This is a genomic window from Streptomyces sp. NPDC092296, assembly GCF_044755465.1.
Taxonomy (GTDB): domain Bacteria; phylum Actinomycetota; class Actinomycetes; order Streptomycetales; family Streptomycetaceae; genus Peterkaempfera.
Genome location: NZ_JBIVRB010000007.1, coordinates 122355 through 234093, shown reverse-complemented (window position 1 = coordinate 234093; position 111739 = coordinate 122355). Strand labels below are relative to the sequence as shown.

General features: G+C 73.9%; 94 protein-coding genes, 5 tRNA genes and 1 pseudogene (2 of these 100 only partly in view). 43 read left to right on the top strand and 57 right to left on the bottom strand.

Annotated features, from left to right (window positions below; genetic code table 11):
- Positions 1-766, bottom strand: the 5' portion of a protein-coding gene (locus ACIQGZ_RS18875; protein ID WP_402603074.1) for a VOC family protein. Its footprint begins 2 nt before the window's first position; the window shows 766 of its 768 coding nt (coding positions 1-766); it begins with the start codon at positions 764-766; its stop codon straddles the left edge of the window (only 1 of its three bases is visible, at position 1).
- Positions 767-1077: 311 nt separating this feature from the next.
- Between ACIQGZ_RS18875 and ACIQGZ_RS18870 the strand changes: the two genes are divergently transcribed.
- Positions 1078-1413, top strand: a complete 336-nt coding sequence (locus ACIQGZ_RS18870) for a chorismate mutase (protein ID WP_402603072.1) — start codon at positions 1078-1080, stop codon at positions 1411-1413.
- Between the two features lie 92 nt (positions 1414-1505).
- On the opposite strand, the gene ACIQGZ_RS18865 is transcribed toward ACIQGZ_RS18870, so the two are convergent.
- From ACIQGZ_RS18865 to ACIQGZ_RS18850, 4 genes are all read right to left on the bottom strand, one after another.
- On the bottom strand, positions 1506-2294 hold the full coding sequence (locus tag ACIQGZ_RS18865; protein WP_402603070.1) for a ParB/RepB/Spo0J family partition protein: 789 nt from the start codon (positions 2292-2294) through the stop codon (positions 1506-1508).
- Positions 2294-3106, bottom strand: coding sequence for a ParA family protein (locus ACIQGZ_RS18860; RefSeq protein ID WP_402603068.1), 813 nt, complete (start codon positions 3104-3106; stop codon positions 2294-2296). Before ACIQGZ_RS18860 ends, ACIQGZ_RS18865 begins: the two co-directional genes overlap by 1 nt.
- Before the next feature lie 161 nt (positions 3107-3267).
- Positions 3268-4293, bottom strand: a complete 1026-nt coding sequence (locus ACIQGZ_RS18855; protein ID WP_402603066.1) for an EamA family transporter — start codon at positions 4291-4293, stop codon at positions 3268-3270.
- 96 nt (positions 4294-4389) lie between these two features.
- Positions 4390-4462, bottom strand: a tRNA-Lys gene (locus tag ACIQGZ_RS18850).
- Between the two features lie 234 nt (positions 4463-4696).
- Between ACIQGZ_RS18850 and ACIQGZ_RS18845 the strand changes: the two genes are divergently transcribed.
- Positions 4697-5758 carry a nitrous oxide reductase family maturation protein NosD gene (locus ACIQGZ_RS18845; RefSeq protein WP_402603064.1) on the top strand — a complete coding sequence of 354 codons (1062 nt, stop codon included), beginning with the start codon at positions 4697-4699 and terminating at the stop codon, positions 5756-5758.
- 105 nt (positions 5759-5863) lie between these two features.
- Here the strand turns inward: ACIQGZ_RS18845 and ACIQGZ_RS18840 are convergent.
- Positions 5864-5936, bottom strand: a tRNA-Lys gene (locus tag ACIQGZ_RS18840).
- 155 nt (positions 5937-6091) lie between these two features.
- Between ACIQGZ_RS18840 and ACIQGZ_RS18835 the strand changes: the two genes are divergently transcribed.
- Positions 6092-7288, top strand: a complete 1197-nt coding sequence (locus ACIQGZ_RS18835) for an acyl-CoA dehydrogenase family protein (protein WP_402603062.1) — start codon at positions 6092-6094, stop codon at positions 7286-7288.
- Between the two features lie 98 nt (positions 7289-7386).
- Here the strand turns inward: ACIQGZ_RS18835 and ACIQGZ_RS18830 are convergent.
- The 7 genes from ACIQGZ_RS18830 to ACIQGZ_RS18800 form a co-directional block, all read right to left on the bottom strand.
- A tRNA-Lys gene (locus ACIQGZ_RS18830) sits at positions 7387-7462 on the bottom strand.
- Between the two features lie 38 nt (positions 7463-7500).
- Positions 7501-8253, bottom strand: a complete 753-nt coding sequence (locus ACIQGZ_RS18825; protein WP_402603061.1) for a bifunctional DNA primase/polymerase — start codon at positions 8251-8253, stop codon at positions 7501-7503.
- 104 nt (positions 8254-8357) lie between these two features.
- Positions 8358-8732 (bottom strand): hypothetical protein, encoded by a 375-nt coding sequence (locus ACIQGZ_RS18820; RefSeq protein WP_402603060.1) that lies wholly within the window; start codon positions 8730-8732, stop codon positions 8358-8360.
- Positions 8733-8936: 204 nt separating this feature from the next.
- Positions 8937-10370: an AAA domain-containing protein gene (locus tag ACIQGZ_RS18815; RefSeq protein ID WP_402603059.1), complete on the bottom strand. Its 1434-nt coding sequence runs from the start codon at positions 10368-10370 to the stop codon at positions 8937-8939.
- Entirely contained in the window at positions 10361-11959 is a 1599-nt protein-coding gene (locus ACIQGZ_RS18810; RefSeq protein ID WP_402603058.1) for a hypothetical protein, read from the bottom strand. Before ACIQGZ_RS18810 ends, ACIQGZ_RS18815 begins: the two co-directional genes overlap by 10 nt.
- Positions 11956-13215, bottom strand: a complete 1260-nt coding sequence (locus ACIQGZ_RS18805) for a hypothetical protein (protein ID WP_402603056.1) — start codon at positions 13213-13215, stop codon at positions 11956-11958. The genes ACIQGZ_RS18810 and ACIQGZ_RS18805 overlap by 4 nt, the downstream gene beginning before the upstream one ends.
- A 76-nt stretch (positions 13216-13291) precedes the next feature.
- Positions 13292-14131, bottom strand: coding sequence for a phosphatase PAP2 family protein (locus ACIQGZ_RS18800; protein WP_402603055.1), 840 nt, complete (start codon positions 14129-14131; stop codon positions 13292-13294).
- Positions 14132-14187: 56 nt separating this feature from the next.
- Here ACIQGZ_RS18800 and ACIQGZ_RS18795 point away from each other — a divergent pair, with 56 nt between their 5' ends.
- Together ACIQGZ_RS18795 and ACIQGZ_RS18790 are read left to right on the top strand one after the other, a co-directional pair.
- Positions 14188-14991 carry a TetR/AcrR family transcriptional regulator gene (locus ACIQGZ_RS18795; RefSeq protein WP_402603054.1) on the top strand — a complete coding sequence of 268 codons (804 nt, stop codon included), beginning with the start codon at positions 14188-14190 and terminating at the stop codon, positions 14989-14991.
- Between the two features lie 16 nt (positions 14992-15007).
- On the top strand, positions 15008-15646 hold the full coding sequence (locus ACIQGZ_RS18790) for a histidine phosphatase family protein (RefSeq protein WP_402603052.1): 639 nt from the start codon (positions 15008-15010) through the stop codon (positions 15644-15646).
- Positions 15647-15705: 59 nt separating this feature from the next.
- Here the strand turns inward: ACIQGZ_RS18790 and ACIQGZ_RS18785 are convergent, their stop codons facing one another.
- Entirely contained in the window at positions 15706-16533 is an 828-nt protein-coding gene (locus ACIQGZ_RS18785; protein WP_402603050.1) for a pentapeptide repeat-containing protein, read from the bottom strand.
- 84 nt (positions 16534-16617) lie between these two features.
- A complete protein-coding gene (locus ACIQGZ_RS18780; protein WP_402603049.1) occupies positions 16618-17964 on the bottom strand; it encodes a tetratricopeptide repeat protein in 1347 nt (448 codons plus the stop codon).
- Positions 17965-18201: 237 nt separating this feature from the next.
- Between ACIQGZ_RS18780 and ACIQGZ_RS18775 the strand changes: the two genes are divergently transcribed.
- Complete coding sequence (locus tag ACIQGZ_RS18775; protein ID WP_402603048.1) at positions 18202-18651, top strand: hypothetical protein; 450 nt, start codon at positions 18202-18204, stop codon at positions 18649-18651.
- A gap of 54 nt (positions 18652-18705) precedes the next feature.
- On the top strand, positions 18706-19578 hold the full coding sequence (locus tag ACIQGZ_RS18770; RefSeq protein WP_402603047.1) for a spermidine synthase: 873 nt from the start codon (positions 18706-18708) through the stop codon (positions 19576-19578).
- Between the two features lie 18 nt (positions 19579-19596).
- On the opposite strand, the gene ACIQGZ_RS18765 is transcribed toward ACIQGZ_RS18770, so the two are convergent.
- The 5 genes from ACIQGZ_RS18765 to ACIQGZ_RS18745 all read right to left on the bottom strand — a co-directional run bounded on the left by ACIQGZ_RS18765 (position 19597) and on the right by ACIQGZ_RS18745 (position 25044).
- Complete coding sequence (locus tag ACIQGZ_RS18765) at positions 19597-19830, bottom strand: hypothetical protein (RefSeq protein WP_402603046.1); 234 nt, start codon at positions 19828-19830, stop codon at positions 19597-19599.
- 196 nt (positions 19831-20026) lie between these two features.
- Entirely contained in the window at positions 20027-21505 is a 1479-nt protein-coding gene (locus ACIQGZ_RS18760) for a GH1 family beta-glucosidase (RefSeq protein ID WP_402603045.1), read from the bottom strand.
- Positions 21506-21623: 118 nt separating this feature from the next.
- Positions 21624-22535 carry a carbohydrate ABC transporter permease gene (locus ACIQGZ_RS18755; protein ID WP_402603044.1) on the bottom strand — a complete coding sequence of 304 codons (912 nt, stop codon included), beginning with the start codon at positions 22533-22535 and terminating at the stop codon, positions 21624-21626.
- 5 nt (positions 22536-22540) lie between these two features.
- Positions 22541-23545: a carbohydrate ABC transporter permease gene (locus ACIQGZ_RS18750; protein WP_402603043.1), complete on the bottom strand. Its 1005-nt coding sequence runs from the start codon at positions 23543-23545 to the stop codon at positions 22541-22543.
- A 131-nt stretch (positions 23546-23676) separates the two neighbouring features.
- A complete protein-coding gene (locus tag ACIQGZ_RS18745) occupies positions 23677-25044 on the bottom strand; it encodes an extracellular solute-binding protein (protein ID WP_402603042.1) in 1368 nt (455 codons plus the stop codon).
- 467 nt (positions 25045-25511) lie between these two features.
- Here ACIQGZ_RS18745 and ACIQGZ_RS18740 point away from each other — a divergent pair, with 467 nt between their 5' ends.
- From ACIQGZ_RS18740 to ACIQGZ_RS18730, 3 genes are all read left to right on the top strand, one after another.
- On the top strand, positions 25512-26564 hold the full coding sequence (locus ACIQGZ_RS18740) for a LacI family DNA-binding transcriptional regulator (RefSeq protein WP_402603040.1): 1053 nt from the start codon (positions 25512-25514) through the stop codon (positions 26562-26564).
- Positions 26565-26747: 183 nt separating this feature from the next.
- Positions 26748-27515: a pentapeptide repeat-containing protein gene (locus tag ACIQGZ_RS18735; protein ID WP_402603038.1), complete on the top strand. Its 768-nt coding sequence runs from the start codon at positions 26748-26750 to the stop codon at positions 27513-27515.
- Positions 27516-27646: 131 nt separating this feature from the next.
- Positions 27647-28645, top strand: coding sequence for a slipin family protein (locus ACIQGZ_RS18730; protein ID WP_402603037.1), 999 nt, complete (start codon positions 27647-27649; stop codon positions 28643-28645).
- A gap of 198 nt (positions 28646-28843) precedes the next feature.
- On the opposite strand, the gene ACIQGZ_RS18725 is transcribed toward ACIQGZ_RS18730, so the two are convergent.
- The 3 genes from ACIQGZ_RS18725 to ACIQGZ_RS18715 all read right to left on the bottom strand — a co-directional run bounded on the left by ACIQGZ_RS18725 (position 28844) and on the right by ACIQGZ_RS18715 (position 30874).
- Positions 28844-28919, bottom strand: a tRNA-His gene (locus ACIQGZ_RS18725).
- A 114-nt stretch (positions 28920-29033) separates the two neighbouring features.
- Positions 29034-29636 (bottom strand): oligoribonuclease, encoded by a 603-nt coding sequence (gene orn, locus ACIQGZ_RS18720; protein ID WP_402603036.1) that lies wholly within the window; start codon positions 29634-29636, stop codon positions 29034-29036.
- Positions 29637-29641: 5 nt separating this feature from the next.
- Positions 29642-30874, bottom strand: coding sequence for a helix-turn-helix domain-containing protein (locus tag ACIQGZ_RS18715; protein ID WP_402603129.1), 1233 nt, complete (start codon positions 30872-30874; stop codon positions 29642-29644).
- 930 nt (positions 30875-31804) lie between these two features.
- On the opposite strand from ACIQGZ_RS18715, the gene ACIQGZ_RS18710 reads away from it, so the two are divergent.
- Complete coding sequence (locus ACIQGZ_RS18710) at positions 31805-32587, top strand: GNAT family N-acetyltransferase (protein ID WP_402603034.1); 783 nt, start codon at positions 31805-31807, stop codon at positions 32585-32587.
- Here the strand turns inward: ACIQGZ_RS18710 and ACIQGZ_RS18705 are convergent.
- Positions 32577-33446: an HAD family hydrolase gene (locus ACIQGZ_RS18705; protein ID WP_402603032.1), complete on the bottom strand. Its 870-nt coding sequence runs from the start codon at positions 33444-33446 to the stop codon at positions 32577-32579. The two genes, ACIQGZ_RS18710 and ACIQGZ_RS18705, sit on opposite strands and share 11 nt — an antisense overlap.
- A 670-nt stretch (positions 33447-34116) precedes the next feature.
- Between ACIQGZ_RS18705 and ACIQGZ_RS18700 the strand changes: the two genes are divergently transcribed.
- Positions 34117-34584, top strand: coding sequence for a universal stress protein (locus ACIQGZ_RS18700; protein ID WP_402603127.1), 468 nt, complete (start codon positions 34117-34119; stop codon positions 34582-34584).
- Between the two features lie 16 nt (positions 34585-34600).
- Here the strand turns inward: ACIQGZ_RS18700 and ACIQGZ_RS18695 are convergent, their stop codons facing one another.
- From ACIQGZ_RS18695 to ACIQGZ_RS18680, 4 genes are all read right to left on the bottom strand, one after another.
- The gene (locus tag ACIQGZ_RS18695; RefSeq protein WP_402603030.1) at positions 34601-35791 is read right to left on the bottom strand and encodes an acyl-CoA dehydrogenase family protein; all 1191 of its coding nucleotides are present in this window, start codon (positions 35789-35791) and stop codon (positions 34601-34603) included.
- Between the two features lie 83 nt (positions 35792-35874).
- Positions 35875-36837 (bottom strand): hydroxymethylglutaryl-CoA lyase, encoded by a 963-nt coding sequence (locus tag ACIQGZ_RS18690; RefSeq protein ID WP_402603029.1) that lies wholly within the window; start codon positions 36835-36837, stop codon positions 35875-35877.
- Positions 36834-39086, bottom strand: a complete 2253-nt coding sequence (locus ACIQGZ_RS18685; protein WP_402603027.1) for an acetyl/propionyl/methylcrotonyl-CoA carboxylase subunit alpha — start codon at positions 39084-39086, stop codon at positions 36834-36836. Before ACIQGZ_RS18685 ends, ACIQGZ_RS18690 begins: the two co-directional genes overlap by 4 nt.
- Positions 39087-39142: 56 nt before the next feature.
- On the bottom strand, positions 39143-40807 hold the full coding sequence (locus ACIQGZ_RS18680) for a carboxyl transferase domain-containing protein (RefSeq protein WP_402603026.1): 1665 nt from the start codon (positions 40805-40807) through the stop codon (positions 39143-39145).
- A 134-nt stretch (positions 40808-40941) separates the two neighbouring features.
- On the opposite strand from ACIQGZ_RS18680, the gene ACIQGZ_RS18675 reads away from it, so the two are divergent.
- The 3 genes from ACIQGZ_RS18675 (at position 40942) to ACIQGZ_RS18665 (ending at position 44550) form a co-directional block, all read left to right on the top strand.
- On the top strand, positions 40942-41676 hold the full coding sequence (locus ACIQGZ_RS18675; RefSeq protein WP_402603024.1) for a TetR/AcrR family transcriptional regulator: 735 nt from the start codon (positions 40942-40944) through the stop codon (positions 41674-41676).
- A gap of 437 nt (positions 41677-42113) precedes the next feature.
- Positions 42114-43742: a molybdopterin-dependent oxidoreductase gene (locus ACIQGZ_RS18670; protein WP_402603022.1), complete on the top strand. Its 1629-nt coding sequence runs from the start codon at positions 42114-42116 to the stop codon at positions 43740-43742.
- A 157-nt stretch (positions 43743-43899) separates the two neighbouring features.
- A complete protein-coding gene (locus ACIQGZ_RS18665) occupies positions 43900-44550 on the top strand; it encodes a fasciclin domain-containing protein (protein ID WP_402603021.1) in 651 nt (216 codons plus the stop codon).
- 31 nt (positions 44551-44581) lie between these two features.
- Here the strand turns inward: ACIQGZ_RS18665 and ACIQGZ_RS18660 are convergent, their stop codons facing one another.
- On the bottom strand, positions 44582-45400 hold the full coding sequence (locus ACIQGZ_RS18660) for a phosphatase (protein WP_402603020.1): 819 nt from the start codon (positions 45398-45400) through the stop codon (positions 44582-44584).
- 245 nt (positions 45401-45645) lie between these two features.
- Between ACIQGZ_RS18660 and ACIQGZ_RS18655 the strand changes: the two genes are divergently transcribed.
- Complete coding sequence (locus tag ACIQGZ_RS18655) at positions 45646-46086, top strand: PPOX class F420-dependent oxidoreductase (protein WP_402603019.1); 441 nt, start codon at positions 45646-45648, stop codon at positions 46084-46086.
- Between the two features lie 69 nt (positions 46087-46155).
- Entirely contained in the window at positions 46156-50037 is a 3882-nt protein-coding gene (locus ACIQGZ_RS18650; protein WP_402603018.1) for an ABC transporter ATP-binding protein, read from the top strand.
- Between the two features lie 46 nt (positions 50038-50083).
- Here ACIQGZ_RS18650 and ACIQGZ_RS18645 read toward each other — a convergent pair whose 3' ends face one another.
- The 9 genes from ACIQGZ_RS18645 to ACIQGZ_RS18605 form a co-directional block, all read right to left on the bottom strand.
- A complete protein-coding gene (locus ACIQGZ_RS18645) occupies positions 50084-50983 on the bottom strand; it encodes an ATP-grasp domain-containing protein (RefSeq protein ID WP_402603017.1) in 900 nt (299 codons plus the stop codon).
- A gap of 32 nt (positions 50984-51015) precedes the next feature.
- Positions 51016-52389: an MFS transporter gene (locus tag ACIQGZ_RS18640; RefSeq protein ID WP_402603016.1), complete on the bottom strand. Its 1374-nt coding sequence runs from the start codon at positions 52387-52389 to the stop codon at positions 51016-51018.
- Positions 52390-52517: 128 nt separating this feature from the next.
- Positions 52518-53162: a helix-turn-helix domain-containing protein gene (locus ACIQGZ_RS18635; RefSeq protein ID WP_402603014.1), complete on the bottom strand. Its 645-nt coding sequence runs from the start codon at positions 53160-53162 to the stop codon at positions 52518-52520.
- Between the two features lie 149 nt (positions 53163-53311).
- On the bottom strand, positions 53312-54754 hold the full coding sequence (locus ACIQGZ_RS18630; protein ID WP_402603013.1) for a S8 family serine peptidase: 1443 nt from the start codon (positions 54752-54754) through the stop codon (positions 53312-53314).
- A gap of 94 nt (positions 54755-54848) precedes the next feature.
- Complete coding sequence (locus ACIQGZ_RS18625; protein ID WP_402603012.1) at positions 54849-56405, bottom strand: WXG100 family type VII secretion target; 1557 nt, start codon at positions 56403-56405, stop codon at positions 54849-54851.
- Position 56406: 1 nt separating this feature from the next.
- On the bottom strand, positions 56407-56745 hold the full coding sequence (locus ACIQGZ_RS18620) for a hypothetical protein (RefSeq protein WP_402603011.1): 339 nt from the start codon (positions 56743-56745) through the stop codon (positions 56407-56409).
- Between the two features lie 202 nt (positions 56746-56947).
- Complete coding sequence (locus tag ACIQGZ_RS18615; protein ID WP_402603010.1) at positions 56948-59365, bottom strand: PQQ-binding-like beta-propeller repeat protein; 2418 nt, start codon at positions 59363-59365, stop codon at positions 56948-56950.
- 90 nt (positions 59366-59455) lie between these two features.
- Positions 59456-61699 (bottom strand): PQQ-binding-like beta-propeller repeat protein, encoded by a 2244-nt coding sequence (locus ACIQGZ_RS18610; protein WP_402603009.1) that lies wholly within the window; start codon positions 61697-61699, stop codon positions 59456-59458.
- Positions 61700-61876: 177 nt separating this feature from the next.
- Positions 61877-62305, bottom strand: coding sequence for a PPOX class F420-dependent oxidoreductase (locus ACIQGZ_RS18605; RefSeq protein WP_402603007.1), 429 nt, complete (start codon positions 62303-62305; stop codon positions 61877-61879).
- 95 nt (positions 62306-62400) lie between these two features.
- On the opposite strand from ACIQGZ_RS18605, the gene ACIQGZ_RS18600 reads away from it, so the two are divergent.
- Positions 62401-63171, top strand: a complete 771-nt coding sequence (locus ACIQGZ_RS18600; RefSeq protein WP_402603006.1) for an SIR2 family NAD-dependent protein deacylase — start codon at positions 62401-62403, stop codon at positions 63169-63171.
- Between the two features lie 221 nt (positions 63172-63392).
- The gene (locus ACIQGZ_RS18595) at positions 63393-64820 is read left to right on the top strand and encodes a hypothetical protein (protein WP_402603005.1); all 1428 of its coding nucleotides are present in this window, start codon (positions 63393-63395) and stop codon (positions 64818-64820) included.
- Between the two features lie 80 nt (positions 64821-64900).
- On the opposite strand, the gene ACIQGZ_RS18590 is transcribed toward ACIQGZ_RS18595, so the two are convergent.
- The gene (locus ACIQGZ_RS18590; RefSeq protein ID WP_402603004.1) at positions 64901-65671 is read right to left on the bottom strand and encodes a vWA domain-containing protein; all 771 of its coding nucleotides are present in this window, start codon (positions 65669-65671) and stop codon (positions 64901-64903) included.
- 71 nt (positions 65672-65742) lie between these two features.
- Positions 65743-66819 carry a PP2C family protein-serine/threonine phosphatase gene (locus ACIQGZ_RS18585; protein WP_402603003.1) on the bottom strand — a complete coding sequence of 359 codons (1077 nt, stop codon included), beginning with the start codon at positions 66817-66819 and terminating at the stop codon, positions 65743-65745.
- A 237-nt stretch (positions 66820-67056) separates the two neighbouring features.
- Between ACIQGZ_RS18585 and ACIQGZ_RS18580 the strand changes: the two genes are divergently transcribed.
- Positions 67057-69126: an N-6 DNA methylase gene (locus ACIQGZ_RS18580; protein WP_402603002.1), complete on the top strand. Its 2070-nt coding sequence runs from the start codon at positions 67057-67059 to the stop codon at positions 69124-69126.
- Between the two features lie 225 nt (positions 69127-69351).
- Here ACIQGZ_RS18580 and ACIQGZ_RS18575 read toward each other — a convergent pair whose 3' ends face one another.
- Positions 69352-70194 carry an SAM-dependent methyltransferase gene (locus tag ACIQGZ_RS18575; RefSeq protein ID WP_402603126.1) on the bottom strand — a complete coding sequence of 281 codons (843 nt, stop codon included), beginning with the start codon at positions 70192-70194 and terminating at the stop codon, positions 69352-69354.
- Between the two features lie 194 nt (positions 70195-70388).
- Here ACIQGZ_RS18575 and ACIQGZ_RS18570 point away from each other — a divergent pair, with 194 nt between their 5' ends.
- Positions 70389-70853: a DUF6098 family protein gene (locus tag ACIQGZ_RS18570; protein ID WP_402603000.1), complete on the top strand. Its 465-nt coding sequence runs from the start codon at positions 70389-70391 to the stop codon at positions 70851-70853.
- Between the two features lie 55 nt (positions 70854-70908).
- Here the strand turns inward: ACIQGZ_RS18570 and ACIQGZ_RS18565 are convergent, their stop codons facing one another.
- On the bottom strand, positions 70909-72093 hold the full coding sequence (locus ACIQGZ_RS18565) for an alcohol dehydrogenase catalytic domain-containing protein (protein WP_402602999.1): 1185 nt from the start codon (positions 72091-72093) through the stop codon (positions 70909-70911).
- Positions 72094-72274: 181 nt separating this feature from the next.
- Between ACIQGZ_RS18565 and ACIQGZ_RS18560 the strand changes: the two genes are divergently transcribed.
- Entirely contained in the window at positions 72275-72442 is a 168-nt protein-coding gene (locus tag ACIQGZ_RS18560; RefSeq protein WP_402602998.1) for a hypothetical protein, read from the top strand.
- 16 nt (positions 72443-72458) lie between these two features.
- Here the strand turns inward: ACIQGZ_RS18560 and ACIQGZ_RS18555 are convergent, their stop codons facing one another.
- Positions 72459-72821 (bottom strand): hypothetical protein, encoded by a 363-nt coding sequence (locus ACIQGZ_RS18555; protein ID WP_402602997.1) that lies wholly within the window; start codon positions 72819-72821, stop codon positions 72459-72461.
- Between the two features lie 325 nt (positions 72822-73146).
- Between ACIQGZ_RS18555 and ACIQGZ_RS18550 the strand changes: the two genes are divergently transcribed.
- Positions 73147-73536, top strand: a complete 390-nt coding sequence (locus ACIQGZ_RS18550) for a PPOX class F420-dependent oxidoreductase (protein ID WP_402602995.1) — start codon at positions 73147-73149, stop codon at positions 73534-73536.
- A gap of 271 nt (positions 73537-73807) precedes the next feature.
- Positions 73808-74314 (top strand): GNAT family N-acetyltransferase, encoded by a 507-nt coding sequence (locus tag ACIQGZ_RS18545; protein ID WP_402602994.1) that lies wholly within the window; start codon positions 73808-73810, stop codon positions 74312-74314.
- A 22-nt stretch (positions 74315-74336) separates the two neighbouring features.
- Here ACIQGZ_RS18545 and ACIQGZ_RS18540 read toward each other — a convergent pair whose 3' ends face one another.
- Positions 74337-74882, bottom strand: coding sequence for a DinB family protein (locus ACIQGZ_RS18540; RefSeq protein WP_402602992.1), 546 nt, complete (start codon positions 74880-74882; stop codon positions 74337-74339).
- 235 nt (positions 74883-75117) lie between these two features.
- Here ACIQGZ_RS18540 and ACIQGZ_RS18535 point away from each other — a divergent pair, with 235 nt between their 5' ends.
- Positions 75118-76071, top strand: coding sequence for a rhomboid family intramembrane serine protease (locus tag ACIQGZ_RS18535; RefSeq protein ID WP_402602990.1), 954 nt, complete (start codon positions 75118-75120; stop codon positions 76069-76071).
- A 41-nt stretch (positions 76072-76112) separates the two neighbouring features.
- Here the strand turns inward: ACIQGZ_RS18535 and ACIQGZ_RS18530 are convergent, their stop codons facing one another.
- From ACIQGZ_RS18530 to ACIQGZ_RS18515, 4 genes are all read right to left on the bottom strand, one after another.
- A complete protein-coding gene (locus ACIQGZ_RS18530; RefSeq protein ID WP_402602988.1) occupies positions 76113-76910 on the bottom strand; it encodes a hypothetical protein in 798 nt (265 codons plus the stop codon).
- A gap of 219 nt (positions 76911-77129) precedes the next feature.
- Positions 77130-77780, bottom strand: a complete 651-nt coding sequence (locus tag ACIQGZ_RS18525) for a hypothetical protein (protein WP_402602987.1) — start codon at positions 77778-77780, stop codon at positions 77130-77132.
- 79 nt (positions 77781-77859) lie between these two features.
- Positions 77860-79170, bottom strand: a complete 1311-nt coding sequence (locus ACIQGZ_RS18520) for a serpin family protein (protein WP_402602985.1) — start codon at positions 79168-79170, stop codon at positions 77860-77862.
- A 98-nt stretch (positions 79171-79268) separates the two neighbouring features.
- On the bottom strand, positions 79269-79757 hold the full coding sequence (locus tag ACIQGZ_RS18515) for a GNAT family N-acetyltransferase (RefSeq protein ID WP_402602983.1): 489 nt from the start codon (positions 79755-79757) through the stop codon (positions 79269-79271).
- A 144-nt stretch (positions 79758-79901) separates the two neighbouring features.
- Here ACIQGZ_RS18515 and ACIQGZ_RS18510 point away from each other — a divergent pair, with 144 nt between their 5' ends.
- The 5 genes from ACIQGZ_RS18510 (at position 79902) to ACIQGZ_RS18490 (ending at position 85563) form a co-directional block, all read left to right on the top strand.
- Positions 79902-80546: a YigZ family protein gene (locus ACIQGZ_RS18510; RefSeq protein ID WP_402602981.1), complete on the top strand. Its 645-nt coding sequence runs from the start codon at positions 79902-79904 to the stop codon at positions 80544-80546.
- A 197-nt stretch (positions 80547-80743) separates the two neighbouring features.
- Positions 80744-81142, top strand: coding sequence for a cupin domain-containing protein (locus tag ACIQGZ_RS18505; RefSeq protein WP_402602980.1), 399 nt, complete (start codon positions 80744-80746; stop codon positions 81140-81142).
- A gap of 161 nt (positions 81143-81303) precedes the next feature.
- Complete coding sequence (locus tag ACIQGZ_RS18500) at positions 81304-83016, top strand: hypothetical protein (protein WP_402602978.1); 1713 nt, start codon at positions 81304-81306, stop codon at positions 83014-83016.
- A gap of 357 nt (positions 83017-83373) precedes the next feature.
- Positions 83374-85038: a restriction endonuclease gene (locus tag ACIQGZ_RS18495; RefSeq protein ID WP_402602977.1), complete on the top strand. Its 1665-nt coding sequence runs from the start codon at positions 83374-83376 to the stop codon at positions 85036-85038.
- Between the two features lie 90 nt (positions 85039-85128).
- Positions 85129-85563 carry a DUF6278 family protein gene (locus ACIQGZ_RS18490; protein ID WP_402602975.1) on the top strand — a complete coding sequence of 145 codons (435 nt, stop codon included), beginning with the start codon at positions 85129-85131 and terminating at the stop codon, positions 85561-85563.
- A gap of 49 nt (positions 85564-85612) precedes the next feature.
- On the opposite strand, the gene ACIQGZ_RS18485 is transcribed toward ACIQGZ_RS18490, so the two are convergent.
- Entirely contained in the window at positions 85613-86299 is a 687-nt protein-coding gene (locus ACIQGZ_RS18485; protein ID WP_402602974.1) for a hypothetical protein, read from the bottom strand.
- Positions 86300-86480: 181 nt separating this feature from the next.
- Here ACIQGZ_RS18485 and ACIQGZ_RS18480 point away from each other — a divergent pair, with 181 nt between their 5' ends.
- Together ACIQGZ_RS18480 and ACIQGZ_RS18475 are read left to right on the top strand one after the other, a co-directional pair.
- Positions 86481-87263 (top strand): ZIP family metal transporter, encoded by a 783-nt coding sequence (locus tag ACIQGZ_RS18480; RefSeq protein WP_402602973.1) that lies wholly within the window; start codon positions 86481-86483, stop codon positions 87261-87263.
- 104 nt (positions 87264-87367) lie between these two features.
- On the top strand, positions 87368-87973 hold the full coding sequence (locus ACIQGZ_RS18475; RefSeq protein ID WP_402602972.1) for an EamA family transporter: 606 nt from the start codon (positions 87368-87370) through the stop codon (positions 87971-87973).
- On the opposite strand, the gene ACIQGZ_RS18470 is transcribed toward ACIQGZ_RS18475, so the two are convergent.
- The 3 genes from ACIQGZ_RS18470 to ACIQGZ_RS18460 all read right to left on the bottom strand — a co-directional run bounded on the left by ACIQGZ_RS18470 (position 87858) and on the right by ACIQGZ_RS18460 (position 89554).
- Complete coding sequence (locus ACIQGZ_RS18470) at positions 87858-88418, bottom strand: MarR family winged helix-turn-helix transcriptional regulator (RefSeq protein ID WP_402602971.1); 561 nt, start codon at positions 88416-88418, stop codon at positions 87858-87860. The genes ACIQGZ_RS18475 and ACIQGZ_RS18470 overlap by 116 nt on opposite strands.
- A gap of 133 nt (positions 88419-88551) precedes the next feature.
- Positions 88552-89004 carry a GNAT family N-acetyltransferase gene (locus ACIQGZ_RS18465; protein WP_402602969.1) on the bottom strand — a complete coding sequence of 151 codons (453 nt, stop codon included), beginning with the start codon at positions 89002-89004 and terminating at the stop codon, positions 88552-88554.
- Between the two features lie 61 nt (positions 89005-89065).
- On the bottom strand, positions 89066-89554 hold the full coding sequence (locus tag ACIQGZ_RS18460; protein ID WP_402602968.1) for a glutathione peroxidase: 489 nt from the start codon (positions 89552-89554) through the stop codon (positions 89066-89068).
- A 184-nt stretch (positions 89555-89738) separates the two neighbouring features.
- Between ACIQGZ_RS18460 and ACIQGZ_RS18455 the strand changes: the two genes are divergently transcribed.
- The 3 genes from ACIQGZ_RS18455 to ACIQGZ_RS18445 all read left to right on the top strand — a co-directional run bounded on the left by ACIQGZ_RS18455 (position 89739) and on the right by ACIQGZ_RS18445 (position 94623).
- Positions 89739-91979: an ATP-dependent RecD-like DNA helicase gene (locus ACIQGZ_RS18455; protein ID WP_402602967.1), complete on the top strand. Its 2241-nt coding sequence runs from the start codon at positions 89739-89741 to the stop codon at positions 91977-91979.
- A 134-nt stretch (positions 91980-92113) separates the two neighbouring features.
- On the top strand, positions 92114-93403 hold the full coding sequence (locus tag ACIQGZ_RS18450) for a citrate synthase (protein ID WP_402602966.1): 1290 nt from the start codon (positions 92114-92116) through the stop codon (positions 93401-93403).
- A gap of 500 nt (positions 93404-93903) precedes the next feature.
- A complete protein-coding gene (locus tag ACIQGZ_RS18445) occupies positions 93904-94623 on the top strand; it encodes an SDR family NAD(P)-dependent oxidoreductase (RefSeq protein ID WP_402602964.1) in 720 nt (239 codons plus the stop codon).
- 24 nt (positions 94624-94647) lie between these two features.
- Here the strand turns inward: ACIQGZ_RS18445 and ACIQGZ_RS18440 are convergent, their stop codons facing one another.
- The 3 genes from ACIQGZ_RS18440 to ACIQGZ_RS18430 all read right to left on the bottom strand — a co-directional run bounded on the left by ACIQGZ_RS18440 (position 94648) and on the right by ACIQGZ_RS18430 (position 98362).
- Positions 94648-96966: a heavy metal translocating P-type ATPase gene (locus ACIQGZ_RS18440; RefSeq protein WP_402602963.1), complete on the bottom strand. Its 2319-nt coding sequence runs from the start codon at positions 96964-96966 to the stop codon at positions 94648-94650.
- Positions 96967-97040: 74 nt separating this feature from the next.
- Entirely contained in the window at positions 97041-97256 is a 216-nt protein-coding gene (locus tag ACIQGZ_RS18435) for a heavy-metal-associated domain-containing protein (RefSeq protein WP_402602962.1), read from the bottom strand.
- Positions 97257-97573: 317 nt separating this feature from the next.
- A complete protein-coding gene (locus ACIQGZ_RS18430; protein ID WP_402602961.1) occupies positions 97574-98362 on the bottom strand; it encodes an SGNH/GDSL hydrolase family protein in 789 nt (262 codons plus the stop codon).
- Positions 98363-98533: 171 nt separating this feature from the next.
- Between ACIQGZ_RS18430 and ACIQGZ_RS18425 the strand changes: the two genes are divergently transcribed.
- Positions 98534-99040 carry a GNAT family N-acetyltransferase gene (locus ACIQGZ_RS18425; RefSeq protein ID WP_402602960.1) on the top strand — a complete coding sequence of 169 codons (507 nt, stop codon included), beginning with the start codon at positions 98534-98536 and terminating at the stop codon, positions 99038-99040.
- A gap of 28 nt (positions 99041-99068) precedes the next feature.
- On the opposite strand, the gene ACIQGZ_RS18420 is transcribed toward ACIQGZ_RS18425, so the two are convergent.
- Positions 99069-100784 (bottom strand): bifunctional 3'-5' exonuclease/DNA polymerase, encoded by a 1716-nt coding sequence (locus ACIQGZ_RS18420; protein ID WP_402602959.1) that lies wholly within the window; start codon positions 100782-100784, stop codon positions 99069-99071.
- Positions 100785-100943: 159 nt separating this feature from the next.
- Here ACIQGZ_RS18420 and ACIQGZ_RS18415 point away from each other — a divergent pair.
- The 4 genes and pseudogenes from ACIQGZ_RS18415 to ACIQGZ_RS18400 form a co-directional block, all read left to right on the top strand.
- A pseudogene (locus ACIQGZ_RS18415) lies at positions 100944-101435 on the top strand (DUF309 domain-containing protein); the annotation flags it as partial.
- A gap of 517 nt (positions 101436-101952) precedes the next feature.
- Positions 101953-103983 (top strand): M3 family metallopeptidase, encoded by a 2031-nt coding sequence (locus ACIQGZ_RS18410; protein WP_402602958.1) that lies wholly within the window; start codon positions 101953-101955, stop codon positions 103981-103983.
- Positions 103984-104266: 283 nt separating this feature from the next.
- Positions 104267-106489 carry an endo-1,4-beta-xylanase gene (locus ACIQGZ_RS18405; protein WP_402602957.1) on the top strand — a complete coding sequence of 741 codons (2223 nt, stop codon included), beginning with the start codon at positions 104267-104269 and terminating at the stop codon, positions 106487-106489.
- Between the two features lie 75 nt (positions 106490-106564).
- Positions 106565-106984, top strand: a complete 420-nt coding sequence (locus ACIQGZ_RS18400) for a hypothetical protein (RefSeq protein WP_402602956.1) — start codon at positions 106565-106567, stop codon at positions 106982-106984.
- Positions 106985-107319: 335 nt separating this feature from the next.
- Here the strand turns inward: ACIQGZ_RS18400 and ACIQGZ_RS18395 are convergent.
- Positions 107320-107392: transfer RNA gene (locus ACIQGZ_RS18395), tRNA-Arg, on the bottom strand.
- Between the two features lie 565 nt (positions 107393-107957).
- On the opposite strand from ACIQGZ_RS18395, the gene ACIQGZ_RS18390 reads away from it, so the two are divergent.
- From ACIQGZ_RS18390 to ettA, 3 genes are all read left to right on the top strand, one after another.
- Entirely contained in the window at positions 107958-108413 is a 456-nt protein-coding gene (locus ACIQGZ_RS18390; RefSeq protein WP_402602955.1) for a single-stranded DNA-binding protein, read from the top strand.
- A 304-nt stretch (positions 108414-108717) separates the two neighbouring features.
- Positions 108718-110283, top strand: a complete 1566-nt coding sequence (locus ACIQGZ_RS18385) for a Cys-Gln thioester bond-forming surface protein (protein WP_402602954.1) — start codon at positions 108718-108720, stop codon at positions 110281-110283.
- Positions 110284-110433: 150 nt separating this feature from the next.
- Positions 110434-111739, top strand: partial view of an energy-dependent translational throttle protein EttA gene (gene ettA, locus ACIQGZ_RS18380; RefSeq protein ID WP_402602952.1) — the 5' portion only. The gene runs 359 nt beyond the window's last position; the window shows 1306 of its 1665 coding nt (coding positions 1-1306); its start codon is at positions 110434-110436; its stop codon lies beyond the right edge, outside the window.

Sequence of the window (111739 nt, the reverse complement as noted above, 5' to 3'; positions counted from 1 at the left end):
AGGGGAGTTGGCAGAGCGTCAGCCGGGCCCCCGCCGGGTCGACCACCGGCGCCATCCGGCCGTGCGGCGAGTCGAACGGCTCGCGCACCAGCCGCCCGCCCAGCTGCTGCGCCTGCGCGGCGGCGGCGTCGGCGTCCGGCACGGCGAAGTACACCGACCAGTACGGCTGCCGCACAGCGGTCCGGTAGCGGCCGCAGACCGGCATGTCGTTGCTGCCCGGCACCTTCCACGTCGTGTAGTCGAACTCCGTGCCGTCACCGATCTGCTGCTGGATGTACGGGAACAGCTCGCGGTAGAAGGCGTCCGCGGTCGCGCCGTCCGGCGTGTTCAGCTCGTGCCAGCACATCGCCCCCGGCTCCGCGACCAGCGCGGAGCCCTTGTGCGCCCCCGGCTGCCACAGCCCGAAGGACGCCCCGGTCGGGTCGAACGCGAACGCCATCCACCCCGCGCCGGGCACCTCGTGCGGCCCGAGGGCCGAGCTGCCGCCCGCGTCCGCGATCCGGTCGTGGACCGCTTTCAGGTCCGAGGTGGCCAGATAGACGTTCCACAGCGGCGGCAGCTCCCCCGCGCCCTCCGGTGGCCGCATCAGCGCCGCCACCGGCTGCCCGCCGCTCAGGCACATGGTGTAGTGCCCGAACTCGGCGCCCTGGTCCTGGAACTCCCACCCCAGGATCGGGCGGTAGAAGTCCTGCGCGGCGGCCAGGTCGGGGGTGGTCAGGTCGACCCAGCAGGGTGCGCCGTCCGGGTACGAGTCGCGTGGGGGCATGCCGTGTCTTCCTCGCTGTTACGGGGTCGCTGCCACGGTCCTCCGCGCCTCGGGGAGGGACCGTGCTCCGCAGAGCCCGCGGACGTTCCGCGAGCCCAGAATCCGGCCGCCGCGCACCGCCCGCAACCGCTCGGCGGCCGACCGGGCGCCGCCACCGGACCGGGCCCGCGACCCGGCGGCGGCCGCGACCTGCCCACAGTGCGGACAACGGCCCGCCGAAGGCGGGCCCCGGGGGCTTCCCCTGTTACTGTGGGCGTTCGCCCAACGCCCCCGGAACCGGCTCGGAGCAGCCCAGATTCGGAGCAGCCCAGATGACGGACCAGCCCCAGATCGACGCCGACCGCCCGCTCGACCGGGTCGACGACGAGGTCCGCGCCGAGCTGACCAGGCTCCGGGAGAGCATCGACAACATCGACGCGGCCGTGGTCCACATGCTGGCCGAGCGCTTCAAGTGCACCCAGCAGGTCGGCCGGCTCAAGGCCCGGCACAAGCTGCCGCCGGCCGACCCGAGCCGTGAGCGCGACCAGATCGAGCGGCTGCGGGACCTCGCCGCCGGTGCCCATCTGGACCCGGTCTTCGCGGAGAAGTTCCTCAACTTCATCATCGCCGAGGTCATCCGCCACCACGAGGCCATCGCCCGCTCCTGACCCCCCCGGGCCGCCGCACCCGGCCCGCCCCGGCCGGCTTGTGCGCCGGAGCCGGGGCCCGGTGTGGTCCGGACCCCGGCGGCCGCCGGCCGTCAGTCCGTGGAGAGCAGCACGATCAGGCGGTCCAGCAGCCGGGGCGCGAGATGGCGCCGCAGGGCGGCGGCGATGTTCTCCGGGGTGTCCAGGGTGATTACGGCGTAATCACCGCGCTGCTGCGGCGGCGCCGGTGCGGCGGCCGGTCGGCGGGTGCGCTGCGCCGGGGTGGGCAGGGTCTGCCGGTCGGCCGGGAGTCGGGCGATGCGCCGGGCGTCCTCCACGCCGAGGGTGCCCGCCGCCAGCGCCTGCTGGAGCTCGGGCCGCAGCCGCAGCAGGGTGAGGCGCTGGGAGACGAACCCCTGCGACTTCCCCAGCCGGGCGGCCAGCTCCCGCTGCGAATAGCCGTAGGCGTCGACCAGGCCCTGGATGGCGCGGGCCTGCTCCAGCTCGGTGAGGTCGTCCCGCTGGACGTTCTCGATCAGCGCGTCCTCGCCGGAGCGGCCCGCGTCCGGCCGTACGTGCACCGGCACCTCGGTCAGCCCGGCCAGCCGGGCGGCGGCCAGCCGCCGGTGGCCGTGCAGCACCACGTACGGGGCGTCGCCCACGGCGTCGCGGTGCTGGGGGTGGTCGGTGAGGAATGCCTCCCGGGTGACCACGCCCAGCGGCTGGAGCACCCCGCGCTCCCGCAGCGTGTCGGCGAGGCCGTCGAGTTCGCGCAGCTCGGAGCGCGGGTTCTCCGGGTTCGCCGCCAGGTCGGTGAGCGGCAGCACCGCCGGGTGCCGGGCCGCCGTGGCGGCGGGCGAGCCCGGGGTGAGCAGGGTGGCCAGGTCGGTACGCCGTCCCATCACGCCACCCCCGCCCGCCCGGCCGCCTTCCGCCGCCGCCCCGGCCGCCCGCCCTGCGGGCCGACCCGGGCCGCGTCCACCGGCGCGGCCGGTGCGGGCACGGCCGCGCCGAGGCCGACCTCCAGGGCGAGCCGGAAGAAGTCCTCCCTGGCCTGGAGGGCGACCCGGTTGCCGCCGTACTGGGTGACCACCAGCCCGTCGGCGGACGCCCGGGTGTGCAGCTTGTAGTGCCGCACCACGGTACGGGCAATCGGCCAGCCCTGGGCCAGCACGAACGCCTGGGTCTGCTCCAGGTCGGCCCGGCCGTCGCGCGGGTCCCAGTTGTTGACCACCACCCGGAACGGCAGTCCGCGCGGCTTGACCACCCGCTCCACCGTCCGCTGGGTGGGCTCGAAGCCGAGCGGCTCCGGCTCGATGGGCACGATCACGTCGTCGGCGTGGTCGAGCACGGCCCGCAGCGCCTCGGCGGCGGGGCCGCTGCCCAACGGGCAGTCCCCGGGCCGGGCGCGGCCGGAGAGGTCCAGCCAGCCGGGGGTGTCCACGAAGACATGCCGGGCGGACGGGATGCGGTGCAGCGAGGCGAGCCCGGCCGGGTCGTCGTGCGCCTGGACGAAGTCGAAGGGCAGCCCGTCACCGACCCGCTCCGACCACCACACGGCGGAGCCCTGCGGGTCGATGGAGACCGCGACGACGGGCGGCTCCTCGCCCGGCGCCCGGCCGAGGACATCGGCGGTGACGGCGGCGAGGTTGACGGTGAGGGTGGACTTCCCCACGCCGCCCTTCTGGTTGAGGATCACATGCACATGGGCCATGGACCGTTCCTGGATTCTCTCGAATCGGACATTCAGGATGTATGGCCACTGTGACAGTGCGATCGGCGTACAGCCCGCACCCGTGCCCGGTGTCGCGCGGACGACCACCGCCGAAGCCGCCACGCCGAAGCCGCCACGCCGAACCCGTCATGCCGAACCCGCTATTCCGAGCCCGCCGCCGCCCCCGTACCGTCCGGCTGCCCGCCGCCGACCGCCGCCGCTGCGGGAACCGGCGGCTCCGCCGACGGCGGTGCGCCCGGCGTCGAGGTCTGCGCGATGAACGCGCCCGCCAGCATCATCACCCCGCCCGCCACCTGCGCCCCCGCCAAGTGCTCGCCCAGCAGCACCCAGGCGGCGACCGTCGCCACGACCGCCTCCAGATACGACACCACCCCCGCCACCGGCGGCGACAGCCGCCGCACCGCCACCACCCCGGTCAGATAGGCCAGCACCGTCGCCACCAGCACCACCCAGGCCACCAGCAGCGCGGCCGGCACCCGGGCGTCGCCCATCGCCACCCGCTGGGCCAGCACCGGCCAGTGCATCTCCCACGGCCGGGCCACCGCGGTCAGCACCACCGCGCCCACCAGCAGCCCGTAGGAGCACACCGCCATCGGGTCCACCGGTTCGCGGCCGCCGCCACGGGCGTCCGCCAGTACGAAGTACCCCACCTGGCAGCAGGCCGCCCCCAGCGCCAGCACCACCCCGACCGGGTCGAACCCCACCCCCGACCAGAGCTGCACCACACAGGCCAGACCCGCCACCGCCAGCACCGCGCCGCACACCGCCGCCCGGGTCACCGGCCGACGCTGCACGAACTTCACCCAGCCGAGCAGCAGCGGCGGCCCCAGGTATTCGATCAGCAGCGCCACCCCCACCGGGATGCGCGAGATCGACGCGTAGTAGCACGCCTGGACGCCCGCCACCGCCAGCAGCCCGAAGCCCACCAGCAGTCCGGGCCGCAGTCGCACGGCGCTGCGGTGCCGCACCGCCAGCGGCAGCAGCACCAGCGCCGCGCCCGCCACCCGCAGCCAGACCACATGCAGCGGATCGAGCCCGGCGGAGATCAGCGGCTTGGCCGCCGGACCCGAGCCGCCGAAGGCGCACGCCGACACCAGAGCGAGGGTCAGCGCCGGTCCCCGGCCGGAGTGCGACGCGGCATCGCCGCGAGTCTGTGAGCTACGCATCGGGTCATTCTCGCAGCGGGCCGATCGCCCGAGACGACTCAGGCCCTCCCATCTCGGATGGGAGGGCCTGAAGCCACCGGCTGTGAGCCGGACAGGTGCGCCGCCAGGGACTCGAACCCCGAACCCGCTGGTTAAGAGCCAGCTGCTCTGCCAGTTGAGCTAGCGGCGCTCGCTGACGGCCGAAACTCTACCGCATCCGGGCACCGCCTCCGCGCCGGGTGGTCCGTCCGGAGCCCGGCCCGCGACGCGCCGTCAGACTCCGCCACCCGGCCGTCACTCACTGCACCCAGGGAGTGACAATGCGTGCGGGTGGCCGTTGGCCTGCATAGCTTCGTGCCGGTGCGGGCGTCCGGCCCGCAGCCGGACACCGGGTCGCCACCGCAGGGGAAGCAGGTCACCACCGATGCGCCTACGTCAGCTCAAGTACCTCGCCGGCACCGCCGGTCTCAGCCTGCTCACCCTGGGCGGCGCCATCGCGCCGACCAGCGCGGCGACGGTGCATGTCGTCCCGGTGGGCGGGTCGATCCAGCAGGTGGTCGATCAGGCGCGGCCCGGCGACACCGTCTTCATCCCGGCCGGGGTCTACCGGGGCAGCGTCCAGGTGCGGACCGACCGGCTGACCATCGCCGGCGCCGGCGCCGACACCCGGATCGAACCCGGCGCCGACGCCGCCACCAGCCCCTGCGCCGCCCAGGGCCACGGCATCTGCGTCGCGGGCACCGCCGCGCACCCGCTGGTCGGGGTGCGCATCGTGTCGCTGGACGTCTCCGGCTTCACCAAGGACGGCCTGATGGCCACCTGGACCGACCGGCTGTCCGTACGCGGCGTCATCGCCCGGGGCAACGGCGAGCACGGCATCCGCCAGGACCGCTCGGTGCGCGGCGACTTCCGGGGCAACATCGCCGAGGGCAACGCCGAGACCGGCATCTTCCTCGCCAACACGGTGACCGAGGAGGGCGGCGCCACCGACGCGCAGGGCGCGCAGGTCACCGGCAACCGCGTCGCGGGCAACCGCATCGGCATCACCGTACGGCGGCTGCAGAACCTCACGGTCGAGCGCAACATCGTCACCGGCAACTGCGGCGGCGTCTTCGTGGTGGGCGACGAGGGCATCCCCCGGGCGGGCAAGCTCACCGTGCGCGGCAACCGGGTGACCGAGAACAACCGGTACTGCGCCGCCAGCAACCGACTGCCCGTCATCCAGGGCGCCGGCATCGTGCTCACCGGTGTGGAGGAGGCCCACGTCACCGACAACGAGGTACGGGACAACAAGGGCGAGTCGACGATGTCCGGCGGCATCGTGCTCTTCCCGAGCTTCGCCGGGGTCGCCAACTCCCGCAATGTCGTCACCGGCAACACCGTGCGGGGCAACCAGCCCGCCGACCTCGCGGACCGGGACAAGGGCACCGGCAATGTCTTCACGGCCAACCAGTGCGCCGTCTCGCTGCCGGCCGGGCGCTGCTGACGGCCGCACCGCCGCCACATTGCTGCCACACCGCTGCCGGACCCGGGTACGACCGAGGGCCTTCCCCCGTAGGAGGAAGGCCCTCGCCGGGCTTTCGCCCGAAGGTGCGCCGCCAGGGACTCGAACCCCGAACCCGCTGGTTAAGAGCCAGCTGCTCTGCCAGTTGAGCTAGCGGCGCCCGCTGACGCGAAGACTCTACCCGCCGATGCGCCGATCACCCAATCGGCCCCCGCGGCCGGGGCTCGACGGGCGGCCGCCGACCTGCGAGCGTGTCCCCCGGACCCTCCGGGCCGGCCCGCCGGCCCGCCACCGCACCCACCCCAGGAGCCGCCGATGAGCGCCCCCGCCACCCCGCCGCCCCCCTTCGACCCGCGCGACCCGCTCGGCGTGGACGACCTGCTGGACGCCGAGGAGCGCGCCGTCCGGGACACCGTCCGCCGCTGGTGCGCCGACCGGGTCGCACCGCACATCGCCGACTGGTACGAGCGCGGCGAAGTGCCCGACATCCGCGGCCTGGCCCGGGAGCTGGGCGCACTGGGCGCGCTCGGCATGCACCTGACGGGCCATGGCTGCGCCGGGGCGTCCGCCGTCCAGTACGGCCTGGCCTGCCTGGAGCTGGAGGCGTGCGACTCCGGCATCCGCTCGCTGGTCTCCGTACAGGGGTCGCTCGCCATGTACGCGATCCACCGCTGGGGCTCGGAGGAGCAGAAGCAGCAGTGGCTGCCCCCGATGGCGGCCGGCGAGGTGATCGGCTGCTTCGGCCTCACCGAGCCGGACCACGGCTCCGACCCGGCCGCCATGCGCACCCGGGCCAGGCGGGAGGCGGGCGGTGACTGGGTGCTCGACGGCCGCAAGATGTGGATCACCAATGGCTCGGTGGCCGGGGTCGCCGTGGTCTGGGCGCAGACCGACGCCGGAGTGCGCGGCTTCCTGGTCCCGGCCGGCACACCCGGCTTCGCCGCGCCAGAGATCCGGCACAAGGCGTCGCTGCGGGCCTCGGTCACCAGCGAACTGCTGCTGGACGGCGTACGGTTGCCGGCCGACGCGGTGCTGCCCGGCGTCACCGGGCTGCGCGGCCCGCTGAGCTGTCTGGGCCAGGCCCGGTACGGCATCGTCTGGGGCGCGGTGGGGGCGGCGCGCAGCTGCTTCCAGGCGGCGCTGGACTACGCGGGCACCCGGGAGCAGTTCGGCCGGCCGATCGGCGGCTTCCAGCTCACCCAGGCCAAGCTGGCCGACATGTCCGTGGAGCTGGAGAAGGCGCTGCTGCTGGCGCTGCACCTGGGCCGCCGGATGGACGCCGGGCGGCTGCGCGCCGAGCAGGTCAGCTACGGCAAGCTCAACAACGTACGGGAGGCGATGGGGATCGCCCGCACCGCGCGCACGATCCTGGGCGCCAACGGGATCAGCCATGAGTACCCGGTGATGCGGCACGCCGCCAACCTGGAGTCGGTGCTGACCTATGAGGGCACCGTGGAGATGCACCAGCTGATCGTGGGCAAGGCGCTCACCGGGCTGGACGCCTTCCACTGACACCTGGGCCGCCGGGCTGCCTGGCCTGCCTGCGCTGTCGGGGGCTGGATACGCCGAAGGGCGTCCTCCCGGATGGGAGGACGCCCTTCGGATTCTGCTGGTGCGCCGCCAGGGACTCGAACCCCGAACCCGCTGGTTAAGAGCCAGCTGCTCTGCCAGTTGAGCTAGCGGCGCTCACTGACACCGAAACTTTAGCAGCCGGGTCGGCCGGATCAGAAATCGGTTTGTCCGGCGTGGCGACGCTGACCTTCGACGGCCCGCAGCCGGGGCGGCCAGGGGTGGTCGGGCCGCCGGAGAGCGGTGACACGGGGAGCGGTCACAGCGGTCGACGGGAGCGCCGGGAGTGCCGGGAGCGGCGGGAGCGGCGGTGCTTGCGGGAGCGCCGGGGCCGGCGGGAGGGCGGCCCGGGGCGCGGGCCGCGCGGCGCCCGGGGCGTGCGCGGCGCGTACGCAGGCGCGGAGCAGCGCGGGGGCGTCGGGCAGCCACGGGTCGCGGCGGTCCGGGGCGACGATCCAGCGGCCCGCCCCTGCTCCCGTACCCGCCCCTGCTCCCGCCCCGGGCCGCCCGGTGCCGTCGACCGGCCGCTGGACGGGCGGCACGGTGATCGTGTCGCCCAGGCCGTGGCAGAGCACCACCGGCCTGGCGGGTCCCCACTCCTCCCAGGCCGGCAGCGGTCGCAGCCGCTCGGCGGTGCCGACGGCGGCGAACAGCAGGATGCGGCCCCGGCCGGCGGCCACCGGCCCGCACCCCGGGCCGGACCGCCACAGCGCCTCGAGCACCCGTCGCCCCGGCAGGTCGGGCAGGCTGACCACGTCGAACGCCCGCCCGCAGGGGAGTTGTACCGGAGCCCAGGGGCGCGACTGCAACAGGGCCCGCACACTGCGCGGGTACTCGCTCGCGGACGCCAGCCATGCCTCTCCGGCCACGGTCACGTACTCGACGGATTCATAGGTCCAGATGTCCACGGAGAGCAGATCTACCGGCCGGGCCGAAACGGTGCCGCCGAAAGCGCCGTTCGCCGGACGGCACCGCCCCGCACGGCGTATCCTCCGCGCCCCCCGTGAGCCGGTCAGTCGGCGGTGCGCCGCTGCTTCTGCAAGCCGCGCCCGTACTCGACCATCTTGGCCGCGTAGTCCGGCGTCCAGTCGGCGCGGGCCGCGATCTCGGCGGTGCTCAGCGCGTCGAAGCGGCGCGGATCGGCCAGCTCGGCGGCGGCCACCGCCTGGAAGTCGGTGGCCTGCTCGGCCGCCGCGCGGAACGCCAGTGCCAGTTCGGTGGACCGGCGCAGCAGCTCCCGGGGGTCGTCGATCGACTCCAGGTCGAAGAAGTGCTCGGTCTCGGCATCGTCCGCCCGCGGTTCGAAGAGCAGCGGAGCGGGCCGGAACCGCCGGGCGGCGGAACCTCCGCTCTCCGAAGAGCGCTGCCGGTGGGCCGGGTCGGACATGAGCACCTCCACGAGGGGACAAGAGGTCGAAGCGGGCAGCGCGAACACACACGTCAGCGGCCGAACCACCGGGTGGTGCTGCTTCCGGCGTCGGCCGCGGCCCATTGTCGCGCCAGGGCGACGGCTAGCGGAACAGCCTGCCCCACGGTGGTATTCCGCGCCGTGGCCCGACGTATGCGCCGCCACCCCCGGCAGCCGGTCCGCTCATCCCATACGTACCCGGTGCTCGGCCAGCAGTGCCAGCACCGCGTGGTTGGCCTCCCAACCGTCCGGGAACTTCACGCTCACCCCCAGCTGGACGGGCTCGGTGGACGGGTGCTCGTCCAGCAGTTCGGTGATGCCCGCGCGGGCGACCACGATGCAGGCGTGCCGGTGCCGGGAGGCCAGCACACACAGCCGCCCGGTCTCCAGGTGGAAGGCGGTGGCGTCCGGCCGGCCGGAGAGCGGGTGCAGCACCACCGTCACGTCGTACTCGCGGCCCTGGAGCCGGTTGGCGGTGTCCACCGTCACGGCGGGGCCGTGCTCGCCGTCCACCGGCACCCCCAGGCCGGTCAGCGCGGCGCGGACGGCGGCGGCCTGGTCGCGGTGGGCGGTGCCGACCGCGATCCGGTCGGCGGTGACGGCTGAGGTGCCGCGCTCGGAGACGGCGGCCGGCCCCCGGTCCAGCAGGCGGCGCACCGTCCGCGCGACGGCGTGCACGGCCTCGGGGTCGGTCCGTACGGTGTGCCGGGCGGGCAGCTCCAGCAGGCCCCAGCCCGACTCGGCGGCCTCGTCGATCACCGCGTCCACCGGGCCGCCGTCGGCCGGGGTGCCCGGGATGAGCCGGCGGTCCCCCTCGCCGGTGCCGGAGCGGAACGGCGTGAACGGGTAGAAGGCGCGGGAGACCAGGCCCGCCGCCGAGTACGGCAGCCGCCAGGAGACCGGCAGATTGTGCGGGCGAATGCCCGGATTGTGGTCCAGCAGGGCCGTCACCGCGCTGCGCGACGGGTCCCAGGACAGGCCCGCCCACTGCTCGGTGCCGACCACGGTGAACGGGTCCAGCTGGCCCGGGTCGCCGACGAAGAGGGCGCGCTCGAAGAGCCGGGCGACGGCCAGCAGCGCGTCGGAGCGCATCTGGTACGCCTCGTCGACGATCGCGTGCCGCCATGGGTCGACGTCCTTGACCCACTGCCACTTGGCGGCGGTGGAGACCACCACCTCCTGCTCGACCAGGTCACCGATCCGGGCCGAGGCGAGCACGCCCGGGTGGCGCAGCGCCTCCGGGGCGGGCCTGCCGTCGCTGCTGTGCAGCCGGCCGATGCGCAGGTCGGGGGCGCTCTCCGCGAGCCGGTCCACCAGGTCGTCCACCTGGCTGTTGGTCTGCGCGACCACCATCAGCCGCTCACCGGCGGCCACCAGCTCCCGGGCGGCCCGCACCACCAGGGTGGACTTGCCGGCGCCGGGCGGGGAGTCGACCACCACGCCGCGCTCGGCGCCGGAGAGCACCGCATGCAGGATCTCCGCCGTGACCCGGGTGGCGGCCTCGCCGGGGGACGGCTGCGCGGCGTTCCCCGGCGGGGGCGTCCCAGGGGAGGGCGTCACAGAGGAGGGAGTCACAGGGGAGGGCGTCACAGGGTTCACGGGGGTGGCTACTCCCATTCCTCGTCGGCGGCGCTGCCGTCCGGGCCGGTGCTGCGGGCCGCGGTGGCGGCCGTGGGCGGGCCGCCGTGCGTCCAGGGGGTGTCCTCGGCGTCCGGCAGCGGCGCCGCCTGCCGGACGCTCAGCTCGAACAGGGTGAAGCAGACCCGCTCGCCCGGCTCGGGCACGCTCCCCGGCTCCGGCTCCTTGCGGCGGCCCATCCCGGAGGTGAGGCGGACGGTGAGCGTCCCGGCCGCCGGGTCGGCGGCGACGACCTCGCCCTTCTGGGCGGTCGGGCCACCGGCCCGGTGCACCTCGCGGCCGAGATCGGCGTGCGGCCGGTCGGCGGTGCGCACGGTCAGCAGCGGGCGCGGCTTGGGGGAGCGCCCGGAGGTGTCGTACGCGGGCTCCACCTCCACCACGACCCCGGCGAACGCCTCCCCGGCGAGCCGGTGCTCGGCCATCGCCAGCGGATCGTCCAGCGCCTCCTGCAACTCCAGCTTGGCCTGTTCACGCTCGCGCTGCGCCAGCTTGCGCGCGGCGGTCACCGCGTCGTCGTGCTTGGGCTGCGGCGGCTCCCCGGCGGCCAGGCGGTCGCGGTGGCCGGTGTACGACCAGCGGTCGCTCTCCCAGCGCTCGGCCGCATGGGCGGCCGGCGGCAGGGCGCGCAGCAGGTCGATGCCCTGCCAGACCTGGTCCCAGGTGGGGCGCAGCACGCCGGCGAGCAGCCGGTGCAGCTCCTCGGCGGCGCGCCCGCCGTGCCGCTCGGCCCGCGCGTCACCCGGGTGGGCGCGCAGGGCCGCGCGGGCGGCGTCATGGCGGGTGATCGCGGGGTGCAGCAGCTTCTCGTCGAACCGGGGGTCGGTCGCCGGGCCGGCGGGCGGGCAGCGCAGCTGGCCCCGCTCATCGCGGGCGGTCTCGGCCAGCAGCGCCGCCTCCGCGCCGCTCAGCCCGGGTGGCGGCGCGATCCAGGAGAGCTGGGCGCCCAGGTGCTGGTCCTCCAGACTGCTCTGGCCGGTGGCCCAGTGGCGGCCCAGCAGCGCGGTCATGGCGAGCAGCAGCGCCGAACCGGGCACCTCGGAGCGCTCGCGCAGATGGGTGAGCCAGCGGCCCAGCAGCGGCACCCGGGACGGCACCGGGTACGGACCGGCGTCCGCGTCGTCGGCGGTGCGCCGGAAGCGGGTGGAGCGGCCGAGCAGGCCCAGGTAGTGGATGCCCGCCGTGTTGGGCACGATCAGCTGCGGGGCGTCGGCGCACAGCTCGCGCAGCACGGGGGTCTTCTCGCCGGTCTGCGGGTCCTTCTCGGTGCCCTCGATCTGCTCGACGTCCGCGCCGTAGCTCTCCAGGTGGGGGAGGAGGTCGGCGGCGAGCGCGGCCAGGAAGGCGAACCGTTGGTCGCGGTCGAGTGGCTGGAGGACGACATGCAGGCGTGGGGCGTCGCGGTCGGTGCCGAGCATGGCGGCGAGCGGCGCGCCGGCCTCGCCGGCGGCGGTGAGCGGGACGAGCACCATGGGGCGGTCGGAGAGGTGGCGGTGTCTGACGGTGGCCAGCGGTTCGGCCCGGCCGGACCGGACGGCCTCCAGGCGGGCCAGGGTGGTGAGCAGGCTCATGCGCCGGTGGCCTCCTCGGTGCGGGCTGCGGCGTGCGCTCCGGCGGCGGCCTCGGCCAGGGCTTCGGCGCGCAGGGTGGCGGCGCGGGCGAGGCGGGCGGCGGCTTCGTCCGGGGCAAGGCCGGGGTCGGGGTCGGGGGCGGCGTCGGGGGCGGTCGGTGTGGCGGCGGTGAGGGCGGCGGGGACGGTGCGGATGCTGCCCAGCTCGCCCCGGACACTGCGGCCCAGCTGCTCGACCGCGCCGGCGCAGCGGGCCTCCTGCCGGCAGTGGAAGCCCAGCTCGCAGGCGGAGAGGCAGTCGGGGGCGTAGGCGGCGGGCACGGCGGCCACCGAATCGCCCAGCTGCTCGGCGGAGCGGGCCGGATTGCCGTCCTCGTCCGTCGAGACGTCGAAGCCCGCGTCGGCGGGCAGGGCGTCGAGGAGCTGGTCGATCCCGGCCATCCGCTGGAGCTGGCGGCGGGTGACCGCCATCTCGCGGCGGACGTCCACCGCGGCTGCGGTCGGGCGGTTGGAGAAGTCCTTGGGGCAGACCAGCAGCACGGTGTGGTCGGGGGCGGCGGCCAGACCCTCGGGGACCGCGTACGGATCGGCGTCCGGCTTGATGCCGGCCAGGTCGGCGGCGGTCTCGCGCAGGGCCAGCACGTAGACGGCCGTCTGGCGGGCGGCGGCCCCGACCTTGGCCGGGTCGGCGGCGCCGTCCAGGATCGGGAAGGACTTGATCTCCACGACCGTCCAGCGGCCGTCGGGCCGCACGACGACCGCGTCCGGCTCCAGGTAGGCGGGGGAGCCGGCCACGTCCAGCCGGAGCATCGGATGGTCGAGCAGCGTCCAGCGGCCGGGGCCGGCGGTGGCCTCGGCCAGCGCCTGCCGGGTGCGCTCGGTCCGTACGGCGTTGCCCGCACGGGGGAGCAGATCGGGGGTCGCGACCTCGGCCGCGCGGGCCTCGGGGAGGCCCAGGTGGCGGTGGAGCAGGAGCAGCAGCTCGGCGTACGAGTCCGCCTTGACCCGGGATTCGAAGACATGGCCGCGCGCGATGGCGAACGGCGACTGGCCGAATGGCGCGGGGCTGCCGAGCCGGTCCGCGAGGGCGGCCTTGTCCACCCCGGCGGCGTCCAGCAGGGCACGGCGGCGGCAGCCGGGGTTGGCGGCGAGGGCGGCGAGGGCGCGGGCGTCGAGGCTGCGCTGCGGGGCGGGGCCGCGCAGCCTGGCGAGCCGCCGCGCGGGCGGCTCTGCGGGGCCGGGGAGCGAGACGTTCATGGTGCGCGCCAGTCTTGCACCCGCCACTGACAACCGGGCCATGTCGCCCCGGACACCCCGCCGCGAGGCGTCGGGTTCAGCTGGTGGGGACCGGTTCGTCCTGGGGGTGGGGGGATTGGGCGGGGATGTGGGCGGCCACCACGGCGGGGCGGCGGGAGCGGTCGGTGAGGCGGAGGGCGGGGGCGGCGAGCAGGGCGCCCAGGCCCATCACGGCGCAGCCGGCGACGGCGTCCAGCAGGTAGTGGTTGGCGGTGCCCATCACCACGACGGCGATCAGGACCGGGTAGAGCAGCCCGGCCACCCGGACCGCCAGGTGCCGGGCGGAGAACCAGAGCATCAGGCCGCACCACAGCGCCCAGCCGACGTGCAGGCTGGGCATGGCGGCGAACTGGTTGGTGAGGTCGCCCATGCCCTTGGGGGCGCTGGCCTCGCCGCCCCACCAGCCGATCCCGGCGTGCTGCCGCATCGAGTCGGTGAAGCCGTACGAGGCCTCCAGCAGCCGGGGCGGCGCGGTCGGCATGGTGGTGAAGCCGATCAGGCCCAGGACGGTGGATATGCCCAGCCAGGTGCGGGCGTGCCGGTAGCGGTCGCCGTGCTTGCGCCAGACCCAGACCAGGACGGCGGGCGTGACCAGGTAGTGGAGGGTGGCGTACGCGAAGTCGGCCGGCACCGCCAGCCAGGCGTGCCGGGTGAAGGCGTCGTTCAGCCAGTGCTCGGGCGCCAGGTGCAGCCAGGTTTCGGCGGAGAGCAGCCGGTGCCCGTTGCGCAGCGCCTCCGGCAGGCCGCCCGCGACCACCAGCCGGCTGCCGTCGTACGCGGCGTAGATCAACGCGACCAGCAGCAGTTCGCGCCACCAGTGGCGAGGGCGGCCGTCGAGTGGGCGGCCGTCGAAAGGGCGGGCGGTCTGCGATGACATGGTGATGAACTCCGGGCGACTAACGAGGCGTACGGGCTACCGTACGTTGTACGTTAGTGGCGTACCACAGCGGCCCGGAGTCGATTTCCGGGAACGGGGAACGCGACCACCACCTCACCGACAGCAGTGCCGCCATGTCCGAACAGAACCGCCGCAGGCCCCGCGCCCCCCGCAACTCGCTCAGCGCCGAGCTGATCGTCGACACCGCCCTGCGGCTGCTCGACGAGCGCGGCATCGAGGGTTTCTCGATGCGGGCGCTGGCCGAGGAGCTGGGGGTGGGGACGATGGCGCTCTACACCTACTTCAGCGGCAAGGACGAGCTGTTCCGCGCCGCCCGCGAGCGCGTGTTCGCACAGGAGCCGCCCCCCGCGCGCACCGACGCGCCCTGGTACGAGCAGCTGAGTGACGCCTGCCTCGCGCTGTACCAGCTGTTCACCGGCCGCCCCTCGGTGCTGCGGCTGCTGGCCGAGCAGCACCGGTCGGAGCAGCCCGCCGAGCAGGCACCGGTCGGCGGGGCGGTGGCGATGATGGAGCACATGCTGGGGCTGCTGCGGGGCGCGGGTCTCGGCCGCGAGGAGGCGGCGCGGGCGCAGACGGCGCTGCTCCAGTACACGGTGGGGGCGGCGCTGCGGGCGGACCGGGCGCGCTGCGCGGGCGCGGAGGGCAGGCGGCGCTTCCGGGAGCGGCTGGAGACGCTGTCGGCGGAGGAGTTCCCGCTGATCGTCGACCTGGCGCCGGAGCTGGCGGACGCCCAGGAGAGCGCCGCGCAGTACGCCTTCGGGCTGGCGCTGATGCTCGGCGGGCTGCGAACTGCGGGATCATGGGGGGAGGCGGGGCTCCCGCCCCCGTACCACTGCTAGAGGAGGCACGGCCCTCATGCCCGCCCGCATCCTGCTCGTCCGCCACGGTGAGACCGAGTGGTCGGCCACCGGCCGCCACACCGGTCGTACCGACATCCCGCTCACCGAGGAGGGCCGCCACATGGCGCTCGCCCTCGGTGACCGCCTCAAACGCGCCCCATGGGGCGGCCTGCCCGACGCCGCCGTGTTCACCAGCCCGCTGTCGCGGGCCCGGGAGACCTGCGAGCTGGCCGGGCTGGGGGAGCGGGCGATCGACACGCCCGACCTGATGGAGTGGGACTACGGGGCGTACGAGGGGCGGACCGGCGACGACATCCGGGCCGACGGACACCCCGGCTGGGTGATCTGGCGGGACGGCGTGCCCGGCGGGGAGACCCTGGCCCAGGTGGCCGCCCGCACCGATGCCTTCCTGGACCGGCTCGCGGACGACCACGGCCGTCCGGAGCACGACACGGTCACCATGGACTGCGCCGACCGCACGGTGGTCGTCTTCGCCCATGGGCATCTGCTGCGGATTCTCACCGCGCGCTGGCTGGGCCTGCCCCCGGAGTACGGGCAGCGCTTCAAGCTCCGCCCGGCCTCGCTCTGCGTGCTCGGCTGGGAGTACGCCGCGCCGGCCGTGGAGGTCTGGAACGACACCTCTCACCTGGGCTGACCACCGCCGGGGCCGACACCGCCCTGGTGCCCGGGAACCTCCCGGGCACCAGGGCGGTGTCACCAGTGGGCGGGGCGGCTGAGGGCCGGGGGCAGCCGGGTGGCGGCGTCCCCCCTGGCCGAGTCGAGCTGGGGCTGGGTGAGGAAGAGGCTGCCGGTGAGGTCGGCACCGCGCAGGTCGGCGTCGCGCAGGTCCGCGCCGATCAGGTCGGCCGTCCGCAGGTCGGCCCGGCTGAGGTCGGCCGCGATGAGGTAGGCGCCGCGCAGATCGGCGCCCCGCAGCCGGGCGCCGCCGAGCCGGGCGCCGATCAGGTCGGCGCCCCGGTGGTTCCGCCTGCGGCCGGGGACGGCGGCGCGCACCAGTTCGCTGGTACGCAGCAGCAGCGCGTTGACGTCGGCGCGGAGAGCCGGCACGTCCAGCGCGATGAGGGATGCGGCGCTGCCGCCGCTGAGCCGGTCCAGCTCGCCCAGCGCGCGGCGCAGCTCGCCGTGCACCGGCCGGGCCGCCGGCCGGGCCAGGGCTTCGGTCACGTACCAGAGGAGTTCGTGGAGTTGCCGCATGACGGGGAACACCGCGAACATCTGCCGTGCGGTGCCCGGGTGCGAGCGCCAGTCCCGGCCGTCGAAGGTGGTCTGGGAGACCTTCTGGCCCGCGCCCAAGCAGTCGAAGACCGTGCAGCCCCGGAAGCCGCTCTCGCGGAGCCGGGTGTGGATGCCGCAGCGGAAGTCCGGCCGGAGGTTGGCGCACGGCGTCCCGGCGTCCTTGCCGACCGCGAAGTCGGCGGAGGCGGCGAAGGGCAGCGCGACGCAGCAGAGCCCGAAGCAGCTCCCGCAGTCGGCTCGCAGACCGAGGCCGTCCCGGTCGGGGGCTGGGCGTTCCTGGGACACCGTGGGTGCTCCTGTCGCAGGGGGTGGGCCGCCGACGAGCCTGCGGGACCGGGGGCGGCGCCGCAAACGGATATCGCCCCGGGCTCAGCCCGCCGCGTCGTACCGGTCCACGAACTCCGCGACCTCCGGGACGCCCCGGTGCCGGCGCAGCCGGCCGACGGTGCCGGCCAGCATGCCCTTGATCCGGGTCGAGCTGACCTCGCGCAGCAGCTCCAGGGCGTGCGTCCCGCTGACCGCCGCCGCCGCGAGGTCGCCGCCGCCGAGCTGGTCGTGGGCGAGCTCGGCGGTGTAGAGGGCGCGGTTGCGGACGAAGTGCGGGTCCTGGAGCCGCATGGCGCGGGTGGCCAGGTCGGCCGCCCGGGTCCAGTCGTCCAGCGCCGACCAGCACTGGGCCTCCAGCCCGGTGATCTCGGCCCGCCCGAAGAAGGACATCCACTCCGGGTCGGCGTCGCGGGCGCCCTGTTCGAAGTAGTGGTGGGCCCGTCGCAGCGCCTGCTCGCAGGAGGCGCGCTCCCGGAGCACCGCCCAGCCGCCGGCCTCCCGCATGGCGAGCAGCGCGAGCAGCCGGGGGGAGCCGATGTCCCTGGCGGCCTGCTGTGCCGCCTGGGCGGCGCGGACCGCCTCGCGGGGGCGCCCGGTGTCGCGGGCCAGGAAGGCGGTGTTGCAGAAGGCGTGGGCCTCCAGCGCCGGGTCGTCGGCCATCCTGGCGGTGGCGAGGGCCTCGGCGTAGAAGGAGCGGGCGTCGGCCAGCCGGCCGGAGTCATGGGCCAGCCAGCCGACCGAGATGGCGAGCTCACCGGCGCCGGACTGCAACCGCCGCTCGGTGTCGGCGGTGTAGTAGCCGGTGTTGAGCAGCAGATACGCCTCGCGCAGCGACCGGCCGGCCGAGTCGAAGAGGGCGTCGGCGCCCTGCCGGTCGTCCAGCACCCGGATGCGGCGGACGGCCTCCTCGACGACGGCCACCTCTTCGGGTCCCACCTTGCGGTGCTCGATCGGCGCGGCGTACGCGGGCTGGTCCAGCCCCAGCGCCGTCACCAGGGCGGCGGGGCCGCCTGCCATGAACGTGCGGCGATGCACGTCGTCGTTCTCCTCGTCGGTACGGTGCTGCGGGGCAGCGTGCGGTACGGCCTCGCCGCGCGGCGGGCCCACCCGGCGGCGTACGGTGCCGCGCGGGGCGAACCCCAGATCGGCCAGGGAGCGGCCCGGGAACATGTGCCGGAACACCCGCTCGTACGCGTAGTTGGGGCAGCGGATCTCCCCCGCCTCCACCCGCCCGATGTACCGGGCGTCGCAGGAGACGTGCTCGCCGATCTCCCGGCCCGCCCGCCTGACCCGGGCGGCGAACTCCCCGGGGGAGAGGTCGCCGCGCAGCTCGCGCATCACGTGGTTGGCCGGGGGCCGGTCCGCCGGGTCGAGAGGCGTGGGTGCCATGATTCGGTGCTCCCCGGATGGTTCTGCGTCCTGGCCGCCGTGGATCGTACGGCCGGAAGACGCCTCGACAGTACCGGGAGTCACAAATCGAACACTCGATATTTCGCAACAAACCGGACATGGCACGGCGCATCTGCCATGAAATGCCATAGCCTGCCCGCTGCACACCCGTGGCTCTCGTGCTCTCGGCGCGTTGTGCTGGACGGGGAGCTCGCCCCGTCGACAGTGGAGGTGCGCATGGGCGCCGGAGTGCCGCAGTCAGTGCCGCGTGCGGGCGGTGCCGTGCTTCCGCCGTCCGTGGTGAGCGGGCTGCGTGCCGCCGTCCGACGGGCGGCCGACAATGCCGGGTCCACCACCCAGCGGCTGCCGTACGACACCGTGGCGGTGCCGCTGCGGCACGGCCTGGAGACCGTCGACATCCTGCGGCTGCGCGGCGCGTGCGGCGCGGTGCTGGGCGACGCGGGCGGCACCCGGCTGCTCTTCCTGGTGCCGAGCGGCACCGCCGACCGCTGGCACCTGCCGGGCAGCTCCTGCACCCATGGCGCGTTCATCGGCCCGGAGCCCGGCTGGCTGGTCGCCCCCCCGGCGGCCGACGGCACCCTGCGGCCCACCGACCCCTGGGTGCTGCGCTCCGCGCTCTGCGAGGCGGCCGGCACCCTCCAGGCCGGCGGCTTCGGCCAGTACTGAGCCGCCCGCAGCCCGGGACGCGGGCCGGTCCACGCCCTCGCCCATACTGAGGGGATGGGACGCAGCAGACGAGCCGAGAGCCGTACGCCCGAGGTGGTCGCCCGCCGCACCGACTCCGGGCTCGCGGAGCTGATCCCGGACCGGGACCGGCCGCGCGGCTGGACGCTGCTGCTCGACGGGGCTCCGCAGTCGTACGTCGACCTGGACGACCCCGCCCATCTGTCCTTCGAGTACCAGCGGTGGCTGGGCCACATCGCGGACCTGGCCGCCCCGGCGGGCCGGCCGATCAGCGCGCTGCACCTGGGCGGCGGCGCCTGCACGCTGGCCCGGTACGTGGCGGCGACCCGGCCCCGCTCGCGGCAGCAGGTCGCGGAGATCGACACCGCGCTCACCGAGCTGGTCCGGGCCGAACTGCCGCTGGACCGGGGCTGGCAGCTCAAGGTGCGCGGCGCCGACGCGCGGGCGGTGCTGGAGCGGGCACCCGAGGGCGGCGCGGACCTGGTGGTCGCGGACGTCTTCAGCGGCGCCCGGGTGCCCGCGCACTGCGCCACCGAGGAGTTCGCCGCGCTGGCCGCCCGCGCGCTGGCGCCGGGCGGGCTGTACGCCGTCAACATCACGGACGGCGCGCCGCTGGCCTTCGCCCGCTCCCAGGTGGCCACGCTGCTGCGGATCTTCCCCGAGGTGGGGCTGGTGGGCGACCCGGCGGTGCTGCGCGGGCGCCGGTTCGGCAATCTGGTGCTGGTGGCCGGACGGCTGCCGCTGCCGCTGCCGGAGCTGACCCGGCGGGTGGCGGGCGACCCCTTCCCCGGCCGGGTCGAGCACGGCCGGGCGGTGGCCGACTTCACCGGCGGCGCGCAGCCGGTGACCGACGCGACCGCCGTACCGTCCCCGGCGCCGCCGCCGGGCGTCTTCGACGCGGCCCGCTGAGCGGGCGGCGCGGGGGCGTCAGGAGCCGCCGGGCAGCCCCCGGCGGCGGATCGCGGCGATGCCGCAGAGCAGCATCCCCGCCGTGATCGGGGTGAGGACCGCCGGACTGCCGGCCGAGGGCCCCGGCCGGACCGGCAGCTCGGCGGAGGTGACCGGTTGAGCGGCGCCGGCCGGCCCGGCGCCGAGGCAGCACAGGGCAGCGGCGAACGCCAGTAGGTGAACGGCCTTGCGGGTACGGTGAATTGCTCGCACGTGAGTGGAACGACCGCCGCCGGATGAGGTCACGTCCCAGGACACGGCGGCGGGGGTACGGCAGCGGGGGTACGGCCCGGCGCGTACGGCGGCCGGGCACGGCAGGGCGGACGCAGCGATCCCCTCACAGCCGCCGCGCCCGCCCTTACGACGGGGTGTCAGCCCTCCATGGCTCCCCGTCGGCCTTCCCTCCGGCCTACGCCAGGCCGTCGACCGGGGGGAGTCCGTGGCGCCCGATCACATCCGCGTACCAGCGGGCGCTGCTCTTGGGGATCCGGCGCTGCGTCGAGTAGTCGACGTACACCGCGCCGAAGCGCTTGCTGTAGCCGTACGCCCACTCGAAGTTGTCCATCAGCGACCAGAGGAAGTAGCCCCGGACGTCCACCCCGTCGGCGATGGCGCGGTGCACGGCGGAGAGGTGCCCGTGGAGGTAGGCGATGCGCTCGGGGTCGTTGACGGCGCCCTTGGGGTCGAGGTAGTCGTCGAAGGCGGCACCGTTCTCGGTGACCATCAGCGGCAGGTTCGGGTGCTCCCGGCCGACGGCCAGCAGCAGGTCGTGCAGACCGGTGTCGTCGATCGCCCAGCCCATCGCGGTGGTCTCGCCGGGCGGCAGGTGGAAGACGACCTGCTCGGAGCCGGGCCACGGGGAGTGGTCGCTCTTGCCGTGGGCGTCGTTGCGGGACGCCTCGCCGGCCGGCACCGCACCGTCGGGCGCCGAGACCAGCGTCGGGGTGTAGTAGTTGATGCCCAGCAGGTCGATCGGGCGGGAGATCTCGGCGAGGTCGCCGTCCTGCACCAGGGTGCCCCAGTCGACCAGGTGGGCGGTGTCCTCCAGCAGGTCCGCGGGGTACGCGCCGTTCAGCACCGGGCCGGTGAAGATCCGGTTGCCGACGGCGTCGATCCGGCGGGCCGCGTCCAGGTCCTCGGCGCTGTCGGTCAGCGGCCGCACCTGGTGCAGGTTCAGGGTGATCGAGGTCTGCGCGGTAGCGGGGAGTGTGGAGCGCAGAACCCCGATCGCCCGGCCATGGGCGAGGTTGAGGTGGTGGGCGGCCTTGAGGGCGGCGTCGGGCTCGGTGCGGCCGGGGGCGTGCACGCCCGATCCGTAGCCCAGGAAGGCCGAGCACCACGGCTCGTTGAAGGTGGTCCAGATCTTGACGCGGTCACCGAGCGCCTCCGCCATGATGGCGGCGTAGTCGGTGAAGCGCTCCGCGGTGTCGCGCACCGGCCAGCCGCCGGCGTCCTCCAGCTCCTGGGGCAGGTCCCAGTGGTAGAGGGTGGCGACCGGGGTGATGCCCTTCTCCAGCAGCTCGTCGGCGAGCGCGCGGTAGAAGTCCAGACCGCGCTCGACGGCGGGACCGCGCCCGGTGGGCTGGACGCGCGGCCAGGAGATCGAGAACCGGTAGGCGTTCAGGCCCAGGTCGGCCATCAGCGCCACGTCGTCGCGGAAGCGGTGGTAGTGGTCGGCGGCGATGTCACCGGTGTCGCCGTTGCGGACCTTGCCCGGCGTGTGGCTGAACGTGTCCCAGATGGAGGGGGTACGGCCGTCCTCGGCCGCGGCGCCCTCGATCTGGTAGGCCGCGGTGGCCGCGCCCCAGGTGAAGCCGGCCGGAAAGCTGATCGCGGCGGTCTGCTCGGTCAGCCGACCGGGCGTGGTCTCGGATCGTACAGCGGTCATGCGGGAGCGCTCCCAGAATGGGCGAGGGCGGGCAGGAAGGGAAAGCCGGCGGTGGTGGGGGCCCCGTACGGCCGCGCGAATCGGGGCGCGGCCGTACGGGAGGAGCGGCGGATCTGCGTCAGCTCTTGACGGCACCGGCGGTGATGCCGCCCACGATGTGCTTGCCGAGCACGGCGAAGACCAGCAGCAGCGGCAGGGTGGCGACCAGCGCGCCGGTCAGGATGATCGCGTGGTCGGTGGTGTGGTTGCCCGCGCCGAGGCCGGCCAGGGCCACCTGGACGGTCGGATTCTGCTGGCTCAGCGCGATGAAGGGCCAGAAGAAGTCGTTCCACGCCTGGACGAAGACCAGCATGCCGAGCACGGCCATCGCCGGGCGGGCGATCGGGAACACCACGTGCCAGATGATCCGCAGGCTGTGCGCGCCGTCCATCCGGGCGGCCTCGATCAGCTCCAGCGGCAGCGCCTCCAGCAGGAACTGCCGCATGAAGAAGACACCGAAGGCGGCCACCAGCGACGGCAGGATCACCGACTGGAGCTTGTCGCCCCAGCCCACCTTGACCATGATCTGGTACAGCGGGATCACGCTGAGCTGCGGCGGGATGGTCATGGTGGCGACCACCAGGGCCAGCAGCGCGTTGCGGCCGCTGAACCGGAGCTTGGCGAAGGCGAACCCGGCCAGCGTGGAGAAGAGCACGGTGCTGAGCGCCACAAAACTCGCCACGATGGTGGAGTTGAGCAGTGCGTCGCCCATGTGGACTTCGTTCCACGCCACATTGAGGTTGTGGAACAGGTGGCTGCCGGGCAGCAGCGGGGTCGGCGGCTGGACGATCTCGGTGTCGGTGCTGGACGCGGCAACGACCGTCCAATACAGCGGGAAGAGCGAGATCAGCGCCGCAGCGATCAGCACCACATAGGTGAGCGGGCCGGCGTCATGGGTCTTTCCGGCGCCGGACTTCTTCTTGGACCGGCGGCGGTCCGGACGGGCCGTGGCGAGCTCGGCGGTGCGCGGGGTGGCAGAGGAGAGGGTCATGGTGGTCAGCCCCCAGACTTCTTGCGGTTGATCCGGGAGATGATCGCCTGCAGTGCTCCGATGAGCAGCAGAAGCAGCAGCATCACCCAGGCGACGGCCGCGGCCCGGCCGAGCTGGCTGTTGGGCCAGCCGAGCTCGTAGAGGTACAGGCTCAGCGTCTGGTACTGGTGGGCCGATCCACCGCTGACGCCGACGCCGCCGCCGAAGAGCATCGGCTCGCCGAAGAGCTGGGTGGCTCCGATGGTGGAGACGATGATGGTGAAGATGATCGTCGGGCGGATCGACGGGATGGTGATGTTGATGAACTGCCGCCACCGGGAGGCGCCGTCGATGGACGCGGCCTCGTAGAGGTCACCGGGGACGGCCTGCATCGCCGCCAGGTAGATCAGCGCGTTGTAGCCGGTCCAGCGCCAGGTCACGATGGAGGAGATGGCGATCTGGGCGGGCCACTTGTCGCTCTGCCACTGCACCTTGTCGATGCCGACCCAGCCGAGGACCTCGTTGATGAAGCCGGAGTCGTAGTTGAACAGCTGGACGAAGACCAGCGAGGCGGCGGCGATCGAGGTGGCGTACGGAGCGAGGATCGCGACCCGGAAGAAGGTGCGGCCGCGCAGCCGGTAGTTGAGCATGTGGGCCAGGCCCAGCGCCATCAGCAGCTGCGGAACGGTGGAGATCACGCCGATGGTGAAGGTGTTGCTCAGCGCGTTCCAGAACTGGTCGCTCTCCCAGAGCTTGGTGTAGTTCTGGAAGCCGCGCCAGTCACCGGAGCCGCTCTCACCGAGCGAGAGCCGGTGCAGCGAGAGCCAACCGGTGTAGATCAGCGGGAACAGCCCGAAGGCCGCGAAGCAGATGAAGAACGGAGCGATATACGCGTACGGCGTCGCCTTGAGGTCGAGGCGGTAGAGCCGGCTGCGCCACGTCTGCCGGTCGGAGGGCGGCGCAGGACGGTGCGAGGCGGATGGCGACTGCGGCGGTCCGCCGCCGGCCGGCGTCCTCACGGAGGTGGCCACGAGTGGCGTCCTTCCCGGGATGGGTCTGGCGGTAAGTCAGGCGGACGGGCCGCCCGGCCGATGGTGCGTCGACCGGGCGGCCTCGCCTCACCCTGGGAGCCTTCGGACGGGCCCAAAGGCCCTGCCGAGGACTAGTTGTCGGTCTTGTCCTTGACCAGCTTCAGCACGTTGTCCCACGACTTCTTCGGGTCGACGTGGTGCTGCTCGATGTCCAGCAGGCCGTTCTTGGTGATGATGTCCTTCACCTGGCCGTCCCACGGACCGATCGGGGCCGGGACGGTGTCCTTGGCGATCTGGCCGTAGATCTTGCCGGTGGGGGCGTCATTGAAGTACGCCAGCTTGGCGTCCTGGACGGCCGGGCTGTCCAGACCGGCAACGGTGGAGGGGATGTTGCCGAACTGGGTGAAGATCTTCTCCTGCTGCGTGGCGGAGGTCAGCCAGACGGCCAGCTTGATGGCCTCCTCCTCGTGCTTGCCGCCCTTGGGCACGCCGAGGAAGGAGCCGCCCCAGTTGGCGGCGACGGGCGCGGCCGCGATGTCCCACTTGCCCTTGCCGGTGTCACCGGCGTTGGTCTGGATGGTGCCGGTCATCCAGCTCGGGCAGGAGACGGTGGCGAACTTGCCGGTCTTGAAGCCGCCCGCCCAGTTGCCGCCGTCGTCGAACTGCTGGTAACCGGTGCTCAGGCCGTCCTGGATGGCCTTGACCGCGGTGTCCCAGGCCAGCTTCACACCGGCGCTCTTGTCGTAGACCAGCTCGCCCTGGGCGTTGGAGTACTGCTCCGGCTGGCTGGAGACCACGGCGTTGAAGATGCCACCCGCGGAGTCCACGAAGTGGGAGCCGGCCGGCGCGTTCTTCTGGAACTTCTCGCCGACCTTGAGGTAGTCGTCCCAGCCGCCCGCCCACAGCTTGCCGACCTCGTCGCGGTCGGTCGGCAGGCCGGCCGCCTTGAACAGGTCGGTGCGGTAGCAGATGGCCATCGGGCCGACGTCGGTGCCCAGACCGATGGTCTGGCCGCCGGTGGTGGTGGCCTGCGCCCACTTGTAGGAGACCCAGTTGGAGGCCTGCACGCCCGGGGCCTTGCTCAGGTCCACGAACTTGTCGTACAGCTTCGAGGTGGCCTCGGCGATGTTGCCGACCTCGATGGCCTGGATGTCGTCCACGCCGCTGCCGCTGGCCAGGTGGAGCTTGAGCGCGTCCCAGTACTTGCCGGAGTCGGTGACGTTCTCCGGGACGATCTTGATGTTGGGGTGCTCGGCCTCGTACTGCTTGTACAGACCGGCCTCGTCGTAGCCGAACTGGCCGAAGGTGCCGATGCGCAGCGTGATCTTCTCGCCGCTGTCGCCGCCGCTGCTGCTGCTGGCGCCGGACGAGGCGTTGTCGCTGGTGCTCTTGTCGCTGCTGCTGCTGCTGCAGCCGGTGACCAGGGCCGCGCAGATCGCGAGCCCCGCGGCGGCGGCGATAGCGGCTCTGGTGCCGCGGGAGCTGCTAGTGGTGCGCATTCCACTCTCCTATTTCCAGGGTGGGTCCGGGGTGCGCCACGGGGAGTCCCCGCATGGCCGCGGTTGGGCGGCCGGTACGGGTTCGGTGGCGAGTCGAATTCACAAGTGGCAAAGCAGATGATGCAGAAGATGTGGTGCAGAAGATGCGTGCTGTACTGAAGCTGTCCTCGAGGTCGTTTCACCGCTAGTGTGTGGGAGCGCTCCCACGAGGCATGTCGTGAAGACTCCTGCCTGAAGGGGGTGGGTGTCAAGACTTGAAGTCGGTTCCGTTGCGCGAGCGTGTCCTGCCAGTCACGCGACCGTGTCCGGCCGATGGCCTGGCCGCCCGGCCAACCGGGGCGGCACAGCCCCGGCCACCTGCGGGAACGTCCAGCTCAGGGTGGTGATCGCAGGAGGGTGCGGCGATATCCGCCCCGAACCGGCCACAATGAGGCGCAGCCCGCGTCCCGAAGTCCGAGAGGTGAACCATGAGTCAAGCCGCACAGCGTCCGGCGGGCCCTGCGGTGAGAGGCGGCGCCCGTCCCACCCTGGAGGCCGTGGCCGCCCTGGCCGGAGTGGGCCGCGGCACCGTCTCCCGGGTCATCAACGGGTCACCAAGGGTGAGCGACAAGGCACGCGCCGCCGTGGAACAGGCCATCGCGGAACTCGGTTATGTCCCCAACCGGGCCGCCAGGACTCTTGTCACTTCTCGAACGGACTCCATCGCCCTGGTGGTGCCCGAGGCCGAGACACGGCTGTTTTCCGAACCGTTCTTCTCGGACATCATCCGGGGCGTCTCCGCCGAACTCGCGGACACGGAGATGCAGTTGCTGCTCATTCTGGTCCGCACCAAGAAGGAGCGCGACCGGCTGGCCACCTATCTGACCGCGCACCGGGTGGACGGCGTGCTGATGGTCTCGGTGCACGAGGACGACCCGCTGCCCAACCTGCTGGAGCGGCTGGACATGCCGTCGGTGCTGGTCGGCCGCCGGTCCGACCTCGAACCGCTGTCCTATGTGGACGCCGACAACGCTGGCGGGGCCCGGATGGCCGTACGCCACCTGCTGCGACGCGGCTGCACGCAGATCGCCACCATCACCGGACCGCTGGACATGGAACCGGCCCGAGCCCGGCTGGCCGGCTACCGGCGGGCCCTGGAGGAGGCGGAGCTCGGCTGGGACGAGGACCTGGTGGGCCGGGCCGACTTCACCGAGACCGGCGGCCGGGAGGCGATGCGCGGGCTGCTGGAGCGGCGGCCCGGACTGGACGCGGTGTTCTGCGCCTCCGATGTGATGGCCGCCGGCGCGCTCCAGGTGCTGCGCGAGAACGGGCGGCGGGTGCCGGGCGATGTGGCGATGGTCGGGTTCGACGACTCCATCGTGGCCCGGCACACCGACCCGCCGATGACCAGCGTCCGGCAGCCGATCGAGGAGATGGGCCGCACCATGGCCCGGCTGCTGCTGGAGGAGATCTCCGAGCAGGGGCGCGCGCGGCGGCAGGTGGTGCTGGCGACCGAGCTGGTGGTGCGGGCTTCGGCCTGAGGGGGGCGGCCGGGTCCGGGGCCGTACGGGACCGTACGGCCCCGGGGCGGTGGCCGGGCCCGGCGGTGGGTCGCGCCCGGTGGGGGGTGTCACGCCGAGGTCGCCCGGCCGGGGTGGTCCGCCGGGATGGTCCGCCGGGATGGTCCGGCCGGGGTTGTCAGTGGGGCGTGAGACGGTGGGCCGGTGACCGAGACCCCTCCCTCCGCACCGCGTCCCTCCGCACCGTGCTCCGGCGATGACGCGGTGGCGCTGCTGGCCGAGCACCGCGAGCTCACCGGGGTGGACTTCAGTGGGCAGGACCTGCGCGCCGCCCTGCGCGGGCCCACCTCGCCGTACACCTTCACCAAGTGCACCTTCACCGAAGCGAATCTGCGGCGCGCCCTGCTGCCCGAGGCCGTCTTCACCGACTGCGTGCTGGACCGGGCCGACCTGGGCGGGGCGCTGCTGGAGCAGGCCCGCTTCCAGGGCGGCAGCGCGGCCTTCGCCAAGGGCACCGACGCGGATCTCACCGACGCCACCTTCAGCGGCACCGACCTGGCCAACTCGACCTGGGCGGGCGCGCTGCTGGCCGGCACCCGGTTCGAGGACTGCCGGATGGTCGGCGTGCGACTCAAGGGCTGCCGGGGCATCGGCTACACCCTGGCCCGCTGCCATCTCGGCCTGGCCCAGCTGTCGGGGCTGGACTTCCGCGGCCGGCTGCTGGAGCGGAACAACTTCACCGAGGCCGACCTCAGCGGCTGCGACTTCTCCGAGGCCGTGCTGGACGGCTGCCGGCTGGCCGAGGCCGAGCTGCGCGGCGCCCGGTTCGCCGGTGCCGACCTGCGGGGTGCGGACCTGGGCGCACCGGGTCCGGAGGATCTGGTGGCGCTGCGCGGCGCTTTCGTCTCGGTGACCCAGGCCACCGCCCTGCTGGCCGCCCTCGGGCTCCATGTGCTGCCCCCGGAGGGGTGAGGCGGGCGCCCGGGAGCCGAAGCGGGGGGCGGTCTTTCCGCCACCGGTCGGCGGCGGCGTAGCGTGGGTGGTGGAGCCGTCAGTCAGGCTGGTGGTCCACCCTGCGGGGCGGGCGGAGACGGAGGCCCGTGATGCTGGCCGTGGATGTGCTGATCGGGGTGCTCTGCGCCATGGCCCTGTGGGCCATGATGGGCGTACGGGTGGTCCAGCAGTTCGAGCGGGGCGTGGTGTTCCGCTTCGGACGGGTGCACGAGGTGGTGCGCGCGCCGGGGTTGCGGCTGTTGCTGCCCGTCGCCGACCGGCTGCGCAAGGTCAATATGCAGATCGTGACGATGCCGGTGCCCGCCCAGGAGGGCATCACCCGGGACAACGTGACCGTGCGGGTGGACGCGGTGATCTACTTCCGGGTGGTGGACCCGGTGCGGGTCACGGTCAATGTGCAGGACTACATGTTCGCCATGCTCCAGGTCGCCCAGACCTCACTGCGGTCGATCATCGGCAAGAGCGAGCTGGACGACCTGCTGTCCAACCGCGAGGAGCTCAACAAGGGGCTGGCGCTGATGATCGACAGTCCGGCGCTGGAGTGGGGGGTGCACATCGACCGGGTGGAGATCAAGGATGTCGCGCTGCCCGAGTCGATGAAGCGGTCGATGGCCCGCCAGGCCGAGGCGGACCGGGAGCGCCGGGCGCGGATCATCACGGCGGACGGCGAGTACCAGGCGTCGCAGCGGCTGTCCGACGCGGCGCAGATCATGTCGCACACCCCGGCGGCGTTGCAGCTGCGGCTGCTGCAGACGGTGGTCGAGGTGGCGGCGGAGAAGAACTCCACGCTGGTGCTGCCCTTCCCGGTGGAGTTGCTGCGGTTCATGGAGAGCAACAGCTCCTCCGCTGCGGCGGAGGGCGATGTGCTGGGCGGTGGCCCCGCCTCCGCACCGGCTGCCTCCGCACCGGCCGGCTCCGGGCCTGCTGCGGACCTCGGGCCTGCCGCGGACATGGAGCCCACTGCGGACCTCGGGTCCGGCGAGGCCGCGGTTCCGGCGGATGTCGGGCCGCCGCCGGGGGACTGGGCCGGTGCCTCGGCCTGGGCGCCGACCCAGGGCCGGGCGCGGCACAACGGGCCGCCGGAGTAGGGCGGCTGCCGGGGTGCGGCTGCGTACCCGGAGGTTCGCCCGGCCGACAGGGTCAGGGGTGTGCCCAGTAAGGGTGTGCGGCAAGAGGGGCACAGGGAAGGCGCGCGCCGAGGGCCGCTTGCGGATGACACGGTGCGGCCGAACTCCGGGCATGAGAGAGGCCCCCGACCATTCGTCCTGGTCAGGGGCCTTCTCTGGTGGGGTGAGCGACGGGGCTCGAACCCGCGACCTCCGGGACCACAACCCGGCGCTCTACCAGCTGAGCTACGCCCACCATCTGTTCGGTGCGTCACCCGCTCCGACGCGGATAACTCTACAGGATGCGCCGGGGTGCTCGTGCCAGGATTCAGGCGGCCGGGGCCGGGTGTCGCACCGAACCGGCGGCAGGTCAGGAGGGCGGCAGCACGTGCTTGGCGGCGATGGCCCGCGCGGTGTCGCTGTCCGGCCCCGGCTGCGGCACGAACACCGCCTCGCGGTAGTAGCGCAGCTCCGCGATGCTCTCCCGGATGTCGGCCAGCGCGCGGTGGTTCCCGTTCTTCTCGGGGCTGTTGTAGTACGCCCTGGGGTACCACCGGCGGGCCAGCTCCTTGATCGAGGAGACGTCCACGATCCGGTAGTGCAGGTGCCCCTCGAGCGCCGGCATGTCCCGGGCCAGGAAGCCCCGGTCGGTGGCCACCGAGTTGCCGCACAGCGGGGCCTTGCCGGCCTCGGGGACATGCTCGCGGACGTAGGCCAGCACCCTCGCCTCGGCCTCGGCCAGCGTTACCCCGGACTCCAGCTGGTCGAGCAGGCCCGAGGCGGTGTGCATCTGACGCACCACCTCGGGCATGGTCAGCAGCGTCTCGGCCGGCGGGCGGATCACGATGTCCACGCCGTCGCCGAGGATGTTGAGTTCGGAGTCGGTGACCAGCGCCGCGACCTCGACCAGGGCATCCTGGACGAGGTCGAGGCCCGTCATCTCACAGTCGATCCATACCATCCGGTCGTTCACATGTCTCACCCTACGGCGCGATCACGCTGACCGGGCATCGCGCGCCCACGTCGGGAGTCGGCCGCCCGGGAACCGGCTGCCGCCTGCTCCTGGCCGTCGCCGCGCTCGGTACGGTCCGATCGGTCCGTCCGGTGGCCGCGCCCGCGTGCGCCCGGCTGCGGACGGCCGTCATCGGCGGCCGCGTGGTCCGGCAGCGCGGACATCGGCCCCGATCGGCCGGACCGGTCCACCGCCGCGCCGCCCTGCACGGCGAAGCCGCCGCCCGGCTGGGCCTGGGCGGGCACGACGGCGGGCGGCTGCGGCCGCCGGGACCGGAAGTTGGTCCGGTACACGGCGGGCGAGACCCCCAACTGGCGCCGGAAGTGACCGCGCAGCGCCACCGGCGAGCGGAAGCCGCACCGGCGGGCCACCTCGTCCACGGACAGGTCCGAGGTCTCCAGCAGCCGCTGGGCCTGGAGCACCCGCTGGGTGATCAGCCACTGGAGCGGAGCACTGCCGGTCAGCGACCGGAAGCGCCGGTCGAAGGTGCGCCGGCTCATATAGGCGCGGGCCGCCAGAGCCTCCACGTCGAACTGCTGGTTGAGGTTCTCCAGTGCCCAGGTCACGACCTCGGCGAGCGGGTCGTTGCCGATCTCCTCAGGTAAAGACCTGTCGATGTACTGGGCCTGCCCACCGGGGCGGCGGGCCGGTACGACCAGCCGCCGGGCCAGCGCGTTGGCGGCCTCGGCGCCGTGGTCGGTGCGGACCACGTGCAGGCAGAGGTCGATCCCGGCGGCCGTACCGGCGGAGGTGAGGACGTCACCGTCGTCCACGAAGAGCTCCCGGGGGTCGACGTGCACCCGGGGGTAGCGCTTGGCGAGGGTCGGTGCGTACATCCAGTGCGTGGTGGCCGGGCGGCCGTCCAGCAGGCCGGCGGCGGCCAGCACGAAGGCGCCGGTGCACAGGCCGATGATCCTGGCGCCCTCCTGATGGGCCTTGCGCAGCGCGGCGATGGCCTCGACCGGCGGCGCCTGGGCGATGGAGCGCCAGGCGGGGACGACGATGGTGCCGGCGCGGGCGAGGGCGTCAAGGCCGTACGGTGCCGTCAGGGTCAGCCCGCCGGTGGTGGACAGCGGGCCGTCCTCGCCCGCGCAGACCAGCAGCCGGTAGCGGGGGACCCCGGCGTCCTGGCGGTCCACGCCGAAGACGGAGAGCGGGATGGAGCTCTCGAAGATCGGCGCACCGCCGAAGATCAGCACCGCCACGGTCTCCCGGCGGCGGCGCCCGGAGAGCTTGCGGAACGCGCCGGGGGAGGGCGCCGGAGCGCCGCCGGAGGTGGCGGCGGGAGTGGCCGGGGCGGCGGTGGGAGCGGGGCCGACGGCGCCCGGAGACGGTGCGGCAGCACCGGTGGCCGCGGTGGGCGGACCCGGATGGGGCGCGCCGGCGGCTCTCGGGTCACCACCCGGGGGGCGGGACGGGGCGCCGGCACCGTCCTGCACTGCGCCGCTCCTGCTCACCCTGCTCAAGGCGCTCAAGCCCCCCTAGGTCGTGTGGCTCGCGGACGCCGGTGGCCACGGCCCCGGGGCATGCCTGGGAGGCGCTCGGCGGCGCCTCGCCCTGCTGCCTGGGTCCGCGGTGTCATGACTGCCCGTCCCTGTACTGCTCCAACACTGCTCGCTCCCCCGAGGCTAGCCAAGATCGAATCTACTGGGTTCGGCTCGGCCGTTGTGACAAATTCCGCATCCGACGCTATGTCGACATGGCAATTTGGCGTGATGCATTCGATCACGAAGCGTGGCACCCGTCGACCCCGCTGGGAAGGGGGCATGAGGGCGGGTGGCTGGTTGTCACACGGCGCACGGGGCGCTAAGGGGGGCGCAATCCCGGGGCGCTCGGGTGTGGACAGCGTATATGCCCAATGCCCTTGCCAGGTGGTGAAGTTGACTGAAAACCAGCGTTGCGGGACGCCGCCGACGGTAGTTCGATTGCGCGCCCGCGCGGGCGCGCTCCCTCCGACGGGCCACAGCGAACCTGAGCAGCGCCGACAGGCGGCGGCTGCGAGCCCGCGCGGCGCGGCTGCGGCGCCCGGCGCTCCGGCGCGACGGGGAGCGCGCCCGCTGCCGGCGTACTCCGGCCATTGACCGGATACCCGTCGGCTTCGCCGGCGGCACCCGGCTAGGGTCTGCGGAATGGAGCAGCGCGGCGACGCCGAGACCGCCCACGACAACGCGGCCGCCCACTGGGCGGCCCAGGCGGGGGCGCTGGGTTGGCAGGTCCGCCGGACGGCCGGGTGGACGGCGGTGCGCGGCGCGGACGACCACCGGGTGGTGGTCACCCGGCCGTATGCGGACCCGGCGGCGCTGGAGGAGGAGCTGGCGGGGCTGTTCCGGGAGTGGGACACCCGTCAACTGTGCCTCGAAGACCCCTACTGCGGGCTGGATTTGACCCGATTCGGCGGTGAAGCCTCCCTGCCGCAGGCGGTGATGGTACGGGAGGCCGGTCCGGTGGCGGAGCGGGAGCGGCGGGAGGGCTCGCCGGGGGAGCCTCGGGCGGCGGGGGCGGGGCTCGTGGTGGTGTCCGAGGCGCTGGACGGCGACGGGCTGGCGGTGGTCGAGCGGGCCGTGGTGGAGGGCTTCCCGCTGGCTGCCCGGCTGCCCTGGCGGCGCGGTTCGCTGCTGCCCCCGGTGCTGCTCGGGGTGGACGGCTGGCGGGCCTGGGCGGCCTGGCGGGACGGGGCGCCGGCCGGGGGGTGCGTCAGCTACGACGACGGCTCGGCGGTCGGCCTGTACTGGGTGGCGACGCTCCCCGAACACCGCTCGCGGGGGGTGGCCCGGACGTTGGTCTCGGCGGTGCTGACGGCGCATCCGGACAGCAGGGCGACGCTCACCGCCACCCTGTTCGGGGAACCGCTCTACCGGCGGCTGGGCTTCGCCGAGCAGGCGCTCTCCCGCTGGTGGCGTGTCAGCCGGTGACGCCTGCGGCCGCCGCCCGGTGGGCGGCCGATGTGCTGTGCACGGCTGCTGCCCCGCTGCGGCCCGGTCGCACCGCCGGAGCGACGAAGCGGGTGCGGGCCGGTGCGCCCGAGGGGAGCGGGGCGCTTGAGCGGACCGGCGGGTGCGGGGAGAGCGTGCCCTGCGCGGGGGCGGTCGCGGCGGCGGGCACGGGGGTGGTCCTGGTCCGCAGGATCAGGCTGATGGCCTCGGGGAGGCCGCGTACGGCGAGGGTCGGGCGGTAGCCCGGTTCGGGCCAGGGTCGGCCGTGGTGCAGCCAGACGCTGTGCAGGCCGCTGAGCCGGGCGCCGGCGATGTCGGCGGGTGCGTGGTCGCCGACCATCCAGGTACGGGCGGTCCAGGAGCCGGTGGTGGGTACGCCGCAGCGGTGGGCGGCGATCCGGAAGATCTCCGGGTCGGGCTTCGCGCAGCGGGCCTCCTCGGAGATCACCCAGCCGTCGACCAGGGCGGCGAGACCGGTACGGCGGATCTTGTCCAGTTGGGGGAGGGTGCCGCCGTTGCTGACGATGCCCAGCGTCCAGCCGGCCGCGCGGGCGGCCCGCAGGGCGGCGACATGGGACGCGGGGCACCGGATGTGGGCGCTGATGCCCCGGCGGTAGTGGGTGAGCAGGGCGTCCAGGCCGGCGTTGAGGCCGTACCGCCGGCGCACGGCGCCGAGGACGGTGGAGCGGGGGACGAAGCCGCTGCCGTCCAGGGTGCTGAGCCAGTCGAGGTCCTGCGGCGGCAGGCGGTGCTCGGCCAGGAAGTCCCGTGCCCAGCCGCGGAACGCGGCATCCCGAGGGAGGAGCGTGTTGTCGAGGTCCATCAGCAGCAGCGGCATGCGCTGCATGCTGCCAGCGCTGGGGCCCATGCATCTGGCAATTGCCACAGGTCGTCCGAAGCCCGTGTCGCATGGCCGGAATCCGGTCCGGGGGCCGGGTCCCGCGTCTGCCGCGACGGCGCGCGGGGCGGCGCGGGGCGGTCTGGTGGGCCCACCGGCCCCGCCCGGCGGCTCCGCTGGGCGGAGCCGTCCGCAATCACGGCGTCACCCTGTGCTCGCGCCCTGTTGCGCTTCCGGCCAGGCTCCGGCATCCTCCAGGGAACCTCCGGGAGCGGGGCGTGCGCCCGCCCGCAGTGGGAGCGCGCGCATGGGGTCGTGCGCGTCGCTCTTACGTGGGTATCTGCGGCGTCCCTGCGCTCCGCACCTGGGCGGGAACGCCCTGTCGCCGTACCCTGGAAGGAAGAGGCCACCCAGGCTGCTCCCCGGTCCTCCGCACCGGCCGGTAGGCCCCATGTGATGCCCCGAAACCCACCCGCTGACGTCCTCCTTCCGCCGTATCCCCTCTCGCCGAGAATCCAGAGCCATGGCCGGTTACGAGCCCACTGAGCCCGCCGACGGCGCCCCCGCCGCTCGGCCGACCGGGCCTTCCGCTTCCGCCGGAGAGTCCTCCTCCGCAGAGCCGCGCAGACACCGGGCGAAGCCCAAGCCGAAGTCCGCGCTCCAGCCGCGTCTGCCCGCGCCGCAGGGCGAGCCGCAGCTGGTGCGGGCGTGCGATCCCGTCTTCCAGCACGGGGTGGTGGTCGGCTTCGACGGTTCGCTCTCCAGCGAGCGCGCGCTCGCGTACGCCGTCGGCATGGCCCGCCGCTCCAGCTGCGGGCTGGTGATCGTGCATGTCGCCAACCGGCTGCCGACCACCGTGTGGGCCGGCTGCGAGCCGCCGGTCTTCGTCGACGTGCCCGACCACCGGACCGAGGTGCTCGGCCTGGAGCTGGCCTGCGCCGACTACCTGGCCGATGTGCCGTGGATCCTGGTGGAGCGCGGCGGCGACATCTGCCACGAGCTGGAGGAGGTCGGCCGGGAGTACGCCGCCGACGCCATCGTCGTGGGCAGTACGCACGGCCTGATCGGCAAGCTCTTCGGCTCGGTGTCCGGACGGCTGGCCCGTCGGGCCAACCGCCCGGTCGTCGTCATCCCCTGACCGTGGGGCCGGTCCGTCAGGAGACCATGCCCAGCTCCCTGGCGATCAGCATGCGCTGGACCTCGGAGGTGCCCTCCCCGATCTCCAGGATCTTGCAGTCCCGCCAGAAGCGCGCCACCGGGAACTCGTTCATGAAGCCGTAGCCACCGTGCACCTGGGTGGCCTCCCGGGCGTTGACCACCGCGGCGTCCGAGGAGTGCAGCTTGGCGATGGCCGCCTCCTTCTTGAACGGCTCGCCGTGCAGCAGGCGTGACGCGGCGTCACGCCAGGCCAGCCGGGAGGTGTGCGCGCGCATCTCCATGTCCGCGATCTTGAACTGGATGGCCTGGTTGGCGCCGATGGCACGGCCGAAGGCATGCCGCTGCGCGGCGTACAGCAGGGACTGGTCGACACAGCCCTGAGCCAGGCCGGTGGCCAGGGCGGCGATGGCGATCCGCCCCTCGTCGAGGATGCGGAGGAACTGGGCATAACCGCGGCCGGGCTCGCCGAGCAGGTTGGCGGCCGGGACACGGCAGTCGGTGAAGGAAAGCTCCCGGGTGTCCGAGGCGTTCCAGCCGACCTTGGAGTACTTCTTCGACACGGTGAAGCCGGGGGTGCCGGCAGGCACGATGATGGAGGAGATCACCGGCCGCGTCGAGGGTTTCCCGGCCGCATCACTCGAACGAGTGGTCGGTTCGGTGAGGGCGGTGACGGTGACCAGACCGGTGATCTCCGTCCCGGAGTTGGTGATGAAGCACTTGGTGCCGTTGATCACCCATTCCCCGGTCTCCTCGTCCAGCCGGGCCGTGGTCCTGGTCGCACCGGCGTCCGAACCGCCCTCCGGCTCGGTCAGACCGAAGGCGCCCAGCAGCTCGCCCGCACACAGCCTGGGCAGCCACTCCCGCTTCTGCTCCTCGGTGCCGAACCGGTAGATCGGCATCGCCCCCAGCGACACCCCGGCCTCCAGCGTGATGGCCACCGAGGAGTCCACCCGGGCGAGCTCCTCCAGGGCCAGGCAGAGCGCGAAGTAGTCGCCGCCCATGCCGCCGTACTCCTCCGGGAACGGCAGCCCGAACAGGCCCATCCGCCCCATCTCCCGGACGATCTCGTACGGGAACTCGTCGTGCTCGTAGTAGTCGCCGATCTTGGGAGCGACGACGTCGTTGGCGAACTCCGCGACGGTGCGCCGCAGGTCCTCGTACTCGGCGTCGAGCCGGTGGTCGAGCATGGTGTGCTCCTGGGCCTCTGGAGGGTGGTGAGGGACGAGAGGACGGCCGGGGCGGGGTCGCCGCCCGGCGGGCCGGTTCCGGGTCAGCCGCCGGTCAGCGCGCGCACCGTCCGGGACGGGCTGGGGCGGCCGAGGTGTCCGGCCAGCCAGCCGCTGGTGGCGGCCAGGGCCGCGAGGTCGACGCCGGTCTCTATGCCGAGCCCGTGCAGCATCCACACCAGGTCCTCGGTGGCGAGGTTCCCGGTGGCGCTCTTCGCGTACGGGCAGCCGCCCAGGCCGCCCGCCGAGGCGTCCACGGTCGCCACGCCGTGCCGCAACGCGGCCAGCGTGTTGGCCAGCGCCTGGCCGTAGGTGTCGTGGAAGTGCACGGCCAGCCGCTGCGGCCCCACGCCGGCCTGGTCCAGCGCTGCCAGCACGGCCGTGACCTGGCCCGGAGTGGCCACCCCGATGGTGTCGCCGAGGCTCAATTCGTCGCAGCCCAGCTCCAGCAGCCGCCGGCCGACCTCCACCACCTGGGCCGGAGGGACCGGGCCCTCCCAGGGGTCACCGAAGCACATCGACAGATAGCCGCGCACCCGTACGCCCCCCGCCGTCGCGCGCGCCACCACCGGCGCGAACATCTCCAGCGACTCCGCGAGCGAGCGGTTGAGGTTGCGGCGGGCGAAGGTCTCGGTGGCGCTGGCGAAGACCGCGATGTCGGTGACGCCGTGGTCCAGCGCCCGGTCCAGACCGCGCTCATTGGGTACCAGCACCGGCAGCCGCAGGCCCGGGTACCGACCCGGCAGGTCCGCCAGCAGCGGCATCAGCTGCTCGGCGTCGGCCAGCTGCGGCACCCACTCGGGGCGTACGAAGCTGGTCGCCTCCACGGTCCGCAGCCCGGCCGCCGCCAGCCGGGCGACGAACTCCGCCTTCACCTCGACCGGCAGCGGCCGGGACTCGTTCTGCAACCCGTCGCGGGCCCCCACCTCGTGAATGCGCACCCGCTGCGGCAGCCCCGGCAGCGGCACGGGCGCGGGCAGCCCGAGCGAGAGGACGGAGCCGGTCATCGGGCCACCTCCGCCGCGTCGACCCCGGCGCCGGCCGCCTCGCCGCCGTCACCCGCGCTGACCACGGCCAGCACCTCGTCCATGGCGACCCCGGCGCCCGATACCGCGCGCAGCTGCTCCACCGTGCCGTCGTGCGGCGCGGCGATCACGTGCTCCATCTTCATCGCCTCCAGGACCAGCAGCGGCTGTCCCTTGCGGACCCGCTCGCCGACGGCTGTCTTCACCACCGTGACCGTCCCCGGCATGGGGGCGGTGAGGGTGCCGTGGTGGGCGCCGGGGCCGCCGCCTTCGGCGCGCTCCGCGACCGGGTCGTACGGCAGCAGCGCCCAGGTGTCGCCGTCCAGGCCGAGCCAGGTCACCGGGCCTGCGGCGGCGCCGTGCGGGGCGTTGTCGGTGGCGTGTGTGAAGCTGTGCCGGACGCCGTCGAGAGTGAGGTCCAGGCGGTCGGCGTGCCGGGTGACCCGTGCGGTGCGCACCGGCCCGGCACCGCAGCGGACCTCCAGCCGGGCGGCGTCGCGGGGGCCGTTGTCAGTGGTCGCCGCTACGTTGATTGTGGAGGCGAGGTCGTCTGCGGAGGCAGGCCGCACCCGTACCTCCACCGGTGCGCCACCCGGGGTGCGCAACCGGTGGACGGTCCAGGCGGGTTCGCCGCCCAGCCGCCAGCCGGAGGGGAGGGAGAAGGGATCGGTCCAGCCGCCGGGGGCGGGGGCCGGGGTCAGGTCCAAGTGCCGGGCGAGAGCTGCGGCACAGAGCACGGCGTGGGGGAGCGGGGCTGCGGGAGAGCCCTCAGGGGATGGGTCGTCGGCGGGTGCGTCGGCGGCGGCGAGCGGGGATGCCAGGAGTTCGGGGGTCTGCTGGACGGTGCGCTCGACCAGGCCGGTGTCGAGTTCGCCTGCAACCACGTCGGGATGCGTGAGGAGCCGGCGCAGGAAGCCGGTATTGGTGGTCACGCCGAGGATTCGGGTCTCCGCGAGGGCGGCGCGCAGCCTTCGCAGAGCCGTCGACCGGTCGGGGCCATAGGCGATGATCTTGGCGAGCATGGGGTCATAGGTGCTGCCGACGAGGGTGTCCGGGGTGAGTCCGGAATCAACCCGGACGCCCTCTCCGGTCGGCTCGTGCAGCAGCAGGACGCGGCCGCCGGTCGGCAGGAAGCCGCGAGCGGGGTCCTCGGCGCAGATCCGCGCCTCGATCGCATGACCGTGGAAGGAGATGTCGGACTGGGTGACGGGGAGGGGTTCACCGGCGGCGATGCGCAACTGCCACTCGACCAGGTCCGGTCGCCCGGGGCCGGCCGGGCTGTCCAGACCGCGTACGGTGGCGGCCAGCTCGGTGACCGGGTGCTCCACCTGGAGACGGGTGTTCATCTCCATGAAGTAGTAGGCGGCCGGGTCGCCGCCGGGCACGATGAACTCCACTGTGCCCGCCCCGGTGTAGCCGCACGCCTCGGCCGCGCGGACGGCGGCGGCGCCCATCGCGGCACGGGTGTCCGCGTCGAGGAGGACGGAGGGGGCCTCCTCGATCAGCTTCTGGTGGCGCCGCTGGAGGCTGCACTCGCGCTCGCCCAGGTGCACGGTGGTGCCGTGGGCGTCGGCGAGCACCTGCACCTCGATGTGGCGCGGGCGGTCGACCCAGCGCTCCACCAGGAGTGTGTCGTCACCGAAGGCGGTCCTGGCCTCGCGTCGGGCGGCGGCGATCTCCTCTGGCAGCGCGGCCGGGTCGCGTACCAGCCGCATGCCCTTGCCGCCGCCGCCCGCCGAGGGCTTGAGCAGCACCGGGAAGCCGATCTCGGTGGCTGCGGCGGCGAGGTCGGCGTCGCTGCGGGCAGCCGCACGGCTGCCGGGGACGACGGGCACGCCCGCCGCCCGTACCGCCTCCTTGGCGTTGACCTTGTCACCCATCAGCTCGATCGCGGAGGGAGGAGGACCGATGAAGGACAGGCCGGCGTCGGCGCAGGCACCGGCGAAGGCGGCGTTCTCAGCCAGGAAGCCGTAGCCCGGGTGGACGGCCTGCGCCCCGGTGCGCCGGGCCGCCTCCAGCAGCCGCTCGATGTGCAGATAGGTCTCGGCCGCCGAGCTGTCGGTCCGGTCCGGCGGCCCGAGCCGCACGGCGGTGTCGGCCTCGCGCACATGCAGCGCGTCGGCGTCGGCGTCGCTGTACACGGCGACCGAGCGGACGCCGAGCCGCCGCAGGGTGCGGATCACCCGGACGGCGATCTCGCCGCGGTTGGCGACCAGGACGGTGTCGAACATGGGAGGTGCTCCTCCGGTCACGGGAAAGGCAGGCTGACGGTCCGTCATATCCGTGGTCACATCCGGAAGACGCCGTAGGGGCGCGGCTCGGCGAGCGGCGCGTTGGCGCAGGCGGTGAGGGCGAGGCCGACCACCGTGCGGGTGTCCATCGGGTCGATGACGCCGTCGTCCCAGAGCCGGGCGGTGGCGTAGTAGGCGTTGCCCTGCTGCTCGTACTGCTCGCGGACCGGCCGCTTGAACTCCTCCTCCGCCTCGGCGGACCAGTCGGTGCCCTGGGCCTCCAACTGGTCGCGGCGGACGGTGGCGAGCACGGAGGCGGCCTGTTCGCCGCCCATGACCGAGATCTTGGCTCCCGGCCACATCCACAGGAAGCGGGGTGAGTAGGCCCGACCGCACATGGAGTAGTTCCCGGCGCCGTACGAGCCGCCGACCACCACGGTCAGCTTGGGGACCCGGGTGCAGGCCACCGCGGTCACCATCTTGGCGCCGTGCTTGGCGATGCCGCCGGCCTCGTACTGCCGCCCGACCATGAAGCCGGAGATGTTCTGCAGGAAGAGGAGGGGGATGCCGCGCTGGTCGCACAGTTCGATGAAGTGGGCGCCCTTCATCGCGGACTCGGAGAAGAGGATGCCGTTGTTGGCGATGATCCCGACGGGGTGGCCGTGCACTCGGGCGAAGCCGGTGACCAGGGTCGGGCCGTAGTCCGGCTTGAACTCGGCGAACCGGCTGCCGTCCACCACCCGGGCGATCACCTCGCGCACGTCATAGGGGGTGCGCGGGTCGACCGGGACGGCCCCGTACAGCCCCGCCGGGTCCACCGCCGGGCGCTCCACCGGGGCGACCTCCCACGGCCGTGGCGGTCGCGGGCCCAGCCCGCCCACGATGGAGCGGACGATGGCCAGCGCATGCGCGTCGTCCTCGGCCAGGTGGTCGGTGACGCCGGAGGTACGGGAGTGCAGTTCGCCGCCGCCCAGTTCCTCGGCGGTGACCACCTCACCGGTGGCGGCCTTCACCAGTGGCGGGCCGCCCAGGAAGATGGTCCCCTGGTTGCGCACGATCACGGCCTGATCGCTCATCGCCGGGACATACGCCCCGCCCGCCGTGCAGGACCCCAGGACGGCGGCGATCTGCGGGATCCCCGCGGCGGACAGCCGCGCCTGGTTGTAGAAGATCCGCCCGAAGTGGTCGCGGTCGGGGAAGACCTCGTCCTGCATGGGCAGGAACGCCCCGCCGGAGTCCACCAGGTAGAGGCAGGGCAGCCGGTTGTCGAGGGCCACCTCCTGTGCCCGGAGGTGCTTCTTGACGGTCATCGGGTAGTAGGTGCCGCCCTTGACGGTGGCGTCGTTGGCGACCACCACCACCTCGCGCCCGGCCACCCGACCGACCCCGGCGACCACTCCGGCCGCCGGTGCGGCGCCGTCGTACATCCCGTCGGCGGCCAGCGGGCTCAGCTCCAGGAAGGGCGAGCCCGGGTCGAGGAGGGTGTCCACCCGGTCGCGCGGCAGCAGCTTGCCGCGTGCGGTGTGGCGCTGCCGGGCGCGCTCGCCGCCGCCGAGCGCGGCGGCGGCCAGCTTGCGCCGCAGCTCACCGACCAGCGCGGTGTGCGCCTCGGTGTTGGCCAGGAAGGTGGCGGAGCCGGGATCGGCTGCGGTGCCCAGCCGGGGGGCCGGGGCCTCGGCGGCCCAGGTCGGCGGTGCGGCGGCGTACGAGGGGATGGCCATGCCCAAGAGCTCCTTTGCCCCTGAACCGGGCGGCGCGGAAGGCAATCCGGCCCACCGCTCCAGCGATGTTAGTCAGCGTTAACTTCAGGTGCCCAGGTTAACCATCGATAACCGGACTGTCTAGGATCGGTGGCATGTCTAACGCCGATGCCCCCGCCGCGACGCCGCGCCGCGACCAGATCCGCCGCGAGGCCGCCCGGCTGTTCGCCGCTCGTGGCTTCCTCGGCGTGGGCGTGGACGAGATCGGCCGGGCCGTCGGCATCAGCGGCCCCGGCCTCTACCGGCACTTCGCCGGCAAGGACGCCATGCTGGCCGACCTGCTGGTGGGCATCAGCGAGCGCCTGCTCGGTGAGGGCCGGCGGCGGGTCCAGGAGACGGCCGCCGCCGGCGAGGCGCTGGACGCCCTGATCCTCGGCCACATCGACTTCGCGCTGGACGACCAGGACCTGATCACCCTGCACGACCGGGAGTTGCTGCACCTCAGGGACGAGGACCGCCACCGCGTCCGCCGCCTCCAGCGCGGCTATGTCGAACTCTGGGTGGACGTCGTCCGCCGTGCCTTCCCCGCGCCCTCGGCCCTCGCCGCCGAGCCCGGCGCCCGCGCCGCCGTGCACGCCGTCTTCGGACTGCTCAACTCCACCCCGCACAGCGCGGGCCAGCGCGGCGTCCAGCCGTCCCTCGACCGCCCCGCCATGGCGGCACTGCTGCACCGCCTCGCCCTGGGCGCCTTCCAAGCCGCCGCCGCCCCGGACAACTACCCCGAAGACAGCCACCCCGGAGACAGCCACACCAGAACGGGCGGCCCGGCCGCAGCGGATGCCCGGCCCGACGGGCACCCCGCCGAAGCGCCCGCCGCCGACGCCCGGTAGCGGGCGCCGCTCAGCGGGCCGGGCCACGACCACCGGCCGCCGCCATGCACTGCTGATTGCCCTGCGGTCCGGGGAGCACCTGCGCCCACCGCCCGGCTTCGAGGCACGGCTCACGCACCACCCGGGCGCCCAGCCTCACCAGGTGCAACGCCGGCACTCGCTGAAGCAGCGGCTCCGGCCACCGCTCCGAAGGGTCCGGCAGGCTCGGACCCGGCGGCTCCGGCGCACCCGCCGCACAGCCGAGCGCCGCCGACCAAAGGCGGCTCGGCCGCTCGGGGTCGACGCGGTCCAGCACCGGTACCAGTCGCATTCAAGCGCTGTACCACGCACGCCCGACAAGAATGCCGACGCCGCGCCACCGCGCCGCCCAGGCCACTCGGATGGATGACTTCCGAACCAGGGCCCAACCGTGACGCCCATGGCTCCGAATGCAGGCCATGACCGCGATCCGTGAGCACCAGGCACCGCCCAGCAGCCGCCCGGCGATCCGGCGCCGCGCTGCCCGTGCGGGCTCCGGCGCTCTCGTCGGCCTGCTGTCGGCCGCCGCCGCCCTCGGCGCGGGCGAGGCCGTCGCCGCCTTCACCGGCCCCCGGTCCTCGCCGGTGATCGCGGTCGGCTCCCAGGCCATCGACCTCACCCCGACCCCGCTCAAGGAGTACGCGGTCCGGACGTTCGGCACCCACGACAAGCTGGTGCTGCTCGGCGGCATCTACTCGGTCCTCACCCTGATCGCCCTTGCGGCCGGGTTCGCCGCGCTGCGCCACCCGAGGACCGGTCCGCTGCTGTTCGCCGGGTTCGGCGCGGTGGGCGCCTGGGCGGCGGCCGCCCGCCCGACGGCGGTCGCGGCCGACACCGTCCCCTCCCTGGCCGCCGCCCTCGTCGGCGCCGCCGCCTTGCTGCTGCTGGTCCGTACCCTGCGCGTCCCCCACCCCACCGCAGCCGACCCGCACATCCCTGACCCGCACACCCCGCACCCGCACACCCCGCACCAGCACACCCCCGGTCGGCGCAGCTTCGTCCGCACCGCCGGCGGCACCGCGCTGCTGGCCGCCGGTACCGGCCTCGGCGGCCGCGCCCTCAGCGCCCGCCGCTACGACACCGGCGCGGCGCGGGCCGCCGTCCGCATCCCCGCCCCCGCCCGGCGCGCCCCCGCCGTACCCCTCGCCGCCCGCCCCCGGGTGCCCGGCCTGTCCCCGTTCCTCACCCCCGCCGCCGACTTCTACCGGGTCGACACCGCCCTGGTGCTCCCGCAGGTCGACCCGCGCGACTGGACGCTGCGCATCCACGGCATGGTCGACCACCCGGTCGAGCTGACCTTCGACGATCTGCTGGGCCGGACCCTGGAGGAGCACGACCAGACGCTCTCCTGCGTCTCCAACGAGGTCGGCGGCCCCTATGCCGGCACCGCCCGCTGGATCGGCGCCCCGCTGGCCGGGCTGCTGCGCGAGGCCGGTGTACGGCGCGGCGCCGACCAGTTGGTCAGCCGCTCCGTGGACGGCATGAGCATCGGCACCCCGGTGGACGCGGTGCTGGACGGCCGCGCCGCCCTGCTCGCCGTGGCCATGGGCGGCGAGGCGCTGCCGGTCGCCCATGGCTTCCCCTGCCGGATGCTGGTCCCCGGTCTGTTCGGCTACGTCTCGGCCACCAAGTGGCTGGTCGACCTGGAGCTGACCACCTTCGACGCCTACGACCCGTACTGGGTGCGGCGCCGGTGGGCGGCCCGAGCCCCGGTGAAGACCGCCTCCCGGATCGAGGTCCCCAAGCCCTTCGCCCGGATCGCGGCCGGGCCGGTGACCGTCGCGGGCACCGCCTGGGCGACCCACCGGGGCATCGACGCGGTCGAGGTCAGGGTGGACGGCGGCGCCTGGGCCGAGGCGCGCTTGGCCGCCCGGGTCAGCGAGGACGTGTGGCGCCAGTGGACGTACGACTGGCAGGCCCCGCCCGGTACGCACCGCATCGAGGTGCGGGCCACCGACGGCACCGGTGCCCTCCAGCCCGCCGCCCGCGCCGCGCCCTTCCCGGACGGTGCGACCGGCTGGCACAGCACGGTGGTCACCGTGTCCTAGCCCGCGCCCTGCCCACCCCGCACTCCGGGGCACCCGATGGCCGACGTACCCACGCCGCCACCCGGTGCCGCAGTCCCGTCGTGCCCAGAAGCCCTCTGACACCACCGACCACACCATCACACATCATCCGCAACCAAGCACATCGGAGCCCACCACCGTGATCGCCAACCGCACCGCCGCCGCCCTGCTCGCCGCCGGTGCCCTCGCCCTCTCGCTCAGCGCCTGCACCAGCGACGACGGCGGCAGCAGCGCCAAGTCCGTCGACCCCGCCCCGGCCGCCTCCGCCGCCCCCGCCGACCCGATGCCCGCCTCGGCCTCCCCGGCGGCGATGGCGTCCCGGCCGTTCGGCACGGCCTGCTCGGCGGTGCCCGCCAGCGGCTCCGGCAGCTTCTCCGGCATGGCGCAGGACCCCGTCGCCACCGCCGCGTCCCACAACCCGGTGCTCTCCACCCTGGTCGCCGCCGTCACCAGGGCGGGCCTGGCCGACACCCTGAACTCGGCCAAGGACATCACCGTCTTCGCGCCCACCAACGCCGCCTTCGCCAAGCTGCCCGCGGCCACCCTGAAGGCGGTGCTGGCCGACAAGGCCAAGCTGACGAAGATCCTCACCTACCACGTGGCACCCGGCCGGCTCGCCCCCGCCGAGCTGGCCGGCGCACACCCGACCTTGGAGGGCGGCAGCCTCAAGGTCGCCGGCGCCGGTGCCGCCTTCACCGTCAACGGCGGCTCCAAGGTGGTCTGCGGCAATGTGCAGACCGCCAACGCGACCGTCTACCTGGTCGACACCGTGCTGATGCCGGCCTCCTGACGCCCGCCCGAGCGGGGCCGGGCGGCCCGCCTCAGCCGTCCAGCCCCGCCGCGCTCAGCAGGTACGCGGTCAGCGGCTCGTACAGCTGCGGGGAGACGTTGTCGTCCAGCGGCACGGTGACCAGCAGCGTCCCCTCCGCCTCGGCCAGGAACAGCGCCGGGTCGTTGCAGTCCGCGAAGCCGACCGTCGGGATGCCGCGCAGCCCCGCGTGCCCGGCCCAGCCGTGGTCGGCGACGACCAGGTCGGGCAGCCCGCCGTCCCGGTCGCGCAGCCGGTCCAGCAGCACCCGCATCGGCTCCGGCTCATGGGTGTGCAGCAGATGGCCGCCCAGGTGCAGCATCGCCACCCGGTCCACCATCCGGACCTCCTGCCGGCCGTCCGGCAGCCGTATGTCGCCGCTGAGCAGCACCGTGCAGCCCGCCGCCGCCATCGCCTGCGCCAGCGCCCGGTGCACGGTGAACATCCCCGCCGGGTGCCCGGTGGCGAACAGCACCCGGGCCCGCTGCCGCGCCGCCTCCCGCAGCCGCGCCGCCATCCGGTCCAGGGCGGCCACGCACAGCTCGGGGTCGATGGTGTCCGGTCCGGCGGTGTACGCGGGGTCGGGGACCACGCCGCAGCGCTCCGCCATCACGGCCAGCACCGCGCTCTCCTCGGTCCAGCGGTCGCCCAGTTCCAGGCCCAGCCAGTAGTGGCGGTCGCCCTCGGCCAGTGACCGGTAGTGGCTCCGGTTGTTCTCCCGGGGGGTCGCGACGTCACCCGCGATCCGGGCCGTCCTGAGGTGTGCGGTCAGCTCGGAGCGGGTGGGGGAGGCGGCGGCGGTCACGGCTGCGGTACCGGGGTCCTGAGGCATACGGCCATTCTCCCGGCGCGTACCAGCCGCCGAGCGCCCCTCTGCCGTACGCGCGCCTCCCATCGCTCCCGGCCCGCCCGGCGCATCGGCCGCCCGGCCCGCCCCGCCGCGCCGCCCGGCGCACTCCGACCCGGGTCGTAGGACCCGCGCCGCACCCGTCGCCCGGCCACGGGCGGGTGCGCCCGGCCCGTTCGGCGGGAGATCCTGTAATCGGACCGCAGCCATGACCCCCGGAGGTGCCGAAGATGGCCGAGCATGTGCCCCCCGCCCTGGCCGCCCTGCTGGGCGCCGCCCGGCTGGCCGCCCTGGTGACCCTGAAGCGGGACGGCCGCCCGCAGCTGTCCAACGTCAGCTGCGTGTACGACCCCGCGACCCGCACCGCCCGGATCTCCACCGTGGAAGGCCGGGCCAAGACCGCCAACCTGCGCCGCGACCCCCGGGCCGGGCTGTACGTCACCACGCCCGACTTCGGCGGTTACGCCGTCGCCGAGGGCACCGCCGAGCTGACCCCGGTCGCCGCCGACCCGCATGACGCCGTGGCGGACGAGCTGGTCGAGGTGTACCGGCTGATCGCGGGGGAGCACCCGGACTGGGAGGAGTACCGTGCCGCCATGGTGGCCGACCGGCGGCTGGTGGTGCGGCTGCACGTGGACCGGGTCTACGGCTACACCGCGGAGCGGGCATGACGGCGCCGGGAGCCGGGCCGGGGAAAGCCGGTGGACGCGAACGCATACAGATGATTAGTATCTCTAAATATGTCTGAGGTACATGACTCTGTTGGAGAACCATCCACCCGGGACGCCGACCGGGCGAGCCGCCAAGCGGGCTGGCTCCGCCGCCTGATCGGCTACTGCCGCCCCTACCGGCGCAACGTCCTGCTCTCCTTCGGCGCCTCACTCGCCGGCATGGCCGTCACCGCCGTCGTCCCGCTGATCACCCGGCTGATCATCGACGACGTGGTCAGCGACCACACCCGGTCCCTCGCCCCCTGGGCGGTGCTCCTCATCCTGGCCGCCGCAGCCGTCTTCGGCCTCACCTACGTCCGCCGCTACTACGGCGGACAGCTGGCGCTGGACGTCCAGCACGACCTGCGCGCCGACCTCTTCCGCTCACTCACCCGGCTCGACGGCGCCCGGCAGGACCGCCTCGACACCGGCCAGGTCGTCGGCCGCGCCACCTCGGACCTCCAGCTGATCAACGGGCTGCTGTCGATGCTGCCCATGATGACGGGCAACTTCCTGCTCTTCGGCATGTCCGTCGCCGTGATGCTCTGGCTCTCCCCGCTGCTCACCGTGGTCGCCCTGGTGATGGGCCCCGCCCTCGGCTGGTTCGCCCAGCTCAGCCGCAGACGGCTCTTCCCCGCCACCTGGGCCGCCCAGCAGCAGGCCGCCGCCGTCGCCGGCGTGGTGGACGGCGCCGTCACCGGCGTCCGCGTGGTCAAGGGCTTCGGCCAGGAGGAGCAGGAGCTCGACCGGCTGGAGCGCGTCTCCCGGCGGCTGTTCGCCACCCGGCTGCGGGCCGTCCGCCTCAACAGCCACTACACCCCCGCCATGCAGGCCATCCCCGCCCTCGGCCAGGTGGCGGTCCTCGCCCTCGGCGGCTGGCTGGCGGTCCGCGGGCAGGTCACCCTCGGCACCTTCGTCGCCTTCTCCACCTACATCGCCCAGATGACCGGCCCGGTGCGGATGCTCACCATGATCCTCACCGTCGGGCAGCAGGCCAGGGCCGGAGTGGAGCGCGTCCTCCAGCTGATCGACGAGCGCCCGGTGATCAGCGAGCGCCCGGACGCCGCCCCGCTCGACCCCGCCGAGCAGCCCGCCCCCGGCACCCCCGCCCTCGCCTTCGACCACGTCACCTTCGGCTACGCGGACGCCCACGCCGACCCGGCCGACCCGGACCGCCCCGCCGCCGAACCCGTACTGCGCGACTTCACCCTCCACCTCGCCCCCGGCGAGACCGTCGCCCTGGTCGGCGCCTCCGGCTCCGGCAAGTCCACCGTCGGCCTGCTGGTGCCCCGCTTCTACGACGCCACCGCCGGCACCGTACGGGTGCACGGCCACGACGTCCGCGACCTCACCCTGGACTCGCTGCGTGCCGCGATCGGCATCGTCCCCGAGGACAGCTTCCTGTTCTCCGACTCCGTCCGCACCAACATCGGGTACGGCAACCCCGACGCCACCGACGCCGAGATAGCGGCGGCGGCCCGCGCCGCCCAGGCCGACGGCTTCATCGCCGCACTCCCCGACGGCTACGACACCGTCGTCGGCGAGCAGGGCCTCACCCTCTCCGGCGGCCAGCGCCAGCGCATCGCACTGGCCCGCGCCATCCTCGCCAACCCGCGCATCCTGCTGCTGGACGACGCCACCTCCGCCGTCGACGCCCAGGTCGAGGCCGAGATCCACCACGCACTGCGCAGCGTGACGCACGGCCGCACCACGCTGCTGATCGCACACCGCCGCTCCACCCTCCAACTCGCCGACCGCATAGCCGTACTGGACCGCGGCCGCCTGGTCGACCTGGGCACCCACGAGGAACTCGACGCCCGATGTCCGCTCTACCGGACACTGCTGACCGAACCGGAGCCCGAATCCGAGCCCGCCCGCGACGCCGAGCCCGCCTCGGACCCTGCTGCCACCGACCACGCCGTCACCCCCGAGCTGTGGGACCGCGACCGCCACCCCGACACCGGCGACGCCCCCGACAGCAACGTCCTGACGACCGCCGCCACCACCGCCACCGGCTCCGGGTCCGTCTCCCGCAGCCTCGGCGGTATGCCCGCCACGCCCGACCTGCTGGCCAAGGTCGCCGCCCTGCCGCCCGCGCTGGACACCCCGGACGTCCCCTCGGACCGGGCCCGCGCCGCCGACCCCGATTTCAGCCTGCGGCGGCTGCTGGCCCCCTTCCGCCGCCCGCTCGGCCTGGCCCTGCTGCTGGTCGCCCTCGACGCCGCCGCCGGCCTGGCGCTGCCCGTACTGATCCGGCACGGCATCGACGACGGCGTCAGCAAGGCCGCCTTCGGCGCCGTCGCCGCCGCCTCGCTCACCGCGCTCGCCGTGGTGCTGCTCGACTGGCTCGTCCAGACCGCCGAGACCCGGCTCAGCGGCCGCACCGGCGAACGCGTCCTCTACGCGCTGCGGGTCAAGATCTTCGCCCATCTCCAGCGGCTCGGCCTGGACTACTACGAGCGCGAACTCAGCGGCCGGATCATGACCCGGATGACGACCGACGTCGACGCGCTCTCCACCTTCCTACAGACCGGCGTGGTCACCGCCGTGGTCAGCCTGCTGACCTTCGCCGGGATCTTCGTCGCGCTGCTGGTCATCGACGCCGGACTCGCCGTCGCGGTCTTCGCCGTGCTGCCGGTGCTGGTCGTCTCCACCCTGGTCTTCCGCCGGAAGTCCGCCGCCCAGTACACCCTGGCCCGGGAGAAGGTCAGCACCGTCAACGCCGACCTCCAGGAGAACGTCGCCGGGATGCGGATCGTCCAGGCGTTCCGCCGCGAGCAGGTCAACACCGCGCTCTTCCTGGCCCGCAGCGACGAGTACCGCGTCGCCCGCATCCGCGCCCAGCGCTACATCGCGCTCTACTTCCCCTTCGTGCAGTTCCTCTCCAGCGTCGCCGCCGCCCTGGTGCTGATCGAGGGCGCCCAGCGGGTCGGCTCCGGCTCCCTCACCACCGGCGCCCTGGTCGCCTACCTGCTCTACATCGACCTGTTCTTCTCCCCGGTGCAGCAGCTCTCCCAGATCTTCGACGGCTACCAGCAGGCGGCCGTCGGCCTCGCCCGGGTCCGCGACCTGCTGCGCACCCCCACCAGCACCCCGGCTGCCGCCGCGCCGCGCCCGGTCGCCGCACTGCGCGGGGACGTCCACTTCGACGACGTCCACTTCGGCTACAGCGGCGACGCGGAGCGCAAGGCCGAGGCGCTCACCGGCATCTCGCTGCACATCCCGGCCGGGCAGACCGTGGCCCTGGTCGGTGAGACCGGCGCGGGCAAGTCCACCCTGGTCAAGCTGGCGGCCCGGTTCTACGACGTGACCGGCGGCGCCGTCCGGGTGGACGGCACCGACCTGCGCGAGTACGACCTCGCCGGGTACCGGCAGCGGCTGGGCGTCGTCCCGCAGGAGGCCCACCTGTTCGTCGGTACGGTGCGCGACGCCATCGCGTACGGGCGCCCCGACGCCTCCGACGCCGAGGTGGAGGCGGCCGCCCGCGCCGTCGGCGCCCATGAGATGGTCGCCCGGCTGCCCGGCGGCTATCTGCACCGGGTCGCCGAGCGCGGCCGCAATCTCTCGGCCGGTCAGCGGCAGCTGCTCGCGCTGGCCCGCGCGGAGCTGGTCGACCCGGATCTGCTGCTGCTGGACGAGGCCACCGCCGCCCTCGACCTCGCCACCGAGGCAGCGGTCAACCGGGCCGCCGACCGGCTGGCCGGGCGTCGGACCACGCTCGTCATCGCGCACCGCCTCACCACCGCCGCCCGTGCCGACCGGGTGGTGGTGCTGGACCACGGCCGGGTGGTGGAGGACGGCACCCATGCCGAACTGCTGGCGGCGGACGGCGCCTACGCCCGGCTGTGGCGGGCGTTCACCGGCGAGGCGGACGAGGCCGCCGACCGGTGGGAGACGGCGCCGGTGCGCTGACGGCTGGAGCGGGGTCGGGGTCGGGGCCGGTCGGGGTCGGGGCCGGTCAGGGGGCGATCAGGGCGGCCAGCAGCGGCGCCGGGTCCGCGCCGCGCGGCAGGTCGCTCACCTGCCCGTCCCCGACCTCCACCACCCGCCAGCTCCCGTCGTCCGTCCGCCGTGCCAGGTCGGTGGTGATGAACCTGCACCCCAGCGCATGCACCAGCGGGCGCACCACGGCCAGGTCCGGATCGGCCCGCAGCGGATTGCCCGGCAGCACCGGCGCGTCCGGGTGCGCGGTGACCAGCACCGCCTCGCCGTCCACCCACCAGACCCGCGACTCCTCCGCCCGGTCGTCGCCGTCGCCGGTCTCGTACGGCTCGTACGCGCGGAGCACCACACCGCCGGTGAGCGAGTCGCCCTGCAACTCCACGAAGCGGGAGACGACCCGGTGCAGGGCGGCGGTGTCCGCCAGCTCCGGCACGAAGCACGCCTCGTCCCACTCGTGCTTGCGGGACTTGACGTAGTCCTTGACGATCGCCGGTCCGCTGCCGCCGATCCGCCGCGCGGCGGCGGCCAGCGCGGCGGGGGCGGGGGTGGTGCGGCCCGGCAGCCAGCTGCTGGCCGGGGTGGCGCCCTCGAACACCTCGTACCAGCCGGGGAGTTCATGCGCGGCGGCGTACCCGGCGGGCGTGCTGAGCAGGGTGCAGCCCCGGGCGGCGAGCGCACCGGCCAGGGCGGCGTACCCGGCCGAAGGGACCATCCACCCCCGGTACCAGGCCGTGCCCAACCCCTGCGGGACCCGCCGCACCGCCCCGGCGGCATCCCCGGCGAGCAGCGCGTCATGGTCCAGCAGCGCCGTGGTGCCGCCCAGGTCGGCGGTCACCTCGGCCTCCTCGGCGAAGTGCCCCTCGGTGCGGCGCGGGGCGAGCGGATCGCAGGGCAGCAGGATCACGGGAGTGGCCACCCGGTCAGGGTAGGGCCGCCCGGTCCCGGCCGTCAGCGGCCGGGCCGCTCGGCGGGCCAGTCGGTACGGCGCAGCACCGGCCCCGCCGCGCAGAGCAGCACCCCGGAGGCCAGCGCCCCGGCCAGGGCGAGCAGCGCGCCGACGCCGCCCAGCCACGCCAGCAGCAGACCGGTGACGGCCATGCCGGCCGGGATGCCGAGTCCCAGCACGGTCATCACCGCGCTGATGGTGCGGCCGCGCTTGTGGTCGGGCACCTGACGGAAGATCAGTACGTCCACCAGCACGCTCAGCGACGGGATGCCGAGCATCGCGCACAGCAGCACCGCCGCCACCCAGCACGGCCCCAGCGGCAGGCCGAGCGCGGCGACCAGCGGCACCTCGACGGCGGTGACGCCCAGCAGCAGCACGCCCGGCCGGAACCGCCGGTGCAGCGGCCCGACCAGGGCGGCCCCGGCCAGCCCGCCGATGGCGCCGCCGGAGAGCGCCAGCCCGGTGGACCAGGCGGCGGTGCCCTGCTCCCGCAGCACGTACACGGCGGCCAGGCTGAGCGGGGCGCCGACGGCGTTGAGCGAGGCCAGCAGGGTGACGGCGCCGCGCAGCACCGGGTCGCGCCAGAGCAGCCGAATGCCGGCGAGCATCCGGGCGGGGCCGCGCTCCCGGTCGTCCGCCGTGCCGTCCGCTGCCGTGCCGTCCGCCGCCGTGCCGTCCGCCGCCGTGCTGTTCGGGGCCGGGCGCGGGGCGGGCCGGGCGCCGCCGACGGGCCGTACGACCAGGGCGCAGAGCAGCGACACCGCGAACGCGACCGACGTGAAGCAGAACGGCAGCGCCCGGCCCAGCCCGTACAGCCCACCGCCGAGCGGCGGCCCGGCCAACTGAGCGACGCCCGCGCGCACCTCGTCCTGGGTGAGCGCGGCGGTCAGCTGCTCCGGCGGCACGACGGCCCGGACCAGCAGCATCCGGGCCGTACCGCCGAACGGCTGGGCCGCGCCGAGTACGAAGGCGACCAGCAGCAGGTGGGGGAGGGTCAGCCGGCCGAGCAGCAGGGCGACGGCGACGCCGGCCGAGGCGAGCGCGCGGAGCGACTCGGCGGCGATCAGGATCCGCCGCCGGTCGAACCGGTCCGCGACATCCCCGGCGGGCAGTCCGGCGAGCAGCATGGCCGCCCCCTGCACCAGGCCGAAGAGGCCGGCCTGCGCGGGGGAACCGGTGAGCGCCAGCACGGTGAGCGGGTATGCCACATCGGCGGCCTCAAGGCCCAGCAGCGCGCTGGCGGAGCCGGCCCAGAGCAGTTGGAAGCGCCAGTTGCGGCGCAGGGGTGTGGGCGCGGTGGTGAGTGCGGCAGTGGTGAGTGCGGCGGTGGTGGGTGCAGTGGTGGTGGGTGCGGCGGTGGCGGTGGTCGGTGGCATGCGGCTCCCCCGTTCACGGCAATGCTCACGCAGGAGTGGGCATTTGCGAATGCGTGAACGATGGCACAGGGGTGAGCACTTGGGCAAGGTGCCCGCCGTGCCTGATCCGTACTGCCGGGCGGTCGGCGCTATGAGCCGGGGTGCGGTGGCCGCGCCGGCTGCCAGTCCTCGGCCGCCAGGTCGTGGTCGTGCAGCGCGCCCGGGTAGGCCAGCACCGTTAACCGAGTACCGAGCAGCCGCCACCGGTCCAACCCGGTCACGGCCGCCAGCACCCGGGTCGGCACCGGCACCGCGATGGCCGGCCGCCACTCGTCGATGACGGCAAAGCAGGTGTCCGTACCGACCCGGACGACCCGGGCCGCCATCCGTCGCCGCTCCGCCGTGGGCGGCTGGGCCGGCGCCTGGGCCGGCTGCTGCGGGGTGGACGGTTCCGGGCGGGCCCCGGCCGGGGGCGGCTGCGGCGTACCGAGCACCACCCCGCGCAGCGGACCGGGCCCGCCCCAGGGCGACCCGGTCTCGGCCGGGCGGCGGTGCCGGGTGGCGGGCACCGTGGCGGGGATGAGGGCCCGGGTCGGCCGCCGCGCCCCGCCGCCGAGCACCGCGCCCGCCTCCCGCAGCAGCTTGCGCACCTCGCTCTGCGCCCGGTGCGACACCACGGCCAGGTCCTTGACCCGTGCCCCGTTCTCATAGGCCGATCTGAGCTCGGTCGCCAGGCGGTTCCGGGCGGCGTCGGCCGCCGACTGCGCGGCAGGGGGTTCGGCGGCGGTGGTCATGGCGGCTGGGTTCCTCCGGTCGGCTGTTCGGAAGATCTTCGCCTACCGCAGGCATCGGGTACCAGGCCCAGCGGCCTTATCCGGGCACCGAATTGAATTATCGTCAGCTTGATACGACCGGTCGCCGCCTCCCGGCCGGGCGTGCTGCCTCAGTACTGGTGGGGTGGCTGGCCGCCCTGGGCGTAGGGGTTGTCGGGGTACGGCTGGGGCTGGTGGGGCTGGTGGGGCTGGTGGGGCTGGTGGGGCTGGTGGGGCGGCGGGTAGGCGCCGGGTGGGGGCTGGTTGGGCCAGGGCTGCGGCTGGGGGTAGCCGGTGCCCCCGCCGGGTCCCTGCGGGCCGCCGGGGGGCCGGCGGCGGTTGCGTCGGGCGGCGGCGACCACGACGACGATCACCACGATCAGCACGACGACTCCGGCGGCGATGCCGACGAGGGCCCCGGTGGACGGGCCGTCCTCCCCGACCGCGCCGCCGGGCGGCGTCGCCCCGGCGACGGGCGCGGCCGACCCCGGGTTGGCTTCGCCGGTGCTGCCGGTGCTGCCGGTGCTGCCGGTGCTGCCGGTTGCGGCCTTGCCGGTCGCTGCGGTGGCGGGGGGTGCGGCCTGGGCGAGCGGTCCGCTCTCGGGCCCGGCCGGGATGTCCTCGGTCAGGGCGCGGTAGGGCCGGATGATGCCGTAGCCGTAGTGCGCATCGGGCAGCTTCTGCCCCTGGAGCCCTTCGGGGACGTACGCCGTCTTGACCAGCCGGTTGACGACCTGGCCGGCGGTCAGGTCCGGGTACTTGGCGCGGATCAGCGCCGCTGCGGCCGAGACGAAGGCCGTGGAGTTGGAAGTGCCGTCCGAAAGGCCGTACTCCAGAGGAGTCGTGGTGCCCGTGGAGAGGATTCCCGACCCCGGTGCCGTAAGTACCAGGTGGGGCCCGTAGTTCGATCTGGGCCAGATCTTCAGGTCTTGGCCCACGCTTCCGACGGCAACCACACCCGGTACGGCCGCAGGGTACATGGGTGTGCCGGTTCCATCGTTTCCCGATCCGGCGACAAGGAGAACATCGTGCTGCTGGGCGTATGCGACCGCAGCAGATTCGTCCCCGGGTTCACTTGCCCCGGCGATGGACAGGTTGATGACGGTTGCGCCATGGTCAACCGCATAGCGAATGGCTTCCGCTGTGCCGTTGGTGCCATCGGCACCGTACTTGGCCACGGGGAGAATCTTGACGCCCGGGGCCAGGCCGATCACGCCGGAAGCGCCATTGGCACCGTGTCCGTGCCCGGCGATCAAGGCAGCGATGGATGTCCCATGCATTTCCTGGGTGTCATAGTCCTTTCGCCCGTCACCGCCGTGGGCGAAATCCTTTCCCGGGAGTACCTGGCCGGTCAGGTCGGGATGTGATGCGTCGACGCCGGAATCGATGACCGCGACGACGACACCACTGCCAGTGCTGACCTGCCACAGCTCGTTGACGTTGAAGTCCTTGAGGGGCCATTCCAACTGCCGATCGCGGATCTGGTCGGCATGGGCTGCCGGCGCGCCGGTGAGTACGACGGCGCCGGTGAGCAGTGCCCCGGTCAGTGCCCGCAGTGCTCGCGTGGGCTTCATTGCGTGCTCCATCTCCTGACTACAGGCCAGTGGCCCCGCGCCGTGCGCGCGGGGCCACTGCCGAGGTGCTACTTCAGCTCGCGGCGATCCCCGGTCATTCGACCACGGGCGGATTCACCGGGCCGGTGCCGTTGGTCCAGGTGTCCTCGTCCTCGACCAGGTAGTCCGGACGGCTCCCCTTCTTGTCCTTCTTGCGCTGGCCTCCCGTACCGGCTCCGTGCGGTGCGCCACCGCCACGGGCGGAGCCGGAGCCGGCCCCGGTGCCGCGGTTGCGTCCGAGCCCGGAGCCGCCTTCGGTGAAAGCGCCACCGGTCTTGCCGCTGCTGCCGCCGATCGCGCCGCCGGTCCGCCGGGCCAGGCTGCTGCCCCGGGCGCCGCCACCGGCCCGTGCGCCGCCCGCTCCGCCCATGCCCCCCATACCGCCGCCGGCGCGGCCCTGGCCGGCGGCGGACTCACCGGCAACCGCCCGGCCTCCGGCGCTGCCGCCGCCCTCGTACGAGCCTCCGGCCCGGCCGCCGATGGACGACGTACCGCTGCTCCCCCTGCCCCCGCCGGTTGTGCCACCACCGACGGTGCCACCGGTGAATCCGCCGCCCCCGGCGAATCCTCCACCGGTACCACCAGAGCCGAAGCCGCCGCCCGGAACGTCGCCGCCGGCGAATCCACCGCCGCCGCCCCCGCCACCCGACCCGGGGTTGAGGCCACTGGGCACCGGGCCGGTCGGGCTGACCACACCGCCGCCGGTGCCGTCGATGCCGGTCCTGGCCGGCGGCTGGCTGCTGATCGGGTCGAAGGTGATCGGGGTGACCGTACGGCCGGGGATCGGGCCGGTGCTGTGGGTGGGCTGGGTGCTGATGCCGTCGTGGGCAGTCGGGAGCCCGTTGCCGATCGGGTTCGGGGAGCGGTACGTGGGCTGCGTACCGACCTGCTGCCTGTCGGTGCCGCCGCCACCGCTGATCTGGCGAGGACTCTTGGGCGCGGGGCCGACATCGCCGGGTGACCGGATCGGGGTGGGCGGAGCAGGTGGGTACGGGACCCGGGGGTCATGAATGCCATCGTCGGGCGGCGGCTGCATCGCCTGCGAAGCGCTCTTGTACTGCGGAGCCAGCCGCTCCATCACCGCGATCGCCTGCTGATGCCGCTCCTCCAACAGCGACAGGCTGCCCGCGTTCCGCTGGACGGCGGTGTCGCGGTCCATTCCGGCGGCGATGTCGGCGCGGAACCGGGTGTCGTCGCGCTTGCCGTCGAGGAGTTTGTCCTTGCCCTTCTCCCAGGTGCTGGGCAGGTGGATCGAGGCCATGTCGGTCTTGGCGACCTGGAGCGACTGGCTGGCGTAGGTGAGGGCGTGCGAGGTGTTCTGGGCGTGCAGGCCGGTGTTGGTGATGCTCTCCTGGAGGACGGCGGACCGCTGTGCGAAGCCGTCGGCCGCGCTGCCCTCCCAGTGCGCGGTGATGTGGTCGGTGGCGGCCTTGAGGTCTCGGGAGGCGGCGTCGAGTTCCGCCTTGACGCTCATCCAGTGGCCGGCGACCTCTTCCAGCCGCTCGGGGCGGCTGTTCTCGACCATCTGCTTGATGGGGATGAGATCCCAGTGCTCGAAGTTGGTGATGCCCTTGGAGGTCGTGCCCGTCGGCACACTGACCTTGTCGCTCATCTCAGCTCAGCCTCGCCCCGGAGTCGGTGCCGCCGCTCATGCCGGTCTGGACCTGGTATTCGCTCTCCTTGTAGGAGTCGTTCACGGCCTTGGTCTTGCTGCCGAACTCGTCGATCATCGATTCGAGATTGGTGATCAGTTCTTCGAGCTTGGCCTTCATGTTCGTGTGCGCCGTGTGGAGTTCATGCGCTTCGGGGAACTCCCAGCCGACGTCGGAAGGTTGGATCACGGTGTTGTAGGTGGCTTTGCCCGCCGTTTCGCCGAGGCTCTTCTGAAGAGTCCTCAGTCTGGTGACGACCGCCTCTAGTTCGTCCGTGTTGACCCGGTAGCCGTCGGCCACTTGGCGTCCCCCCGCTATCGCTGGTTCCCCGTCAACGTCAGCGCCCCTCTGGACAGGGGCCCATCGATCCTATCCCTTGCCCTTCGGCCGGGAACACGGATCGAAGGGCCGTGACGGTTCCCGAAAGGGTGGAACCGGGCGGCGCCCCGGGGCGGCTTCAGGCGAAAGGAGTACCCTGCGCCGCCGCCCCGGGGCGGGCGGGTCAGCTGTCCGGCAGCAGGTAGACCCGGTCGAAGTGCTGGGCGATCAGGTGGCCCTTGCCGTCGGAGGAGAGCTGCCAGGGGTCGATGCTCGCCTTGTCCTTGCCGTCGGTGAAGTCCCAGCGCCGCTTGCCGGTCTCCGCGTCGAGGGCGTGCAGGCCGTTCTTGGCGATGAAGTCGGCCACGAACACGGTCTTGCCGCTCACCGCGGCGGGGGTGTTGCCGTCCAGCGCGCCGGTCTCGCTGTACCAGAGCCGTGAGCCGTCGGCGGCCTGGTACGCGTAGACGCCGGCCACGTCGGGGCTCATGGCGGTGCAGTAGACCGTGCCGCCGACGGCGGTGGTGGAGGAGTAGCCCCGCACGCCCTTGTCCTGGACCCGCCAGCGCACCTTGCCGGTGGCGATGTCCAGGGCGGTGACATGGTCGCCGCCGACGAAGACGGTGTCGCCCTGCACCGAGGGCAGCCACTGAATGCCGTCGCCGGACTTGCGGGTCCACAGCTGGTCGCCGGTGGCCGTGTCCCGCACGGTGACGTTGTGCCGGTCGTCGGTGTAGACCAGGTACTTGCCGGCGAGCACCGACTGCAGCTGCTGGTCGGTGCCGACATCCCGGGTGATCTTCCAGCGGAACTTCTGCGTCTTGAGGTCCACGCAGAAGACGGTGTTGGTGTGGCTGCCGATGTCGAGCTGGCCGTTCTTGGTCGCGTACGTCTGGCCCGTGATGTAGACCGCCGTGTCGTCCGCACCGAGCACGAAGTTGAAGGAGTGCTGGATGTCGGCCTTGAGCTGCCACACCCGGGTGCCCTTGACCGGGTCGATGCCCACGATGGTGTCGCTGCCGAGCAGGGTGACCACCGCGCCGTTGCAGACCACCGGGGAGGTCAGGTAGTTGGCGACGCCCTCGTAGGTCCACTTGGGGGTGGTGCCGTTGGCGGCGTCCAGGCAGACGATGCCGGACTCGCTGTTCACCAGGATGGTGCCGTCGTGGAAGGTCGGCCGGGTGTGGGTGAGGCTGGTGCCGCTGTACGTCCACACCGGGCTCGGCGCCACGCCGTCGGGGCGGTCGGCCTGCGCGGGGAGGGCGGAGTCGGCGCCGGGGGTCGCCGCGCCCGCCGGGCCGGTGGAGGCGGCGGGGCTGCCGGTGCTGCTGCCGTCGGCCGTGGTGGCGCCGCCCTTGTCGCCCTTGTCCCGGCTGACGAGCAGCGCGGTACCGCCGCCGACCACCGCGACCGCGCCGACCGACACGGCGGCGGCCAGGAACCGCCGTCGGGACGGGGAGGCGGCGCCGGCCGCCGGGGCAGCGGGTCCGCCCGCGTACGGGGGCGGCGGCGGGGGCACACCCGGGCCCTGGGCGTACGGCGGCGGATAGCCGTAGCCGGGCGGCGGCGCCTGGCCCGCTGCCTGCGGCGGTACGGCGCCGATCCGGCCGAGCTGCATGGTGGCGGGGGAGTCCGGGGCGGCCGTGTGCTGGGTGGGCGCGTGGCCGAGCAGTGCCCGGGGGTCGGCGGCCGGGGCGTGCCCGCCCGCCGGGGTATCCAGGTCCATCACGGCGGCGGCGTGCCGGGCGATGGCGGAGGCGACCGGCACCGGCAGCCAGCCGGCCCGCAGCAGCCGGGCGGCGCCGCCGGGGGCCAGCGCGGCCGACAGCTGCGCGGGGGTGGGCCGGGCGGCGGGGTCCTTGGCCAGGCAGGGGGCGATCAGCGAGCGCAGCGACTCCGGAAGCTGTGTCAGGTCCGGCTGCCCGTGAACCACCTGGTACAGCAGCGCGGCGGCCGAGGAGTCACCGAACGGGCCGACGCCGGTCGCCGCGAAGGCCAGCACCGAGCCGAGCGAGAAGACATCGCCCGCCGGGCCCATGGGCTGCCCGACGGCCTGCTCGGGGCACATGTAGCCGGGGGAGCCGACCACGATGCCGGTCTGCGTCAGCCGGTTGCCGTCCACCGCCCGCGCGATGCCGAAGTCGATCACCCGGGGCCCGTCGGCGGCGAGCAGCACATTGGACGGCTTGAGGTCGCGGTGGACCAGCCCGGCCGCGTGCACGGCGGCGAGCGCCTCCGCCAGGCCGGCGCCGAGCGCCCGTACGGTCTCCTCCGGCAGCGGGCCGAACTCCTCGACCGCGTCGGCCAGCGAGGGGCCCAGCACATACGCGGTGGCGAGCCACGGGGTGGCGGCGTCCGGGTCGGCGTCGACCACCGGGGCGGTGTACGCGCCGTCGACCGAGCGGGCCGCCTCGACCTCGCGCCGGAAGCGGGTGCGGAAGTCGTCGTCCTCGGCCAGCTCGGGCCGGACGGCCTTGACGGCCACCGTGCGGCCACCGGCGTTGCGGGCCAGGTAGACCCGGCCCATTCCGCCGGCGCCGAGTCTGGCCACCAGCCGGTACGGGCCGAAGCCCTCCGGGTCTGCCGCTTCGAGTGGCTTCATGCCGCGCCGCCTGCCTTCCGGGTGCGCAGGAGGGTCCTGCTGAACGGAGTTGGGGTGTCCTTCGAGCCTAGGGGGTTGCCGTACGGGCCGTCACTCGGGTGGCAGTCCGTACACGCGGTCGCCGTGCACCGCGTACAGCCGCTCGCCGTCGGTGCTCAACTGCCAGTCGCGGCCCAGGTCCTGGCCGTCGCGGAAGTTCCACCGCACCTCGCCGGTGCGGGCGTCCAGGGCGTAGACACCCTTGGCGTCGCTGAACGCGGGCACGAACAGCACGTCCCCGATCAGCACATTGGCGAGCAGGTCGCCCGGGTACTCCACCTTGTCGGTGCTCCACCGGACGCTGCGGTCGGCGGCGGACAGCGCGTTGACCCGGTAGGTCGCGTCGCAGGCGTAGACGGTGCCCCCGGCGACGAGCGGCGGGCCCCAGGCGTTGCGCCGCTTGCTGCCGGCCGGCAGCGACCAGCGCACCGCGCCGGTCCGCAGGTCGAGGGCCTGGAGTTCCGCGCCGCCGAGGTAGACGGTGCCGTCCTGGACGGTCGGCGGGATCTGCACCTCGGCGGCGTCGCCGCTCCACAGCTGCTCGCCGGTGCGGGTGCTGCGGGCCACGACGTTGTGCGAGGAGTCGGTGTAGACCAGGTGGTCGCCGGAGAGCACCGGCAGCACCCAGTCGTCGGCGGTGGCCTTGCGGCGCTGCATCCACAGCTGCCTGGGGTTCTGCCCGCCGATGGCGTAGGCGAAGATCGCGCGGTTGTCCAGGTCGTCGATGTCGAAGACCGGCTGTCCCTCGGCGTCCAGCGGGTACTGGTTGCCGGTGAGGTAGACGGCCCGGTCGTCGGCGCACAGCACGGTGGTCAGCCCGATCCGGGCCGGCTCGCGGTACGTCCAGCGGTGGCTGCCGGTGGCCGCGTCCAGTGCGACCAACTGCCCGTCGCCGCCCGTCAGGTAGACCACCAGGCCCGCGCCGACCGCGATCGGCACCGGGAGGTTGGGGCCGGGCCCCGGCTCGTCCCACTTCTTACGGCCGGTGGCGCCGTCCAGGGTGGTGACCTGCTCCCCGGCGATGTGGACGGCACCCCGGTACGGGGTCACCGCGACCTGGGCGAGGCTGCCGCCCTGGAACGTCCACAGCGGCTGCGGCGGCACCCCGGCCGCCCGGCTGGGCCGGGCCGTGGGGCTGAGGCTGGGCCGGGCGGGCGAAGCGCTGGGGGAGCCGGTCGGCCCGGGGACGGGCGTGGCCCCGCCGCCGCCCCGGGTGAACGCCCAGGCCGCCGTACCGCCGACCGCCACCCCGCCGCCGACGAGCGCGGCCAGCAGGAAGCGGCGGCGCGAGGCCGGGATCGGCTCGGCGGGCTCGGCGGGCTCGGCGGCGCGCAGCCGTACGGTGCCGTCGCTCCCGCCGCCGTCCGGGTCACCGCCCGGCGCCGCAGGCTGGCCGTGCGCGGGCGTCTCCATCGCCATCACCTCGGCCGCGTGCGAGGCGATCGACGAGGACACCGCCGCAGGCAGCCAGCCGCCGGCCAGCGCCGCGTCGACGCCCTGCGGGGCGAGCACCGCCGCGAGCTGCTGCGGCGTCGGCCGCTCGGCGGGCTCCTTGGCCAGGCACCCGGCCAGCACCGGCCGCAGCTCCTCCGGCACCCGGGCCAGGTCCGGCCGGTCGTGCACCACCCGGTAGAGCAGCGCGGCCGGGGTGCTCTCTCCGAACGGCCCCTCCCCGGTGGCGGCGTACGCCAGCACCGAGCCCAGCGAGAACACATCGGCGGCCGGCCCGACCTCCTGGCCCGCCGCCTGCTCCGGGGACATGAAGCCGGGCGACCCGACGACGATCCCGGTCCCGGTCATCCGGGCACCGTCGACCGCCCGCGCGATGCCGAAGTCGATGACCCGGGGGCCCTCCGCCGACAGCAGTACGTTCGACGGCTTGAGGTCGCGGTGGACCAGCCCGGCCGCGTGCACCGACACCAGCGCCTCGGCCAGCCCGGCGCCCAGCGCCCGTACGGCGGAGGCGGGCAGCGGGCCGAAGCGGGCCACCGCCTCCGCGAGCGAGGGCCCCAGCACATACGCGGTGGCCAGCCAGGGCACGGCCGAGTCGCGGTCGGCGTCGACCACCGGCGCGGTACGGACGCCCTGCACGGCCCGAGCCGCGGCGACCTCGCGCCGGAACCGGCGGCGGAAGTCCTCGTCCCCGGCCAGCTCCGGGCGGACCACCTTCACCGCCACCGTGCGCCCGCCCGCCGAGCGCGCCAGGTAGACCCGGCCCATGCCGCCCGCGCCCAGCCGGGCGAGCAGCCGGTACGGGCCGATCGCCGCCGGATCGTCGGCTTCCAAAGGATTCATCGGCCCTGCTCCCCCGTGGTGCTGCCCGGTCCCGTGTCCTCGGTGCGCCCTGCGGACGCCGAAGGCAGCCTAGGCCCGGGAGGCGGAGGGCCGACCGCTGTGGACGACTGGGCGCAGAACCGTTACGGCGGTGTGATCGGCACCGTTCCGGTTCGCGGGCCGCGCACCGGCGGCCGGTCAGTCCGCGATGTCCCGCAGGGCCAGCACCTTGTCGATCCGCACCCGCACCAGCAGCTCACCGGCCACGCCGTTGCGCGCCCCGAACTCCGCGCCCCGCTCCTCGCCCATGTACCGGGCACCGAGCCGGGTCGCCCAGTGGCGCAGCTGCGTCAGGTCCTCGCTGAGCTCGGCCCGGCCCTCCAGCAGGACGAACGAGTACGGCGGCCGGTCGTCGTCCACGCACATCGCCACCCGCCCGTCCCGGAGCAGGGTGCGGCCCTTGACCGTCTCCCGGCCGGTGTTGAGGACCAGGTCGTCGCCGTCCAGCAGGAACCAGATCGGCGCCACATGCGGCCGCCCGTCCGCCCGTACCGTCGCCAGCTTGCCGGTGCGGGTGCCTTCGCTGACGAAGGCCCGCCACTCGGTGTCCGTCATAGGAGTCGCCATGTCCCCATGGTGCGGGCACCGCGCCGCCGCCGCACCCGCCGCCGGCGGCGCAATCCGGTGGCCCACCGCACGGCGGGCGTCCTAGCCTGGCGGACATGGACGAGCAGCAGGCCGCCCCGCCGCTGGTGGCGGTCCTCACCGGCGCGGGCATCTCCACCGACTCCGGCATCCCCGACTACCGGGGGCCGAACGGGGTGTGGCGGCGCGACCCGGAGGCCGAGAAGCTTGTCACCTATTCCTCTTACATGGCGGACCCCGAGATCCGCCGCCGGGCCTGGCAGCTGCGCCGCGACTCGCCCGCGCTGCACGCCGAGCCCAACGCCGGGCACCGCGCCCTCGCGGACCTGGCACGCGCCGGGGTGCCGCTGCGCGTCCTCACCCAGAACGTCGACGGCCTGCACCAGCGCTCGGGCCTGCCCGACCGCAAGGTGATCGAACTCCACGGCACCGCACGGGCGGTGCAGTGCACCCGCTGCCGGGCCCGCTCCACGATGGACGAGGCACTGGGGCGGGTCGCCGCCGGAGAGGCCGACCCGGCCTGCCTGACCTGCGGAGGCATCCTCAAGTCCGCCACCGTGATGTTCGGCGAGGCGCTGGACCCGGCGGTGCTGGCCAAGGCCCGCGCCCTCACCCAGGCGTGCGAACTCTTCCTCGCGGTCGGCACCACGCTCCAGGTCCACCCCGCCGCCGGGCTGGTCGATCTGGCCGTCTCCTGCGGCGCGCGGCTGGTCATCGTCAACGCCGAGCCCACTCCGTACGACTCACGGGCGGCGGAGATCGTCCGGGAGCCCATCGGCACCGCGCTGCCCCGGCTGGTCCGCCGCATCGCGCAGCAGGCCGGAGTGCCATTGCCGACCGGGAGTTGAGGCCGGCCGACCCGCCGAACGGCGTCGGCGCGGTGGACGACGAAGGCGCACCACAATGTCGGGGTGCGTGCAAGCCCTCGTACGCCACCCGTATTGTGGGCGTCCATCGCGGCCTCCCGGAGCACCATGCGCCCCACCGCGCCGGAACGCCGCAGCAGCCACGTCCTCACCACCTCGTTGGCCCAGCCCAGTCGATCTCTCTGCCTCGAACCGGACTCCACATGCCTGCGCCACACAGCACCGAAGAAGCCCCCACGACCGCCACCCTCCCCGAGCCCCGCACCCATGCGGCCGACCCGGTCACCCCGGCAGCGGCGGACGGTGAGACCCGCCCCGGTCCCCGTGAGGAGCTGCACAGCTACGCGACCCTCGGCGGCTTCACGCTCGCCGCCGGTACCAACGCCTGGCACGCCGCGGCCGCCGCCGTCACCACTCCGGAGGAGGCCCGCGCCGCGTCCACCGCGCTCGCCGAACTGCGCGGCCGGGACCTGCCCGCGCTGCGCGCCGTCGCACCGCGCCTGGCCGCCGCCACCCCGCTGGGCGAACCGGCCACCGCCGCCGAGCTGAGCAGCACCGCCGCCCTGCTGGTCCGGGTCGCGGCCACCCTGGAGACGCTGCGCCCGGGGGCGTACGCGGCCGACCTGGACGCACTGGTCGGCGCCACCGCGGTCGGCGGCGTGGCCCTCGGCCCGCGCCGCGCCCTGGTCCGGCAGGCCAAGCGGCTCGCGGTGTCCCGCTGGACCCGCCGGACCACCCTGCACACCGCCCTGACCGAGGCCGCCGCCACCCGCACCGAATGGCGGGAGGCGGCTGCGGAGGACTCCGACCCGGCGCTGCCGACCGACGGCGGGGTGCTGGACGAACTGGTCCAGCACGTCCAGGGCATGGAGACCAGCCTGCGCGAGCTGGGCCGACTGCTGCCCGGCCGCGAGCTGGACACGCTGCCCCTCGCCGAGCTGGCCGAACTCCTCGACACGCTGGCCGCCGACGAGGGCACCCTCCACCGGCTGGCCACCCTGCACCAGCTGCGGACCGGCCTGGAGGCGGCCGACCTGGGGCCGCTGCTGGCCGAGCTGACCGAGCGTCAGGCGGACGCGGACGAGGCGGTGGCCGCGTACGACGCGCTGGACAGCGCCGCCGTCGCCCAGGCCGCCGACACCGACGCCGACACCGACGTCGACACCGATGTCGACACCGACGTGGACGCGGGGTCGGCCGAAGCCGAAGCCGAAGCCGAAGCCGAAGCTGTCGCGGAGCCCGCCGCCGCGCCCGAGCCCGAGCCCATCGCCGCCAAGGCCGTCGAGGCCGAGCCGGAGCCCGAGCCCGCCGCCGTAGCCGAGCCCGAGCCCGTAGCCCCCAAGGCAACCGAGCCCGCGCCCGAGCCCACCCCCGCCGCCGCAGCCCCGCGCCGGGCCGCGAAGCCGCGCCGCCCCCGCAAGCCGTCGCTGACCCCCGGCCGCCCGATCGCGGCCTACACCGCCGCCGAACTCGCCGCCCTGGTCCGCTGGATCGACAGCGACGGCGTGGAGCGCACCGACGACGAGCTGCTCCGCGCCACCATGAAGGAGCTGGGCTTCGGCCGCCTGGGCCCCAGGATCAAGGACGCTATCGGCGCGGCCATCGCCACCGCCCGCCCCGCCGCCGAGTAACCCTCACCGGCTCCGGCACCGCCAGTCGACAGGCCGCACCGCTCCACCGAGCGGTGCGGCCTCGTCCGCACCCGGCCCGCTCAGCGCACGATGCCCGCCGCCCGCGCCGCGACCAGCCACTCCGGGAACTCGGCCAGCAGCCGGTCGTACAGCACCGAGTCCGGCACCGCCCGGGGATCGGCGCCCGCCGCCGTGAACCCCGCGTTGTCCACCACCCGTTTCGCGGGCACCGGCAGCTCGTCCAGCCGGCGCAGGAAGGCGAACTCCTTCGCCCCCGGGTCGCCGAACCCCACGAACTGCCAGAACACCGGCAGCCGCGCCGACTCGCACAGCAGCCGCTCGGCGGCGGCCCGGGAGGTCGGCCCGCCGTCGGTCTGGAAGATCACGAACGCCGGGTCGGTCGCCCCGGACGCCGCGTAGTGGTCCAGCACGGCCTGCATCGCGATGTGGTAGTTGGTGCGGCCCATGTGCCCGTACGAGTCGTGCAGCCGGCCGACCCGATCGGTGTGGTCACCCAGGGTGAGTTCCGCGACGCCGTCGACGCCGGTGGAGAAGAAGACCACCGGTACGGTGCCGTCGTCGTCCAGGTTGGCGGAGAGGCCGAGCACCTGCTCGGCGAGGTGCTGCACGGTGCCGTCCCGGTAGAAGGGACGCATCGAGCCGGACCGGTCCAGCACCAGGTAGACGGCGGCCCGCAGCCCGGCCAGGCCGCTCTTGTGCAGGCTGATCCGGGCCTTCTTGTACAGGTCGACCAGCCCGGGGGCGGTGGCCCGCAGCCGTTCCGGGCTCACCGCCGGGGTGCCGCCGCCCCCGCCGCTGCCGCCGGGACGCTTGACGTAATCGATGGCCATGCCGCTCCTCCGCCTGGGTGTGGGCGGCAAGCTATCGCCCCCGGGCGGTACGGGGCACCCCGTCGGGCCGGTCACGTCACCCGGCGCACCGCCACCATCGCCGCGTCGTCCGCGAGCCGCCCGCCGGTGTGGTGCAGCAGGTCGTCGCGGAGTGCGTGCAGCAGCTCGTCCGGCTCCTCCCCGACCCAGTTCGGCAGCCGCTCGGTCAGCGGGTAGAAGGTGCCCTGCGCATCGCGCGCCTCGATGACGCCGTCGGTGTACAGCAGCAGGGTGTCACCGGCCAGGAAGGTCACCCCGTCGACCAGTTCGGGGCTGTCGTCCAGGTCGCCCAGGCCCAGCGGCAGGGCGGGGACCGCCGGTTCCACCCGTACGACCTGCGAGCCGCGCAGGATCAGCGGCGGGGGGTGGCCCCGGTTGAGGACGCTGATCCGGTCGCCCTGGTCGGGCAGCTCGACCACGGCGGCGGTGACGAACCCCTCGCGGGTCGAACCCTCGGTGCGCGGCTGTGTGGAGCCCGGCCGCGGGGTGCCGGCGAGTTCGTCCAGTTCCTCGGAGAGGCTGGTCTCCAGGTAGTCGGCCAGGTCGGGGAGCGAGGTGCCGTGCCAGGTCGACCGGCGGAAGGCGCCCAGTACGCAGCTCACCGCGTCGATCGCGGCCAGTCCCTTGCCCTGCGCGTCACCGATCAGCACCCGGGTGCCGCCGTCGACGCCCGCCGCCGCGAAGAGGTCGCCGCCGATCGCGGATTCGTCGTCGGCGGCCACATACAGTGAGGAGAAGGCGAGTCGGCCCATCCGCCGGGGCAGCGGCCGCAGCAGCGTCCGCTGGGTCACCTCGGTCACCCAGCGGGCCTGGGCCAGCTGCCGCTCCCGCCGGGCCCGTACGGCGGCGGCCCCGACCGCGCCGGTACTGATCAGGATCATCGCGAGCAACTGCACGGCGAAGTTGGTGGTGCCCAGCTGGTCGTTGCGCCAACCGGCCGCGGTGACGCAGATCAGCGTCACCGCGAACAGCAGCAGCGTGCCCAGCGGCCCGCAGAACACCGCGGCGAAGACGGGCGCGGCCACCATCAGCGGGCCCAGCATGACCGTCGGCGGTATCAGCTCCTCGAACAGCAGCAGCGTGGTCGGCAGTGCCAGCAGCCAGGCCATGACAGCACGCGGTCTGCGCCACAGCCCCGTAGGGTGCGGGTGCTCGCTGCCGCCACCAGGTCCCATATCAGCCAAGCTACCGCCGCAGCCGAAGCTTCTCCTGCCGACGGGCGCCCGACCCGCGATCGGGCGCCGCCCCGGCGTCGAGCAGGTGTGAGCGCAGTCAACATCGCGCTACCGACATCTGGGCGTGCTGTCGGTATATTCACGCCAGACCCCCAGCGAACCGGAGATACCGTGCCCCAGAGAGTCACCGTGACCGCCGCCGAGGTCGCCCGGCTCGCCGGGGTGGGGCGCGCCGCCGTCAGCAACTGGCGGCGGCGGCACGAGGACTTCCCGGCCCCGGCCGGGGGCACCGACGCCAGCCCGCTGTTCGATCTGGCCCAGGTGGAGGACTGGCTGCGGAGCCAGGGCAAGCTCACCACCGCCCACCAGCGCGAATGGCTCTGGCCGCACTTCGACGCGCTCGGTGACCGCGACCGGATGGGCCGGGCCGTCGCCGCCGTCGGCGCCCGGTGCCTCAGCGCCGACAGCGCCGCCGGCACCACCGCCGGCACCGTGCTGCCCGGCCTCCCGGCGAGCGAGGACGCCGAACTGGTGGCCAGGGCGGTCGAGGTGGCCCGCGCCGAGGGTGCGTACGAGACCTTCGAGTACCTGCGCGGCCGCTGGCTGGACACCCACATCCGGCAGATCAGCGCCACCCCCGCCGAACTCGCCGACCTGATGACCGCCCTCGCGCTCCCCCCGACCGCCCCCGGACCGGCCCCCGCCGTCCTCGACCCCGCCTGCGGCACCGGCACGCTGCTCTCCGCCGCCCTGCGCCGCACCGCCGCCGGGCAGCGCCCCGCCGCCCTGCTCGGCCAGGAGACCGACGCCACCGCGGCCGCCCTGGCCGCCGTACGCCTCGCCTTCGAACAGCGGGCGCTGACCGACCCCGGGCCGGCAGCGCAGATCCGGGTCGGTGACACCCTGCGCGCCGACGCCTTCCCTGCCGCCCGCGTCGACGCCGTCGTCTGCAACCCGCCCTTCAACGAGCGCGACTGGGGCCACGACACACTCGGCTGGGACGACCGCTGGGCCTACGGCCTGCCGCCGCGCAACGAGTCGGAGCTGGCCTGGGTCCAGCACGCGCTGGCCCGGCTGCGCCCCGGCGGCACCGCCGTCCTGCTGATGCCGCCCGCCGCCGCCGCCCGCCGGGCCGGCCGCCGCATCCGCAGCGCCCTGCTCCAACGCGGCGCGCTGCGGGCCGTGGTCGCGCTGCCGCCGGGCGCCGCCCCGCCGCACGGCGTGGCGCTCCACCTGTGGGTGCTGCGCAACCCCGGCGAAGCCCCGGCCCCCGACTCACTGCTGCTGGTCGACGCCGCCGCGCGGGCCCAGCCCCAGCCGCCCGCCGACGGCCGCGCCGCGCTGGACTGGCCCGCCGTGCACCACGCGGTGCTGGACGCCTGGCACGCCTTCGAGCGGCTCGGCGGCGAGCTCGACGACGCACCCGGCGAGCACCGCGCCGTACGGATCATCGACCTGCTGGACGACGAGGTCGACCTCACCCCCGCCCGCCACCTCCCGCAGGGCATCGCCGCAGGCCAGGCCCCCGACCTCGGCGGCCGGATCGACGACCTGGGCGAGGCGCTGCGGGAGGCCGCCGCCCTCGCCACCGGCCTGCGCCGACTCGGCACGCCGCCGCCCGCCGCTGCCGCCCAGCACCGGCAGCAGGTCACCGTGGGCGACCTGCTGCGCAGCGGGCACCTGGCGCTGCACCCGGGGTCCGGCGCCCATCAGCCGCTGGTCCGCGACGGTGAGGCACCGCCGGACGCGGTACGGGTGCTGTCCGCCGCCGACCTGCTGGCGGGCGACACCCCGGCCTCCGCCGGCTGGCTCCCGGCGGCCGAGCTGGACCCCGGCTGGACGGTCACCCGGCCCGGTGATGTGATCGTCGCCGTCGCCCCCAACCGCACCGCCACCCGCATCGCCGGTGACACCCCCCTGCTGCTGGGCCCGCAGCTGAACGCCCTGCGGCCCGACCCCGGCGCCCTCGACCCCTGGTTCCTGGCCGGCAGCCTGCGCAGCCGGGCCAATGTCCGGCAGGCGGGTACCCACGCCTCCACCACCTCCCGGGTGGATCTGCGCCGGATGCAGCTGCTGCGGCTGCCGCTCAGCGAGCAGCGCCGCTACGGCAGGGCCTTCCGCCGCCTCGACGCCCTGGAGCGCACCCTCGCCCGAGCCGCCGCCACCGGCGACGAGCTGCTCCGCTCGCTCACCGACGCCCTCGCGGCGGGTCTCGTCCCGCCCGACCCCGCCGACGGCTAGCCGGCGCGACCTGCCACGCCGGACCCGCCACGCCGGATCTGCCACGCCGGACCGGGCGCAACGGCCCGCGCTCGTACGGCACCGATGCGCTCCGGCAGTCCGCCACCGGCCACCGCCGGACCCGGGCAAGCCGACCCGGCGCCGGCCGCCCGGCCCGGCTCGGCCGATGCGCCCGGCTGCCCTGGCCGGACTGCCGGGCGCCGGACTGCCGGGCGCCGGAGGTGACTACGGCTTGACGCCGACCCCGGCCCAGACCGGGATCTGCTCCGACCCGGCGGGCAGCTCGCCGTCCGGCCGCCACCACGGCTGCTGCACGATGCCCGGCTCCACCAGCTCCAAGCCCGCGAAGAGCGCGGCCAGCTCCTCGCGGCTGCGCGACACGCCCGGCGCGGTCGACTTGCGGTACGCCTCGTTCACGCCCGCCAGCTGCTCGGGCGTCGCGAAGTCGGAGGTCCCATGGCTGAGCAGCAGCATGCTCCCGGCGGGGAGTTCGGCCAGCAGCGAGCGGACGATGCCCAGCGGGTCGTCGTCGTCCGGGACGAAGTGCAGGATCGCCACCAGCATCAGCGCGATCGGCCGGTCGAAGTCGAGGATGGCGCGGGCCTCCGCGAGGATGCGCTCCGGCTCCCGGAGGTCCGCCTGGAGGACCGAGATCCGGCGCGCGCCGTCCGCGTGGGCCAGCAGCGCCCGGGTGTGGGTGAGCACGATCGGGTCGTTGTCGACATAGACGATCCGGGCGTCGGGGGCCACCTCATGGGCGACCTCACTGGTGCTGCCCATGGTGGGGATGCCGGTGCCGATGTCCAGGAACTGCCGTATCCCGGTGCTCGCCGCGTACCGCACCGCCCGGCCGAGCCAGGCCCGGTTCGCCCGCGCGGCTTCCCGTACCACCGGGTGCGCGGCGAGCGCGCGCTCCGCCGCCTCCCGGTCCGCCGGGAAGTGGTCCTTGCCGCCCAGGAAGTAGTCGTACATCCGAGCGGGATGCGCGATCCCGGTACGCAGATCAACCGGCGGTTCGTCGTTCGACGCCGCCTTCAGGTTCGGTCCGGCGTACTCCCGTGGCACCATGCCCACCCCGACTCTCCATGTTGCGTCCGACGTGCGGAATCCTATCGACCGGACGTCCGCCACCGCGCCACATCATGCCTCCGACTGCCCTGTGGCGCAGCGGAGTTGCCGATCTTCGGCCCGCCGCCCCCGGTGCCCTGCGGGCCGCACCCCGGACGGCGGGTGACCCAGGGCGGGCTGGGCAGGCATCCCCCGTGAAGCTGCGCGTCCTCGACTCGCTCCAGGAGCTCACCGCCTTGGTGCAGCGCCGGGACCGGCTGTTCATCCGTTGGTCGCGCGGCCCCGGGATCGACCTCGGCGCGACGGCGTACAGCTGCGACGACCTGACCGGCGTACCGCTGCCCGGCCTCTCCGCCAGCCCGCTGCACGTCGAACCCTGGTGGGACGGCCGCCCGGTGCGGCTCTGGGTGGCGAGGCGGCTGTACGACTACTCGCACCTGCGCTGGGAGAAGGGCCCGGGGGTGCACCCCTGGCTGCTGGAGGGGCGGGAGATCGGCCGGGGGCCGGACAACGAGCCGCTGGTCGACCGGGTACGGCCCGTCGCCCGGGTCAGCGAACGGGTGATCGACGAGGCCGAGCGTGAGATCCGCAGCCAGCCGCACGCCTGGGGGCCGCTGCGCCGCCCCCTGGCCTGGCGGCCCCCGCTCCCGCGCCGGTGAAGCCTGCCGGTCCGCAGCGTGCCGGTCCGCAGCTTGCCGGTCCGAACCTTGCCGGTCAGGGCTTGAAGAGCACCTTGACCGCCCCGTCCTGCTTCTTCTGGAACATCTCGTACGCCGCCGGCGCCTCGCTGAGCGGCACATGGTGGGTGGCGAAGCCGTCGACGCCCAGCGGGTCGTCCTCGGTGAGCAGCGGAAGGATGTCGTTCACCCAGCGCCAGACGTTGGCCTGGCCCATCCGCAGCTGGATCTGCTTGTCGAACATCGTCAGCATCGGCATCGGGTCGGTCATCCCGCCGTAGACCCCGGACAGCGAGATGGTGCCGCCGCGCCGCACGATGTCGATCGCCAGGTCGAGGGCGTGCATCCGGTCCACGCCGACCCGTTCCATCATCCGGGCGGCGAGCGGGCTGGGGAGCAGCGAGGTCATCTGGTGGGCGAGCCGCCCGGCCGGGGAGCCGTGCGCCTCCATGCCGACGGCGTCGATCACCGCGTCCGGGCCGCGCCCTTCGGTGAGGTCCCGGATGACGGCGGGGAGGTCCTTGCCGTGCTTGTCCAGGTCCAGCACGTGCACCCCGTGCGCCTGGGCCCGGGTCAGCCGCTCCGGCACCAGGTCCACCCCGATGACCTGCGCGGCGTCGCGGTGCGCCGCGATCCGGGTGCACATGTCCCCGATCGGTCCGAGGCCCAGCACCACCAGGCTGCCGCCCTTGGGGACGTCCGCGTACTCGACCGCCTGCCAGGCGGTGGGCAGTACGTCGGAGAGGAAGACGAACCGGTCGTCGGGCGGCCCCGGCGGCACCGGGATGGGCAGCGTGTTGCCGAACGGCACCCGCAGCAGCTCCGCCTGGCCGCCGGGCACCTGGCCGTACAGCTTGGTGTAGCCGAACAGCGCGGCACCGCTGCCGTACTCGTGCACCTGGGTGGTCTCGCACTGCGACTGGAGACCCTGGGCGCACATGAAGCACGTCCCGCAGGAGATGTTGAACGGGATCACCACCCGTTCGCCCGGCCGGACGGCCGTCACCTCCGGGCCGACCTCGCGGACGACACCCATCGGTTCGTGCCCGAGGATGTCCCCCTCACCGAGGAAGGGCCCCAGCACCTCGTACAGGTGGAGGTCGGAGCCGCACAGGCCGGTCGTGGTCACCTCGACGATCACATCGGTCGGTTCCCGGATCACCGGGTCGGGGACGGTGTCGACACGGACGTCCCGCTTGCCGTGCCAGGTCAGCGCCTTCATCGCTCCTCCGCAGGGTCGTCGGACGCGTCCCCCCTCGCAGGGCGCCTGTCCGTACCCGGCCCGCCGAAACCGCTCGCCCACCGGACCGGCGGTGTGGACCGCCCGGCGCCGGGTAGAGCTGACCTTCTTCGACCGAACCGACCGTGCGCGAGCGGCGTACGGCAACCAGCAGGAGCCCGCGATGACCCAGCCCCAGCCCCAGCGGAACCCGGAACCCCAGCCGAACCCCAGGCCCCGGCACACCGACCAGGACGACGACACCCCGCAGCCGGAGCCGACCTTCGGCCGGGAACTGGGCGAAGCCCTGGACCGGGCCGGCCTGCACCCGGAGGACTTCGAGGAGCGGTAGCCCCGCCCGGCCCCGCTCAGAGCCCGGCGGCCCGGCGGACCGCCCGCACCACCGCGTCCACGTCCGCAGCCCGCACCGACACGGCCAGCCGCGCGAACGGCGACGGCGGGTGCAGCTCCACCCGCACCACCGGCCCCCGGGCCCGTACGGCCACGAAGTCGCACCCGGTCGGATGGCCGCGCACGCCCACCATCACCACCCCGGGCACACTGCCGCCCCGGCCACTCACCCCGCGCAGCGCCCGCCACCAGTCGCGCTCCGCCGCCACCCCGCGCACCGCCGCCACCGGCACCCGCACCGACCCCTGCCGCGCCAGCACCCGCTCCCACCACGCCAGCCGCACCACCAACTCCGCCCGCTCCACCACCAACCGCGCCATCCCCACCACCTCCCACACCCCCCACCCCCGACGCTACGCCCCACCCACCCCACCCACCCCAGGCCTCAATCCCTGCCTTCACCTGATTGCCGTGACTACGCTGCGGCCGGAATCACCGTCGCCGGCTTCGCCGGAGGCCGGCTACCAGCCGGGGGCGCTCGTACCGTTGCCGCTGCGGAGTCAACTTGAGATGCGCTCGTGCGGGTACGCCCGGACGGGTATGTGGACCGGGTGAGTAGGGTGGCCGGGCCGCTCAGCGACGGGCTGGCGGATCTTTTCCGGCCGTTGCCCACGGAAGCAACGAAACCGAGAATTGGGGGGAGTCATGAGCGTCATCCCGGACAGTCACCAGGATCTGCTCCAGAGACCGCTGTTCGCGCATCTGGCCACGATCCGGCCGAACGGTACGCCGCAGGTCAACCCAATGTGGTTCTCCTGGGACGGGGAGTATCTGTACTTCACCAACACCAGGACCCGCTACAAGTATCGCAACGTCACGGCCAATCCCGAGGTCGCCTGCTCGGTCAACGATCCGGAGCAGCCCTATCGCTACCTGGAGATCCGCGGCGTGGTGGAGCGGATCGACGGCGACCCGTCCGGTGCGTTCTTCCTGACCCTGGCCGACCGCTACGGCATGCACCTCGACGGTCCGCCGCACGATGCCGAACATCGTGTGGTCTATGTGGTGAAGCCTGTCACGACCAGCTGCCAGTGAGAAGTGCGGCCAGGGAACGGTGTGCCCGACCGCCTCGATCGGCACGCCGAGCGCGGCGCAGCACGGCTGGGCAGTACATCGCGCGATAGGCGGTGTGCGGCTGGTCGAGGTCGCTGGCATGGGACTCCGCGCGGTCGGTGTGGACAGCCCCGATGCTGTGGTCTACGGCGGAGCGCCGCACCCGTCGGTGATGGCGGTGCGGTGCTCGGGGAACAGGCAGTACACGGTGGTGGGCGGGGGCGGCGGTGGGGCCGGCGGGGAGAATGGGGGGATGCGTATACGGGTCGGGTGTGCTGGGGAGCTTGGCGGGCTGCGGGAGATCGAGCGGGCGGCCGGGCGGTGGTTCGGTGAGATCGGTATGTCGGAGATCGCTGACGACGAGCCGCCGTCGCTGGACGAGCTCGCCCGGTACCAGCGGGCCGGGATGCTCTGGGTGGCGGTGGACGGCGCGGATCGGCCGGTGGCCTATCTGCTGGCCGAACCCGTCGACGGCAACCTGCACGTCGAGCAGGTCTCGGTGCACCCGGACAGCGCGCGCCGGGGCGTGGGGCGGGCGCTGCTGGACCACCTCGCGGCCTGGGGTGCGGCCGAGGGCGTCCCCGCGCTGACCCTGACGACCTTTGCCGAGGTGCCGTGGAACGCGCCCTACTACGAGCGGTGCGGCTTCCAGCGGCTGGCGGAGGACGCCCTCACCCCCGGGCTGCGGGAGATCCGCCGCCAGGAGGCCGCGCACGGCCTGGACCGGTGGCCCAGGGTCTGCATGCGCCGCGCGCTGTGACAGCCGGCCGTGGCCTGGTCGGCTAGAACCCGGTGGCGCCGTCGATCCGCTCGCGCAGCAGGTCGGCATGGCCGTTGTGCCGGGCGTACTCGGCGATCATGCCGACCAGGATGCGGCGCAGCGAGACCGGTTCGCCGCTCGCACGCTGGATGCCGGTCACCTCAAGGGACGGCGCCGCGGCGACGACGGCCCGGGAGCGGGCGCACTCGTCCCGCCAGACGGCGAACGCCTCCGCGACATCGCCGTCCAGCGAGTCGAAGTCCTGGTCGGGGTCGTCGTCCGTGTAGTAGAGGAGCGGCACGTCCTCGCCCGCGAACTGCTGCCGGAACCACCACCGTTCGGCCCCGGCCAGGTGGCGGAGCAGGCCGTGCAGGCTCAGCCCGGAGGGTGCGATGCTCCGCTCGGACAGCCGCTCCGGTGGGATGCCGGAGCACTTCAGCTCGAAGGTGTGGCGGTGCCAGTCGAGAAAGGCGGTCAGGATCTCGCGCTCGCTGCCGACCAGGGGGATGGGGGCCCGGGAGCCGTCGGACCAGGACTGTGCGTAGTTCTCCGCTGGGATGTCGCTCATGGGGGGAGTATGGCCGGGCCCACTGACATGTCGGGTTCGCCGACCGGCCGGGGTCCACTGCCACTCGGGCCCATCGGCTGCCGGCCCGGCCGCGACCGGCAGGCGGACGGGTCCGTACCGACCACCGGCCCGCGCTGCCGCCCGCAGGCCGACCGTATGCTGATCGGCCGCGGCCACCGGGCCGCCGCCAGCACCGGTCGAGCACGCATGAGCACCAGGACGGAGCACCTGTTCCATGGACACCCAAGACGCCCAGGACGACCCGGACGCCACCGAGCAGCCGCAGCCACCGGTCACCAGGTGCTACCGGCACCCGGAACGGGAGTGCTACGTCCGCTGCACCCGCTGCGACCGCTACATATGCCCGGACTGCATGCGTGAGGCTCCGGTCGGCCACCAGTGCGTGGAGTGCGTGCGCGAGGGCAGTGGCACCGTCCGCGAGCCCCGTACGGCCTTCGGCGGCCGGATCGGCGGCGCGCCCGTGGCCACCTGGGTGCTCATCGGCGTCAATGTGCTCGCCTATCTGCTGGAGCTGGCCAGCCCCGGCGTCCTCGACCGGCTGGAGAACCTCGGTACCGGGCTGCGCGGCCCGGACGGCGGCACCTACCTGGCCGTCGGCGGCCCCTACCCGGGCTTCCAGGCGGTGGGCGTGGCCCACGGCGAGTGGTACCGGCTGATCACCTCGACCTTCCTGCATCTGCTGCCCACCCAGGGCATCCTGGGGATCACCCACATCCTGTTCAACATGTACTGGCTGTGGCTCCTCGGCCGGATCATGGAGCAGCAGTTGGGCAGGGCGCGGTTCGTCGCCCTCTACCTGCTCTCCGCCCTCGGCGGCTCCGTCCTGGTCTATCTGCTCGCGCCGACCGAGAGCACGGTAGGCGCCTCGGGAGCGATCTTCGGCCTGGCGGCCGGTTACTACGTCACCGCCCGGCGGCTGCGCCACGATCCCGCCGCCGCCAACCGGCTCATCATCACCTTTCTCATCTGGATGGTCATCTCGGCGGGCATGGCGTCCTGGCAGGGCCACCTGGGCGGGCTGCTCACCGGCGGCGCGGTGACCCTCGCCTTCGCCTTCGCCCCGAGGAACCGGCGGACGCCGGTGCAGGCGGCCTCCGCCGTGCTGGTCCTCGCGGTGCTGGTGGCCCTGGTGCTGCTGAAGACCCGACAGCTCACCGGGGCTGCCTAGCGGCGGCCGGAGCCCCGGCCGCACCCTGCGGCCGCCCGTTGCTACTTGCGGCCCGGGGTCCACTTGAAGCCCAGGCGGTAGGCCCGCGACACGGTCTCCTGGATGCCCTGCCCGGACTTCGGAGTGAACCAGCGCACCTCCCGCTGGACGACCAACTCGTCCCGGGAGCGCTTCAGCAGCGCGATGGCGCAGGCCCGCGCCCCGGGTGGCGAGTCGTCCAGGTGGACCTGGAAGCGGTCGCCGTGCTGGGTCCGGAGGGTGGCCACCGCGTTCAGCCCTCGGAAGTCGCCGGCGCCCTCGTAGATGTAGACGAAGATCAGCAGCTTGGCGAACTCGGCCTGGTGCTCCAGATTGATGCGCAGCGTCTCGCCGTCCGAGGAGGCACCGGTGCGGTCGTCCTGGTCCAGGGCGATGTACGGAAAGGCGTCGAGCGCGCCGAAGGAGTTGCCCAGCGCCTGCACCACCTTCTTGCGGCCGTCGGCGTAGACCGCCATGCAGCCCAGGTCGAGGTCGATGCCCGGGGCGGTGGCGGCGCGGAAGGCATCCCGGAGCCGCCGCAGGAAGCCGCCGCCCGCAGCCGGGGTCTGCCCAGGCCCGGAAGTGGTGCCTGCGGGGGACCAGTTGAGGTTCACCACGGCGGTGCCGGAGTCCGCGCTCTGCTTGGTCAGCGAGACGGACGGCAGTGCCTTCGTGAGGGTCACGGTGCGGGGGCCGGCCGCAGGGCTGCCAGTCGGCTGCGAGGTGGTCGGCTGCGGGGTTGTCAGCCGTGGGGTGGTCGGTTTGGCGGCGGTGGGCTCGGGGTTGGGCGGCGTGGCTTCGGCGGGGTCGGGTCGGCTCACTCTGCGAACCCCCTGCGGGTCTGAGCGGGTGGGGCGGGCGCGGCGGATCGTGCACGTCCTGCGAACGTAGCGGAAGCCGCCCGACTACGCGACGGCCCACCGCCACAAGCCGGCGCAGCAGCGCCGCGACACCGCCGCGCACGGCGGCCGCCACCCTTGGGCGCACGCGCCCGGCAGCACCCGGGACCGGTGGCACCCGCAGCAGCGGGGGCAGCCGCCTCACCGCTCGGCCAGCTGGCGGCGGCACTCCGCCGCCAGCTCCGGGTAGGCGCGGGCGATGGCGTCGTACATGCGCTCCCGCAGCAGTTGGGCGGCCTCGGTGCGGCCCGCACCGCCGTAGAGGCCGTCCAGCAGGGCGTCATAAGCGGTCAGCCGGTGCCGCAGGTAGTTGACCTGCCAACGGGCCAGCTCGGCGGGGTCGGTGGTGGCGACCACCGCAGGCCGGGGGACATGGTCCGGCTGGTCCCAGGCGCGCTCGCGGTCCCGGCGGTTGCGGTGCCGTACGGCCTGGTCGGCGAGGTCGTCGCGGGTCAGCGTCGGCACTTCGACCGGCTCGGCGGCGATGCGGTCCAGCACCTCCTGCCGCCGCCGGGCCGCCGCCTGGCGGGCGACGGCCGAGCGGCGGGCCGCAGCGGCCAGGGCGCGGGCGAACTCCTCGGTGCCCTCGGCCGCCTCGACCCGGCCGATCGAGTACATCCGGGTCGGTGCGGCCGCGCCGTAGAACGGGCTGCGGCCCTGGGCGTCGGGACCGCCCAGCAGGTCGCGGACCATGGACGGCGTCCAGCCACGGGCCCGCAGGGCGGCCAGGGTGTAGTAGGCGCGGTGCCGTTCGCCCCGCTCCCGGTCAGCGCTGGTCAGGGATTCCGCCATCGTCGTGTTCCCCCCGTCGTCCGGCGAAGTCGGAACACCAGGTATAGCCGACACCACTGACAGTCACCCCAGGAGCGGATCACCGGGGGTCGGTGACCTGTCCGAGGAAGAGCGCCTGACCGGTGGTCACCTCCCTGATCAGGAAGAGGAACGGGCGGTCGACGCGCATCTCGGCGACCGTGCCCGGTGGCCGCGCGGCCGAGGCCACCCGCACGCTGACTCCGCTCGCCGCAGCGGCCGTCGTACCCTGCTCGTCCACGGCCAGGTGCACCTTCTGCACCACCGACTGCACGGACAGCGGCGGCTCCTTCGGGTCCGCCGGAATCCCGGTGAAGTCGGCCGCCGGGCCGAACGCCGAGCGCACGCCGAGCGTGCGCAGCGTCTCCACCAGGGGCTGCCCCCAGTCGAAGGCGAACCGGGGGAGCGCCAGGTCCACCGCCTGGGCGCGCAGCCCACCGAGGATGCCGTCCAGCAGCGGCCCGTCCAGACCGGCGCGGAAGTCCGCGAAGGTGCCCGCCGCCGGGAGGAGCACGTCCAGGGCCAGCCGACCGCCCTGGTAGGGGAGTTCCACGGCCTGCCAGCCGCTGCCCGCGCCGTAACGCAGCGAGTCGCTGCGCGACATCGTGGCGACCTTCGGCGCCGACCCGTCGAGCAGGTGGAACGGCAGCTGCCGTGTCGCGTCCTTCCGGAACGGGCTCGCCCAGTCGGCCTTGAGGTAGAGCGTGTCGGTCAGTGCCAGCCGGGTCCGGGAGTCGATGGCGCGGGGCGGGAACAGCTCCTTGACGTATCCCTCGGTCTGCCGCTCGACCAGCGCGTTGACCGCCCGCCGCGCGCCCTCCGGGTCGGTCTTGAAGTCGGCGGTCCGCACCCCCGTGTCGAAGGCGGACGCGAGCAGGTCCAGATAGGCCTCGCGGACCGCGTAGTCGCGCTGGAGCCAGACTGTGGCGGACTCCCGGAGGGTGAGTCCGTCGGCCGCCGCCCGGCTCTGTGCGGCGCGGGCCAGCGCGCCCGTCGCGGTCGCGAACCGGTCGGCGGGCAGCCGCGTGTGCAGCACGGCCGCCAGTTCGGTCGCGGTGGCACCCCGGGCGCCCGGCGCCAGCATCGCCAGGGCCGTCGCCAGGCTGGACGGCGAGACCGCGAGGTCGTCCGCGGCGCCCGTACCGGAGGCCGTCAGCGTATGGAGCAGATCGAGCCCCAGTGCGTTGGAGCTGCCGGCCGCCGCCGTCAGATCGGCCGCCGGAGGGGCCGGCCGCTCGCCGGGGGCGGCCACCCGCACCAGCGCGGGTTCGGTGCTGACCGCCCCCGACCCGCAACCCGCAACCGCGAGGGCGAGCAGTGCCGCCACCCCGGCCCGCCGCCTCCGCCCACCGATCCCGGTCATCCCGGTCATCCGGACCTCCGCCGTCGGTCGATCGCCGCTCTGCTGTGTGCGGTGCGGCGATGGGACGTCCCGGGCGTGGCGCCGGTTCCCGGACAGCCGGGCGGCCGTCAGAGGCGCCGGTACATGATGTGCAGGCCGACATAGCCCTTCTCGGGGTGGCGGAAGCCCTCCGGCAGCGTGGCCAGCACCTCGAAGCCCAGCGAGCGCCACAGCGCCACCGCCCGGGTGTTGGTCTCCACCACGGCGTTGAACTGCATCGCCCGGTACCCCTCGGCCCGCGCCCACTCCACCGCGAACTCGCCCAGTGCCCGCCCGACGCCCCGACCGGCGTGCTCCGGGTCCACCATGAAGCTGGCACCGGCGATGTGCGAGGCCGGTCCCATGTGGTTGGGGTTGACCTTGGCGGAGCCGAGGACGGTCCCGTCCGGGTCCACGGCGACGAACGTACGGCTCGGCGGCTGCGGTATCCACAGCGCGCGGGCCTGCTCCTCGCTCACGTCGCGCGGCCAGGTGTAGGTGTCGCCCGCAGCGACGATACGGTGCAGGAACGGCCAGATCGCCGGCCAGTCCCCCGGGGTCGCTTCCCTGATCAGCATGGGCCCAGCATCGCCCCGCACCCGGCCGGGACGCGAGCGGTTTCCCGGCCGCCGCACCTGCCGGACCGACGGCCGGCGCCCTGCCGTACGCGGTCGGGCATAGGCTTGACCGGTCCCCGCCCCCGACCGAGAGCAGCGCCCACCGTGCCGGACCAGCACCGCTACCTCACCGTCAAGCGGCCCGGCCGGCATGAGATCGAGATCAAGAAGTCCCGGTTCATCTGCTCGCTGGCCAGGGTCGCTGACGAGGAGGAGGCGCAGGCGTTCATCGCCGCCGTCCGCAAGGAGCGCTGGGACGCCCGGCACAACTGCACCGCCTTCGTGGTCGGAGAGGAGCAGCGGCGCGAGCGCTCCAGCGACGACGGCGAACCGGCCGGCACCGCCGGGGTGCCGATGCTGGAGGTGCTGCGCCGCCGGGGGGTCACCGACACGGTGGCCGTGGTCACCCGCTACTTCGGCGGGGTGCTGCTGGGGGCCGGCGGCCTGGTCCGGGCGTACGGTGCGGCGGTCTCCGGGGCGCTGGACGAGGTGGGCACGGTGGAGCGCCGCCCGGTGGCGCTGCTCGCGGTCACCGTCGACCACGCCCGCGCGGGACGGCTGGAGAACGACCTGCGCGCCGCCGGCCACGCCGTCCGCGAGGTCGCCTACGGCGCCACCGGGGTACGGGTGGAGGTCGGGGTGCCGGAGCCGGACACCGCCGCCTTCCACGCCTGGCTGGCCGAGGCCACCGGCGGCACCGCCGTCGCGGAGGCGGCGGGCCGTACTCATATCGAGGTTGACGCGGGTTGACGCCTGGTCCGCGCCGCCGGCGGGTAGCCGAGGTGGTGATCGGCGCAAGCCGTCGGACGCCTTGGGCGGGGGCGGGTTAACCTGCTGCGACCGGCCGGTCACACCGGCCGTGGTGCCACTGGGGGCGCCCGCTACAGCGTCGTACCGGGAGGTTCGCTCCGTTTCGGGCAGCAGACGACGCGGCAAGGGGAGCGTGCGTGGAGCGCAGCACACCGTTACAGGACACGGGCGACGGGACGGAGAACGTCACGCTCGCCCACGGGACCTCCGCCGGGGGGCTGACGCTCAGAACCGGCGGCCGGACCGATGTGGTCGCCCGGCGGGTCACCATCGAGCCGGGCGGCACCACCGGCTGGCACTACCACCCGGGGCAGGCGCTGGTGATCGTCCGGGCGGGCACGCTCACCCGCGTCCTGCACGACGGCAGCGTGGAGACCAACCCGGCGGGCCAGGCGTTCGTGGAGGAGGGCGGCCCGGCGCATGTGCACATCGGCCACAACCTGGGCGGCGAGCCGGTGGTGCTCCATGTGACCTATCTCGTCCCGGCGGGCGGCCCGCTGTCGGTCGCCGCGGTGGCCCCGGCGCTCCGCCGCTGATCACTCGAACGAATGACCATCGCCCGGCGCAGGAACTCCTGCGCCGGGCGATGACGTTCTCCCACCAACCGGTACGGACGGGACACCCCGCCGCGTACCAGCACCCGACGCCCATGGAGGACAGCCGGACCCCACCGCCGTACCACGGGAGGAGCCAGCGCATGACCCAGCACATCCCCGCCGACCGGACCGATCCCGCCGCCACGCGCTATCGCATGGTGGTCGCCAGCGGTCACGGCCACGCCGACACCGTCGCACTCGCCGACCAGCGGTTGCGCGGCTGGCTCAAGCGGGAGGGATACGACGAGCCGCCGTCGGACCATTCAGGACTGCCGGAGGGTGCCCGTTACCGGATAGGCGACCGGACCACCCTCGACGTCGATGCGGGGGCGCTGCGGGGCGCCGCCGGGCAGTACAGCCGCCGCCGCGTCCGCGAGCCGGTCCCGCACGGCACTCGGCAGACCACCCTGACCGTCGCCACCCCGGTCGGCGGCCCCAGCTGGATCCAGCTGGACGCGGAGCATCTGCCGAGCAGCCCCGGTGTCCGGACCTCCGGGCGGGTCCCGGTCCCCGACCTGGCACGCGGCCTCCTCCCGCTGCTGGACGCCGCCGACGGCCCGGCCGCCGTCCGCGACCGTCCGGTGCCGGTCGGCGCCGCCGAGGTGGACCGGGTGATCGACGAGCTGTGCGACCCCGACCGGCGGCTGCCGATCGTGATCGCCAGCGTCCCGGCCAACCTCGACAGCTCCGAGTGGCAGGCCGAGGCGATCGACCCGGTACTGGGGAACCTCACCGGCCTGGCCGTCCTCTATGTCCTCGACCACTCCGCACGCCCCGTCTTCAACCAGGCCCTGGAATACCACCCCGTCTACGGCGGGGCCGTCCGCACCTATCTGCCCGCCCTGGACCCCGCCGCGCGCGGCGACGGGGCGCACCACCCGGTGATGTCCCGCCAACTGATCGAGGACGACCCGCGCCGGGCCGCCGCCATCCTGGCTCGGGAGCCCCGGCGGCTCGCCGCTGTCACCCCGCTGCCGGACGCCCTCGCCGACGTCCCGGTGCTGCGGGTGCGCGCCCTGCCGCAGCCGACCGCCTCCGGCCAGGCGGCCCCGGATGCCGCCGACTCCGCCGCCGCCGACTCCGCTGCCGAGGAGGCCACCCGGGAGCGGCAGATCGGCGCCGACGAGTTGCAGCGCATCCGCCGCGAGCTGCAGCACGCCGAGCGGCTGGAGCGCGCCCTGCTCACCGAGGCGGACGAGCAGTACGACGCACTGCGGCAGGCCCGTGCCCAGGTCAGGGTGCTGACCCGCAGACTGGTCGCCGCCGTCGGCCCCGCCGCTGCGGACCCGGCCGCCGTCGCCCTCGACGCCCGGGAGGACGAGGACGGCATCCCGGCGACCTTCGCCGGTCTGGTCTCACGGCTGGACGAGTTCCCCACGCTGCTGTTCACCGGGGAGACCAAGGAGGCCCTGGCGCTGGACGAGCAGAACGCCGGTCCCGGCTGGGCCCGCCTCGCCTGGGACGGCCTGCTCGCCCTCCAGGAGTACGCCGACGCGGCCGTCCACGGCCGGGCGCACGGCGACTTCAAGCAGTGGTGCGAGCACACCCCCGTGGGCTGCCACCCCTTCCCACCGCGCAAGGCGGTACGCGGCGAGTCCCAGACCGTGACCAGCAACGCCAAGTGGAAGAAGGAGCGGATGCTGCCGGTGCCGCAGACGGTCGACCCCTCCGGCCGTGCCTTCATGGGCGCCCATCTGCGGATCGGCGGCGGAGGCACCGCCCCCCGGCTGCACTATCTGGACGACTGCTCCGGCACCGGCCGGATCTACATCGGCTACATCGGCCTGCACCTGACCAACACCCGGACCAACTGACCACCCCCGACCAGCTGACCACCCGAACCACCCGAACCACCCGACCACCCGGACCCACCCCCGGCCGCCCCGACACCGTGCCGGGAGCCGGTGGCCGCCCCGCTCCCCCGGGGCGGCCACCAGCTCCCGGGGCGGGGCCCCGCGCCCCGGCGCGACCACATCCGCCGGAAAGGTCATCGGTGATGCCCACAAAACCCCTTCCGAACGGGAGAATGCGTAAGGGGGCGACGACGCACGGGTACCACCGGCATCGGCGCCCGACCACCGACCACCGACCACACAGCACGCGGCCGGGCCACAGCGCGTCACCGGACGGCGACGCGCGACCGGACGACGACCACGGGGGAGCGACCGCCGATGCAGTATCCGCAGAGCCGCAGCACCGGGCGCTTCCTGCGCGGTCCGCGCCGCGACGACCCGGACGCCGCCACGGACACCCCGGCGTCGGCCCCGGCGGGCCAGGTTCCGACGGCCCAGCTCCCCACGGCCCAGCTCCCCACGGCCCAGCTCCCCACGGCCCAGCTCCCCACGGCCCAGGTCCCCGAGCAGTCCCCGGCCCCGGCGGAGGCGCCCGACCGGCGGCCCGCAGCGGGCGACGCGCGGATCGCCCGGGAGCGCACCGCTGTGGCCGCCGCCGAGCTGGACCGCTTCCTCGACCTGCTGCGCCGCGCCGCCCGCCCCGCCCCCGCCGTGGACTTCGACGCACAGCGGCGGGTCTACGAGCCCCGCCCCTATGAAGGGCCCGACCCCGCCGGGCCGCCCCGCTGGGAGGACTTCGCGCCGCCGGAGCCGCCCCAGTCGGCCGAGGGCACCGCCGACGGCGCAGAGGCCGGCGCCGGGCGCCGCCTGCTGGACCCGGCCTACCAGCGGGAGCGCGCCCAGGCCCGGCTGCGCCACCAGCGGGCGCTGCGCGAATGGCGCGAGCAGCAGGAGCAGCAGGACCAGGCCGACGGCGGACCGGGCGGCCCCGAGCAGCAGCGGGCCGAGCACGAGCGCGCCGAGCTGGCCCGCGCCCACGCCGTGCGCGAGTACAACGCCACCCTCGACGAGTGCCGCCGCGCCTACCAGGATGCCGAGCCGGCCGCCGTGGAGTCGCTGCTGGAGCGGGCACTCGCCGCCGCCGGGCAGGCCACCCCCGACCTGCCCGCCCCCTGCCGGGCGTCGTTCCGCCCGCTCACCCGGGTCGCGGTGCTCGACCTCGAACTGCCCTCGCCGCAGATCGTCCCGTCCGTCGCCGGCTACCGCGCCGCCCCCGAGGGCGGGCTGGACCCGGTGCCCCGCCCCGACAGCGAGCGCGCCACCCACTACCTCCAGCTCGCCGCCCGCCTCGCGCTGCGCGCCCTGCACGCCGTGGCCGCAGCCGACAGCGACGCCGTGCTCACCGGCGTGGTCCTCAACGGCCGGGTGCGCGGCCCCGGCATCCCGCCGGGAGGAGCCTGCCTGCTCAGCGTGGACGCCGACCGCGACGACCTGGCCCGCACCCGGCTGCTGCCCCCGGGGCACCAGTCGGCCGCCCCCGACCAGGAGGACGCACTCGCCCTGCTCCGCGCCCTGACCGCCGCCGTCACCCCGGACCCATACGCACCGGTCGCCGTCCGGCCGTACGGCACCGCCACCGCGACCGTGCCCACCGCCGAGGACCTCTCACCGGGTGAGTTCGGCCGCCTGGTGCGGCAGTTGCTCACCCGGATGGGGCTGGACGACTGGACCCCCCGGCTCCAGGGGCGCGACGGCCTGGTCGCGGTCGCCCAGGGCGCCGAGGGCACCACCCTGCCGGGCCGCTGGGTGGTGTGGGCGGCCCGCCGCCCCGGCGGCGTCGACGCCGACGCGATCCGCATCCTGCGGGAGGCCGTCACGGAGGAGTCGGCGGACGGCGGCCTCTGGCTGACCACCGCTCACTTCACCCCGGAGGCCGCCGCGCTGGTCACCGCCGACGACGGCCCGCTGCTCATCGACGGGGAGCGCCTGCGCCTGCTGCTCCGCACCCACCTGGACGGCGAGCTGGCCGAGCACGCGGGCTGAGGGCCGATTCACGCACGGCGGGCGGCCCGGCGGCGGGTCGCGCGGCGTCGCGTCCTGTCCCCGGCGGCTCCGGGGTGTCAGGCTGGGGCCATGGGAATCGTCTTCATGGACCGGTGGCGGGCGCGACGCGAGGGGATCGCCGGCGCGCAGCCGGACGACGCCGGCACGGGGGAGGGGATCGGTGAGCTGCTCGCCGAGTGCGAACTGCTGCGCGGCCAGGCCGACGAGGCCGGTGTGGCGCTGGACGACACCCCCGCCTCGCTGGCCGCGCTCGACCAGCTGCTGCCGCGCTGGCGGGACGACCCGGACGCCTCCGAGTGGCTGGGCAACGACGCGGGCCTCTACCTGGGCACCGTGATCGTCCGCACTGTGCCCGGCGCCGCCTGGCGGGTCTGGCCGGGCGGACGGCCGACGCTGCTGCTGCCCGGCGGCCGGGAGCTGGACGTGGTCGGGCTGGGGCACAGCTGGGCCACCGACGGCACCCCGGAGCTGGCGGTCGCCTACGCCGAGGCCGAAGAGGACTGAGCAGCGGACCGGGCAGCCCCGCCGGACCGGGGAGGGCCCCGCGGTCATCTCAGGGCCCAGCCGGGCCCGGCGGCCGGCCGTCCACCGTGGGATGCGGGGGCAGCTCCGCCACCGGCACCCGGAAGACGGCCACCGCGGTGAACGGCGCGAGGCACTCGCGCGGCACGGTCCCGGTGTCCGTCCAGCGCACCGCCAGGTCGCCGCCGCCGGCCCACAGCTCCGCACCCCGGGGCTGCCCGCAGCCGACCACCGCCGTCACCGCGACCAGCGCCTGCCCCGGCGGCGGATAGCCGGCCCCCGGGCGGTCCAGGCGGTCGCGCAGCCGGCCCGCGAGCTGATGGTCGCCGCTGGCGTCGAACCAGGCCGGGTAGCGCCGGGCCTGCTCGGGTGAGGTGAGCACCGCGTTCGCCCGGCCATGGACACCGGTGCCCACCTGGAGGAAGTCCAGCCGGATGTCCACCCGGTGCCGCCCGGTCGGCGGTGCCCCCGGTGCCCCCGGCCGACTGCCGAGCGGCATCCCCGACAACCCCGCCCCGGCGCCGTCCGAAGCCGCCGCCCCGCCCGAAGCGGAGCCGCAGGCCGTCAGCACCGCCGCCCCCAGCAGAACTCCCAGCAGAACTCCCAGCAGAGCCCGCAGCGGGACCGCCGGCAGCCCGGCCGCAGCCGCGCGGCGGCCGGGCCGGATGCCCCCGCCGCCGTCCGGCGGCCCGTACCCGTGTCGACCGTGTCGACGCATCGCAGTCACACCCTTCGGACGGGCCGGCGACGCGACCGGTTCCCGCCCCGGGCGCGCCGGGACCGCCCGTACGGAGCAGCAACGCGGGCGGCGGCGGTGGCGCCGTACCCACGATGGGCGGACGGGGGGCGGTCCCGGCGCGCGTCCCGGCGGCCGCACCCGTGGGAGGAGTGTGGTGCGCATGACGGCGGTCCTGGTCTCCGCCGCCGCGTTCCTGACCACCCTGCTCGGCGGCTGGGTGGCCCAGCACATCGGTGACCGCCGGCACCTGGTGCTGGGCCTGGCCGCCGGGCTGATGCTCGGCGTCGTCGCCTTCGACCTGCTGCCGGAGGCGCTGCGGGCCGAGCGGAAGGTGCTCTTCGGCGTCCCGGCGGCGCTGCTGATGTTCGTCCTCGGCTTCCTGGTGCTGCACATCGTGGAGCGCTCGGTGGCCATCCACCGCGCCCACGAGGGGGAGTACGCCGCCCACACCCACCCGTTGGCGTCCCCGCACCCCCACGGCCACCATCACCACCCCGGCCGGGCCCAGGGCGTCGGCCTCACCGCCGGATCGGCGCTGGTCGGCCACAGCCTGATGGACGGCTTCGCCATCGGCGCCGCCTTCCAGGCGGGCAGCACCGTCGGCGCGGTGGTGGCCATCGCGGTGGTCGCGCACGACTTCGCGGACGGCTTCAACACGTACACCGTCACCCGGCTGTACGGGAACGACCGCCGCCGCGCCCTGTCGCTGCTGGCCGCCGACGCCCTCGCCCCGGTCACCGGCGCGGCGGTGACGCTGGCCTTCACCATCCCGGAGCGGCTGCTCGGCCTGTACCTCGGCTTCTTCGCGGGATTCCTGCTCTACCTGGCGACCTCGGACATCCTGCCCGAGGCCCACAGCCCGCACCCGTCCCGCACCACGCTGCTCTGCACCGTCTCCGGGGTGGTCTTCATGTGGCTGGTCATCGGTCTGGCCGCCCGCTGACCGCCGCGCCCGCAGCCACCCGCCCGGCGCCGCGCCCCGCAGCGGCCAGCGCGCCCGCCTCACCGCCAACGCTGCGGTACTGCTGGGCGAACGCCCAGGGCAGGATGCGGACGGCCGGCCTGGCGGTGGCCGTGGCCGGCCTCGCGCCGGCCGCGCTGGACCAGGGGCTGGACGGCACGGCCGGGGCCTGCGCCCTGGTCGCGGCTGTGGCCTGGGGCCTGTCCAATGTGCTCACCCGCAAGGCGTCGCCGCCCGGCATGCTCCGCTGGATGGTCCGGGTCAGCGTGGTGCCGCCGCTCCCGCTGCCCGCCCTGTCGCTGCTCTTCGAGGGCCCGGCGGCCGACCTGGCGGCGCTGCGCACCGTCACCCCGGCCGGGCTCGGCGCCATCGCCCATGTGGCCTGGGCCGCCACCCTGTTCGGCTTCGGTGCCTGGGGTTACCTGCTGCGGACGTACGACGGCACGGCGGTCGCGCCGTACTCGCTGCTGGTCCCGGTCTTCGGCTTGTCCTCGGCCTGGCTGCTGCTCGGTGAGCGGATCAGCCCGCCGGCCGGCCGCGCGGCGCTGCTGATCGCGGGGGTGGGTCGGACGGCGGTCAGACCCTGCCGCCCGGTGGGCGCCGACGGCGGTCCGAGTGGCCGTACCGGATCGCGTGCGCGCTCTCCGCGTCCCGGAGCACCCGCAGCAGCACCTCCCGGTCCGCCGCGCTGACGCCGCCGAAGTACTCCTCCGCGACCTCCTGCCGGACCTGCCCCATCCGCTGCACGGCCTGCCGCCCCGGCCCGGTCAGCTCCAGGCCCACCGCGCGCCGGTCGGCCGGGTCGGGCACCCGCAGCACCAGCCCGGACGCCTCCAGCGCGTCCACCACCGTGGTCGCCGAGCGGGGGGCGATGTGCAGCCGGTCGGCCAGCTCGCTCAGCCGCATCGCCCGGCCGGGCGTCTCGCAGTCCGCCGCGTGCGCCAGGACCCGCAGCGCCCGGCCCTGGCCGGGGGTGATCCCGTACGGCTCCAGCCGCAGCGCCGTCTGCCGCCGGATGCGCTTGACGGCGCGCACCAGCGCGTCGGACAGCTCGGCGGTGTCACCCGGGTCACCCGGGTCACCCGGGCTGTCGGGGGCATCCGGCCCGGTCGGGGCGGTGGGATCAGTGGGGGCCATGGTGGCGCGGGCTCCTCGGGACGGGTGGTCGCCCAGCGTAGCGGCAGCGTCTGACCGGGGGACCGGCGCCGGTGAGCCGGCCTTCGGCAGCGGCATCCTCAGCACCGAGCCCGGTCACCGACGCCGCCCGGGTTCAGAGCTCCCGCTTGAAGCCCAGGTGGGAGTCGGTGAAGCCCAGCCGCCGGTAGAAGCGGTGCGCATCGGTCCGGCTGGCATCCGAGGTGAGCTGGACCAGGCTCGCGCCCAGCCGGGCGGACTCCGCCACCGCCCACTCGATCAGCAGGGTGCCCAGCCCGCCGCCGCGCTCCGTCGCGTCCACCCGCACGGCCTCGACGATGGTGCGCACCGCACCCCGCCGGGAGAGCCCGGGGATCACGCTGAGCTGGAGCGTGCCCACCGGGCGCCCGTCGCGGACCGCCACCACCAGGTGCTGGTTCGGGTCCGCCGCCATCCGTTCGAACGCGGCCCGGTAGACCTCCGGCTCGTCGGGGGACTCCCGCCGCGCGCCCAGCGGGTCGTCGGCCAGCATGGCCACGATGGCGGGCAGGTCCGCAGCGGTGGCGGGGCGTATGTCGACATCAGTCATGATCGCCACAGTAACCGCCGCCCGGGAGCGCCGGGCGGCGCGGGACCGCCCGGCGCCGGGGTCAGCGCGGCAGCTGAGCCTCGATCGCGGCGACCACCTCGGCGGACTCCGGCTCGGTGCGCGGCCGGACCCGGGTCACCACCGCGCCGTCCGGGGAGATGATCCACTTCTCGAAGTTCCACTGGACGTCGCCGGCCGCACCGGAGTCGTCCGGGACCGCCGTCAGCTCGGTGAACAGCGGGTGCCGCTCCGCGCCGTTGACCTCGATCTTCTCGAACAGCGGGAAGGACACCCCGTAGCTGGTCGAGCAGAAGGTCCGGATCTCCTCGGCGGTGCCCGGCTCCTGCCCGCCGAACTGGTTGCACGGGAAGCCGAGCACGCTGAAGCCGCGCTCCGCGTAGCGCTGCTGAAGCCGCTCCAAGCCCTCGTACTGCGGCGTCAGCCCGCACTTGGAGGCCACGTTCACCAGCAGCAGCGCCTTCCCCTTGTACTCGGCCAGCGAGGTCGGCTCGCCGGACAGGGTGCGCAGCGGGATGTCGTACAGGCTCACGGGGAGGTTCCCTTCGAGGGTTCGGGATACGGGTCCTGCGTCTGCGCACAACGGTCCGGCCGCCGGGGCTGTTCCCGGCGTGACCCCGGTGGCCCAGCGCTTCCGCCGGGGAGCGCGCCCCGGACTGTCCGAGCGGGGCGGTACGGTTCGTGCCACGACGTACCGCGGATCGCAGGGGGTGCTCATGGGCGGACGCGCGGCCGCCGGGCAGTCCGAGCCGCGGCAGCTCGCCGTGGTCGAGGGCGTGCTGGAGCGCATCACCTACGCCAACGAGGAGACCGGCTACACCGTCGCCCGGGTCGACACCGGCCGGGGCGCCAACGACCTGCTGACCGTGGTCGGCGCGCTGCTCGGCGCCCAGCCCGGCGAGTCGCTGCGGCTGCACGGCCGCTGGGGCTCGCACCCCCAGTACGGGCGGCAGTTCACCGTGGAGAACTACACCACCGTGCTGCCCGCCACCATCCAGGGCATCCGCCGCTACCTGGGCTCCGGCCTGATCAAGGGCATCGGGCCCCGGCTCGCGGAGCGGATCGTGGACCACTTCGGCACCGACACGCTGGAGGTGATCGAGCAGCAGCCCGCCCGGCTGATCGAGGTGCCCAAGCTCGGCCCCAAGCGCACCAAGCTGATCGCCGCCGCCTGGGAGGAGCAGAAGGCGATCAAGGAGGTCATGGTCTTCCTCCAGGGCGTGGGCGTCTCCACCTCGCTCGCGGTGCGCATCTACAAGCAGTACGACGACGCCGCCATCGGCGTGGTCAAGAACCAGCCGTACCGGCTGGCCTCCGACGTCTGGGGCATCGGCTTCCTCACCGCCGACCGGATCGCCCAGGCGGTCGGCATCCCGCACGACAGCCCCGAGCGGGTGAAGGCGGGGCTGCAGTACGCGCTCTCGCAGAGCAGCGACCAGGGGCACTGCTACCTCCCCGAGGAGCGGCTGATCGCGGACGGCGTGAAGCTGCTCCAGGTGGACGTCGGGCTGGTGATCGAATGCCTGGCGGAGCTGGTCGCGGAGGAGGGCGTGGTCCGCGAGCGGCTGCCGTCGCCCGACCCCGACGGCGAGCCGGTGAAGGCCGTCTACCTGGTGCCCTTCCACCGGGCCGAGATCTCGCTGGCCAACCAGCTGCTGCGGCTGCTGCGCGCCGGCACCGACCGGATGCCCGGCTTCGCCGACGTCGACTGGGAGCGGGCGCTCGGCTGGCTGCGCGGCCGGACGGGCGCCGACCTGGCACCCGAGCAGGAGCAGGCCGTCCGGCTGGCGCTCACCGAGAAGGTCGCGGTGCTCACCGGCGGCCCCGGCTGCGGCAAGTCCTTCACCGTGAAGTCCATCGTCACCCTGGCACTGGCCAAGAAGGCCAAGGTGCTGCTGGCCGCCCCCACCGGCCGGGCCGCCAAGCGGCTGGCCGAGCTCACCGGTGCCGAGGCGTCCACCGTCCACCGGCTGCTGGAGCTCAAGCCGGGCGGCGACGCCGCCTACGACCGGGACAACCCGCTGGACGCCGACCTGGTCGTGGTGGACGAGGCGTCCATGCTGGACCTCATCCTGGCCAACAAGCTGGTCAAGGCGGTCGCGCCCGGCGCCCATCTGCTGCTGGTCGGGGATGTCGACCAGCTGCCGTCCGTCGGCGCCGGGGAGGTGCTGCGCGATGTGCTGGCCGAGCAAGGCCCGGTGCCCGCCGTCCGGCTGACCAGGATCTTCCGGCAGGCCCAGCAGTCCGGCGTGGTGGTCAACGCGCACCGGATCAACGAGGGCCTGCCGCCGATCACCGAGGGCCTGCCGGACTTCTTCCTCTTCGTCGAGGACGACGCCGAGCGCGCCGCAGGGCTGACGGTGGAGGTGGTGGCCCGCCGCATCCCGGCCCGCTTCGGCCTGGACCCGCGCCGCGACGTCCAGGTGCTGGCCCCGATGCACCGCGGCCCGGCCGGCGCGGGCAACCTCAATGTGCTGCTCCAGGCCGCCGTCACCCCGGCCCGCGCCGACACCCCGGAGCGGCGCATCGGCGGCCGTACCTTCCGCGTCGGCGACAAGGTCACCCAGATCCGCAACAACTACGACAAGGGCCGCAACGGTGTCTTCAACGGCACCGTCGGCGTGGTCACCGGCCTCGACCCGGAGGAGCAGCGGCTGACCGTGCTCACCGACGAGGACGAGGAGGTGGTGTACGCCTTCGACGAGCTGGACGAGCTGGCCCATGCCTACGCGGTCACCATCCACCGCTCGCAGGGCAGCGAGTACCCGGCGGTGGTGATCCCGGTCACCACCTCGGCCTGGACCATGCTCCAGCGCAACCTGCTGTACACCGCCGTCACCCGGGCCAAGCGGATGGTGGTACTGGTGGGTTCGCGCAAGGCGATCGGCCAGGCAGTGCGCACCGTCAGCGCCGGCCGGCGGCACTCGGCGCTGGACCACCGGCTGGCCGCCGGCTAGCGCCGCGTTCACAGGTCGAAGGCGGAAGGCCGCCACTTTTGGTCCACCCCGGGTGCGCGACTGTCCCCCGGATGGGGGAAGGTAGACCTAGTCAGGGCACCTTGGAAGAGGTTTCATTCGTCGGTGAGGAAGACGTGAGCGACAACTCGGTAGTACTGCGGTACCAGGACGGCGAGTACGAGTACCCCGTCGTCGAGAGCTCTGTGGGCAACGCCGGCTTCGACATCTCGAAGCTGCGTGCGCAGACCGGCCTGGTCACGCTGGACAACGGCTTCGGCAACACCGCCGCATACAAGTCCGCGATCACTTTCGTGGACGGTGAGAACGGCATCCTGCGCTACCGCGGCTACCCGATCGAGCAGCTGGCCGAGCGGGGCAGCTTCATCGAGACCGCGTACCTCCTGATCAACGGCGAGCTGCCGACGGCCGACCAGCTGTCGCAGTTCCGCCAGGAGATCACGCAGCACACCCTGCTGCATGAGGACGTCAAACGGTTCTACCAGGGCTTCCCGCGCGATGCGCACCCGATGGCGATGCTGTCCTCCGTGGTCAGCGCGCTGTCGACGTTCTACCAGGACAGCCACAACCCGTTCGACCCCGAGCAGCGGCACCTGTCGACGGTGCGCCTGCTCGCCAAGCTTCCGACGATCGCGGCCTACGCCTACAAGAAGTCGGTGGGCCAGCCGTTCGTCTACCCGCGCAACGACCTCGGCTATGTCGAGAACTTCCTGCGGATGACCTTCGCCGTGCCGGCCGAGGAGTACGAGCTCAACCCGGTCGTGGTCAACGCGCTGGACAAGCTGCTGATCCTGCACGCCGACCACGAGCAGAACTGCTCCACCTCCACGGTGCGGCTGGTCGGCTCCAGCCAGGCCAACCAGTTCGCCTCCATCTCGGCCGGCATCTCCGCCCTCTGGGGCCCGCTGCACGGCGGCGCCAACCAGGCGGTGCTGGAGATGCTGGAGCGGATCAAGAGCGACGGCGGCGATGTCGACGCCTTCATCCGCAAGGTGAAGAACCGCGAGGACGGCGTGAAGCTCATGGGCTTCGGTCACCGCGTCTACAAGAGCTTCGACCCGCGCGCCCAGATCATCAAGGGCGCCGCCCATGACGTCCTCTCCCAGCTCGGCAAGTCCGACGAGCTGCTGGACATCGCGCTGAAGCTTGAGGAGCACGCGCTCTCCGACGACTTCTTCGTCTCGCGCAAGCTCTACCCGAACGTCGACTTCTACACCGGCCTGATCTACCGGGCCATGGGCTTCCCGACCAGCATGTTCACCGTGCTGTTCGCGCTGGGCCGGCTGCCGGGCTGGATCGCCCACTGGCACGAGATGATCAAGGACCCGGGCAGCCGCATCGGCCGTCCGCGCCAGATCTACACCGGCACCGAGATCCGCGACTACGTCGCCCTCGGCGACCGCTGACCCGGTCGGGGGCCCGGCCCCCGACCCGTCCGGCACCCGACCCGTCCGGCACCGGGCCCGGCCGCACTGCGGCCGGGCCTGCGGCCGTACCACCGCCGGCCGTGTTCCCCGCGGGGAGCGGCCGGGACGAGAGAGGCGCACGACGCCGGACGCGGCTGCGGGACGGCCGCTCAAAGCGTCCCCTGCCGCATCGCGGCGCCGTGCGCTTGAGGACCGCCCAGCGAAGGCGGTCCGGTCCGGGGTCCGCCGGAACCCCGTAGGCGGCATGGTCGGGCGTACCCGCTCGGCCGCCGCACTCTAAAGGTATGACGCCGCAGCCCCCTCGATGTCGCCGGACCGCCGTGTGAGATAGCTCTCCTGCCGCGCCCGGTTCGGCCCGGACGACCGCCCCCGCCGTCAGCACTGCTCACCCTCCGTGATAGTAATCAGCCGATTCCGCCACCACGGCCCCGGCGGGCTGTGGACCGGCCCAGGGGGACCAGCAGTACAGGGAGGGACGCATGGCCAGGAACGTCGTCGTCACCGGTGGCGGCACGGGCATCGGCCGCGCGGTGGCCCGCCGCTTCGCCGACGCGGGCGAGCGGGTCGTCATCGTCGGCCGCCGCCGCGAGGTGCTGCTGCGCACGGCGGCGGAACTCGGGCCCGACGTCACCCCGCTGGTCTGCGACCTGGCCGACCCCGACGCCGTACTGGCCGCCCTCGGCGCGCTGCCCGCCCGGATCGACGTCCTGGTGAACAACGCCGGCAGCCGGGAGACCGCCCCCGGCGCCGGGCCGCACGCCCTGCTCGCCCGCTGGCGCGGCGACTTCGAGCGCAATGTGATGACCGCCGTGCTGCTCACCGAGTCCGTCCGGGACCGGCTCACCCCCTGCGAGGGCCGGGTGGTCACGGTCAGCTCCATCGCGGCGCTGCGGGGCGCCGGCTCGTACGGCGCGGCCAAGGCGGCCCTGCACGCCTGGAACCACTTCCTGGCCGCCCAGCTCGGGCCCTCCGGGATCACCGCCAACATCGTCGCGCCGGGGACGGTCGCCGGTACGGAGTTCTTCGGCCCCCGGCTGGACGAGGCGGAGGTGTCCCGGCGGGCCGGCCGCACCCTGCTGGGCCGGATCGGCGCCCCCGGTGACGTCGCCGCGGCGGTGTACTTCCTCGCCTCGCCGGAGGCCGGCTACATCACCGGGGAGATCCTCAACTGCAACGGCGGGGAGCTGCTGGGCCGCTGAACCGCTCCCGCCGGTCGGCCCGGGTCAGTCGGCCTGGGCGTGGAAGCGGCGCAGCCGCAGGCTGTTGCTGACCACGAAGACCGAGGAGAAGGCCATCGCCGCTCCGGCGATCACCGGGTTGAGCAGCCCGGCGGCGGCCACCGGGACGGCGGCCACGTTGTAGGCGAAGGCCCAGAAGAGGTTCCCCCGGATGACGGCCAGGGTGCGGCGGGCCAGCCGGATGGCGTCCGCAGCGGTCCGCAGGTCGCCCCGGACCAGGGTGAGGTCGCCGGCCTCGATGGCGGCGTCGGTGCCGGTGCCCATGGCCAGCCCCAGATCGGCCTGGGCGAGCGCGGCGGCGTCATTGACGCCGTCACCGACCATGGCCACCGAGCGGCCCTGCTCCTGGAGGCGGCGTACGGTGGCGACCTTGTCCTCCGGCAGCACCTCGGCGATCACCTCGTCGATGCCGACCTCGGCGGCGACGCTCTGCGCGACGGCCCGGTTGTCGCCGGTCAGCAGCACCGGGGTCAGCCCGAGGGCGCGCAGCTCGCGGACGGCGGCGGCGCTGCCGGGCTTGACGGTGTCGGCCACCTCCAGCAGGGCGCGGACCTGGCCGTCCCAGCCGACGGTGATCGCGGTGCGCCCGGCCTGCTCGGCCCGCTGCCCGGCGCGGGCCAGCGACTCCGGCAGCGGCCGGCCCGGGTAGGCGTCCAGCAGCAGCCGGGTGCGGCCGGCGAGGACGGCGTGGCCGTCCACCGTGCCCCGTACGCCCCGGCCGGGGAGGTTCTCGAAGCCCTCGACGGCCGCGAGGTCACCGGTGCGCTCGGCGGCGGCGGAGGCGACGGCGCGGGCGATGGGGTGCTCGGAGGCGTGCTCCAGGGCACCGGCCAGCCGCAGCGCCTGCTGCTCGGTGGTGCCGTCGGCGGTGTGCACGGCGACCAGGGCCATCCGGCCGGTGGTGACGGTCCCGGTCTTGTCCAGGACGACGGTGTCCACCGTACGGGTGGTCTCCAGCACCTCCGGGCCCTTGATCAGGATGCCCAGCTGGGCGCCGCGTCCGGTGCCCACCATCAGCGCGGTGGGGGTGGCCAGGCCCAGGGCGCAGGGGCAGGCGATGATCAGTACGGCGACGGCGGCGGTGAACGCCTCCGCCGGGTTGCCGGTGGCCAGCAGCCAGCCGGCCAGGGTGCCCAGCGCGATCAGGATGACCACGGGGACGAAGACGGCGGAGATCCGGTCAGCCAGCCGCTGGGCGGCGGCCTTGCCGTTCTGCGCGTCCTCCACCAGCCGGGCCATCCGAGCCAGCTGGGTGTCGGCGCCGACCCGGGTGGCCTCGACCACCAGGCGGCCGCCCGCGTTGAGGGTCGCCCCGGTCACCGGCGTGCCGGGACCGACCTCGACGGGTACGGACTCGCCAGTGAGCATCGAGGCGTCGACCGCCGAGGTGCCCTCCAGCACGGTGCCATCGGTGGCGATCTTCTCCCCGGGGCGGACCACGAAATGGTCGCCCACGGCCAGCGCGGCGACCGGGACGCGTACCTCGCGCCCGTCGCGCAGTACGGCGACCTCCTTGGCGCCCAGCTCCATCAGTGCCCGCAGGGCGGCCCCGGCGCGGCGCTTGGAGCGGGTCTCGATGAAGCGGCCGAGCAGGATCAGGGTGGTGACCGCCGCTGCGGTCTCCAGATAGAGGGTGGAGGAGGCATCCGGTGCGCCGACCGAGAGGCTGAAGCGGTGCCGCATCCCGGGCATGCCCGCGTCGCCGAGGAAGAGTGCCCAGACGGACCAGCCGAACGCGGCGAGGGTGCCGACGGATATCAGGGTGTCCATGGTGGCGGCGCGGTGCCGCAGATTGACGGCGGCGGCCCGGTGGAACGGCCAGCCGCCGTAGGCGACGACCGGGCCGGTCAGCGCGAAGGCCAGCCACTGCCAGTTGTCGAACTGGAATGCGGGGACCATCGACAGCAGCACCACCGGCACCGTCAGCACCAGGCTCACCAGCAGCCGCTGCCGCAGCGGATCGGCGGGCTCCCCGATCCCGGTCTGCCCGCCCCCGGTCTGCCCGCCCCCGGTCTGCCCGCCCCCGGTCTGCTCGGAGCCGAGCTGGGTGGGGGTGGGCTGGGCGGGCGCGGGCAGTTCGGCGGTGTAGCCGGTCCGCTCCACGGTGGCTATCAGATCGGCCACCTGCACCCCGGGAGCGAAGTCCACCCGGGCCCGCTCGGTGGCGAAGTTGACGGTGGCCCGTACGCCGTCCAGCCGGTTGAGCTTCTTCTCTATGCGGGCCGCACAGGAGGCGCAGGTCATGCCGCCGATGGCCAGCTCCACCCGGTCCTGCTGCTGCTCGGCGGATGCGGTGATCGTCATGGTCCTCTCCCTGGGGGGTCGGTTCCGAGGGGGCGCGGGGATGGGTCTCCGCGCCCCCTCGGCGGGCGGTGCGGTCAGGCCCGGCCGACCAGCTCGTAGCCGGCCTCGTCCACGGCGGCGCGCAGCGCGCTCTCGTCCAGCGGCTGCTCGGACGAGACGGTGACCGTGCCGGCCTTGGCGTCAGCGGCCACATCGGTGACGCCGGGGAGGGCCGACACCTCTTCGCTGATCGACTTCTCGCAGTGGCCGCAGCTCATGCCGGTGACGGTGAAGACGGCGGTGGTGGACATCTCGCGGACCTCCTGGGGTTGGCGTTCTCCGGTGGTAGCACCATACCCCCCTGGGGTATTCCTCAGGGAGGTGCCCCGGTAGGGATCGAGTGGTGCCGACGAGGCCGAGAGTAGTGAGATCGAACGGGTTTGCCCGGTTTGACGGTAACCGGCGGGTCGGCGCGCAGCAGGTCCGGGGACGGCGAAGCGGCCTGCGGAGCGGAGATCGGTCTCCGGCCCGTAGGCCGCTTCGGGGCCTGCTCGGTATCTGGTGCTGCCTGCTGTCCGGTGCTGCCCGCTGCCGGGTCCTGCCCACTGTCGGCTCGGCCGGGCGGGCCTCAGAGCGGCAGCAGGTCCGGCCGCTTGGGCTCGACGTTGTCCCCCGAGGACTCCCCGCGCAGCCGCCGGCCGACCCAGGGCACCAGGTGCTCCCGCGCCCACTGGATGTTCTCCCGCCGCAGCTCCGCCGGGCTGTGCCACGCGGCCGGCGGCCAGGCCGCCTCCGGGTCCTGCTCCACCGGCAGCCCCAGCACCTGCGCGGCGCGCAGCGCCACTCGCTGATGACCCTCCGGCGACAGGTGCAGCCGGTCCTCGCTCCAGGCCCGGCGGTCCTGCACGGACCGCAGCGACCACAGGTCGAGCACCGCGCAGCCGTTGCGGTCGGCGATGGCCCGCAGATGGGCGTTGTACGTCGCGATCTTGCCGCGCAGCCGCCGCAGCACCGGCATGTCCCGGGTGTCGAAGCCGGTGCAGATCAGCACCGTGCGCGCGGCGGTGCGCAGCTGCCGCACCGCCGCCTCGAAGGTCTCGGCGGTGACGTCCGGGTCGCTGCCGGGCCGCAGTACGTCATTGCCCCCGGCACAGAAGCTGACCAGGTCGGGCCGCAGCTCCAGCACCCGGGGCACCTGCTCCTCGACGATCTGGTCGATCAGCCTGCCGCGCACCGCCAGATTGGCGTAGCGGAAGTCGCCCGGGGCGGCGGAACCGGCGGCCAGCAGCCCGGCCAGCCGGTCGGCCCAGCCGTAGAAGCCCTCGCCGCCGGGCAGCGGGTCGTTCAGGCCCTCCGTGAAGCTGTCCCCGATGGCCGCGTATGACGCGATGGTGAAGTTCTCCGAATGATCAGGCACGGCCACCCATCCTGAACCCGGTGACGTGACCTACGCCACCGTAGGGAGGGGTTGACGGGCCGTGACATCCACCACTATGCAAACCGGGAATAAGCCGCCTGCCCGCCCCGGAGTGCCACCGCCCGGCAAACCGGTTGCCCCGCTCCCCGGCCCGGACCGCAGAATGTCCCGGTGGACATCGCACCCGCCGGGGAAGACCTGCACCGGACCGTCACCGTGACACCCGTCAACGGCCCGGTGGCGGCCGACCTGCTGCGCCGGTACTACACCGAGATCGTCGGCCGCTACCACGGCCGGACGGTGAGCGCGCGGGAGGTCGACGCCGTGCTCGCGGAGGAGACCAGCGACGACCTCGCCCCGCCGACCGGTGCCTTCCTGGTGGCCCGGCACGGCGGCGAGCCGGTCGGCTGCGTCGGCGTACGGTTGCTGACGGCGCGGATCGCGGAGCTGACTCGGCTGTACGTCGACCCGGCGGCACGGGGCACCGGCACCGCCGGTCGGCTGCTCGCGGCGGCCGAGCGGACCGCACGCGACCTGGGGCGGGACACCATGCGGCTGGACACCCGGCGCGACCTGGTGGAGGCCCGCGCCCTGTACGCCCGGCACGGCTACGCCGAGATCCCGCCGTACAACGACTCCCCGTATGCCGACCACTGGTTCCAGAAGGCACTGGGCTGACCGCCCGCCCGCTGCCCCGGGCGGCGGCCTACTTGGCGTCGGCATAGCACTCCACCACATGCGCCTCCAGCGGCATCCGGACCGGGGTGGCACCGAAGACCAGGTGACGGGCCTCCTCCCCGGCCTCGGCCACCGCCGCCGCCGCCGCGTCGGCGTACTGGGTGGGCACATGCACCACCACCTCGTCGTGCTGGAAGAACACCAGGTGCGGCCGCCCGCCGGTGGCGTCCGGGCCGATCTCGGCGAGCCGCCGCCGCAGCGCGGCCAGCAGTGCCAGCGCCCAGTCGGCGGCGCTGGCCTGGATGACGAAGTTGCGGGTGAAGCGGCCCCGGGCGCGGGCCGCCCGCACCGCCCGGTCGCCGTCCGAGCCGCCGTCGTCCTCGGCGCCCGCGCCCGCTGCCCCTGCTCCCGCGAGATCCTGCCAGCCGGCGGACGGCGGTGGGCAGGTGCGGCCCAGATGGGAGCGGACCACCCCGCCCTCCTCACCGGTGCGGGCGGCCGCCTCCACATACGCCATGGCGGTGGGGAAGCGCCGCCGCAGCACGGCCAGCAGCGGCCCGACCTCGCCGCTGGTCTGCCCGTACATGGCGCCCAGCATCCCCAGCTTGGCCCGCGCCCGGTCACCGCCGAAGGCCAGCGCGGCCAGCGCCTCGTACAGATCGCCCTGCGCGGCGGCCCGCGCCAGCCCCGCGTCGCCCGACAGCGCGGCGAGGACCCGGGGCTCCAGCTGGGCCGCGTCCGCCACCACCAGCGACCAGCCGGGGTCCGCGACCACGGCGCCGCGCAGCATCCGGGGGATCTGCAGCGCGCCGCCGCCCCGGCTCGCCCAGCGGCCGGAGACCACCCCGCCGACCACGTACTCCGGCCGGAACCGCCCGCCGCGCGCCCAGCTCTCCTGCCATGCCCAGCCGTGGGCGGTGTGGATGCGGGACAGCTCCTTGTAACGGAGCATCAGCGCGGCCGCCGGATGGTCGACCTGCTGGAGCACCCAGGAGCGGGTGGACGGCAGGCTGAAGCCCTGCTCGGCGAAGGCCCGGAGCACCTGCACATGCGAGTCGGGATTGAACGGGCGGCCGCCGAACGCCTGCTGCAACTCGGCCGCCACCTCGGCCAGCAGCTGTGGCTGGACGCCCGCCGGGGGCCGGGGGCCGAGCAGCCCGGTGAGCAGCTCGTCGTGGACGTCCGCGCGCCAGGGCAGCCCCTCGTACGCCATCTCGGCGGCGGCCAGTGCCCCGGCCGACTCGGCGGCGGCCAGCAGCCGCATCCGGTCCGGATGCTCGGCGGCGGCGATCCTGCGCTGCTGGTCCGCGTGCACCTCGACCACGGCCCGCAGCGGATCGGTGCCGGCCGGCAGCTGGAGCCGGTCGGGCTGGAACAGTGTCGGCTGGTCGTCCGGCAGGGCGCTCTCGCGGCGGTCCTCGGGGACGGCGAGGCCGTGCAGCCGCGCCCAGGCGGCGCCCAGCGAGCGCGGGTGCCCGTAGTGGCCCTCGTGGGCGAGGAGCAGCGGCTCGACCAGCGCCAGGTCATGGCAGCGGGCGGCGCGCAGCGGCAGCAGCCGGGGGTAGAGGGCATCCGTCGACGCCCAGACCCAGCGCGGCCGCTCCCGCGCCTCGGCGGCGGCGACCGACGCGGCGAGGTCGGCCGTGCGCTCCGGCGGCCCGGCGGGCGAGCCGTCGTCGGCCAGCCGCTGGAACCGCCCGCCGGGGCCGTCCGGGTCGGCCACCAGCGCGATTCGGGTTGCCATCCGGTCCTCACCTCCGTCCATGGCCGTGCCTGCCACGGTCCGATTCCCGACAGTAGCCGCAAGGTCCGACAGAGCAGCAAGGTCCGACAGAGCAGCAAGGTCCGACGGAGCCGCAAGGTCCGACAGCGGGCCGCCGCAGGCCGGGTGCACAATCGACGCATGAGCGACGGTGGCGATGCGGCGTGCTGGCTCGACCAGGTGTGCGACGACTGCGGGCGGCTCCGGGAGGACCGCCACGCGGCCGTCTGCGAGCACTGCGGCGCCACCGTCCAGGGTCCTGAACCGGCCGGGCCGCCGCGTGCCGAGCGGGGGCGCGACCGGGACGCGCAGGGACGGGCGCGCAACGCCCGGCCCCGGGACGGCCTGGGGCGCCCGCTGCCGTACGGCGCGGACGGTGTCCAGCGGCAGCCGGAAGGGGTGCCGAGGACGCCGCAGCAGACCCTGGCGGAGGCCCAGCGGCTGCTGGACGCCGGGATGCCGTTCCACGCCCACGAGGTGTTCGAGGACGCCTGGAAGGCAGCGGCCGAACCCGAACGTGGCCTGTGGCGCGGCCTCGCCCAGCTGGCCGTGGGCCTGACCCACGCCGCGCGCGGCAACCCCACGGGCGCGGTGGCGCTGCTCGGCCGGGCAGCGGCAGCCATCGCCCCGTACGCCACCGACCCGCAGACCACCGACCCGCAGTCGGCTGACCCGCACGCCACCGACCCGCAGACCACCGACCCGCAGTCGGCTGACCCGCACGCCACCGACTCGCAGTCGGCTGACCCGTACGCCACCGACCCGCAGTCGGCTGACCCGCACGCCACCGACCCGCACGCCGACTCCGCCCCGTACGGCATCGCCACGGCGGCGCTGGCCGACTGGGCACGGCAGACATCGGCCACCCTGGCAGCGGGCACCGACCCCGGGACGGCCCTGGTGCCGCCCCGGCTACTGGGATAGCGCAAGGGCCGGCCGGTGGCGGCCCCGGCAATCGCGTCGGGGCCGCCCGACCCCTGCCACCGTCAAGAGGACGGCCCAGCCGTAAAGGTTCCAAAGCCGAAGCGGAAACCATCGGCCTGGCGGTACGTCACCTGCGGTACGACGACGCCGGGGACTCCCGAAGCCGGTCGAGCTGCCGAGAGATCCCCGTGCCCCGCCTCCCGTACCCCGGCGTAGGGTCGACTCGGTGACGCACAATCCCTTCTTCAGCCCCAGCACCCTGCCGTACGAACTGCCGCCGTTCGCCGACATCCGCGACGAGCACTACCAGCCGGCGTTCGAGCGCGGCATGGCCGAGCAACTGGCCGAGATCGAGGCCATCGCGGCCGCCACCGAACCCCCGACCTTCGAGAACACCGTGGTGGCGCTGGAACGCTCCGGCACCCTGCTGCGCCGGGTGGAGTCCGCCTTCTTCAACCAGGTGGCCGCCGACACCCGCCCGGTCCTCCAGGCCGTCGAGGCGGAGATCAGCCCCCGGCTCGCCGCCCACGACGACGCGATCCACCTCGACCGCGCGCTGTTCGACCGCATCGAGACGCTGTACCGGGCCCGCGCCGACCTCGGGCTGGACGCCGAGTCCCTGCGGCTGCTGGAGCGCTACCACAGCCGCTTCGTACGGGCGGGGGCCCAGCTGCCGGCCGCCGACCAGCAGCGGCTGCGTACCCTCAACGAGCAGCTGGCGGCCGCCGAGTCCGCCTTCGAGCAGAACCTCTTCGCCGACACCCGGGCCGCCGCCCTGGTCCTCGACAGCCCCGAGGAGCTGGCCGGGCTGTCGGCGGATGCGATCGCGTCCGCCGCCGAGAACGGCAGGGCACTGGGCCACGACGGCTCCTATGTGATCAGCCTGAAGAACTTCTCCAACCAGACCGAACTGGCCGCCCTGGACGACCGCGAGGTCCGGCGCCGGCTGCTGGAGGCATCGCTCGGCCGCGGCCTGCGCAGCAACCGCGAACCGGTGGTGCGGATGGCCCGACTGCGGGCCGAGCGGGCCGCACTGCTCGGCTTCGCCAGCCACGCGGCGTACGAGGTCGCGGACCAGACGGCCGGTGACACCGCCGCCGTCGCCCGGCTGCTGGAACGGCTGGTGCCGCCCGCCGTCGCCAACGCCGCCCGGGAGGCGGAGTCACTGGCCGCCGAGGCCGGGCGCAGCGGCGGCGACGAGCAGGTGCGGGCCTGGGACTGGGCGTACTGGTCGGAGAAGGTGCGCAAGGCCGAGTACGACGTCGACGCGGCGTCGATGCGCCCGTACTTCGTCCTCGACCGGGTGCTGCGCGACGGCGCCTTCTTCGCCGCCGGGCAGCTCTACGGCCTGACCTTCACCGAGCGGCCCGACCTGGTCGGCTACCACCCCGATGTGCGGGTCTTCGAGGTGTTCGAGGAGGACGGCACCCCGCTGGGCCTCTTCCTCGGTGACTACCACGCCCGGGAGTCCAAGCGCGGCGGCGCCTGGATGAACGAGCTGGTGTCGCAGTCCGGGTTGGTGGGGCGGCGCCCGGTGGTGGTGAACAACCTCAACATCGCCAAGCCGGCGCCGGGCGAGCCCGCGCTGCTGACCTTCGACGAGGTGACGACCCTCTTCCACGAGTTCGGCCACGCCCTGCACGGCCTGCTCTCCTCGGTGCGCTACCCCTTCTTCTCCGGCACCCGGGTGCCGCGCGACTTCGTGGAGTACCCCTCGCAGGTCAACGAGATGTGGGCGGTCTGGCCCGAGGTGCTGGCCAACTACGCCCGGCACCACCTCACCGGCGAGCCGATGCCCGCCCGGCTGGTGGAGCGGATGGCGGCGGCGGAGCGGTTCGGCGAGGGCTTCCGGATGGTGGAGGTGCTGGCCGCCGCCCTGCTGGACTGGGCCTGGCACACCCTGCCGGCCGGGGCCGAGCCCGGTGACGTGGAGGAGTTCGAGGCGGCGGCGCTGGCGGCGGCCGGAGTCGCGGTGCCGGCCATCCCGCCCCGCTACCGCTCCACCTACTTCGCGCACATCTTCACCGGGCAGTACGCCGCCGGGTACTACTCCTACCTCTGGAGCGAGGTGCTGGACGCCGACACCGTCGAGTGGTTCAAGGAGAACGGCGGGATGCGGCGCGAGAACGGCGACGCCTTCCGCCGCGCGCTGCTCTCCCGGGGCGGCAGCGTCGACTCGCTCGCGGCCTTCCGCGCCTTCCGGGGCCGCGACCCGGAGATCCAGCCGCTGCTGACCCGGCGCGGTCTGACCGGCTGACGCCGTCCGACCCCGTCCCATCTCCGTCCGATCTCCGTTCGTGCCGGGGCGCGCCCGCCGGTGCCCCGGCACGGACGCCGCCGCTCGGCGTTGCCACTGGCATGCCCCGATCCCTAGGATCAGTGACCGTCACCGCCCTTGCGGCCCGTGCCCGGAATCCGGCGCGGGGACACCGCGGCTCGTCCCTCTCTGGTACGCCAGGCCCATGCCGGCGTCCGTCCGGCAGCCCCGGTGCCCACAGCCGCCGGTGGTCTGCGTGCGTTCACAGACAAGGATCTGACGCATGCCCGTGCAACGTCCCAGAGCCGCCCTGCTCGCGGTCCTCTGCCTCAGCCTGGTCGCGGCGCTCTGCCTGGCGCTCTCGGCCACGGCCCCTCCGGCCCGCGCCGCCGGTACCCCGGTGGTCGACCTCACCGGCGACTTCGAGTCCGGGATCGGCCAGTGGGCCCCCCGAGGGTCCGAGACCGTGACCGACTCCACCGCCGTCGCCCACCAGGGCACCCACAGCCTCGCGGTGACCGACCGCACCGACAGCTGGCAGGGCCCGTCGCTGAGCCTGCTCGGCACCATGCGGCAGGGCACCGCCTACACCCTCGCGGTCTGGGTGCGGCTCGCCGCCGACTCGCCCGACACACCGGTGCGGCTCTCCGTCGAGCGGCAGTGGCAGGGCACCGCCAACTACGAAACCGTGGCCTCCGGCACCACCGCCACCAGCAACGGCTGGGTGCAGCTCAGCGGCAGCTACACGCTGGCTGCGGACGCGGACGTGCTCAAGGTGTACGTGGAGTCGGTGAGCGGCACCCCGTCGTTCTACATCGACGACTTCAGCATGACCCACCTGCCCGCCGTACCCGTCCAGCAGGACATTCCGGCGCTCAAGGACGCGCTGGCCGCCGACTTCACGGTCGGCGCCGCGGTCACCCGCGCGGAGATCGTCGGTGACCACGCCGACCTGCTCAAGAAGCACTTCGGCTCCATCACCCCGGGCAACGCCATGAAGTGGGACGCCACCGAGCCGACCGAGGGCGCCTTCAACTTCACCGACTCGGACGCCATCGTCGACTTCGCCACCGCCAACGGCATCAAGGTCCGCGGCCACACGCTCGCCTGGTACAACCAGACGCCGGACTGGGTGTTCAAGGACGCCGACGGCAACACCATGACCGCCACCCCGGCGAACAAGGCGCTGCTGCTGTCCCGGCTGGAGAACCACATCACCGCCGTGGTCGGCAGGTACAAGGGCAAGATCTACGCCTGGGACGTGGCCAACGAGGTCATCGACGAGAGCCAGTCCGACGGCCTGCGGCGCAGCCTGTGGTACCAGATCACCGGGACCGACTTCATCGCGGACGCCTTCCGTACCGCGCACGCCGTCGACCCGAGCGCCGAACTGTGCATCAACGACTACAACACCACCGTGCCCGCCCGGCGTGACGCGCTGTACAACCTGGTGAGCACCCTGAAGGCGCAGGGCGTGCCGATCGACTGCATCGGACACCAGATGCACAGCAACATCCAGTGGCCGTCCGCCTCGGACACCAAGGCGGCCATCGAGAAGTTCGCCCAGCTCGGCGTGGACCAGCAGATCACCGAGATGGACGTCAGCATCTACACCGACGACACCTCCAGCTACGCCAGTGTGCCGGCCGCCGCGCTGACCCAGCAGGCCACCGAGTACCAGACGCTGTTCGACGTGTACCGCAGCCACAGCGCCGACATCAGCTCGGTCACCCTCTGGGGCCTGGCCGACGACAACACCTGGCTGGACTCCTTCCCGATCAACCGGCTGGACGCGCCGCTGCTCTTCGACCGGGAGCTGCAGGCCAAGGCGGCGTACTGGTCGATCGTCGGGCAGCCGACCACCCCGCCGACCACCACCCCGCCGACGACCGTTCCGCCGACCACCCTGCCGCCCATCGACCCGCCGGAACCCGCGGCGCCGACCGGACTGACGGTGACCGGGACGACCGCCGACAGCGTCTCGCTGAGCTGGACCGCACCCATGGTCGGCGCCCCCGTGACCGGCTACGACATCTACCGGGGCAGCACCAGGGTGGGGGGTACGACCACCACCTCGTACATCGACACCGGCCTCACCGCCGGCACCACGTACAGCTACACCGTGCGGTCCCATGACGCGGCGGGCAACCCGTCCCTGCCGTCCGCCGCCGTCACCGCCACCACCAAGAGCGGCAGCAGCACCGGCGGCTGCACCGCGTCCTACCACGTCGACAGTGACTGGGGTGCGGGCTTCACCGCCACCGTGACGGTCGGCAACACCGGCAGCGCCGCCATCACCTCCTGGAAGGTCGGCTGGAGCTGGGCCGGCAACCAGAAGATCACCAACGCCTGGAACGCCAACGCCACCCAGACCGGCACCTCGGTCACCGCCACGTCCATGAGCTACAACGGAGTCGTGGCACCCGGCGCCAACACCACCTTCGGCTTCCAGGGCACCAACACCGGCGCCAACACCGCCCCCACCCTGACCTGCACCGCAGGCTGACCCGTACCCTCACCCGCCCCTGCCGGGCCGACCCGGTTGTCCTATGATCACCGCATCGGCCCGGCAGGAGGCGTCATGGATCTACCCGTCAGAGCGCTTCTGATCCTGACCCGCAACCAGCTCATCCCGCTGGCCTACCGCCTGCGCGCCGACCGCCGGGCCCGCGTGTACGCCGCCGATCGCCCGGTCGCCATCCCCTGCCGCCTGGACGCCGAATCCCGGGCCGGACTGCTCGCCGACCACAAGGACGGCCGCCTCACCCTCAGCCGCCCCGGCGCACCCCTGCTGTTCACCCCCGAGGGCGGCGCTCCCGCGACCGAGATCCCGTCCGGCGGCACGATCGTCCTGGTCACGGGCTGCCAACCGACCAGACTCGCCTCCCACGTCGACCGCGTGGTCACCCGCTACGAGGCCCGGCGCCGCCACGAGTTCTGGATCGAAACCACCGCCTTCGACGCCCCCCTCCTCCACCGCGCCCTCACCCCGGCCCCCTGACCCACCGCACCCGCGAGCCCGCCGCTCAGGCGTACGGAACCGGAGCTTCAGCACACCCGCTATCCGGCGCGTATTCCCGGGCACGGCACCTGTCCCTCGGCGGCCCGTCTCCTGCTCCCGCTCAGCTACCTGGCAATTGTGACGGGACTGATGGCGCCGACATCCCCCAGCTGCGGCACGGGGCGCAGGACGTATCCGGGTGCGGTGCCGTCGGTGAAGACGGGAAAGAACAGCCACGACGGGCCCATGGGACAGCCCGCTTTGGCGAGGCACTTGCTGTGCGAATCGGCCATCGCGCGGGCTGTGCAGCGATTTAGCAGGTCAGACGCTGTTTGCGCCCCCGGCAGGACTCGAACCTGCGACCAAGTGCTTAGAAGGCACCTGCTCTATCCGCTGAGCTACGGGGGCCTGACAGGCCCGGACGGGGCTGCCGTGGACGACGCGGTTGCGGCGTGTGGAAGCGGCGGCCGGCCCCGGGTGCGGTGTGGGGTGCGTGGGGCAAGCCGTTGTCCTGTCTGGGACAGGATAAGGGTGTCCGGGTTTTCTCCCATGTGTTCCACCGGTGCGCCGTCGCGGTCGGTGCTGGTGAAGCGGTCCGATAATCGCAGGTGGGGCCCGTGGGCGCACCGGTATTGCCGGGCGTCGGGCTGGACGTTGTGCACTCGTTACGGCGCTGTCGCCTCACCCGTTATGGATCCGGTGGGTATCGGGAGGAGGTGTCCCTTTTCGTCCGACCGGGGGATCGGGGCGGGTCGGAGGGCGGCACTCGTTCGGGGTGAGGGGCGGAGATTACGCCCGAATAATTGTCATGAACGCAGCTGAAGTGTCAACTCGGTGATTTGAATCGTCTTCCCCGGAGTGAATGCCGTTTTCCACAGGCGGGGGTTATCCACAGGTTCGGGGGGACGGCTGGCGGGGTCGATCGAGGTCGGGGCAGTCTCACGGCAACGCAACCAACGACGGGGGAGTGCTCGTGAACGAGACCCTGGTGACGATCGTCGGCAACGCCGCGACCGATGTCCGTTACTCGACCACGGCGGCGGGAGTGCCGCTCGCCAGCTTCCGGCTGGCCTCCACCGAGCGGCGCTTCGACCGGCAGCGGGGGGCCTGGGTGGACGGTGAAACCAGTTTTGTGACGGTATGGGCCTGGCGCTGGATGGCCGAAAACGTCGTCAGTTCGGTGGGCAAGGGCGACCCGCTGGTGGTGACGGGCAAGTTGCGGGTGCGCGACCGGGAGCAGGACGGGAAGCGCGTCGTCACGGTCGACATCGACGCCTGGGCGCTGGGGCACGATCTGGCGCGCGGCACTTCGGCCTTCCGCCGGGCGGTGCGGGCCAGGCCGGAGCTGGTGGAGCAGCAGCCCTCGTGGGAGCGTACGGCGGTCGGTGGCGAGGCGATGCCGACGGAGCGGGTGCCCGCTCCCGTGTAGAGCTCATGTGCTGTTGCGCGGCGTAAATCGCGGGCAGGGCGTGAAGATGAAGGGCGTTCTGACGTGCGACTTTGCTGACTTGTCGACAGTTCGTCCGCATCTTGGTCCATTTGATAACGATGTGGAAACGAGTCTGTCCTGGTTTGGTACAGAGGTTTGGTGGGGCCTGGCGGTCAATAGGATGCCTCAGGTCAGGGAGGCGCCGCGTTGTTCGGGGGCGTGGCAATTACAGCGGCGCGTCATCGTGTGCGGCCGCTCGGAGGAGTCACCTATGTTCCGTGTTCGCGGGCGGGTAATACCCCGCATGTCTGCTGTCATGCTCGCGTCGGGCATGATGGTGGGCGGAAGCTTCGCCGCCGCCGGGTCTGCGATGGCCGACCCTGGTCAGGGCGGTGACGGTGCGACGGCAACGCTGCAGTCGGGCGTCTTCGGCGGGTCGATCCAGATCGATCACGGGGATGTCGTCACCGGCGGCCTCTTCACGCTGAAGACCAATCAGGGTGAGATCAAGACCTACTGCATCGACTTCGGCCACAAGACCAAGGCAAAGGCGCAGTACCAGGAGACCGGCTGGGATTCCACCTCGCTGGCCACCAATCCCGACGCCGGCAAGATCAAGTGGATTCTCGAGAACTCGTACCCGACGCAGAGCGACCTGACCAAGCTCGCCACGGCCGCGGGCATCTCGGGCGGCAAGTTCACCGAGCAGGACGCCGCAGCGGGCACCCAGGCCGCCATCTGGCACTTCTCGGACCGTAAGAACGCCAAGCCGGTCGACAACGAGGCGCTCCAACTCAGCAAGTACCTGGTCAAGAACGCGGTCGACGCCGCGGAGCCCCAGCCGTCGCTGTCGCTGTCGCCGTCCGCCGTCTCCGGCAAGAGCGGCGACCGGCTCGGCCCGGTCACCGTCAGCAGCACCACCACCGCCCAGCTCCAGCTCGACGGCGACTCCGCCCAGGCTGGCGTCACGCTGGTCGACAAGGACGGCAACAGCCTGAGCGAGGCGTCCAACGGCAGCGACATCTACTTCCAGGTGCCGAAGGGTCTGGCCCCCGGTACCGCGACGGTGACTGCGGACGCCGTCACCGAGGTGCCGATCGGCCGTGCCTTCACCAGCCTCGGCTACACCCCCGAGGACCACAGCCAGACCATGATCCTGGCCGGCTCCGGCAAGATCGAGGTCAAGTCCACCGCGACCGCCAACTGGGCCAAGAAGGGCCCCATCGCGGCTGCCAGTGCCGAGGTCGACTGCGTCCACGGCCAGGTCGTCGTGACCATCACCAACAGCGGTGACGACGACTTCGTCGGCACCGTGGGCGACCAGAGCGTCACCGTGAAGCCGGGCGAGTCGCAGGACGTCGCGGTGCAGGTCGCCGAGGACGCGGCGTACTCGATTGAGGTCAAGGGGAGCAACGACTTCTCGGAGACCTTCGCGGGTGTGCTCGACTGCCAGGTGGAGAGCACCGTCGGCGGTTCCACCGGCGGCGACACCACGGGCGGTGACACCGGCACCACCGGTGGCGACAGCACGGGTGGCGACACCACCACCGGCGGCGACACCACGACCGGTGGGGACACCGCCACCGGCGGCGACACCACCGGTGGGGACACCACGGGCGGTGACACCACCGGCGGTACCCCGAGCGCCTCGCCCAGCGACACCGTCAGCGGCGGCTCCACCGGTGGCGACACCGGCACCGCCGGTACCAGTGGGGACAGCACCACCGGCGCCACGACCGGCGGCGGCCTGGCCGACACCGGCAGCAGCAGCGCCACCCCGGTGATCGCGGGTGCCGCCGTGGCGCTCGTGGTGATCGGCGGCGGGGTTGTCTTTTTCCTCCGCAAGCGCCGCTCGACCCCGTCCGCCTGATCCAGGCGCCGTAGTCGAAGCAGCAGCACACCGGACCCGGTCCCCGTTCACGGGGGCCGGGTCCCGGCGTGTGGGGCGCCCCTCCCCGGTGCGGCACAATGGAGGGTCGTAAGCCCGTAAGCCATTCCCGACGACGCCGGAGCGATTTCCTTGGCAGAGTTCATCTACACCATGCGCAAGGTGCGGAAGGCGCACGGCGACAAGGTCCTCCTTGACGACGTGACCCTCAGCTTCCTGCCTGGAGCGAAGATCGGAGTCGTGGGTCCCAACGGCGCCGGCAAGTCCACGGTGCTGAAGATGATGGCGGGTCTGGAGCACCCCTCCAACGGAGACGCCTTCCTCTCGCCCGGCTACACCGTCGGCATGCTCCTCCAGGAGCCCCCGCTCGACGAGTCCAAGACCGTGCTGGAGAACGTCCAGGACGGGGTGAAGGACGTCAAGGCCAAGCTCGACCGGTTCAACGAGATCGCCGAGCTGATGGCCACCGACTACTCCGACGAGCTGCTCAACGAGATGGGCGTGCTCCAGGAGCAGCTGGACCACGCCAACGCCTGGGACCTCGACGCCCAGCTCGAACAGGCCATGGACGCCCTGGGCTGCCCCCCCGGCGACTGGCCGGTCACCACCCTCTCCGGTGGTGAGCGCCGCCGGGTGGCGCTGTGCAAGCTGCTGCTGGAGGCCCCCGACCTGCTGCTGCTGGACGAGCCCACCAACCACCTGGACGCCGAGTCCGTACTGTGGCTGGAGCAGCACCTGGCCAAGTACGCCGGTACCGTCGTCGCCGTCACCCACGACCGGTACTTCCTGGACAATGTCGCGGAGTGGATTCTCGAGCTCGACCGCGGTCGTGCCATCGGCTACGAGGGCAACTACTCCACCTACCTGGAGTCCAAGGCGGCCCGGCTGAAGGTCGAGGGTCAGAAGGACGCCAAGCGCGCCAAGCGGCTCAAGGAAGAGCTGGAGTGGGTCCGCTCCAACGCCAAGGGCCGCCAGGCCAAGTCCAAGGCCCGCCTCGCCCGCTACGAGGAGATGGCGGCCGAGGCCGACAAGATGCGGAAGCTGGACTTCGAGGAGATCCAGATCCCGCCGGGCCCGCGCCTGGGCGGCATCGTGGTCGAGGTCAACCACCTCTCCAAGGCGTTCGGCGACAAGGTGCTCATCGACGACCTGTCGTTCACCCTGCCGCGCAACGGCATCGTCGGCGTGATCGGCCCCAACGGCGCCGGCAAGACCACGCTGTTCAAGATGATCACCGGCGAGGAGACCCCGGACTCCGGCGAGATCAAGGTCGGCGAGACCGTCCAGATCTCGTACGTCGACCAGAACCGCGGCGGCATCGACCCCAAGAAGACCCTCTGGGCCGTGGTCTCCGACGAGCTCGACTACATCAACGTCGGCCAGGTCGAGATGCCCTCGCGCGCCTATGTGTCCGCGTTCGGCTTCAAGGGGCCGGACC

Excerpts from the sequence above, each read along its gene's own strand:
- ACIQGZ_RS18870 (WP_402603072.1), top strand. The coding sequence starts at position 1,078 with ATGACGGACCAGCCCCAGATCGACGCCGACCGCCCGCTCGACCGGGTC.
- ACIQGZ_RS18865 (WP_402603070.1), bottom strand. The coding sequence starts at position 2,294 with ATGGGACGGCGTACCGACCTGGCCACCCTGCTCACCCCGGGCTCGCCC.
- ACIQGZ_RS18860 (WP_402603068.1), bottom strand. The coding sequence starts at position 3,106 with ATGGCCCATGTGCATGTGATCCTCAACCAGAAGGGCGGCGTGGGGAAG.
- ACIQGZ_RS18855 (WP_402603066.1), bottom strand. The coding sequence starts at position 4,293 with ATGCGTAGCTCACAGACTCGCGGCGATGCCGCGTCGCACTCCGGCCGG.
- ACIQGZ_RS18845 (WP_402603064.1), top strand. The coding sequence starts at position 4,697 with ATGCGCCTACGTCAGCTCAAGTACCTCGCCGGCACCGCCGGTCTCAGC.
- ACIQGZ_RS18835 (WP_402603062.1), top strand. The coding sequence starts at position 6,092 with ATGAGCGCCCCCGCCACCCCGCCGCCCCCCTTCGACCCGCGCGACCCG.
- ACIQGZ_RS18820 (WP_402603060.1), bottom strand. The coding sequence starts at position 8,732 with ATGTCCGACCCGGCCCACCGGCAGCGCTCTTCGGAGAGCGGAGGTTCC.
- ACIQGZ_RS18815 (WP_402603059.1), bottom strand. The coding sequence starts at position 10,370 with ATGGGAGTAGCCACCCCCGTGAACCCTGTGACGCCCTCCCCTGTGACT.
- ACIQGZ_RS18810 (WP_402603058.1), bottom strand. The coding sequence starts at position 11,959 with ATGAGCCTGCTCACCACCCTGGCCCGCCTGGAGGCCGTCCGGTCCGGC.
- ACIQGZ_RS18805 (WP_402603056.1), bottom strand. The coding sequence starts at position 13,215 with ATGAACGTCTCGCTCCCCGGCCCCGCAGAGCCGCCCGCGCGGCGGCTC.
- ACIQGZ_RS18800 (WP_402603055.1), bottom strand. The coding sequence starts at position 14,131 with ATGTCATCGCAGACCGCCCGCCCTTTCGACGGCCGCCCACTCGACGGC.
- ACIQGZ_RS18790 (WP_402603052.1), top strand. The coding sequence starts at position 15,008 with ATGCCCGCCCGCATCCTGCTCGTCCGCCACGGTGAGACCGAGTGGTCG.
- ACIQGZ_RS18780 (WP_402603049.1), bottom strand. The coding sequence starts at position 17,964 with ATGGCACCCACGCCTCTCGACCCGGCGGACCGGCCCCCGGCCAACCAC.
- ACIQGZ_RS18775 (WP_402603048.1), top strand. The coding sequence starts at position 18,202 with ATGGGCGCCGGAGTGCCGCAGTCAGTGCCGCGTGCGGGCGGTGCCGTG.
- ACIQGZ_RS18770 (WP_402603047.1), top strand. The coding sequence starts at position 18,706 with ATGGGACGCAGCAGACGAGCCGAGAGCCGTACGCCCGAGGTGGTCGCC.
- ACIQGZ_RS18760 (WP_402603045.1), bottom strand. The coding sequence starts at position 21,505 with ATGACCGCTGTACGATCCGAGACCACGCCCGGTCGGCTGACCGAGCAG.
- ACIQGZ_RS18755 (WP_402603044.1), bottom strand. The coding sequence starts at position 22,535 with ATGACCCTCTCCTCTGCCACCCCGCGCACCGCCGAGCTCGCCACGGCC.
- ACIQGZ_RS18745 (WP_402603042.1), bottom strand. The coding sequence starts at position 25,044 with ATGCGCACCACTAGCAGCTCCCGCGGCACCAGAGCCGCTATCGCCGCC.
- ACIQGZ_RS18740 (WP_402603040.1), top strand. The coding sequence starts at position 25,512 with ATGAGTCAAGCCGCACAGCGTCCGGCGGGCCCTGCGGTGAGAGGCGGC.
- ACIQGZ_RS18730 (WP_402603037.1), top strand. The coding sequence starts at position 27,647 with ATGCTGGCCGTGGATGTGCTGATCGGGGTGCTCTGCGCCATGGCCCTG.
- ACIQGZ_RS18710 (WP_402603034.1), top strand. The coding sequence starts at position 31,805 with ATGGAGCAGCGCGGCGACGCCGAGACCGCCCACGACAACGCGGCCGCC.
- ACIQGZ_RS18705 (WP_402603032.1), bottom strand. The coding sequence starts at position 33,446 with ATGCCGCTGCTGCTGATGGACCTCGACAACACGCTCCTCCCTCGGGAT.
- ACIQGZ_RS18695 (WP_402603030.1), bottom strand. The coding sequence starts at position 35,791 with ATGCTCGACCACCGGCTCGACGCCGAGTACGAGGACCTGCGGCGCACC.
- ACIQGZ_RS18690 (WP_402603029.1), bottom strand. The coding sequence starts at position 36,837 with ATGACCGGCTCCGTCCTCTCGCTCGGGCTGCCCGCGCCCGTGCCGCTG.
- ACIQGZ_RS18685 (WP_402603027.1), bottom strand. The coding sequence starts at position 39,086 with ATGTTCGACACCGTCCTGGTCGCCAACCGCGGCGAGATCGCCGTCCGG.
- ACIQGZ_RS18680 (WP_402603026.1), bottom strand. The coding sequence starts at position 40,807 with ATGGCCATCCCCTCGTACGCCGCCGCACCGCCGACCTGGGCCGCCGAG.
- ACIQGZ_RS18675 (WP_402603024.1), top strand. The coding sequence starts at position 40,942 with ATGTCTAACGCCGATGCCCCCGCCGCGACGCCGCGCCGCGACCAGATC.
- ACIQGZ_RS18670 (WP_402603022.1), top strand. The coding sequence starts at position 42,114 with ATGACCGCGATCCGTGAGCACCAGGCACCGCCCAGCAGCCGCCCGGCG.
- ACIQGZ_RS18660 (WP_402603020.1), bottom strand. The coding sequence starts at position 45,400 with ATGCCTCAGGACCCCGGTACCGCAGCCGTGACCGCCGCCGCCTCCCCC.
- ACIQGZ_RS18655 (WP_402603019.1), top strand. The coding sequence starts at position 45,646 with ATGGCCGAGCATGTGCCCCCCGCCCTGGCCGCCCTGCTGGGCGCCGCC.
- ACIQGZ_RS18650 (WP_402603018.1), top strand. The coding sequence starts at position 46,156 with ATGTCTGAGGTACATGACTCTGTTGGAGAACCATCCACCCGGGACGCC.
- ACIQGZ_RS18640 (WP_402603016.1), bottom strand. The coding sequence starts at position 52,389 with ATGCCACCGACCACCGCCACCGCCGCACCCACCACCACTGCACCCACC.
- ACIQGZ_RS18635 (WP_402603014.1), bottom strand. The coding sequence starts at position 53,162 with ATGACCACCGCCGCCGAACCCCCTGCCGCGCAGTCGGCGGCCGACGCC.
- ACIQGZ_RS18630 (WP_402603013.1), bottom strand. The coding sequence starts at position 54,754 with ATGAAGCCCACGCGAGCACTGCGGGCACTGACCGGGGCACTGCTCACC.
- ACIQGZ_RS18625 (WP_402603012.1), bottom strand. The coding sequence starts at position 56,405 with ATGAGCGACAAGGTCAGTGTGCCGACGGGCACGACCTCCAAGGGCATC.
- ACIQGZ_RS18615 (WP_402603010.1), bottom strand. The coding sequence starts at position 59,365 with ATGAAGCCACTCGAAGCGGCAGACCCGGAGGGCTTCGGCCCGTACCGG.
- ACIQGZ_RS18610 (WP_402603009.1), bottom strand. The coding sequence starts at position 61,699 with ATGAATCCTTTGGAAGCCGACGATCCGGCGGCGATCGGCCCGTACCGG.
- ACIQGZ_RS18605 (WP_402603007.1), bottom strand. The coding sequence starts at position 62,305 with ATGGCGACTCCTATGACGGACACCGAGTGGCGGGCCTTCGTCAGCGAA.
- ACIQGZ_RS18600 (WP_402603006.1), top strand. The coding sequence starts at position 62,401 with ATGGACGAGCAGCAGGCCGCCCCGCCGCTGGTGGCGGTCCTCACCGGC.
- ACIQGZ_RS18595 (WP_402603005.1), top strand. The coding sequence starts at position 63,393 with ATGCCTGCGCCACACAGCACCGAAGAAGCCCCCACGACCGCCACCCTC.
- ACIQGZ_RS18590 (WP_402603004.1), bottom strand. The coding sequence starts at position 65,671 with ATGGCCATCGATTACGTCAAGCGTCCCGGCGGCAGCGGCGGGGGCGGC.
- ACIQGZ_RS18585 (WP_402603003.1), bottom strand. The coding sequence starts at position 66,819 with ATGGCCTGGCTGCTGGCACTGCCGACCACGCTGCTGCTGTTCGAGGAG.
- ACIQGZ_RS18575 (WP_402603126.1), bottom strand. The coding sequence starts at position 70,194 with ATGGTGCCACGGGAGTACGCCGGACCGAACCTGAAGGCGGCGTCGAAC.
- ACIQGZ_RS18565 (WP_402602999.1), bottom strand. The coding sequence starts at position 72,093 with ATGAAGGCGCTGACCTGGCACGGCAAGCGGGACGTCCGTGTCGACACC.
- ACIQGZ_RS18560 (WP_402602998.1), top strand. The coding sequence starts at position 72,275 with ATGACCCAGCCCCAGCCCCAGCGGAACCCGGAACCCCAGCCGAACCCC.
- ACIQGZ_RS18555 (WP_402602997.1), bottom strand. The coding sequence starts at position 72,821 with ATGGCGCGGTTGGTGGTGGAGCGGGCGGAGTTGGTGGTGCGGCTGGCG.
- ACIQGZ_RS18550 (WP_402602995.1), top strand. The coding sequence starts at position 73,147 with ATGAGCGTCATCCCGGACAGTCACCAGGATCTGCTCCAGAGACCGCTG.
- ACIQGZ_RS18545 (WP_402602994.1), top strand. The coding sequence starts at position 73,808 with ATGCGTATACGGGTCGGGTGTGCTGGGGAGCTTGGCGGGCTGCGGGAG.
- ACIQGZ_RS18540 (WP_402602992.1), bottom strand. The coding sequence starts at position 74,882 with ATGAGCGACATCCCAGCGGAGAACTACGCACAGTCCTGGTCCGACGGC.
- ACIQGZ_RS18535 (WP_402602990.1), top strand. The coding sequence starts at position 75,118 with ATGGACACCCAAGACGCCCAGGACGACCCGGACGCCACCGAGCAGCCG.
- ACIQGZ_RS18525 (WP_402602987.1), bottom strand. The coding sequence starts at position 77,780 with ATGGCGGAATCCCTGACCAGCGCTGACCGGGAGCGGGGCGAACGGCAC.
- ACIQGZ_RS18520 (WP_402602985.1), bottom strand. The coding sequence starts at position 79,170 with ATGACCGGGATGACCGGGATCGGTGGGCGGAGGCGGCGGGCCGGGGTG.
- ACIQGZ_RS18515 (WP_402602983.1), bottom strand. The coding sequence starts at position 79,757 with ATGCTGATCAGGGAAGCGACCCCGGGGGACTGGCCGGCGATCTGGCCG.
- ACIQGZ_RS18500 (WP_402602978.1), top strand. The coding sequence starts at position 81,304 with ATGACCCAGCACATCCCCGCCGACCGGACCGATCCCGCCGCCACGCGC.
- ACIQGZ_RS18495 (WP_402602977.1), top strand. The coding sequence starts at position 83,374 with ATGCAGTATCCGCAGAGCCGCAGCACCGGGCGCTTCCTGCGCGGTCCG.
- ACIQGZ_RS18490 (WP_402602975.1), top strand. The coding sequence starts at position 85,129 with ATGGGAATCGTCTTCATGGACCGGTGGCGGGCGCGACGCGAGGGGATC.
- ACIQGZ_RS18485 (WP_402602974.1), bottom strand. The coding sequence starts at position 86,299 with ATGCGTCGACACGGTCGACACGGGTACGGGCCGCCGGACGGCGGCGGG.
- ACIQGZ_RS18480 (WP_402602973.1), top strand. The coding sequence starts at position 86,481 with ATGACGGCGGTCCTGGTCTCCGCCGCCGCGTTCCTGACCACCCTGCTC.
- ACIQGZ_RS18475 (WP_402602972.1), top strand. The coding sequence starts at position 87,368 with ATGCGGACGGCCGGCCTGGCGGTGGCCGTGGCCGGCCTCGCGCCGGCC.
- ACIQGZ_RS18470 (WP_402602971.1), bottom strand. The coding sequence starts at position 88,418 with ATGGCCCCCACTGATCCCACCGCCCCGACCGGGCCGGATGCCCCCGAC.
- ACIQGZ_RS18465 (WP_402602969.1), bottom strand. The coding sequence starts at position 89,004 with ATGACTGATGTCGACATACGCCCCGCCACCGCTGCGGACCTGCCCGCC.
- ACIQGZ_RS18455 (WP_402602967.1), top strand. The coding sequence starts at position 89,739 with ATGGGCGGACGCGCGGCCGCCGGGCAGTCCGAGCCGCGGCAGCTCGCC.
- ACIQGZ_RS18445 (WP_402602964.1), top strand. The coding sequence starts at position 93,904 with ATGGCCAGGAACGTCGTCGTCACCGGTGGCGGCACGGGCATCGGCCGC.
- ACIQGZ_RS18440 (WP_402602963.1), bottom strand. The coding sequence starts at position 96,966 with ATGACGATCACCGCATCCGCCGAGCAGCAGCAGGACCGGGTGGAGCTG.
- ACIQGZ_RS18435 (WP_402602962.1), bottom strand. The coding sequence starts at position 97,256 with ATGTCCACCACCGCCGTCTTCACCGTCACCGGCATGAGCTGCGGCCAC.
- ACIQGZ_RS18420 (WP_402602959.1), bottom strand. The coding sequence starts at position 100,784 with ATGGCAACCCGAATCGCGCTGGTGGCCGACCCGGACGGCCCCGGCGGG.
- ACIQGZ_RS18405 (WP_402602957.1), top strand. The coding sequence starts at position 104,267 with ATGCCCGTGCAACGTCCCAGAGCCGCCCTGCTCGCGGTCCTCTGCCTC.
- ACIQGZ_RS18400 (WP_402602956.1), top strand. The coding sequence starts at position 106,565 with ATGGATCTACCCGTCAGAGCGCTTCTGATCCTGACCCGCAACCAGCTC.
- ACIQGZ_RS18385 (WP_402602954.1), top strand. The coding sequence starts at position 108,718 with ATGTCTGCTGTCATGCTCGCGTCGGGCATGATGGTGGGCGGAAGCTTC.